This is a genomic window from Nitrincola schmidtii, assembly GCF_008973715.1.
GTDB classification, from domain to species: Bacteria; Pseudomonadota; Gammaproteobacteria; order Pseudomonadales; family Balneatricaceae; genus Nitrincola; species Nitrincola schmidtii.
On sequence record NZ_WBOL01000016.1, the window covers coordinates 1 to 90,820 of the forward strand.

At 44.9% G+C, this 90,820-nt stretch carries 77 protein-coding genes, 2 pseudogenes and 1 riboswitch; of the genes and pseudogenes, 49 read left to right on the forward strand and 30 right to left on the reverse strand.

The window, feature by feature from the left end:
• Window positions 1-944 (forward strand): DinB/UmuC family translesion DNA polymerase (locus tag F7R24_RS12940; protein WP_151671685.1); only part of this gene is annotated, 944 nt, incomplete at its 5' end.
• 145 nt (window positions 945-1,089) lie between these two features.
• On the opposite strand, the pseudogene F7R24_RS12945 reads toward F7R24_RS12940, so the two are convergent.
• The 3 genes and pseudogenes from F7R24_RS12945 to F7R24_RS12960 all read right to left on the reverse strand — a co-directional run bounded on the left by F7R24_RS12945 (window position 1,090) and on the right by F7R24_RS12960 (window position 3,878).
• Window positions 1,090-2,162, reverse strand: a pseudogene (locus F7R24_RS12945) (type II toxin-antitoxin system HipA family toxin).
• Window positions 2,159-2,464, reverse strand: coding sequence for a helix-turn-helix domain-containing protein (locus tag F7R24_RS12950; protein ID WP_151671686.1), 306 nt, complete (start codon window positions 2,462-2,464; stop codon window positions 2,159-2,161). The pseudogene F7R24_RS12945 and the gene F7R24_RS12950 overlap by 4 nt, the downstream one beginning before the upstream one ends.
• A 511-nt stretch (window positions 2,465-2,975) precedes the next feature.
• Window positions 2,976-3,878 carry a sensor domain-containing diguanylate cyclase gene (locus tag F7R24_RS12960; protein WP_151671688.1) on the reverse strand — a complete coding sequence of 301 codons (903 nt, stop codon included), beginning with the start codon at window positions 3,876-3,878 and terminating at the stop codon, window positions 2,976-2,978.
• A gap of 206 nt (window positions 3,879-4,084) precedes the next feature.
• Here F7R24_RS12960 and F7R24_RS12965 point away from each other — a divergent pair, with 206 nt between their 5' ends.
• The 4 genes from F7R24_RS12965 to F7R24_RS12980 all read left to right on the forward strand — a co-directional run bounded on the left by F7R24_RS12965 (window position 4,085) and on the right by F7R24_RS12980 (window position 10,256).
• A complete protein-coding gene (locus F7R24_RS12965) occupies window positions 4,085-4,387 on the forward strand; it encodes a DUF2845 domain-containing protein (RefSeq protein ID WP_151671689.1) in 303 nt (100 codons plus the stop codon).
• A gap of 104 nt (window positions 4,388-4,491) precedes the next feature.
• Window positions 4,492-6,171 (forward strand): class I SAM-dependent methyltransferase, encoded by a 1,680-nt coding sequence (locus F7R24_RS12970; protein WP_151671690.1) that lies wholly within the window; start codon window positions 4,492-4,494, stop codon window positions 6,169-6,171.
• A gap of 205 nt (window positions 6,172-6,376) precedes the next feature.
• Complete coding sequence (locus F7R24_RS12975) at window positions 6,377-6,637, forward strand: type II toxin-antitoxin system Phd/YefM family antitoxin (RefSeq protein ID WP_151671691.1); 261 nt, start codon at window positions 6,377-6,379, stop codon at window positions 6,635-6,637.
• 328 nt (window positions 6,638-6,965) lie between these two features.
• Window positions 6,966-10,256 carry a bifunctional diguanylate cyclase/phosphodiesterase gene (locus F7R24_RS12980; RefSeq protein WP_151671692.1) on the forward strand — a complete coding sequence of 1,097 codons (3,291 nt, stop codon included), beginning with the start codon at window positions 6,966-6,968 and terminating at the stop codon, window positions 10,254-10,256.
• Here F7R24_RS12980 and F7R24_RS12985 read toward each other — a convergent pair.
• The 3 genes and pseudogenes from F7R24_RS12985 to F7R24_RS12995 form a co-directional block, all read right to left on the reverse strand.
• A pseudogene (locus tag F7R24_RS12985) lies at window positions 10,251-10,509 on the reverse strand (cytosine permease); the annotation flags it as partial. The gene F7R24_RS12980 and the pseudogene F7R24_RS12985 sit on opposite strands and share 6 nt — an antisense overlap.
• Before the next feature lie 129 nt (window positions 10,510-10,638).
• Window positions 10,639-11,913, reverse strand: a complete 1,275-nt coding sequence (gene preA / locus F7R24_RS12990) for an NAD-dependent dihydropyrimidine dehydrogenase subunit PreA (RefSeq protein WP_151671693.1) — start codon at window positions 11,911-11,913, stop codon at window positions 10,639-10,641.
• A gap of 16 nt (window positions 11,914-11,929) precedes the next feature.
• Window positions 11,930-13,276 carry an NAD(P)-dependent oxidoreductase gene (locus tag F7R24_RS12995; RefSeq protein WP_151671694.1) on the reverse strand — a complete coding sequence of 449 codons (1,347 nt, stop codon included), beginning with the start codon at window positions 13,274-13,276 and terminating at the stop codon, window positions 11,930-11,932.
• Window positions 13,277-13,564: 288 nt separating this feature from the next.
• On the opposite strand from F7R24_RS12995, the gene F7R24_RS13000 reads away from it, so the two are divergent.
• Entirely contained in the window at window positions 13,565-14,218 is a 654-nt protein-coding gene (locus F7R24_RS13000; protein ID WP_151671695.1) for a TetR/AcrR family transcriptional regulator, read from the forward strand.
• 3 nt (window positions 14,219-14,221) lie between these two features.
• On the opposite strand, the gene F7R24_RS13005 is transcribed toward F7R24_RS13000, so the two are convergent.
• Window positions 14,222-15,505 carry a Zn-dependent hydrolase gene (locus F7R24_RS13005; protein WP_151671696.1) on the reverse strand — a complete coding sequence of 428 codons (1,284 nt, stop codon included), beginning with the start codon at window positions 15,503-15,505 and terminating at the stop codon, window positions 14,222-14,224.
• A 450-nt stretch (window positions 15,506-15,955) separates the two neighbouring features.
• Here F7R24_RS13005 and hydA point away from each other — a divergent pair, with 450 nt between their 5' ends.
• From hydA to F7R24_RS13030, 5 genes are read left to right on the forward strand one after another with little or no spacing between them, the layout of a single operon-like run.
• Window positions 15,956-17,401 carry a dihydropyrimidinase gene (gene hydA / locus F7R24_RS13010; protein WP_151671697.1) on the forward strand — a complete coding sequence of 482 codons (1,446 nt, stop codon included), beginning with the start codon at window positions 15,956-15,958 and terminating at the stop codon, window positions 17,399-17,401.
• 25 nt (window positions 17,402-17,426) lie between these two features.
• The gene (locus F7R24_RS13015; protein ID WP_151671698.1) at window positions 17,427-18,251 is read left to right on the forward strand and encodes an ABC transporter ATP-binding protein; all 825 of its coding nucleotides are present in this window, start codon (window positions 17,427-17,429) and stop codon (window positions 18,249-18,251) included.
• A gap of 10 nt (window positions 18,252-18,261) precedes the next feature.
• Entirely contained in the window at window positions 18,262-19,152 is an 891-nt protein-coding gene (locus tag F7R24_RS13020; RefSeq protein ID WP_151671699.1) for an ABC transporter permease, read from the forward strand.
• Complete coding sequence (locus tag F7R24_RS13025) at window positions 19,149-20,099, forward strand: ABC transporter permease (RefSeq protein WP_151671700.1); 951 nt, start codon at window positions 19,149-19,151, stop codon at window positions 20,097-20,099. Before F7R24_RS13020 ends, F7R24_RS13025 begins: the two co-directional genes overlap by 4 nt.
• Before the next feature lie 34 nt (window positions 20,100-20,133).
• Window positions 20,134-21,141 carry an ABC transporter substrate-binding protein gene (locus F7R24_RS13030; RefSeq protein ID WP_151671701.1) on the forward strand — a complete coding sequence of 336 codons (1,008 nt, stop codon included), beginning with the start codon at window positions 20,134-20,136 and terminating at the stop codon, window positions 21,139-21,141.
• A gap of 345 nt (window positions 21,142-21,486) precedes the next feature.
• Here the strand turns inward: F7R24_RS13030 and F7R24_RS13035 are convergent, their stop codons facing one another.
• Both F7R24_RS13035 and tnpA read right to left on the reverse strand, forming a co-directional pair.
• Window positions 21,487-22,794, reverse strand: coding sequence for a GGDEF domain-containing protein (locus F7R24_RS13035; RefSeq protein ID WP_151671702.1), 1,308 nt, complete (start codon window positions 22,792-22,794; stop codon window positions 21,487-21,489).
• A 194-nt stretch (window positions 22,795-22,988) separates the two neighbouring features.
• Window positions 22,989-23,444, reverse strand: coding sequence for an IS200/IS605 family transposase (gene tnpA / locus F7R24_RS13040; protein ID WP_151671703.1), 456 nt, complete (start codon window positions 23,442-23,444; stop codon window positions 22,989-22,991).
• A 73-nt stretch (window positions 23,445-23,517) separates the two neighbouring features.
• Between tnpA and F7R24_RS13045 the strand changes: the two genes are divergently transcribed.
• Window positions 23,518-24,870 carry an RNA-guided endonuclease InsQ/TnpB family protein gene (locus F7R24_RS13045; RefSeq protein WP_276613255.1) on the forward strand — a complete coding sequence of 451 codons (1,353 nt, stop codon included), beginning with the start codon at window positions 23,518-23,520 and terminating at the stop codon, window positions 24,868-24,870.
• A 328-nt stretch (window positions 24,871-25,198) separates the two neighbouring features.
• Here the strand turns inward: F7R24_RS13045 and ppiC are convergent, their stop codons facing one another.
• Window positions 25,199-25,477, reverse strand: coding sequence for a peptidylprolyl isomerase PpiC (gene ppiC / locus F7R24_RS13050; protein ID WP_151671705.1), 279 nt, complete (start codon window positions 25,475-25,477; stop codon window positions 25,199-25,201).
• Between the two features lie 322 nt (window positions 25,478-25,799).
• On the opposite strand from ppiC, the gene F7R24_RS13055 reads away from it, so the two are divergent.
• From F7R24_RS13055 to F7R24_RS13125, 15 genes are all read left to right on the forward strand, one after another.
• Window positions 25,800-26,699 carry a BLUF domain-containing protein gene (locus F7R24_RS13055; RefSeq protein WP_151671706.1) on the forward strand — a complete coding sequence of 300 codons (900 nt, stop codon included), beginning with the start codon at window positions 25,800-25,802 and terminating at the stop codon, window positions 26,697-26,699.
• Window positions 26,700-26,818: 119 nt separating this feature from the next.
• Window positions 26,819-27,466, forward strand: coding sequence for an LON peptidase substrate-binding domain-containing protein (locus F7R24_RS13060; RefSeq protein ID WP_151671707.1), 648 nt, complete (start codon window positions 26,819-26,821; stop codon window positions 27,464-27,466).
• A gap of 18 nt (window positions 27,467-27,484) precedes the next feature.
• The gene (locus tag F7R24_RS13065; RefSeq protein ID WP_151671708.1) at window positions 27,485-28,228 is read left to right on the forward strand and encodes an AzlC family ABC transporter permease; all 744 of its coding nucleotides are present in this window, start codon (window positions 27,485-27,487) and stop codon (window positions 28,226-28,228) included.
• Window positions 28,221-28,526 (forward strand): AzlD family protein, encoded by a 306-nt coding sequence (locus tag F7R24_RS13070; protein WP_151671709.1) that lies wholly within the window; start codon window positions 28,221-28,223, stop codon window positions 28,524-28,526. Before F7R24_RS13065 ends, F7R24_RS13070 begins: the two co-directional genes overlap by 8 nt.
• 8 nt (window positions 28,527-28,534) lie before the next feature.
• Window positions 28,535-30,205 carry a VRR-NUC domain-containing protein gene (locus tag F7R24_RS13075; RefSeq protein ID WP_151671710.1) on the forward strand — a complete coding sequence of 557 codons (1,671 nt, stop codon included), beginning with the start codon at window positions 28,535-28,537 and terminating at the stop codon, window positions 30,203-30,205.
• 94 nt (window positions 30,206-30,299) lie between these two features.
• On the forward strand, window positions 30,300-30,581 hold the full coding sequence (locus tag F7R24_RS13080; protein WP_151671711.1) for a peptidylprolyl isomerase: 282 nt from the start codon (window positions 30,300-30,302) through the stop codon (window positions 30,579-30,581).
• A 365-nt stretch (window positions 30,582-30,946) separates the two neighbouring features.
• Window positions 30,947-31,055, forward strand: a riboswitch (guanidine-I (ykkC/yxkD leader).
• 54 nt (window positions 31,056-31,109) lie between these two features.
• On the forward strand, window positions 31,110-32,165 hold the full coding sequence (locus F7R24_RS13085; protein WP_151671712.1) for a putative urea ABC transporter substrate-binding protein: 1,056 nt from the start codon (window positions 31,110-31,112) through the stop codon (window positions 32,163-32,165).
• Window positions 32,165-32,986, forward strand: coding sequence for an ABC transporter permease (locus tag F7R24_RS13090; protein ID WP_151671713.1), 822 nt, complete (start codon window positions 32,165-32,167; stop codon window positions 32,984-32,986). The genes F7R24_RS13085 and F7R24_RS13090 overlap by 1 nt, the downstream gene beginning before the upstream one ends.
• Window positions 32,983-33,753, forward strand: coding sequence for an ABC transporter ATP-binding protein (locus tag F7R24_RS13095; protein ID WP_151671714.1), 771 nt, complete (start codon window positions 32,983-32,985; stop codon window positions 33,751-33,753). The genes F7R24_RS13090 and F7R24_RS13095 overlap by 4 nt, the downstream gene beginning before the upstream one ends.
• The gene (locus F7R24_RS13100) at window positions 33,746-34,465 is read left to right on the forward strand and encodes an urea amidolyase associated protein UAAP1 (RefSeq protein WP_151671715.1); all 720 of its coding nucleotides are present in this window, start codon (window positions 33,746-33,748) and stop codon (window positions 34,463-34,465) included. The genes F7R24_RS13095 and F7R24_RS13100 overlap by 8 nt, the downstream gene beginning before the upstream one ends.
• 10 nt (window positions 34,466-34,475) lie before the next feature.
• Window positions 34,476-35,117 (forward strand): urea amidolyase associated protein UAAP2, encoded by a 642-nt coding sequence (locus F7R24_RS13105; RefSeq protein ID WP_151671716.1) that lies wholly within the window; start codon window positions 34,476-34,478, stop codon window positions 35,115-35,117.
• 68 nt (window positions 35,118-35,185) lie between these two features.
• Window positions 35,186-38,788, forward strand: a complete 3,603-nt coding sequence (gene uca / locus F7R24_RS13110; protein ID WP_151671717.1) for an urea carboxylase — start codon at window positions 35,186-35,188, stop codon at window positions 38,786-38,788.
• Between the two features lie 10 nt (window positions 38,789-38,798).
• A complete protein-coding gene (gene atzF / locus F7R24_RS13115) occupies window positions 38,799-40,607 on the forward strand; it encodes an allophanate hydrolase (RefSeq protein ID WP_151671718.1) in 1,809 nt (602 codons plus the stop codon).
• A 207-nt stretch (window positions 40,608-40,814) separates the two neighbouring features.
• Window positions 40,815-41,468 (forward strand): peroxiredoxin, encoded by a 654-nt coding sequence (locus F7R24_RS13120; RefSeq protein WP_151671719.1) that lies wholly within the window; start codon window positions 40,815-40,817, stop codon window positions 41,466-41,468.
• Between the two features lie 85 nt (window positions 41,469-41,553).
• The gene (locus tag F7R24_RS13125) at window positions 41,554-43,281 is read left to right on the forward strand and encodes a protein adenylyltransferase SelO family protein (RefSeq protein ID WP_151671720.1); all 1,728 of its coding nucleotides are present in this window, start codon (window positions 41,554-41,556) and stop codon (window positions 43,279-43,281) included.
• An 8-nt stretch (window positions 43,282-43,289) separates the two neighbouring features.
• On the opposite strand, the gene F7R24_RS13130 is transcribed toward F7R24_RS13125, so the two are convergent.
• From F7R24_RS13130 to F7R24_RS13150, 5 genes are read right to left on the reverse strand one after another with little or no spacing between them, the layout of a single operon-like run.
• Window positions 43,290-45,128, reverse strand: coding sequence for a PilZ domain-containing protein (locus F7R24_RS13130; protein WP_151671721.1), 1,839 nt, complete (start codon window positions 45,126-45,128; stop codon window positions 43,290-43,292).
• 45 nt (window positions 45,129-45,173) lie between these two features.
• Entirely contained in the window at window positions 45,174-45,605 is a 432-nt protein-coding gene (locus F7R24_RS13135; protein WP_420812988.1) for an acyl-CoA thioesterase, read from the reverse strand.
• A 33-nt stretch (window positions 45,606-45,638) separates the two neighbouring features.
• A complete protein-coding gene (locus F7R24_RS13140; protein WP_151671722.1) occupies window positions 45,639-46,007 on the reverse strand; it encodes a cupin domain-containing protein in 369 nt (122 codons plus the stop codon).
• Between the two features lie 17 nt (window positions 46,008-46,024).
• Window positions 46,025-47,539, reverse strand: a complete 1,515-nt coding sequence (locus tag F7R24_RS13145) for a methyl-accepting chemotaxis protein (protein WP_168926834.1) — start codon at window positions 47,537-47,539, stop codon at window positions 46,025-46,027.
• On the reverse strand, window positions 47,536-48,135 hold the full coding sequence (locus F7R24_RS13150) for a DUF6436 domain-containing protein (RefSeq protein ID WP_151671723.1): 600 nt from the start codon (window positions 48,133-48,135) through the stop codon (window positions 47,536-47,538). Before F7R24_RS13150 ends, F7R24_RS13145 begins: the two co-directional genes overlap by 4 nt.
• A 225-nt stretch (window positions 48,136-48,360) precedes the next feature.
• On the opposite strand from F7R24_RS13150, the gene F7R24_RS13155 reads away from it, so the two are divergent.
• The 3 genes from F7R24_RS13155 (at window position 48,361) to F7R24_RS13165 (ending at window position 51,566) form a co-directional block, all read left to right on the forward strand.
• Complete coding sequence (locus F7R24_RS13155; protein WP_151671724.1) at window positions 48,361-49,542, forward strand: acetyl-CoA C-acyltransferase family protein; 1,182 nt, start codon at window positions 48,361-48,363, stop codon at window positions 49,540-49,542.
• Between the two features lie 108 nt (window positions 49,543-49,650).
• Window positions 49,651-50,580 carry an alpha/beta hydrolase gene (locus F7R24_RS13160; protein WP_168926835.1) on the forward strand — a complete coding sequence of 310 codons (930 nt, stop codon included), beginning with the start codon at window positions 49,651-49,653 and terminating at the stop codon, window positions 50,578-50,580.
• Window positions 50,580-51,566 carry a glutathione S-transferase family protein gene (locus F7R24_RS13165; RefSeq protein ID WP_151671726.1) on the forward strand — a complete coding sequence of 329 codons (987 nt, stop codon included), beginning with the start codon at window positions 50,580-50,582 and terminating at the stop codon, window positions 51,564-51,566. Before F7R24_RS13160 ends, F7R24_RS13165 begins: the two co-directional genes overlap by 1 nt.
• Here the strand turns inward: F7R24_RS13165 and F7R24_RS13170 are convergent.
• The 3 genes from F7R24_RS13170 to F7R24_RS13180 are packed head-to-tail and all read right to left on the reverse strand — an operon-like array spanning window position 51,557 to window position 54,555.
• Window positions 51,557-51,943, reverse strand: coding sequence for a response regulator transcription factor (locus tag F7R24_RS13170; protein WP_151671727.1), 387 nt, complete (start codon window positions 51,941-51,943; stop codon window positions 51,557-51,559). The two genes, F7R24_RS13165 and F7R24_RS13170, sit on opposite strands and share 10 nt — an antisense overlap.
• Before the next feature lie 15 nt (window positions 51,944-51,958).
• On the reverse strand, window positions 51,959-53,584 hold the full coding sequence (locus F7R24_RS13175; protein WP_151671728.1) for a diguanylate cyclase domain-containing protein: 1,626 nt from the start codon (window positions 53,582-53,584) through the stop codon (window positions 51,959-51,961).
• An 11-nt stretch (window positions 53,585-53,595) separates the two neighbouring features.
• Window positions 53,596-54,555, reverse strand: a complete 960-nt coding sequence (locus F7R24_RS13180; RefSeq protein ID WP_151671729.1) for an ABC transporter substrate-binding protein — start codon at window positions 54,553-54,555, stop codon at window positions 53,596-53,598.
• Window positions 54,556-54,833: 278 nt separating this feature from the next.
• On the opposite strand from F7R24_RS13180, the gene F7R24_RS13185 reads away from it, so the two are divergent.
• Window positions 54,834-56,054, forward strand: coding sequence for an MFS transporter (locus F7R24_RS13185; RefSeq protein WP_151671730.1), 1,221 nt, complete (start codon window positions 54,834-54,836; stop codon window positions 56,052-56,054).
• Window positions 56,055-56,110: 56 nt separating this feature from the next.
• Here F7R24_RS13185 and F7R24_RS13190 read toward each other — a convergent pair whose 3' ends face one another.
• Together F7R24_RS13190 and uvrB are read right to left on the reverse strand one after the other, a co-directional pair.
• A complete protein-coding gene (locus F7R24_RS13190) occupies window positions 56,111-57,478 on the reverse strand; it encodes a hypothetical protein (protein WP_151671731.1) in 1,368 nt (455 codons plus the stop codon).
• Between the two features lie 16 nt (window positions 57,479-57,494).
• Window positions 57,495-59,516, reverse strand: coding sequence for an excinuclease ABC subunit UvrB (gene uvrB, locus F7R24_RS13195; RefSeq protein WP_151671732.1), 2,022 nt, complete (start codon window positions 59,514-59,516; stop codon window positions 57,495-57,497).
• Window positions 59,517-59,615: 99 nt separating this feature from the next.
• Between uvrB and F7R24_RS13200 the strand changes: the two genes are divergently transcribed.
• The 6 genes from F7R24_RS13200 to F7R24_RS13225 all read left to right on the forward strand — a co-directional run bounded on the left by F7R24_RS13200 (window position 59,616) and on the right by F7R24_RS13225 (window position 68,231).
• Window positions 59,616-60,815: a pyridoxal phosphate-dependent aminotransferase gene (locus F7R24_RS13200; RefSeq protein WP_338087113.1), complete on the forward strand. Its 1,200-nt coding sequence runs from the start codon at window positions 59,616-59,618 to the stop codon at window positions 60,813-60,815.
• A gap of 46 nt (window positions 60,816-60,861) precedes the next feature.
• Window positions 60,862-62,052, forward strand: a complete 1,191-nt coding sequence (locus F7R24_RS13205; RefSeq protein ID WP_151671734.1) for a GGDEF domain-containing protein — start codon at window positions 60,862-60,864, stop codon at window positions 62,050-62,052.
• 105 nt (window positions 62,053-62,157) lie between these two features.
• Window positions 62,158-62,802, forward strand: coding sequence for a TetR/AcrR family transcriptional regulator (locus F7R24_RS13210; RefSeq protein ID WP_151671735.1), 645 nt, complete (start codon window positions 62,158-62,160; stop codon window positions 62,800-62,802).
• The gene (locus F7R24_RS13215; protein ID WP_151671736.1) at window positions 62,799-63,866 is read left to right on the forward strand and encodes an efflux RND transporter periplasmic adaptor subunit; all 1,068 of its coding nucleotides are present in this window, start codon (window positions 62,799-62,801) and stop codon (window positions 63,864-63,866) included. Before F7R24_RS13210 ends, F7R24_RS13215 begins: the two co-directional genes overlap by 4 nt.
• Window positions 63,863-66,916: an efflux RND transporter permease subunit gene (locus F7R24_RS13220; protein ID WP_151671737.1), complete on the forward strand. Its 3,054-nt coding sequence runs from the start codon at window positions 63,863-63,865 to the stop codon at window positions 66,914-66,916. The genes F7R24_RS13215 and F7R24_RS13220 overlap by 4 nt, the downstream gene beginning before the upstream one ends.
• Before the next feature lie 10 nt (window positions 66,917-66,926).
• Window positions 66,927-68,231: a TolC family outer membrane protein gene (locus F7R24_RS13225; protein WP_240776119.1), complete on the forward strand. Its 1,305-nt coding sequence runs from the start codon at window positions 66,927-66,929 to the stop codon at window positions 68,229-68,231.
• 49 nt (window positions 68,232-68,280) lie between these two features.
• Here the strand turns inward: F7R24_RS13225 and F7R24_RS13230 are convergent, their stop codons facing one another.
• From F7R24_RS13230 to F7R24_RS13250, 5 genes are all read right to left on the reverse strand, one after another.
• Window positions 68,281-68,922 carry a hypothetical protein gene (locus F7R24_RS13230; protein WP_151671739.1) on the reverse strand — a complete coding sequence of 214 codons (642 nt, stop codon included), beginning with the start codon at window positions 68,920-68,922 and terminating at the stop codon, window positions 68,281-68,283.
• Between the two features lie 38 nt (window positions 68,923-68,960).
• Entirely contained in the window at window positions 68,961-69,527 is a 567-nt protein-coding gene (gene dcd, locus F7R24_RS13235; protein WP_151671740.1) for a dCTP deaminase, read from the reverse strand.
• 136 nt (window positions 69,528-69,663) lie between these two features.
• Window positions 69,664-70,509, reverse strand: coding sequence for an iron-sulfur cluster carrier protein ApbC (apbC, locus tag F7R24_RS13240; protein ID WP_151671741.1), 846 nt, complete (start codon window positions 70,507-70,509; stop codon window positions 69,664-69,666).
• A gap of 136 nt (window positions 70,510-70,645) precedes the next feature.
• Window positions 70,646-71,740: a tRNA (uridine(54)-C5)-methyltransferase TrmA gene (trmA, locus tag F7R24_RS13245; RefSeq protein WP_151671742.1), complete on the reverse strand. Its 1,095-nt coding sequence runs from the start codon at window positions 71,738-71,740 to the stop codon at window positions 70,646-70,648.
• 41 nt (window positions 71,741-71,781) lie between these two features.
• On the reverse strand, window positions 71,782-73,002 hold the full coding sequence (locus tag F7R24_RS13250; protein WP_151671743.1) for an HDOD domain-containing protein: 1,221 nt from the start codon (window positions 73,000-73,002) through the stop codon (window positions 71,782-71,784).
• Between the two features lie 168 nt (window positions 73,003-73,170).
• On the opposite strand from F7R24_RS13250, the gene metG reads away from it, so the two are divergent.
• The 6 genes from metG to hepT all read left to right on the forward strand — a co-directional run bounded on the left by metG (window position 73,171) and on the right by hepT (window position 77,952).
• Window positions 73,171-75,210 carry a methionine--tRNA ligase gene (metG, locus tag F7R24_RS13255; RefSeq protein WP_151671744.1) on the forward strand — a complete coding sequence of 680 codons (2,040 nt, stop codon included), beginning with the start codon at window positions 73,171-73,173 and terminating at the stop codon, window positions 75,208-75,210.
• Between the two features lie 23 nt (window positions 75,211-75,233).
• Complete coding sequence (locus F7R24_RS13260) at window positions 75,234-75,932, forward strand: VWA domain-containing protein (protein ID WP_151671745.1); 699 nt, start codon at window positions 75,234-75,236, stop codon at window positions 75,930-75,932.
• An 8-nt stretch (window positions 75,933-75,940) separates the two neighbouring features.
• On the forward strand, window positions 75,941-76,675 hold the full coding sequence (locus F7R24_RS14855; protein WP_151671746.1) for a DnaJ domain-containing protein: 735 nt from the start codon (window positions 75,941-75,943) through the stop codon (window positions 76,673-76,675).
• Between the two features lie 73 nt (window positions 76,676-76,748).
• A complete protein-coding gene (locus tag F7R24_RS13270) occupies window positions 76,749-77,063 on the forward strand; it encodes a DUF6482 family protein (protein WP_151671747.1) in 315 nt (104 codons plus the stop codon).
• Window positions 77,064-77,092: 29 nt separating this feature from the next.
• A complete protein-coding gene (mntA, locus tag F7R24_RS13275; RefSeq protein WP_240776120.1) occupies window positions 77,093-77,548 on the forward strand; it encodes a type VII toxin-antitoxin system MntA family adenylyltransferase antitoxin in 456 nt (151 codons plus the stop codon).
• Entirely contained in the window at window positions 77,533-77,952 is a 420-nt protein-coding gene (gene hepT, locus F7R24_RS13280; RefSeq protein WP_151671748.1) for a type VII toxin-antitoxin system HepT family RNase toxin, read from the forward strand. Before mntA ends, hepT begins: the two co-directional genes overlap by 16 nt.
• A gap of 23 nt (window positions 77,953-77,975) precedes the next feature.
• Here hepT and F7R24_RS13285 read toward each other — a convergent pair whose 3' ends face one another.
• From F7R24_RS13285 to F7R24_RS13295, 3 genes are read right to left on the reverse strand one after another with little or no spacing between them, the layout of a single operon-like run.
• Window positions 77,976-78,938, reverse strand: a complete 963-nt coding sequence (locus F7R24_RS13285) for a hypothetical protein (protein WP_151671749.1) — start codon at window positions 78,936-78,938, stop codon at window positions 77,976-77,978.
• 26 nt (window positions 78,939-78,964) lie between these two features.
• Window positions 78,965-81,073, reverse strand: coding sequence for a tRNA(Met) cytidine acetyltransferase TmcA domain-containing protein (locus F7R24_RS13290; RefSeq protein WP_151671750.1), 2,109 nt, complete (start codon window positions 81,071-81,073; stop codon window positions 78,965-78,967).
• Between the two features lie 2 nt (window positions 81,074-81,075).
• Window positions 81,076-81,705 carry a GGDEF domain-containing protein gene (locus F7R24_RS13295; RefSeq protein WP_168926836.1) on the reverse strand — a complete coding sequence of 210 codons (630 nt, stop codon included), beginning with the start codon at window positions 81,703-81,705 and terminating at the stop codon, window positions 81,076-81,078.
• A gap of 155 nt (window positions 81,706-81,860) precedes the next feature.
• Here F7R24_RS13295 and F7R24_RS13300 point away from each other — a divergent pair, with 155 nt between their 5' ends.
• The 5 genes from F7R24_RS13300 (at window position 81,861) to F7R24_RS13320 (ending at window position 84,737) form a co-directional block, all read left to right on the forward strand.
• Window positions 81,861-82,475 (forward strand): glutathione S-transferase C-terminal domain-containing protein, encoded by a 615-nt coding sequence (locus F7R24_RS13300; protein WP_151671752.1) that lies wholly within the window; start codon window positions 81,861-81,863, stop codon window positions 82,473-82,475.
• Between the two features lie 33 nt (window positions 82,476-82,508).
• Window positions 82,509-83,600, forward strand: coding sequence for an FAD-dependent oxidoreductase (locus tag F7R24_RS13305; protein WP_168926837.1), 1,092 nt, complete (start codon window positions 82,509-82,511; stop codon window positions 83,598-83,600).
• Between the two features lies 1 nt (window position 83,601).
• Window positions 83,602-84,147 carry a hydrolase gene (locus tag F7R24_RS13310; protein WP_151671754.1) on the forward strand — a complete coding sequence of 182 codons (546 nt, stop codon included), beginning with the start codon at window positions 83,602-83,604 and terminating at the stop codon, window positions 84,145-84,147.
• An 83-nt stretch (window positions 84,148-84,230) separates the two neighbouring features.
• Window positions 84,231-84,461, forward strand: coding sequence for a ParD-like family protein (locus tag F7R24_RS13315; protein ID WP_151671755.1), 231 nt, complete (start codon window positions 84,231-84,233; stop codon window positions 84,459-84,461).
• Between the two features lie 3 nt (window positions 84,462-84,464).
• On the forward strand, window positions 84,465-84,737 hold the full coding sequence (locus tag F7R24_RS13320; protein ID WP_151671756.1) for a type II toxin-antitoxin system RelE/ParE family toxin: 273 nt from the start codon (window positions 84,465-84,467) through the stop codon (window positions 84,735-84,737).
• Window positions 84,738-84,743: 6 nt separating this feature from the next.
• Here F7R24_RS13320 and dsbD read toward each other — a convergent pair whose 3' ends face one another.
• A complete protein-coding gene (gene dsbD / locus F7R24_RS13325; protein WP_151671757.1) occupies window positions 84,744-86,588 on the reverse strand; it encodes a protein-disulfide reductase DsbD in 1,845 nt (614 codons plus the stop codon).
• A gap of 160 nt (window positions 86,589-86,748) precedes the next feature.
• Here dsbD and F7R24_RS13330 point away from each other — a divergent pair, with 160 nt between their 5' ends.
• Window positions 86,749-87,816 carry a 3-deoxy-7-phosphoheptulonate synthase gene (locus F7R24_RS13330; RefSeq protein ID WP_151671758.1) on the forward strand — a complete coding sequence of 356 codons (1,068 nt, stop codon included), beginning with the start codon at window positions 86,749-86,751 and terminating at the stop codon, window positions 87,814-87,816.
• A gap of 65 nt (window positions 87,817-87,881) precedes the next feature.
• On the opposite strand, the gene F7R24_RS13335 is transcribed toward F7R24_RS13330, so the two are convergent.
• A partial coding sequence (locus F7R24_RS13335; protein WP_151671759.1) for a beta strand repeat-containing protein occupies window positions 87,882-90,820 on the reverse strand: 2,939 nt, incomplete at its 5' end.

The following is a 90,820-nucleotide window of genomic DNA, read 5'->3' on the forward strand; positions in this document are numbered from 1 at the left end:
TATGCGGCATGGAGAATCTTGGTCCCTTGGAGTCCTACGGAAGATCCGTGGTAAATACAGTGAAAAGAGAGGTCGGCATCCCCTGCTGTCTGGGTATCTCTACCACCAAAACCTTGGCAAAACTGGCGAATCAGGGTGCCAAAAAATACCCGAAAACCGGTGGTGTGGTTGACCTATCTGATCCACAACGTCAACGACGTTTGATGGCGATTACCGATGTAGGTGATGTCTGGGGAGTGGGCAGGCGGATCGGTAAGCGACTCAATGAACTGGGCATTTCTACAGCACTAGATTTGGCCGATGCTAACCCTGCCTGGATTCGAAAACACTTCTCTGTTGTGCTGGAGCGAACCGTAAGAGAACTGAACGGCATGGCCTGTATTCCCTTTGATGATAACCCACCGCACAAAAAACAGATTGTCGTTTCGCGTTCTTTTGGCCAGCGCATCACGCAACTGTCTGACATGCAGCAAGCGATCAGCAGTTATATGACTAAAGCCGCTGAAAAGCTACGCAATGAAAGAATGAATGCGGGTGTAGTTACCATCTTTTTTCGCACCAACGTGTTTAATCAGAATCAGCCACAGTATTCCAACAGCGTTTCCAGAACACTCACGCAACCCTCCAGTGATAGCCGCGAACTCATCCGTATTGCTAACGAACTGCTTAGCGGTATCTGGAAAAATGGTTATGCTTATATGAAAGCGGGCGTCATGCTGAGTGATTTTTATGAACAACCCATCACACAGCAGGGATTATTTGATGTTCAACCTGTCGATGAAAGATCAACACAGCTGATGGCCACACTGGAGAAGATCAATCGTCAGAAAAAAGGACAAGTCACTTTTGCTCGGGATGGTATTTCGCAAAGCTGGCAGATGAAGCGTGATAACTTATCACCCTGCTACACCATCCGCTGGAGTGATTTACCGAAGGTTAGATAGAAGCGATGGTTTCAACCGCCAGATTATATCGATAAACAAGGCAAGTATTTCGGATGTCTGTGTCAGATATCATCAATAAGTGCATGACTAGTGTCATATTCTGATACGGTGGCAAATTGAGAAACCTCAAGACGCCAAACTAGACCTAAATATTAAAGGCAAGTTGCTGCATAACTTGCTCAGATCGACTAATCCCAAGACGCTTAGCAACGTATTGCCACTGCTTAACCGAATCTAACACTTGATCATAGATCTCTACAGCCTCTTCCTGGGACAATCTGAAAAATTCCTTCACATCAAACGCCAGTTGGTAATCGAGCGTATTGTCGGTATCGGTAATATGGAGATGCAACCCCTGCTTACCAACGCTAGGATTCAAATCATAAGCTGGTGAGAGTTTCCAACCTTTATTCGTCAACAAGAAACCATGATTTCGCAGGTGGTCATCGGTGTTCGACACGGCGATATTAAACACAATCCGTCGCCATAACTTCGCTAAATCTTGCTTAGTCTGCGCTCCATGAATAGACAGAAACTCAGCAATTTCCAAGTAACTAGCACCCTGTGAGCGCTCACCGTCATAGTATTGGAGTTGTGTCATTGCCGAGGAAAAATAAAGACGTGCATTACCTTCACGATCAAATCGTTTAGTTAGAAATGTATGATGATGCGATGAAAGTTTTCTAACATCACTCGGAAACATGTCGATGCCTGCCGCAACGGCTAGTTCATAACACACCATTTCCCACGCACCTACATCATGGGTATCATTTGCATTGGGAAACTTAGCAATCCACAAATGATTATGCTCATCGGTGACACAAGCCTTAGGTCTTGCCCCACCCAATGAAGAGCCTGGAGAAATCAACATTGTTAACCAGCGATAATACTCATCTCAGTCAAACGACTGTTCTCTCTGATGCCCTTTCGCGCCTCAATAGCCGCCCGGCGTTGCATCAGTATGCGACCCCAACGATCAGGCGATGAATCTAAAAATACTCGGAAGTTTTTATCTGATTCATCATTGAAAAGATTACCTGTGTGCAACGTGAGCATAGGATCAATTTGCAAACGGTATGGAGATTTTAAGAAATCCTTATTGTAAGAGAAGCTAAAGACACCACCTCGGTTCGAATCACTGTAAGTCAAATGACCCAGTAGCAAGGACTCTTCAATAGGCAACCAATCCGCATACACCTCGATGACATCACGGCTCATTTCGAACCTTCCAGTAGCTTGATGTTCTGCAGCTTAATACCCACTTCATCATGAGCAGCCATCTCTGCAAAGTTAGTCTCCATCCCCAGCACAGCCATAATCTTCAAATAAGTACCTATAGCAACACCTGGATCGCCTGCGAATACCTTGTTGACCGTTTTATAATCAAACCCTGTTCGATCACACAGCAACTTTTTAGTGAATCCACGACGCTTCATTGCTAACAACAAGTTCTCACCAAACTGAATAAGGATTTTTTGTTGCTTGGGAAACAGGACCTTATGTAAATCTCGCTTTGCCATGCCATTACCTTATAGGAATTTATTCCTACTTTTACATCAATAGTAGGAATATAGTCCAATATCTGGCACTTCTCAAATATAATTGATCTAAGATCAAAAGATTGCGATCGATATCGAAGAACAGATAAAAACGCTTTTGCTACTAAAAACATAAACCTAAACTGAAATAAGAACACATGGTGTAAGTATATGATTTTTCAGAAAGCTAATACCCTTTGTTTCTTAACCCATTCAATGTGCGAAGCCAGAGCAGGATCTGACTGAAGGGTCTCAAGGGTATTAAACATCAGAGCTAACTCCATCTCATCATGACGTCTATGAATCGCTCGATGACAGGGATAACAAACCCAAATGCCTTGCTGGAGTTGCTCTGGCAAGTAATGCTTTTTGAATCGTGCACGTCTATGCACCTTGCGCGGTATTAAATGATGAAATGTAAGCGGGGCTTTTCGTTCACAAAGCACACACTGCGGGGTCTCTGGCTTTTTTCTCACTAACAGTCTCTTAAATTTTAGGCTGACACGATTCTGTTTTTACCCTGATGTTTAGCTTGATAAAGGGCCGTATCGGCCCGTCGCAACACGTCTAAATAGGATGTATCACCAACAGTCATAGAAGATATGCCCATGCTGACGGTAGCTTTCGTTTCTTTTACTGAGAAGCGAGATAGTGCATCAATGAAACAGCGATGTAATCGCTCCGCCAACTGAACCGCTTGTACTTGATCAATTGCTGGCAACGCAACCACAAACTCATCACCTCCAAATCGACACGCAATATCATTTGCCCGTAGTTCTGCCATGCAAGTATTAGCCAAGGTAGTGATTAACTCATCACCCGCCAAATGACCGAGCGAATCATTGATGAATTTTAAGTTGTCTAGGTCAAACATTAAAATCGAGGTTGATAGACCGTAGCGGGTAAATGCTTCAAATTGAGATATCAATTCGCGTTCTAGTTTTCTGCGATTGTAGAGGCCGGTTAGCTGATCAGTGTCGCTCATTTCTCTCAGTTTGACTTCCAGATGGTGACGTTCGGAAATATTACTGGCGACCCAAAGTACGACATCCTCATCATCCACTTTAAAATCCAACGCTTGAACTCGACCCTCAAACCAGATGGGTTCTTCAGGTCCTTCATCCGGCAGACCTTTGACATCTTTATTACTGAGTTCGTATTCGACAATCAAAAGATTTCTTGTCACAAGCGCTTTTTCTATTTGTTCTATGAACCATTTTGCTTTGTCGGGTTTGATCAAATTAGCAATCAGCTGCCCGACAAGCCCTTTACAATCATGATAATAACGAGCATCTTTACCACCAAATACGCCAACATATCGTCCCTCTCGGGTGATAATAAAGGCAGGATCTGGCAAGGTATCCAGAATACTAAACATCTGCTCAGCGTTAATCATGACGAAAGCTGTTCCTGAATAGTGAAAATTCATATTAAGCGTTTACTGAGACACTGGGTAGATCAGCATGTTTCAAATCATGACCGAGAAATCTAACTCAGTTTGAGTCATCAATCATACGCAATCAACGCTTGGCTGATACAATAATGACCATTCATGACGCCAAACACTGGGACTAGTTGTATTTCAAATGGAGAACTTGAAGGATGAAAACAGTAACGACATTGATCTTTCTTTGCCTGATAACGTTATCAACGACAACTCAGGCATTCAGTTTGCGTTTCGGTAGCACCCTCATCAATGAAGGTAAACCAGCAACACTGCTACTGTTACATTTAGGCGAGCCCTTAAACAAAAGCATTTCGGATGTCTGTGTCAGTCACAATCGTCAAGGAGAATGTCGGCAATGGACCACTTCGGAAATCTGGTTTTACCGACATAACGAGCTCAATTACACCATCCACATTTACAACGGTATTATTCAGAAAATTGAGTGGAGTCGGTTTTAGCAAGCTTTCATATCAATTGAGTTAAGTGAATGAAAGACAACACCTACAATCACTAGATGATATGATTTGGATGACAGCGATTGAAATCAAAGGATGGCTCATTAATGGACAACTCAACCGGTAAGTACTATTCAACCCATGCAAAGGAAATCATTGACCGGTATGACTCGGTCAAAAGCCCAGTTGCAACGTACTTACCCTTGAGTTTTAAAAGCGGCAGTAAGTTGCTTGATGTCGGATGTGGTTCAGGACGTGATGTGATTGCAGCACTTGAACTTGGCTATGATGCCTATGGCGTTGAACCTAGCGATGCTCTTCGGGAAATATCAGTTGAAAAGCATCCTGAACTATCCAATCGAATATTAGAAGGCTCACTTCCAAAGCTAGCCCTCTCAGAAATGTATGATGGCATTCTTTGTTCAGCCGTGTTTATGCACATACCCATCGTTGATCAAGTGGATGCTCTGATCAGTATGCGCAACTTGTTGCAGGATCAAGGCAGACTTCTCATTTCTATACCTGCACCAAGAACTGGGCTTAATAATGATCACCGGGATTCCAACGGAAGGCTTTTTACACCTATCAATTCTGAGCAGTTAAAACTCCTGTGTATCCGTTTAGGATTTCGTTTCATCAGTCAATTTGACAACGAGGATGCTCTGAATCGATCGGACGTTCGTTGGTACACGCTGTTATTCGAGAAAGGTGCTTCTAAATTACGCTCATTGGATCGAATTGAATCCGTTTTGCGCAACGATAGAAAAGTAGCGACCTATAAGTTGGCACTGATGCGCGCCTTTTGTGATCTTGCAGACCAAGATGAGAGAACCGTTTCCTGGTTAACAACAACGGAAGTAGGAATACCGATCCAACATATAGTGATGAGTTGGCTGCGTTATTACTGGTCGTTTTGCGATGGCAGGCAGCTAATTCCACAAAATAATGCTGAAGCAAATAGTGGAAAGCCTATCGCATTTAGGTCTGCTTTGACGACCCTACGAACTGAGGCAGAAAAGATTTATGGCAACCACACATCCTCTCTAGCCCTACTCATGTTAGATATCAAACGGGGAAAAGTACCTCATCCTTTGATAAACCTGTTGAAGCAAGCAAAGGCAGTTATTCAGCGCACAATTGTTGAGGGTCCTATAAAATACACTGATGATGGGGCCATGTACCGCTTTGATCGAAAATCAGGACTGGTGTTTCTGGACGCAGAGCTATGGACAGAGTTTTGTCTGAATGGTTATTGGATTAGAAACTCTCTCCTGCTTCGTTGGGTCGAACTAACAAAACGCTTTGCCGAGCGACATGATCCAAGCATTACCACTGGACTGGTACTTGGTCTTTTGGAAGAGAACGATTATGTGCAGCGTGAACAGTCACTGGCACGATCACTTTACCTGAATAAACCGAAGCTCCAATGCGTTTGGTCTGGCAAATCAGTTAACACGAAGACATTAGATGTAGACCATGCATTACCGTTTTCGGTGTCTAGAAATAACGACTTATGGAATTTACTCCCCGCCAGTCGAACCATCAATCAGAAACAAAAAAGAGACCTCGTCCCCTCACCCGCTTTAATCATGCGACAGCAGGACAATTTTTTTGATAATTGGCAGTTCATCTATGAAGTTGAGCCTGAACTCTTCGAATTTGAGGTATCACGAGCGATAAATGATTCACTGTCAGCTGGCTGGGAAGAGAAGTTATTGGCTCATTTGAAACTAGGTGCCGAAAAGGCTATCTATGGTAGGGGGTGCAAACCTTGGGTTCACGTCTAGTCTTAAAAGCTTGTCCGTTTTTTTTCAGCCTTAAACGAAAACAGGAATAATTATGCAAACTGTATTCAGTCACATCATTCAGAAGCGTTTTTCTCAAGTCAATGAGGATCATAAAGTATACATTTAGATAGAACCGCTTTATTGGAGTACTTTAATAGTATCGAATATACTGAACGAATCGAACGTTTTTTTGAGGCGGTACTCAATGGACGCACTTTCTGCAAACGAAGCTAAAACGCAATTTGGTGACTTACTTCTTAGAGCGCAACGCGCTCCTGTTCAAATTAACAAAAATGGTAAGCCAGTTTCCGTAGTTATCTCCATGGAAGAGTACGACAATATTGAAGCACTCAAACTTCAACTTTTGCAATCAAGAACTTCGCAATGCATGGCTGACATCCAAGAAAGCAACACCTCAGATGGCGAATCATTTTTTAATGAACTGGAGCAAGTTAATCTTGATTGAACATTTGATCTACAAAATTGATTAATTTATTTACGGTTATTTTCAAAGGGGCTGAAATCAGAATGTTCAGCCCCCACTTTCACCTAATTAATTCAATTAATCCAAGCAATTAAATAAATAACAATCCTGAAAACATTAACTGGATGTATTATTCTGACAGTTTAAACATCAAACTCGATAAATCTGTATAAAACCAAAGTCTAATGTTATGATGAGAGTCAATGCTTTCAACTGACTTTCGATCGATCTAAACACAAGTAGATCTGCGTATCTCCTAATGTACTTGGATCAGTTTATTGCTACCTTTTTTTGAATTTTGGATACCGAAGTGACTCGCCCATTGATTCCAGAAAACGAAATCGAACGCTTACGAGCACTGCAGAGTACCCATTTACTGGACACTCCCTCCGAGGAGCGTTTTGACCGCATTACTCGACTAGCGGCAGGTTTTTTTAATGTAAAAATATGCTTGTTGTCTCTTGTTGACGAAGATAGACAGTGGTTTAAATCAAAACTCGGGCTGGAAGTAAGTGAAACACACAGGGATGTCTCTTTCTGTGCTCACGCCATTCTCGATCATGAAACATTTGTTGTCTGCGATGCAACAGCAGATCCTAGATTTGCGTCTAACCCACTGGTGACAGGTAAACCTCACATTCGCTTTTATGCTGGCGCCCCTATCTGTGAGCGCAATGGATTTCCTATCGGCACACTGTGTATTATTGATCCTAATCCAAGGACGTTTTCTGAGGATGACAAACGTAAGCTTCGTGATTTCGCAGATATAATTGAATATGAAATCGCACGCATTAACGAAATAGAACTTCAACAACAACTGATTCAAAGCTCATCAAGAGTGTCAACAATTTTAGATTCAATCCCTGATATGGTCTTGGTGATCAACAAGGAGCTGTGTTTTGTTGAATGCAAAGAACACTCTGATCTGCTCATAGAACGTAGAAACATTATTGGGAAATACGCTACAGACGTTTTACCACCCTTTTTGGCTGATCAGCTCAGTCAGCATGTTAGCAATGCGCTCAAATTTAGCGATGTCATTTTTCATGACTATACGCTTCCAGGTACAAATCAATCTTTCGAGGCACGATACAAAAAGATTAATGACAACGAAGTATTAATCATTATTCGCAATACAACAGAAGAAGAGCGCTTCAAAAAACAACTTGAGATGCTCTCAGAGGTGGCTAAGCAAACAACGAATGGGGTTGTTATTACGGATAAAGATGGGCTTACCCTATGGATAAATGAAGCTTTTACTGACATTACTGGGTATCTTCTAGACGAAGTCATAGGTGAAAAGCCGGGGCAAATACTGCAAGGTGAAGATACTCGAACCGATACAATCAAAGCGATGCATGATGCTTTAAATAATGATACTGGGTTCGACGTAGAAGTATTGAATTACACCAAACGTGGAACCCCCTATTGGGTCCGTTTGATTTGTAATCCATTAAGGAATCAGTTGAACGAACTAGCTGGGTATATTGCAGTTCAAGTTGATATCACTCAACAGAAAAAAGATGCCGAGCTTATTCAATATAATCAAAAACTGGTTAAGGCTGTCATTGATACGAACAAGATTGGTACTTGGCATTTGAACTTACAAACTGGCGAGTTACTGATCAATGACAAATGGGCCGAATTATTAGGGTATACCCTTGATGAGCTAGAACCTATCGATAGATCGACTTGGGAACGGTTAACTCATCTTGAAGACCTAGCATTTTGTACACATCAACTTAAAAAACACTCCTCTGGTGAAGCTCAGGCGTATGAAGCTAACATACGCATGAGGCATAAAGATGGAAGATGGGTGTGGATACATACGCAGGGCCGGATTTCCAGCTTCACTGCGGATGGCAAGGTTGAATGGATGCTAGGTACGCATTTCGATATTGATGCGCAGATAACCGCTGAAAAAATTCTTAATGAACAATCAATCAAAACGCAGGCTATTGTTGAGAATATGCTAGATGGTGTCATCAGTATCGATGATAAAGGCATCATTCAAACCTTTAATCGCGCTGCCGAGGTCATATTTGGATATAGCCGTGATGAACTGATTGGACAGAATGTGAGTCTTTTGATGGATTCACCACATCGTGAAATTCATGATTCCTATATCGCCAAACATTTATCAGGTGAAGGCCATCACGTCACAGGAAGAAACAGAGAACTGATAGCTCTCCATAAGAATGGCTCAGCTTTTCCAATGGAACTGGGTCTAGTTGAAGTGAATCACGGTGAAGAGACAACCTTTGTTGGAATAGTAAGGGATATTACATATCGAAAACAAAAAGACAAAGAAATACATCAACTAGCCTTTTATGACTCCCTTACATTGTTACCAAACAGACGCTTGTTAGTTGAGCGCTTACAACAAATGGTGGCTAAGTGTACCCGTCACAAACAATATGGTGCCGTTCTGTTTTTAGATTTGGATAACTTCAAAAGCCTTAACGATAGCGCAGGACACAATAAAGGTGATTTATTATTGACTCAAGTGGCTACACGACTCACCCAAGCGGTTCGCAAAAGTGACACCGTAAGTCGATGGGGTGGTGATGAGTTCGTTGTTGTCATTGAAGAATTAGGCACAGATAAAGCAACAGCTGCAAACCAAGCTGAAAAGGCTGCGGACAAAATAGTCTATGAGCTGACAAAGATTTATGATTTGGACGGTCTTTCCTATATGAGTACGGCCAGTATTGGCATCACTCTGTTCAATACGGATAGTCATTCAACTGAAGAGATGCTTAAACAAGCTGATATGGCTATGTATAAAGCTAAAACTTCTGGTAGAAATTGCATTCAGTTTTTTGATCCTGAAATGCAAAATGCTGTAACTCATCAAGTGACTATGGAACATGACCTACATGAAGCCATTAAGCGCCAGCAGTTTAGGCTGTACTACCAACGACAAGTTGATCAACACGGAAAAACGTTTGGCACAGAGGTACTTTTGCGTTGGATACATCCTTTAAAAGGCATTATTTCACCCGCAGACTTCATCCCCTTGACCGAATCCAGTGGTTTAATCATACCGATTGGACACTGGGTTTTACGCACAGCCTGTGAAACACTCGTCCAATGGTCCAACACTTTAGAAGCGTCAAGTTGGAGCATTTCAGTCAATATTAGTATTGTACAGTTTAGCCATAAAGAGTTTGTAGCGTCAGTGCTGGATGTTTTAAAGGAAACAGGAGCGAACCCAAAATACTTGAAGCTTGAAATTACTGAATCGCTCCTGGCACAGGATATCGAGCAAGTAAAAGCAAAAATGTCAGAATTACAACAACATGGCATTACCTTCTCGATTGATGATTTTGGTACAGGTTATTCATCGTTGTCCTATTTGCAGCAGTTACCCATTGATCAACTCAAAATCGACCAAAGCTTCGTTAAAAACATTAGAGAAAACTCGAATAACAGAGCTATTGCTCAAGCCGTCATCACACTCGCAGATTCGATGAATTTGAACGTTATTGCAGAAGGTGTTGAGACAACTGATCAACAACAACTCCTTCAAGAAATGGGGTGTCAGGCCTTCCAGGGCTACCTTTTCGGGAAACCATGTGAGCTTGAGAAGTTATGGTAGTTCGCCTTTATGTCGCAACCAGAAGTCGGCCATGAACCCCACCCATGGGCGGTATAAAAGTGCCCAGCAGGTTAGAACCTGCCACAGGAAAGTTGAAGACGGTGTTGTCCTGCGTGGTCCAGATATTCAGAAACAGCATCAACACCGCCAACACCACAAAGCCCTGCGCCAGCATCACATCGACAATATTCGCCTGCTGATAGATCAGCGCCCCCAGGGCACCGGTAAAGACCATCAAACCATTACCGACAAAGTGCCCCGGCGGGGACTTAACTGAGTGGATAATCCGTTTCTTTCATCACACGTTCCTCTGTTAAATTCATGCTAGCCATCTGGTTTACAGCTAGGGCTATGCCATCGATGATAACTTAACCAAATTCAATTAACGGGCCTCTCCATGTGGGTTGCGTGGATCATTCAGCCAGTTCATATAAGGTTTCTCAGTGTCACGACGAACCATGGTGATGCAATCATTGACCGGACAGGTAATTTGACACAAATTACAGCCGACACATTCAGCTTCAATGATATCGAACTGGTTCGTTCCATCGGCTTTGGATGTCAGACTGATGGCCTGATGTGAGGTATCCTCGCAACTGATATAACAGCGCCCACAACCAATGCAACTTTCTTGATCGATGCTGGCGACAATCTTGTAGTTCATGTTCAGGTATTTCCAGTCGGTGGTATTGGGCACCGCCAGACCACGGAAATCTTCCAGTGTCTGATAGCCTTTGCTGTCCATCCAGCGACTGAGTCCATCCTGCATTTCTGTCACGATACGGAAGCCATGCACCATTGCTGCCGTACAGACTTGTACAGAACCCGCGCCCAGTGCGATGAATTCAGCCACATCCCGCCAGGTACTGATACCACCGATACCAGAGATCGGCAGTCCCTGAGTTTGTGGATCACGGGCAATTTCTGACACCATGTTCAGTGCAATAGGTTTTACCGCCGGGCCACAGTAACCGCCGTGCGTACTTTTACCATCCACAATCGGCCGAGCCACCATCTGGTCCAGATCAATTCCAGTGATGGAGTTAATGGTATTGATTAAGGACACGGCATCCGCCCCACCAGCATGAGCGGCACGAGCAGAAAAACGAATATCGGTAATGTTTGGTGTGAGCTTTACAATCACCGGTAAACGGCTATAGGTTTTGCACCAGCGCGTTACCATCTCGACAAACTCTGGAACCTGACCAACTGCCGCACCCATACCTCGCTCCGGCATACCGTGCGGACAACCAAAGTTGAGTTCCAGTCCATCCGCTCCGGTTTGTTCAACTAGCTTGACGATGGTTTTCCAGGACTCTTCCTCGCAGGGAACCATGAGCGATACCACCAGCGCCCTGTCTGGCCAGTTTTTCTTCACCGCTTCAATTTCACGCAGGTTGATTTCCAAGCTTCGGTCAGTAATCAGTTCGATGTTATTGAAGCCAGTCACCTGCCCAGTAGCATCATAAATGGCTGAATAGCGTGACGACACATTCACTGCAGCCGGGTCTTCACCCAGGGTTTTCCATACCACGCCGCCCCAGCCTGCTTCAAAAGCACGTTCAACATTATATGCCTTGTCAGTCGGAGGTGCGGATGCCAACCAGAAGGGATTAGGCGATTCAATACCAGCAAAACGTGTGAATAAATTAGCCATGTTACGTCTCCCTAATTCAGGCTTGAGTGGTTAAGAGTTGATGAATGGACTCGGCGGCCAGCTTGCCTTGCTGAACGGCTTCAACGGTAAGGTCTTCACCGACAGCAGTACAATCACCCCCGGCAAATACACGATCAAGTCCTGTATGAAACTTCGTATCAACTGCAAGTTTGCCAGCATCAAGACGAAGCAGCTCCAGCTGTTCATCATCCGGCATGTCTAACGTCTGACCCACCGCCTTGAAGATCGCATCACAGGGCAAGATGTCACAATGTGGCAGATCGACCAGTGCATCCCCCTGCATCTCGGTCCGTCTAAGGTGAATCGCAGCAACACTGCCGTGATCATCCAATGTGATCACTTCCGGGCGACACCAGGTCTTTATCCGCACCTGATGGTCACGCGCGATTTGCTGTTCATGATCTGTCGCACTCATACTCTCGGTGCCTCGCCGATACGCTAGCGTTACCTCCTCACAACCCAGACGGCGTAACTGACAGGCAATATCGACGGCGGTATTCCCCGCACCGATCACCACAGCACGTTGAGGAATGTTCAAGCCATTCAGATCGGCGGCCTGCCTCAGTACCCTTATATAATCCACGGCATTCTGCACACCGGTGGCTAATTCATTTTCTAAGCCTAACTGTCGTGTTCTCTGTAAGCCTATTGCCAGAAAAACAGCATCAAACTTGGACTGCAATTCTGCCAGACTCAGATCTCGCCCTAACGCCTGACCTGTATGCAGGGTAATACCACCGATACCCATGACAAACTCAACCTCGCAAGCTGCAAAGTCATCGGTCATTTTATAGCGCGCAATACCATACTCGTTGAGGCCACCCGCTTTCTCACTGGCTTCAAAAATCTCCACTTGGTGCCCTTTCATCGCCAAACGATGTGCACAACTTAAACCGGCAGGTCCTGCTCCGACGACAGCGACCCGCTTTCCTGATTCAGGTTCACGATCAAAGGGGTGCCCAGTAAACTCGGCATGATCTGTCGCATAACGCTGGAGTAAACCGATCAGTACCGGTGCACACTCTGCTTCTTTATTACGGACACAGGCCTGTTCACACAGAATTTCCGTTGGGCAGACCCGAGCACAACTCCCGCCCAGAATATTGCTGCTGTAGATAGTCTGTGCAGCCCCTTGAAGATTGTCGGAATGAATCTGTTGGATAAAACTGGGAATATTGATATCACTGGGACAGGCTTTGATACAGGGTGCATCGTAGCAGTATAAGCAACGAGCACTTTCAAGATGCGCCTGTCGTGCAGTCAATGGGGGGTGAATATCACTGAAGCAGGCATCAATGTCCTGCGGTGGTGACACCAGGGTCACAGGGGGTTGAAGGCTCATTGTCAAATTCTCCGGTTATCACTGATATGGTCGGTTCATCATTGTTATAAACTGAAGAATGCAGACTTTGTGCCATCTCCTGACCAATCGGTCAGAAGTTTTTTTAAAATCATATATTCAATTGGTTTATAATGAGTTTATTCCGTTAGAAGGCGCTTCAAACAACACATTTAAGATGTGTTTGATGAATCAGACTTGCTCTAATGATGTTTTTTCTGCACTCTTTTCAGGCACGACCGTCTATTTTTGTGCCCGATCTGGTGCCTTTTTCAGTGAAATTGATTCGATATGAGTGTTAAGAAACGATCTGTCAAACCTGTCCGCCGCAATCTGGCCAAAATCCGTCAGGATAATTCCGACCATATACTCAAGGTTGCAGAACGCCTGTTCAGTGACAATGGCTATAGTGGCACAACCATTTCAGCCATTGCCAAAGAAGCGGGTCTGCCCAAAGCCAATGTGCTTTACTACTTTCACACAAAAGACGCCCTGTACAAGCGTGTGCTAAGCAATATCCTGTCGATCTGGATGCTCAGCATGAATGACATGACCGAGGATCAGCATCCTCGCGACGCCTTGCGCAACTATATTGTCAAGAAGATTCGTCAATCCAAAGAACACCCTCATGCATCACGTATTTTCGCAGCCGAGATTCTGCATGGTGCTCCCTATCTGCGCGAGCAGCTGGAAACCGATTTGAAGGAACAGTTTCAAACTACCTGTCAGGTATTTCGCCACTGGATTTCGAAACAATGGATGGACCCGATAAACCCGGAGCATCTGATGTTCATGCTCTGGTCCTCAACTCAGGCTTATGCTGATTTTCAGGTACAAAGCAGTATCATGCTTAGTAAAACTGAACTGGACGATCAGGACTTCAATGAAGGTGCTGACCTGCTCGTCCGGCTGGTATTGAAAGGATGCGGCATCAATCAGGTGTAACGTTTAGAGTTGACTGACCTTCCGCAGTATCTGAGATGTTTCAACGCCATCAATCGTCACAACCTCGGCCATCTGCAGCATGGCATTGAGTAACACAGAACAACCCGCTTCACACTCCTCTGCCGTAGTCGACTCGATTTCATTGTGACTGATACCGTTCAAACAGGGGGTAAACACCATACTGGTTGGTGCAAAATCAGAGACATAACACGCATCATGACCAGCACCGGCAATGATATCCATGTGACTATAACCCAATGACGCCGCTGCGGTACGCACCGCCTCGATGCATTGGGGTGCAAAGGGTATCGGAGCATAATACCAGATCGGTTTCAGCTCAATCTTGACACCGGTTTCCTGCGCCAATCTGGTGACTGTTTCCTGCAACTGTGCATCCATGTCGCTTAACGCGGCATCATCCGGATGACGCAAATCGACACTCAGGGTCACTTTACCCGGAATCGTATTACGTGAGTTGGGTCCGACCTGCATGAAGCCCACCGTGCCACATCCCGGTTTATGCTGCTGCGCAATCGACTGCACCGCCAGAATCAGCGTCGCACTGCAGGTCAGGGCATCGGTACGCAGATGCATCGGAGTGGTGCCGGCATGTGATTCTTGTCCGGTCAGTTCAACATCATACCAACGTTGCCCCTGACCACCTGTCACGACACCAATGGTCTTGCCTTCAGCCTCCAGATAGGGCCCCTGCTCGATATGGGTTTCAAAAAAGGCATGATACTCACGTCCCATTACAGGCGTTTCACCGGCATAACCGATACGCTTGAGTTCATCACCCAAACGCTTACCCTCCACATCCACCTTGTCGAGAATCTCCTGCAAGGTAAAGCGACCCGAAACAACACCGGATCCCATCATCGCCGGTGCAAAACGGGAACCTTCTTCATTAGTCCAGACCGAAATCTCAATAGGATGAAGCGTTTTGATGCCAAGATCATTCAGGCTGCGAACCACTTCCAACCCGGACAACACCCCGAACACACCATCAAACTTACCACCAGTGGGCTGGGTATCCAAATGACTGCCCGTGCCTACTGGGGGCAGACTCATATCCTCTCCAGGTCGGGTCGCCATGATATTGCCTACCTGATCGATTTTTACCGCACACCCTGCTTCTTTTGCCCAGCGGATGTAGAGATCACGACCCTGCTTATCAAGATCCGTCAGCGCCAATCGGCAACAACCACCTTTATCCGTTGCACCAATCTTCGCCATCTCCATCAAGCTGTCCCATAAACGAGCTTTATTCACTTTTAAGGCTTTCATACACCGCACCTTCCTTATTTGTTATTGCCATTTGGACGACCAGTCCTAATGCATCGTGCTGAACCGGCACATACAAGAATAATGCCATGCAAACTTCTGACCAAATGGACAGGATATGAATAAAAATACATTTATCTATATGGTTTTTATCAACTTAATGCTCAATTAACTAGAATTTAAGTAACTAAATGCACAGTAAACAGCGCAAATATGCTCAAAAAATGCACGTTTCTGAGCCATTCAGCCCCGTGATTGTGCATAGTTATCCCGATCAGTTCTGAAGAATAAATCCCTAAATCCATAGAGATAAAAATATTCACATTTAAAATCAGCGCATTACAAACAAAAAACACAAACTTCTGTCCAATTGGTCAGATTATTGCATTGATCCTGCCATTCGCAGCAATAATGAACCGCTGTTCGCATAGCGTTTTCTGAAGGAGTCAAATCATGGGTGTATTGATACAAGGTGGCATGGTGGTCAACGCGGATCAAAGTCTGATGGCCGATGTGTATTGTGATGAAGGTAAAATTCAGCAAATAGGCAGCAACCTTATAGTCCCAGCAGGAACCGAAATTGTGGATGCTAAAGGCCAGTATGTTATGCCTGGCGGTATTGATCCGCATACTCATATGCAACTGCCTTTTATGGGCACGGTTGCCAGTGAGGACTTCTATACAGGTACAGCGGCGGGACTGGCCGGTGGTACCACGATGATCATCGATTTTGTCATTCCGTCGCCGCAACAACCTTTGATGGAAGCCTATCACACCTGGCGGGAATGGGCTGAAAAATCAGCAGCAGACTATTCCTTCCATGTAGCCGTGACCTGGTGGGATGAATCAGTGTATGAAGATATGGGTCGATTGGTACAAGAAGAAGGGGTCAACTCATTCAAACACTTTATGGCCTATAAAAACGCCATCATGGCGACCGATGAAACCATGGTTAACAGCTTTAATCGTTGCCTAGAGCTGGGGGCCATGCCGACCGTGCATGCTGAAAATGGTGAGCTGGTCTATCACCTGCAACGCAAATTGCTGGCTGCTGGCCTAAAAGGTCCGGAAGCTCACCCTCTCTCACGCCCGAGCGAGGTAGAAGGTGAAGCTGCCAATCGGGCTATACGTATCGCACAGTCGCTGGGGGTTCCTCTCTATCTAGTGCATGTTTCCTGCAAAGAAGCCGTTGATGAGATTGCCCGTGCCCGTCATGAAGGTCAGCGCGTTTATGGTGAAGTGCTGGCAGGTCATCTGGAACTGGATGATAGTGTCTACCGAAATCCAGACTGGTCATTTGCTGCAGCTCATGTCATGAGTCCACCTTTCCGCCCCAAAGAGCATCAGGCCGTGCTCTGGAAAGCACTGCAGGGTGGCACTTTGCAAACCACCGCAACAGATCACTGCTGCTTTTGTGCTGAACAGAAAGCGGCTGGAAAAGAGGATTTTTCAAAGATACCCAATGGTACCGCCGGTATTGAAGATCGCCTGATGGTGCTCTGGGACTCCGGCGTGAATAAAGGCCGTTTGACGGTAAATGAGTTTGTCGCCGTCACCTCTGCCAATACAGCAAAAATCTTTAACATCTTCCCGCGTAAAGGCTGTATTGCCGTAGGGGCTGATGCCGACATCGTGGTCTGGGATCCAAACAAGAAGCACACGCTGTCTGCTAAAACACACCACCAGAATATTGATTTCAACATCTTTGAAGGATGCACTGTGACCGGCGCCCCCTCCCACACTCTGAGCCAGGGACGAGTGGTATTCAAGCAAGGTACATTGATGGCCGAACGAGGTGTAGGGCGTTACATAAAGCGCCCAGCATTTCCGGGAATTTTTGAGGCCATTGAAAAATATAACGCTGAACAGGCGCCGACTGCTGTTGAACGCAGTCTCTGATTCGATCGAAAGAGGAACACCTGTCATGCATGCTGTCAAACTGCAACCGCAAACATCCAGTCCGGCAAAACCTCATCGTCTGATGATTGGTATCGACGATCTGTCTCTGGTATTTGATACCAATGATGGGCCTGTACACGCACTGTCACACATCAATCTGGATATTCATCAGGGGGATTTTGTGTCCTTTATCGGCCCATCTGGCTGTGGCAAAACCACCCTGCTGCGCGTCATTGCCGATCTGGAGCAACAGACCAGTGGCACTATTCATGTTGGCGGCACCTCTCCCCAAGATGCCCGAATGAATCGCTTGTATGGCTATGTATTCCAGGCACCAGCACTGTTTCCATGGCGAACTATTGCCAGCAATTGTGCCTTGCCCATGGAAATTTCCGCACAGCCAAAATCCCATCGCCAGGCACAGATTGACAAGTATCTCAAAATGGTAGGTCTACAGGACTTCAAACACAAATTTCCCTGGCAACTCTCTGGCGGCATGCAGCAACGCGCTTCAATTGCCAGAGCCCTGTGTCTTGAACCAGAACTGCTGTTAATGGATGAACCTTTTGGTGCACTGGATGAAATCACCCGTGACCACCTGAACATGGAACTACTGAAGATCTGGAAAGCCACGGGTAAAACACTGGTTTTCGTGACCCATTCAATCCCGGAAGCCGTGCTGCTGTCCACTCATATCGTGGTGATGTCACCGCGCCCGGGACGCATCATCAAGGTGATTGAAAGCCCTTTACCACGTGACAAGACGCTGGGTCTGCGCGACAGCGAAGCCTTTCATGCACTGGCCGCTGAAATACGTCAGGCACTGGCCAGTGACCATCAGATTGATTGAGAGGCAGGCAATGAAACCACAGTTGAAGTCACTCACTCAAACTCAAGGCTTCGCCGTACTGACGCTGGTACTGGGTATTCTGGTGATCTGGTATATCGCAGCACTGTTGATGAATGGTAACCAAATGATCAACATGCTGGAACGCACAGGTCAAAGCTGGACTTACACTCAGGTACTGCAAGGTGCTTATAGTATTCAGCGTCCACCTTTGCCAGTTCCTCATCAGGTCGCAATGGAACTATACCAGAGTGTACTCAACCAAGCGGTCACTTCACGCCGTTCGCTGGTATATCACAGCATGATTACGCTGGAGTCCACCCTGCTTGGTTTTGCCCTAGGCTCATTATTGGGTATTTTAATCGCGGTCGGCATCGTGCATAACCGAACGCTGGATGCCAGTCTGATGCCCTGGGTGATCGCTTCACAAACAGTGCCTATTCTTGCCATTGCCCCTATTGTGGTGGTGGTACTTGGTTCCATGAATCTGACCGGCGTTCTCCCCAAAGCAATGATTTCCATGTACCTATCATTCTTTCCAGTCGTTATCGGCATGGTTAAAGGCCTGCGCTCATCCGACAAGCTACACAGCGAGTTAATGATGACCTACAACGCCAGCAGACAACAATTTTTTTGGAAGCTGCGCTGGTTCTCGGCACAACCCTATCTGTTTGCCAGCCTTAAAATTGCCATTTCAGCTGCTCTGGTCGGCGCCATCGTGGCTGAGCTGCCGACTGGTGCGCAGGGTGGTCTGGGTGCTCGCCTGCTCAGTGGTTCCTACTATGGCCAAACGGTGCAGATTTGGGCTGCTCTGGTGATGTCTGCCTTGCTTGGCTGGGCACTGATTACGCTAGTAGGTATGGCTGAACGCCTAGTGCTCCGCAGACGAGGATTAACACGATGAATCGACTATTTACCTCTTTAGCCGTCATCATTTTGCTGACTCAAACTTGGATCGCTTTACGCTTGCCTAAAGGTTTCTATCAAGACTCCTTTCTATTACCCGTGTTACTGATTGCACTGTTGGCAGCGGCCTATCTGATGAGCCGACTAACCCAACTGGCGGATAGAGGCAAGTTTTGGCAGCGCCCGTGTCAATTAGCTGTACCCGCACTTTTTGGGCTAATGATTCTGCTGGTCTGGGAAGCCATCGTGCGTGGTTATGATGTTCCCCTCGTACTCATGCCAGAGCCCAGCCGTGTGCTTGTCACGCTGAGCAACAACCTGCCACTGCTCTGGGCTGACTTTCAACAGACTTATCTTAAGGCGGTACTAGCAGGTTATCTGATGGGCTGCGGCCTAGGATTTGTCACCGCCAAGCTGGTTGTACGCAGTCCCTTCCTGCAAAAAGGGCTACTGCCACTGGGTAATTTCATGGCCTCGATCCCGATTATCGGTATCGCCCCGATCATGGTGATGTGGTTTGGTTTCGATTGGCAATCCAAGGCGGCTGTCGTGGTCGTCATGACCTTCTTCCCGATGCTGATAAATACGGTCGCTGGGCTTCGCTCAGTGGATCCATTACACGCCGACTTGATGCATACCTATGCGGCAGGTAAAGGGCAAATTTTCTTTAAAAACCAACTCCCTCAAGCCATGCCCTTCATTTTTAATGCGCTAAAACTGAACTCAACGCTGGCATTGATTGGAGCCATTGTTGCCGAGTTTTTTGGCACCCCCATCGTCGGCATGGGCTTTCGCATCTCGGCACAAGTTGGACGCATGAACATGGATATGGTCTGGGCAACGATATTCGTTGCTGCCCTAGCTGGATCTCTGAGTTACGGGGCCTTGGCCCTTTTGGAACGTAGGGTGACCTTCTGGCACCCCTCTGTAAGACGTGAACACTAAGTTTTATCCTAACCTAGTCAAATGAGGCACAAGCATGAAAAAAACGATCACCAACACCGCTGTCGGAATCGCTTTGGCAGCCGCCGCTTTTTCCGCTCAGGCAAATGATAAGCTGACTCTTCAGCTTAAATGGGTTACTCAGGCGCAGTTTGCGGGCTACTATGCCGCTCTGGATCAGGGATTCTATGAACAAGCGGGTATTGACCTGACCATCAAGTCCGGTGGACCGGATATCGCACCTGCCCAGGTACTGGCAGGTGGTGGTGCCGATGTTGTGGTTGACTGGCTGCCGTCAGCATTAGCTACCCGTGAACGAGGCCTACCTCTGGTCAATATCGGTCAGATCTACGACCGCTCGGGCATGATGCTGACCTGCCTCAAGTCCAGTGGTATTGAAACACCGGAGGACTTTGCTGGCAAAACACTGGGCGTGTGGTTCTCCGGAAATGAGTACCCTTTCCTCAGCTGGATGTCGAAACTGGGATACGATACCACTGGTGGGGATCAGGGTGTCACAGTACTGCGTCAGGGCTTTAACGTTGACCCCTTGTTCAATGGACAGGCTGATTGCATCTCCACCATGACCTATAACGAGTATGGTCAGGTACTGGACGGTGGCTTAACACCTGAACTGCTAACACTTTTCCCTTACGAGGATGAAGGGGTTGCCACCTTGGAAGACGGTTTGTATGTACTGGAAAGCAGCCTGGAAGACCCCGCCAAAGTAGATTCGCTGGCGCGTTTCCTGAAAGCGACCGTACAGGGCTGGGAATGGGCACGTGATAATCCAGAAGCCGCAGCAAACATTGTACTGGAGTATGATGATTCAGGTGCTCAAACCGAAGCACATCAGGTACGCATGATGACCGAGGTCGCGCAACTGCTGAGCAGCGGCGAGCAAGGTATTGGCTATCTTGATCCGGCAGCATTTGATCGCACTGTAGAGGTACTTCTGGGCAGCGATTCGTCTCCAGTCATTACTCAGGTACCAGAAGGCGCCTACACGCACACTGTGTTTGACGCCATGAAGGCTCTCAATTAACTCGCCACAACAATCATCCGAACCGCGTCCAGATTCAACCCCACCCCCTGCAGCACCAGCTGCAGGGGGTGGGTATTCGAACGATTTCATTAGTTCGCCTAACCCCCTCTAAAGGTTTACCTGTATCTGTTGTACCCAACATGTGATCATGTCACATATTCATTTTGTAGTTATTGATCGTTACACAGATCTCGCTAGCTGATTTAGCGACTTATGCCGAGCATACCGCTTAGATTAAGCATTTAAGGGACTAGTAGCAAAAGTGTTATTCACCCAGCAAATATATTCCGTGTGGGATTAAACTTGAGTTGACGCTAGGATTGTCAATCATCAGTGGCACTATATTTAGGTGTGCCAAAGATTCGTCTGATTTCGACCATCACGTTTTGCTTGATAGAGAGCCTGATCTGAACGAGAAATAAGCTCACTTGAATTAACTGGATGCGCTGCTGTACTGAAACTAATCCCAATACTGGTTGAAATGCTTATCGTTAAGTTATCAAAACGAAAATCTTCAAACATTACAGCTTGACGCAAGCGTTCAGCAATCTCAAACGATTTTTCTTTGCTAGCACCTCTTAATATAATAATGAATTCTTCACCACCATATCGACCTAGGTGATCGTTTTGTCGTAATTCTTTCTGAATAACTTTCACAAAATGCTGTAACACATTGTCACCCGCATCGTGTCCATACTGATCATTAATTTTTTTGAAATTATCAATATCCAACATCAATAAGGCAATATTGGACTCAGATGATGGATCTGTTTTTTGAAGGGCTAACAGCTTTTCTAAATGCTTCAAAATCCAGCGCCTATTTTTCGCACGAGTTAGTTCATCATGATGCGCGAGATAGTTAAGTTGTTTTTGTGATGCTCGACGACTTTCAATCTCTTGATTAAGACTGGCTGTGCGTTCAACAATGATTTCCTCACGCTTGCTACGTTCTTGATGCAATGTAATGGTAATGCGGCGCAGACCATAAATGGATAAGATTCCAGTGAGTGTCAATGCTATGAATGCGATCATATGAGTTATGCGGCTTTGATGATGCAGCTCATTGGTCATCACCATCACATCCTCAACTGGAAAAGATACACTAAGAGCTCCTCGAAAATCTCCGACTTGATATCCAGTATGACATTCCTGACAAGACGGTTCGACATACAGCGGTGCTAGATATCGGAAGCGTTCGTTATCAATTTGAACGAACTCAGCCTGTCGAGTCTGCTTGACTATTTCCATAGCCTCCGTTTCCCAATCATCGGCTTCATTATCAGGATTAATCAGTCGATCACTGGTTAGACGAACTTCTAGATTACTACCAGCGAGAATATTACTTATTTGTCGGGTCATATAGGCTGGATTGATCTTTGTCAACATTACACCTTCTGGAGATGTAATCGTAATTTCTGATGTTTCTAAATAGGGATTTTCTGGTGTTTCTTGAGTCAGTGGAGCGTAAACTCCACCATGAAGCGAATTCCAGTGCCGCATGGTTTGCACCAAATTAAAGGCGACTTCGCCACGTTGGCGAGCCATTTCGTAGGATGCGTCATTCAATGTAAGCATGTTGAAAAAGAATATGATCCCAATCACACCCGCCCATAAAGGAATAGGTATCAGAAAACTCCATCGTGAGTGGATCATCTTAATAAATTTCTGACGCACTGTTTAATATACCCGCTTTTACTAGGTCAAACTAAATTCAAAACCTTGAGTCATTTAACAGACACGCACAAGTTTCGGTATCAATGTACCATCGTTTGTTGAGTGATTGAACATGTTCCGGGTGCATTCTCGCGTGCTTTAGCTGCGAGTCAAGCCCGGTGTAAAGCGCAGCTTTACTTACCCTTACCGGCAATCGCCTTACTTTGTTTAACAGCCTTCTCTGATGGAGGCTTTCTTTGATTCTTAATGTAAGCTGCTACCACCTCAGGGCTTCCGCCGCCACAAGATACTACACAGTAGCTAGGTGACCAGAATGCTTTTCCCCACAGTTTAGTCTTTACCTGTTCCCAGAATTGGCGACGCAGGACGTAGCTGGACTTACCTTTCAGCTTACCAACCAGATTAGACACGGCCAGCTTAGGGTGAACCTGCACCATCAGGTATACGTGATCATCCTCGAAACTGTATTCCATAAGCTCGCAGTCCATCTGAGCGCAAGTCTCTGTAAACACTGTACGCAGCACTTCCCCCATTTCCAGACTAAACACGTCTCTGCGGTATTTCGTAACAAAGACCAGATGTACCTGATTCTTATAAATACAGCTTCTGCCTGTTCTCCATTCGTACATATAAACCTCATGGTTGACATTATTTTACTACCAGTCTACTGTTGATGTTATCTTTGTACAAGAGGTCAAATCAGTGGCTATACGTGGATTTTGCATCAGTATCTCGGAGCGGTTACGTAGCAACCAAGCGACAACCTTCGCTCAGTGGATCGGTGCGTCCAACGTCATGCGTAATCAGAAGATAGGTGAGTACAGGGAACTTCTAGCGGATGGCAAAGGCTCCGAGATTGCTCAGGGCTACAGCCACATCAAAAAGTTACAGGGACTGGAGTTCCTTCGCGAAGTGCCGGTGCAATTACTGCGTAACGCCGCTAGTGCAGCCTTCAGTGACGCTGAGGCAGCGCGGGCTGGCCTGCGTAAGTTTCCGAAAATGAAGGGCCGTCATAAGAAACGCAGCGTCCTACTGACACGCGAGCTATTCATCATTGAACCGCTGGGCGAGCACGGTAGCCTCTTGACTATCTTTGATAACGCTACGAAAAAGCGGCAGAAGCTCTTTTCTGTGAAGCTACCCTACATCCCAGAACAGTTGGCCAAACAGTTCCGTATCAGTCGGCAGGGAGCCAAGTTTTATTTGTCTGGGTCTTATGATGACGGGGTGGTGAATACCAGCAACGAAGCGCTGCTGAGAAGCTATGCACACTTGAGTGACGAAGAGTTGTTGTGCCATGTCACGGGTATAGATCGTGGCGTTGTACGCCCGATCCAGACCAGTGATGGTCTGACTATCACCTACAGTCCTGAAGAAGCTGAAAGTCTCCGCAGGCAAGTCAAGAAGAAGGCGCACTATCAGCGTATTCTGGCACGTAAGAAGCGCCTTAATGGTAACAAAAATAGGCATAAGTGTGAGACTGCCAAACAGCGTAAATTGGCGGCTAAAATTGCTAAAACAGACGCCAAGATGGCAGACGTACGCAAGGGCTTTGCGCACCGTGCCTCTAAGCAGGTAGTGATCGCGGCCAAGCCGATTATCGGTCTCGAAGACTTGAACCTTAAGGGTATGACTAAACGTGCCAAGCCAAAACAGGAAGGGCGGAGGTTTGTAAAGAACAACGCCCATGCGAAAAGTGGGCTAAACCGCAGCCTGCTTAACGTCGCGCTGGGACGGCTAGGCGACTTTATCAAATACAAAGCTGTAGACTATGGTAAGGCTACAGTAGAGGTTTGGGCTGCTCATAGCTCAATGACCCACCATGTCTGTGGTAGTCGTGACACTGCGCGTCCTGATCAGGCAACGCTCATGTGTCACCACTGTGGCGTTGTAGAGAACGCGGATGAAAACGCGGCAAAGGTTGTCGCCCAGCGGACGGTAACTTACATCAAAGAGAGTGCGTTTGCTGATCAGGCAAAGTCTCGTAAGACCATCACTAGGCGTAAGAAAAAGGTGGCTGACCCACCACTGGTGTGTGAACTGGCATCAGTATAAAAATCAGGAAAGACTGGGACCGTCTGTATACAGGCTCCCCTGACTAACACGGTTAGTCGGCTGGAATAAGACCATCAACAGATGGCAGGTCCTGCTAATGCTTTCTTACAACAATGGACTTGGGGGTCGCCCTTGGTCTTGGAAACCCGATAGCTTTAGCTACGGGTAGTTCATATTCCACATAAGGATAAAAATGCTCATTGCATCGAAACAGCACTGATCGAACAAGATATGGCAGTGTCCGTAAATCAAGTTCAATGCGATTTTGTACATTCGATAATTATGATACAGATAAAGTGACGCTAACAATCTATCTTTTGTGCCTACCCTATTTTCGATACAAAATTTTGATCAAATGGTAACCAAACTGAGTTTTTACAGGGCCATGGACCTTATACAAGGGTTTGGTAAAAACGACTTGATCAAAGGGTTTGACCATTTGGCCTTTTCGAAACTCGCCTAAGTCCCCTCCTCGCTTTCCTGAAGGGCAGATAGAATGTTTCTTTGCTAAAGCTGAAAAGTCGGCTCCTTTGGCTAACTTTTCTTTCAGCTTTTGAGCTTCTTCTTCGGTTTTTACTAAGATATGAACGGCACTCGCTATTGCCATCAATTCACCTCAACTTCAAAGGGGCTTTATGTAAGATGACTTTACGTCAAACTGAACTATTTTACACACAGTTCATCAACCCCAGGTATCTTTGCTGTTCAAGTGCGGAGAGTTAAATTGGCAACTGCGCATTCACGCTGTCGCAGAGACTTGCCAGAATAAAGAACGAGCACGTTTGAATCAACTCAATAACCTGCTGCATGTTGAAGAGGAATTTGTGTCGGGTGATGCTATTTGAATTGTCTAAGAACTGCATTTCTCACAAATCCAATTCATAATCTGATTCGTAAAACGTCGGAAAAATTAAAGATAGGTATATCTCATGCGAAACATACTGATCGTAGATGATTCACCCGCAATGCAAATGAATCTAACATCAATCGTGAAACGAATTGAAGATTGTATCACTTATAGTGCATTAGATTTACCAAGAGCAATACAAATCCTAAAAAGTAATAAAATTGATATACTCATCTCAGATATCTTTCTGAATAATCATTCAGGTATAGATATCATTAGAGAAATTAGAGCAGGAAGAACTCTTGCAAAACGAGACATCCCTATCATTGCAGTGAGTGGTGAATCTACGTTAGACATCGTACTAAAAACTCAGCTTATGGATTGTAATTTTTTTCTAGCAAAACCTGTTTCTATTGAAGCTTTAAAGAAAAAGCTTTCACTGTCAACACATACAAAAATTGATTTAAAAGATTCTAGTTTTTATGACTCAATAAAAGCTCATATAGACGAATACAACATGCAAATTGTTTTTTCTGAGCTTAATCAAAATGCATCTAAAGATGTGATGGTTATTTATACATCTAAAGCAACAGAAAATTTAGACGAATCAGATATAGAATGTATTATCAATAAATCTAATGAAAACAATAGAAAAATGAGCATCACCGGTGCTCTTTTCTATAAGGATGGCTATTTTTTGCAGTTTTTAGAAGGCAACCTAAATGCTATCAAGAATAGACTTTCGGTTATTTGTAACGACACCAGACATAAAGACATTAATATTATTATGATGACTAGCATTAAAGGTAGAATGTTCAAGCACTGGTCGATGGGTTATGCTCTATTTAAGAATAAAGAATCTGCAAATGAAGTGGAATTTATTCAAAATGATACAAGCAATCCCACTTTTGAGCACTTCAACAAAAAAAAGGCTGTCAATTTAATCAACAGCTTCTCGGCAGGTGATTGGGTCGTTTCTTGATCTGTTGTGGAGATCTAGTTTAGTAATGTGTATTTTTCTAGCTCCAGTATCCTGATTCTCTAGATCAGCTCCGTATTGCGTGTTCTACATATATTCATAAAGTGAGGCTAAAAAGTATCATGGAAAAAATAGCAGTATTTCCTATCCCCAACTGCGTAGCATTTCCTGGTAACTCCATGCCATTACACGTATTTGAGCCCCGTTATCGGCAGATGGTTGATTATTGTGTAAACCACGGAGTAGCGCTGGGAGTTTGCCACGTTGAAAAAGTGCTGCAAAAGGCTAAGCCTGATCAAACGGTTGCAGAGGCATTGAATTCTAATCAAGCAACTTACAAACCCGTACCTATCCTTACTGCGGGTCAGGTCGAAATCATTGAAACATTCCCAGATGGTCGATTGTTGATCGAAATTAGTCTTAACCAGCGTTTTCAGCTCGTTGAGCAACTGCAGACGCTACCCTTTTTCATTTATAGTGCCAACCGTTATGATGATGTTACACCTTCACCCGAATTGATCGATAAGGGCGACATAGCAAAAAGCAAAGTATTGCATAGGCTGCAAGCGCTAGCTGCTCAAGTTCCGGAGTTAAGCCAACTGCTTGCCTCGCCTGAGTGGCAATCGAAAACACCTGACCAATTGAGTTATGAATTATTTCAGTTCATACAGTTAGATAGCGGTATTATGCAAGCTATACTAGAAGAGAGATCAGCAGAACAGCGATTGCTATCTTTATTAGATGTATTGAATAAAATTACCGCACGTTAAACTTAAAATGTATCACTCATGCCATTGAACTCCAATAATATAGATCCAAGTAAATTGCCTCAGTTAGACAAACATCTCATTTGGAAAGGATTCTTACAGCTTGTTCCCCTCTCCTTTTTTGTTATCGCCTTTGGTATCGCCTTTGGATTAGCAGCGAAGCAAACGGGGCTGAGTAGCACGGAATCAATGGCAATGAGCACCTTGGTCTTTGCGGGGGCTTCCCAGTTTGCATCACTGGAACTTTGGGGTCCTAAGGTTTCGCTCATCACCATTTTGATCACTGTTTTTGCTATTAATGCACGCCACCTATTAATGGGGGCAACACTTTACCCTTGGCTGCAGCACCTCTCACCATTCAAGCGCTATGGCGTCATGTTTCTGGCCTCAGACGCTAATTGGGCAATGTCTTTACAAGCCTTTACTCAAGGTAAACCCGGTTTTGGTATTCTTGTGGGTGGAGGACTTTCACTTTGGCTCTTCTGGATTTTTGGGACATGGGTAGGATTGTACTTCGGTAATCTTATTAGTGACCCCAAGCAGTTCGGTTTAGATATGGTGATGGGGTGCTTTCTGCTTGCAATGGTTGTAGGTGGTGAAAAAAACATAAGGATGTTAGTCATTTGGACGGTTGCAGCCAGTGCATCACTGATAGCTTTTTGGTTTTTGCCCGAGAATACTCATGTGGTTTTAGGTGCGCTCGCAGGTGGTGCGGTTGGAATCTTCTGGCTGAACAAAAAAGAAGAGAGCAACTCCGATGATTGAGACAACGGGCTTAGGAGCACTACTAGTCATAGGTTTGATGTTTTTGGTGACACTGTCTACTCGATTAGGCGGTGTCTTTGTGATGTCATATATCCCTATAAGCTACCGGGTGAAGCAGTTTATTCAAGCCATGTCTGGTTCTGTGCTGGTCGCAATTTTAGCCCCCATGGCCGTCACCGGTGATAATGGCGCAAGACTGGCTCTTTTAAGCACTGCAATTGTCATGCTGTTAGTGAAAAAACCTCTACCTGCAATCACCGTTGGCATTGCCACGGCGGCGCTTTACCGAATGTTATAAATAGATACATGAACGTCAATTCCGTCACCTCAACATCCCTAGATGATCCTCTTTACTATCTGCGTAATGCGCAGCAGATCATTCAGTTATGCCTGGAGCAATATTCAGATCTTCTACTTCAGGACGAAATCCAGAGCTTACAACAGCTGCTATCGCTAGATACTCAAGCGCAGGCACTGCTCATTCGAATGGTGATGCGAAAAGGGCTACTGTTTCGCAAAGACAAATTGCACTACAGTGAGGTACCAAATCTCGACGACGCAATTTGTACCCTAACGGAAACAGGGTATCTGGATCATCAACCCCATATTTCCATATCCTCTTTATGTGACCTATCCAGACGTGAAGAATGCCTAAAACTCGCACTGCATCTGCTACCTGAATTAGTTTTATCAGGATCTACTCGTAAAACAGATATTGTCGCTCTTCTCGTTTCAACGTTAGAAGATGATCAGCCAAAAGAAATACTTGAATGGTGGCCTAACTCACCCTATACCATTATTGAGTTGTGCTGTGGTGATCTTTTTGATCGTTTACGTTTGATGTTCTTTGGCAACCTTTACCAAAGCTGGTCTGAATTTGTACTGACTGAATTGGGCTTACAACGATTTGAAAAGGTTATGCTCACTCCTGAATCACGCCCCTTCCAAAGTCGATCTGAAGTGGATCTGTACCTTAGCTTGAACACACTTCAACAACGCGCCATTGATGGGGAGCAGATAGATTTACTGGCTCAATACATTCCCTCCCCAGTGGAATGCAGTTGGATCGATTACCGACGCAGAAAGGTAATATTTCAACTTGGACGCGAAGCAGAGCGTCAAAAACAAACCGATCTTGCATTACAACTTTTTCAACAGAGTCAACATCAAGAAGCTCAGCTTCGTGCATTGCGCGTATTGGAGAAGACCGCCCCTGCCACGCAAGTGTTTACTTTAGCTAAAGAGACCCATTCCAGCATCACCAAGCCTGAAATTCGTGTCGGAGTGGAACGAATTCTAAAACGTAGTGCAGTTAAAGCAGGTGCTGTGTTCAAGTTCCCCGAATCCATTAAGATACCCATTGAGTCGTTAGAACTAAAAAAACCAGAGCAAGGCAGAGTAGAACAAGCTGTAATTTCACATTTGTCCAATCAAGATAAACAGCTTTTCCATGTCGAAAACCAACTCTTTACCGGACTCTTTGCTTTGCTGTTCTGGCCAGCGTTGTTTGCCCCGATTAGAGGTGCATTTTTCAATCCATTTCAGTCAGGTCCGGCAGATCTATATCGCCCCACCTTTTGTGAGGAACGAACAGACTTATTGAATCAAGGCTTTGATCTGCTTCAATCGGATAACTATGTTGATGTCATCCTTGATCGACTGCGACAGAAGCAAGGTATCAGTTGCTCTCTTATCCACTGGCCTTCCCTTGATCACACACTTATTGAACAAGTCCTAGCTTTAATACCCACCATGCACCTTGAAGCTGTCTTTCGCCATCTGCTGTTGGATCTAAGAAACCATCGAAGAGGGATGCCCGATCTGATTGAACTCAACCAAGCCACAGGACAATATCGACTCATTGAAGTCAAAGGGCCCGGTGATCGATTGCAAGATCATCAAATGCTGTGGCTTGAGGTCATGTTAAATAATGGCATCCCCGCCAGTGTTCTTAAGGTAAGTTGGATTGCAACTTAAACATGAATAGCTTTTCGAACCCACCGAGAGCTTTTTAAAATAGTATGTTAAAATTTCAACCTGATAAAAATCGATTATAAGTGAGAGCAATAACATGGCAAAAGCGGCAGCACGTCACATCCTCGTTGGCGACGAAGCAACCTGTAACGAACTTAAATCAAAAATTGCTGCAGGTGAAGATTTCGCCGCTATAGCGCAGCAACATTCGAAATGCCCTTCTGGTCGTAATGGCGGTGATTTAGGTACTTTCGGTCCAGGGCAAATGGTTCCTGAGTTTGATAAAGTGGTCTTCAGTGCTCCAATCAACGAAGTACAAGGTCCAGTTAAAACTCAGTTCGGCTATCATTTGCTGGAAGTCACTCAGCGTTCCGAGTAATACCGTTTAAAAGTCTCAAAGTGATGCTGAATCGTGGTGTGAGTCAACGATTTTGGCATTACTTTGTTGACCTTTTCTTTAGATTTCGTGGCAATCCTTCAACACATTGACGGTTAAACTGACTTCGCAATAGACTTCAGCCGACCAACGTATGCCTATTGTATGCTCAATAATGATTCAATTCTTAAATATCCGCACCAAACAAGAGCAACTATCGATAGCTTATCTTTATTAAAACGTTAACCACAATCAAGCCATAAATCATATAAAACAATTAATTAGAAATATATAACCTAAACTGGCACTAGTTTTGCTGTATAAACATTGCAACTAGTATTTCTGGTTAACGTTGTTAAAAATTTAATGCAATAGAGCGCTAGGGTTCCGGGTTGATAGCTAAGCTTCAGCTGACTGGTCCGAGAGCACTCAACCTTCTTATGGAAGGTCACACGGCGGGACAAAAGCCCGGGAGATGACTGGCTAGCCAGGAATACTCCATGAAATGTGATCAATACGAAGGTGAATATTATGAAACGCATTAAACATTCATTGTTAGCAATCGCGGTTGGCGCCAGCCTGATTTCCCCTCTTTCTCACGCACGAACGGATTTTAATGTCTGTTGGTCAATTTATGTCGGATGGATGCCTTGGGGTTATGCTGAAGAGCAAGGTATTCTCGAAAAATGGGCCGATAAATACGATATCAATATCAACATTGTTCAAATAAATGATTACATAGAGTCTATTAACCAATACACCCTCGGCCAGTTCGATGCGTGCAGTATGACAAATATGGATGCATTAACGATACCGGCCGCTGGTGGCGTTGATTCAACGGCACTGATTGTGGGTGATTTTTCCAACGGAAATGACGGTGTCATTCTCAAAGGGCAAGATCAACTAGAGGCGATTCGTGGACAGAGAGTAAATCTAGTCGAACTAAGTGTATCTCACTACCTTCTCGCACGCGCACTGGAAAGCGTCGATATGACTGAACGTGACATTCGTGTTGTCAATACATCGGATGCAGATCTTGTTGCAGTCGCCAACACTCCATCTGTCACTGCTATCACTACCTGGAATCCTCTGCTAAATGAAATTCTTGCTCAACCTGACATGCATCTGGTTTTTGACTCTTCAAACATTCCTGGTGAAATCATTGATCTATTAGTGGTGAACACACAAACATTAGAAGCGCATCCAGAACTTGGAAAAGCCTTAGTCGGTGCTTGGTATGAAACCATGAGTCACATGATGACTGGATCGGAGTATGAAGTTTTAGCGCGCACTCAGATGGCTGAAGCTTCAGGCACTGACCTGGCTGGCTACGAACTTCAACTTGCTAGCACCGAGATGTTTTATCTCGCCGAAGATGCACTGAACTTCACGCTCAGTGATCAATTGCCGAACACCATGAACAAAGTAGCAGAGTTCTCCTTTGAACATGGATTACTCGGTGACGGTGCACCTGATGCTGGCTTTATTGGCATAGAAACACCAGCCGGTGTTGTCGGTGATGCCGATAATATAATGCTACGTTTCAACCCAGCATTCATGCAACTTGCCGCAGATGGCGAGCTGTAATGAAACGCCTGCTCAATCAACAGCCATCCTCTTTTACTCGAGTGATATTGGGCCTTCTGCCCTTTATCATTCTGATAGGGGTTTATGTCATCGCTTCTGATATTCGATTAGAAGCCAATCCAAATGACAAGCTCTTACCCTCTATCGCTCAGATGAGTGAAGCTATTCAGCGGATGGCATTTGAACCCAATCGTCGCACTGGAGAGTACATCTTTTGGGTGGATACGTTCAGTAGCTTACAACGATTAATGCTAGGCGTTTTACTTGCAGCTTCACTAGGGCTATGCATTGGACTTTTAACTGGCGCTTTACCTTTGGTAGGAGCGAGTTTTTCGCCGATTATTACGGTGATTTCTCTTATCCCACCACTGGCACTTTTACCCATACTGTTCATCGTGTTTGGTCTAGGTGAGCTTGCCAAGGTTGCATTAATTACGATAGGTATTCTGCCGTTTATAGCTCGAGAAATGCAGCGTCGGACCCAAGAGATTCCTCATGAACAAATCATCAAAGCGCAAACGTTAGGTGCAAACACCAGCCAGGTTTTAATTAGAGTGTTGCTGCCGCAGTTAACCCCTAGGTTACTCGATGCAGTGCGCCTTTCATTAGGTACGGGGTGGTTATTTTTAATCGCCGCTGAAGCCATCGCTTCAACTGAAGGCTTAGGTTATCGCATCTTTTTGGTTAGACGCTATATGTCGATGGATGTGATTCTTCCCTATGTCATCTGGATCACCTTTCTGGCGTTTTTACTGGATTGGGTATTGATGAAATTAAAAGACAGGCTTTTCCCCTGGCAACGTCAAGGGGGTCACTCATGATCGACGTCAAAAACCTATGGAAAAACTACGGCAATAAGGTGGTGCTAGAAGGCATCAATGTCAGTGTCAAAGAAGGTGAATTTATTACCCTAGTGGGTGCATCTGGTTGTGGAAAAAGCACTTTTCTCAAGCTGTTATTAGGAACCGAAACGGCCAGTAAAGGCAGTCTGCTTTTAGATGGAAAACCGATTAAGGGCGAGCCAGATTCTGATCGAGGCATTGTCTTTCAGCAGTATTCTGTTTTTCCACACATGACCGTATTGGAGAACGTGATTGCAGCCAAAGGCTTTGCCGAAAAAGGAATCACGGGATTACTTTGGGGTCGCAAACGCAAAGAAGCAAAAGCTGCTGCTGAGCGCATGCTTGATAAAGTGGGGCTGAGCTCTTCAAGCCACCTCTATCCTCATCATTTATCCGGGGGAATGCGCCAGCGACTTGCCATTGCTCAAGCATTAATGGGTAAACCACGCATTTTATTGCTGGACGAACCCTTTGGAGCTCTTGACCCTGGCATCAGAAAGGATATGCATGCACTGGTACTTGATCTTTGGAGATCTGAAAAATTAACCGTTTTCATGGTGACACATGACTTGCATGAAGGATTTTATTTAGGAACGCGGTTATGGGTATTCGATAAGTTACGCCATGATCCGCAAGCACCTGATGCTTTTGGAGCGGGTATTACGTTCGATTTACCCGTCGGACAAACAGACCCCAAACACCTTGAAACCATTGAGGAGAATATGAAGGAGTTTTCTCATGATTAAATCCATTGAGTACACTACCGAGTTAGCTGCCGGTGGTCATTGGTCACTGCGAATGGCCAGAGGAACAATCATGCGCCTGACTGATATTGAAGGCGGTGGCAATGTGGGCATGATGTTTTACAACCCTGAAAACTTGTTGGAAAGATACAATGCGCCGGATACCTTGAAGTGCCAACATACCTTTCGTGTAACCAAAGGCCATTGTCTATATTCAGATATGGGGCGTATTTTTGCCTCCATTATCGAGGACTCCACAGAAGGGCATGATACGGTCTGTGGAAACACAACCGCTTTAATCACTGCTCAGCGTTGGGGTAAACGTGATTACCAACAGAATAGAAATCAATGGCATCAAAATGGCCAGGATGCATTCTTAGTTGAATTAGAGAAATATGGTTTAGGCATCAAAGATCTTGGTGCAAACCTTAATTTTTTTAGCCTCGTTGTGACTGACGAAGCCGGTAATATGCAGCTGAATAGTCAACCTAGTTCAGCGGGTTCGCACGTTATCTTGCGTTTTGAAATGGATACACTCGTTGTTCTGCATGCCTGCCCTCACCCACTAAATCATTCTGAAAAGTATCCTTGCAAGCCCATAGGTATTGAACTGGGACTAGCAAATTCAGTTAGCGATGATGATTTTTGTAAAAACTTCAGGCCAGAAAATCAGCGTGGTTTTCAAAACAATGCACTTTATTACTTAGGAAGATAAGGAGGTATTCATGCTAACTCATAGCCAGCTTAAGCCAGACGATGCTTCATTTCGTAAAATTATCGATTCCGGTGATTATTTCATCGGTAAAATGATGTCTGGACAAACACTGCGAATTTTAGATCTTGAAGGCAATCAAGCAGCCGATACTCTTTTTTACAATGCTGAAGATCCATCAGAGCGTTACAGCGCCCAAGACACAATCCGTTCTCAGGGGAACGTCTACCTGACCACCGGAAGTCAGTTATTATCCAACTTACAGCGCCCCATGCTAGAAATTACTGCAGACACCTGTGGCAGACATGACACATTGGGTGGCGCCTGTGCCACTGAAAGTAACACCGTCAGATATGACCTAGAAAAACGTTGTATGCATGCGTGTCGAGATAGCTGGATGTTAGCCATCGCTGAACACCCCGAGTGGGGACTGAGTAAGGCTGATATTGGGCATAACATTAATTTTTTTATGAATGTACCCATTACTCCCGAAGGCGGCTTACGTTTCGCGGATGGCATTTCAGCACCGGGGAAGTATGTCGAAATGACGGCTAAGATGGACGTCATTATCTTAATTTCTAACTGCCCTCAACTAAACAACCCATGCAATGGCTACAACCCTACTCCCGTAGAACTGATCATTTGGAATAACTAATTAAACACTTCAGTGGACGACCACTGTCGTAACTTCTGGCCAGGACGACCTGTGCAGAGGATTACCTCATGTTTTCTAAAGTATTAATTGCGAATCGTGGTGCTATAGCGGTGCGCATCTTACGCAGCTTGAAAAAGCTCGGCATCGCTTCCGTTGCTGTCTATCACGAAGTAGATAAAAACAGCCTGCATGTGCAACAGGCGGATGAAGCCTGGTCGCTCGGTGATGGAAATGCGGCAGACACCTACTTAAACACCCAACGTATTTTGGACATTGCTCGAGCATCTGGCGCACAAGCCATTCATCCTGGCTATGGGTTTTTAAGTGAAAATCCAAAATTTGTCTCTGCTTGCGAAGCATCGGGGATCGCATTTATCGGACCCACACCTGATCAAATGCTCGCATTTGGCTTAAAACACAAAGCCAGACTCCTCGCAGAACAGGCGCAAGTTCCTTTACTTCCCGGTTCAGATCTACTGATAGACCTAGGTGATGCGCTTGAAAACGCTGAAAAAATTGGCTACCCCGTAATACTGAAATCGACAGCAGGTGGCGGCGGTATCGGCATGGAGATTTGTAAAGATTCAAGTGAGTTAACTCAAGCTTTTGACCGTGTCCGTCGACTCAGTAGTAATAACTTTTCTGATGATAGTATTTTTTTAGAAAAGTTTGTTAGCAGAGCTCGCCATATCGAAGTCCAAGTGTTTGGTGACGGTCAAGGCAAGGCTATTGCCATTGGCGAGCGTGATTGCTCAAGCCAGCGTCGTAATCAGAAAGTGGTGGAAGAATGTCCAGCACCAGGACTGACAAATCGCCAACGGGAAGAGTTACACACCACTGCAGAGAGACTATTAGCCTCCGTCAATTATCGCAACGCAGGTACTGTTGAGTTTATTTATGATGCTGACACCGATCATTTCTATTTCCTAGAGGTTAATACACGTCTTCAGGTTGAGCATGGTGTCACCGAAGAGGTGTTTGGTATTGATCTAGTCGAATGGATGCTTCGCCTAGCAGCTGGAGAGAAGCTGGATCTAACCCATCAAAAAGATCACTTAACGCCTCACGGGCACGCCATTCAAGTTAGAATTTATGCTGAAGATCCATGGCTTAATTTTCAGCCAAGCCCTGGGCTGTTAAGCGAAATAGCTTTCCCAGAACAGACAGGGCTGAGAGTCGACCATTGGATTGAGAAAGGCATTGAGATTCCTGCGCTATTTGATCCTATGCTGGCAAAGATTATTCAAAAAGGTGTCAATCGTGCAGAAGCAATTGAAAAATTAACCCAGGCACTCAAGGCTACGCGACTTTACGGAACAGAAACCAACCTAGAATATCTGATTGAACTGTTACAGGATGATCGACTGATCGCAGGAGAGATCACCACTACCTACCTGAATGATTTTCGATACCAATCACAGCGTGTTGCCGTTATACAAGCAGGCACTCAAACGACTCTGCAAGACTTTCCGGGTAGAACGGGGTATTGGGATGTGGGGGTACCACCCTCGGGTCCTTTCGATCAGTATTCGTTTCAGCTGGGAAATAGACTACTCGACAACCCAAAAGATGCGGTTGCACTGGAAGTCACGATGCAAGGACCCACACTGGAGTTTAGTTCAACAACTCAGGTGGTCGTGACCGGTGCAGAGATAGAGATTTTTCACAATCAAACAGCAAAAAACACCTGGGAAGTCATTAGCGTTCAGCCCGGAGATCGTCTAAAGTTGGGTCGAATCAAAACAGGAAGCAGAGCTTATCTCTGTATCGCCGGAGGTTTTGATTGCCCGAAATACCTTGGCTCTGGAAGCACGTTTACCCTGGGTCAGTTTGGTGGACACAATGGGAGAGCGCTTAGAACGGGAGATATTCTTAAACTCAAAAAGCACTCTAAACCATCCACCCAATTAAACGTACCGCAAAATATCAGACCTAAGATCAGTCACGCATGGCAGATACGTGTCATCTATGGCCCTCATGGATCCCCTGACTTTTTCACCGCACAGGATATCGAAACCTTTTTTACAACGGATTGGGAAGTTCACTATAACTCCAGCCGAACAGGCATCCGTCTTTTAGGCCCCAAGCCTAACTGGGCCAGATCAGATGGCGGTGAGGCAGGCATGCACCCTTCCAATATTCATGATAATGCTTACGCGTTCGGCAGTGTCGATTTTACGGGCGACATGCCTGTCATTTTAGGGCCAGACGGTCCTTCTTTGGGTGGGTTTGTTTGCCCAGCAACCGTCATCACCGCCGATCTTTGGAAATTAGGACAACTTCGTTCGGGTGATCGTATACGCTTTACTCCCGTCAGCCTGGAAACAGCTAAACGGTTAGAAATTGCTCAAATCGATAGTATAAATCAGTTAGATGCAGTGACGACGGAGTGGCAAATCGAACCACCCGTTACGCCAATCTTAGCAATACTTCCAGCGGATGATTTTGGCGATCAAATTACCATTAGATCTGCTGGGGATCATTTCGTCTTAGTAGAATATGGTGATCAATCTCTGGATTTAAAACTACGTTTTCGTGCACATGCTTTGATGCAAGCACTGAAATCAGCTGATTTAATCGGTATTAAAGAGCTCACTCCTGGAGTGCGCTCGTTGCAAATCCATTTTGACCCCTTACAACTGTCTCATACCGATCTCTTATTGCATTTAGAGCAGATTGAAGGTGTTCTCGCGCTAGAATTAGAGCATCTTTCAGTACCATCAAGAACTGTCTGGCTTCCACTTTCTTGGGATGATGAGGTATGCCAACAAGCCATTGAAAAGTACACACAATCTGTGCGTAAGAATGCGCCTTGGTGTCCAAGCAATCTTGAGTTCATCCGGCGAATTAATGGTTTAAACAGTATTGATGATGTTAAACAGATCGTTTTTAACGCATCTTACCTTGTGATGGGATTAGGCGATGTCTACCTTGGCGCACCCTTGGCAACACCCATTGACCCTCGTCATCGACTGGTCACTACCAAATATAACCCCGCCAGAACCTGGACGGCTGAAAACTCAGTAGGCATAGGTGGTTCTTATCTTTGCGTTTACGGTATGGAAGGTCCCGGTGGTTATCAATTTGTGGGTCGAACATTGCAGATGTGGAATCGTTATCGTCAAACCAAAGAATTTAGCAAACCTTGGTTGTTACGATTCTTTGATCAGATACGTTTTTATGAAGTTACCCAAGAAGAACTCACTCAGATTCGACAGGATTTTCCTCAAAATCGTTACCCACTTCGTATCGAAGATGGTGAGTTTAGTCTTTCTGAATATCTGCATTTCATAGAAAAGGAAAACGCTGATATTCAAGCCTTTACGGAAAAACGTCAGCATGCCTTTGAGAAGGAGTTAGCACGATGGCATGCAGATGGCCAATTTAACTTCACTGATGAAATCGTGGAGGAAACGCTATCGGATGAAATCTGGCCTGAAGGAAGTGTGTTAGCTGACAGTCCGGTAGCTGGAAGTGTCTGGCAATTACTCAAACAAGCAGGTGACTTTGTCAAAGCTGGAGAGGCATTAATGATCCTTGAATCGATGAAAATGGAAATACCTATTTATGCAACAGAAGATGGAATTCTGATAGAGCATCGAGTTCAAGCGGGCAGTCGCGTGATGTCGGGACAAATCGTTAGCCTACTTCAACCCATTGAAAAACACTAAGGTAACTCGTATGAACACTCAACTCGACACTCAAGGCTGGACGTTAAATGACTGGTTATCAGCACAACTCGCAGGGCAACCGTTAGAGCGTTTAATTACTCTAATCAGTGCACTACAGGAGCAGCACGCAAACACAAAAGACCCAGCTTGGATTTATCTAGCGTCCCCAGAAGAGATAACCTCGCAATGGCTTGATGTTCAAAAGGCACAAGAACAAGGCCTGAAGTTACCTCTATTAGGGGTACCTTTTGCGGTAAAAGACAATATAGATCATCAAGGTTGGTTAACAACGGCAGCCTGCCCTGCCTTCGCTTACCCAGCAGAAAAAGATGCTTATGTCGTCAGTCAGTTAAAAAAAGCTGGGGCGATACTCATTGGAAAAACCAATCTAGACCAGTTCGCGACTGGGCTCGTTGGAACACGCTCACCTTACGGAGCGGTACCGAATACATTTAATCCAAACTATGTGTCTGGTGGTTCCAGTTCTGGGTCCGCCTCCGTTGTTGCTCGCGGTATCGTTCCATTTGCGTTGGGAACAGATACCGCCGGGTCAGGCAGAGTCCCTGCTGGATTTAATAACATTGTGGGACTTAAACCAACCCGTGGCTGGCTATCGACCTCGGGTGTGGTTCCCGCCTGTCGAACGCTTGATTGTGTGTCGATATTTTCGCTGATCGTCGAAGATGCCCTGCTGGTCGCAGACATAGCAGGATCAGATCAGGATCTTAACGACCCATTTAGCCGACCCCCATCTTCAGCGGGTGCTTTAAGCCTTCCAGCCAAACCGCGCTTTGCTATCCCCAATCGTTTGGAGTTTTTTGGTGATGATCAAATGCAGCAAGCATTTTTATCGAGCTGCCAACAACTTCAGAAAATAGCCGATATCGAAGAAATCGACTTTAGCACCTTTGAGGAACTGGCTGCTCTGCTTTATCAAGGTCCATGGGTGGCCGAGAGAACGCATGCCGTTGCGTCTATGTTATCTGAAGACCCAACAGCCATGGACTCGACTGTACATAAGATAGTGTCCCAAGGCGGTCAATTTTCAGCCCTAGACTTTTTCGATGCAGAGTACCGACGCCAGCAACTCAGTCGTAAGATTCAACAATGTCTTAGTCAGTATGATGCACTGATTGTCCCGACATCGCCTACCATCAGAACCTTAAAAGAGATGGAAGATGAGCCGATTCTTTACAATAGTCAATTTGGAACCTATACCAACTTCACGAATCTGGCAGATTTAAGTGCCTTAGCCTTACCTGCAGGTTTTCGCCAAGATGGACTGCCCTCAGGAATCACCTTGATCAGCTTAGCTTGGCAAGATAGAGCACTGGCAGAATTCGGAAAACGCTGGCAGTCTCACCTGTCATTACCCTTGGGAGCAACCGGTCAAGGATTAAGAACAGAATCTAACAGGGTTCAGCCACAGCCAAATGGGACGGTAAGACTGGCGGTTGTAGGTGCACACCTAACCGGCATGCCACTTAACCATCAGCTCACTCAGCGAGGAGCAAGATTGGTTTTGGCCACAGAAACCACAGCCAACTATCGACTCTATGCACTTGCCAACACAACACCGCCAAAGCCAGGGCTTGTTAAAGCCATATCAGGAGGCTCTAGTATTCAAGTAGAAGTCTGGGATATTCCTCTTGCTCATTTCGGCTCCTTTGTTGCAGAGGTACCAGCACCATTAGGCATTGGAAATGTTACGTTAATCGACGGGTCAGAGGTCAAGGGATTTATCTGTGAAACCTATGCTCTGGATGATGCGATAGAAATTACCCACTTAGGTGGTTGGCGCAACTATCTTAAAAGTTAACACCTAGACGGGTATGATTTCCATAGAGTCGTTTAACGACTCTGTGGCTTTACACCGCAATTTGAAACTAAAAAGCATATAATAATAACTAATAGCTATAATCTATCGAAATCATCAAACATATATACTTCAAAACTCTCTAATATTAGTCCATCATGAACTCATCAAATCACTCACACCACTAACAAATATTAGAGGTTCCAAAAAATGGCTTTACGTATTAATGATATCGTACCTAATCTTGACCTAGTTACTGACCAAGGTAATTTCAAGCTTCATGACTTTATTGGCGATAGCTGGGCGATTTTGTTCAGTCACCCGAAAGACTTCACTCCAGTCTGCACCACTGAATTTGGTGCCGTTGCTCAGCTATCGGCTGAATGGGAAAAGCGCGGAACTAAGGTCATCGGTCTTTCTGTAGATGGCGTAGAAGAGCACGTTGAGTGGAAAGCGGATATCGAGAGCTTCTCTGGTGCGAAAGCCGGTTTCCCTATCATTGCCGACGAAGATCTCAGTGTCTCTAAGGCCCTTGATATGCTACCTGCTAACGCTTACCTTCCCGATGGTCGCACTGCTGCTGATTCTGCCAGCGTTCGCGTGGTATTTATCTTTAGCCCAGATAAAAAACTTCAGCTTTCTATGACCTATCCTATGTCTGTTGGTCGTAACTTTGCTGAAGTGTTACGTGCTTTAGATGCACTACAAGCAACTTATGGCGTACCTATTGCAACACCCGCTAATTGGGTCAATGGTCAAGACGTGATTGTTGCACTGTCATTAAATGATGAGCAGGCTAAAGAGCGCTTTGGCGATATCGATGTTAAACTGCCGTACCTACGTACGACTAAACAACCTAGCTAACAGTAGTATCCAGTAAAGCCCGAAGCGTATTGCTTTGGGCTTTATCTTCTGAGATCTCTGTTTTTTAGCCGAATCAGGAGTCTCAATGTTAGATCAACAGAATCAAGACAAGCTCTTTTTAGTTAACAGCCTCGACGATCTTGCGACACTCGTCGATTATTCACTGCTTGATACTCTTCATTGCGACCCTGATGCTACCGACGATGGCGTTGATCATCATCCACGACAAGTTTTTTCAGGGCATTATGTTCCGGTAAAACCAACACCTATCGAAAACCCAGAATACGTTGCTCACAGTAAACTCTTTTTCGACGAATTAGGTTTTAGCAATAGTCTTGCGCAATCAGAAGCCTTTACCACGTTATTTTCTGGCAATCTAGATGATCTCCCTGAACCTATGCGCCAACAGGGTTGGGCCTGTGGTTATGCACTGTCCATTTTTGGTACCGAATATACTCAGCAGTGTCCTTTCCAAACCGGTAACGGCTATGGTGATGGTCGAGCTGTGTCTGTTGTAGAAGCCGTTATTCAGGGTCAACGCTGGGAAATGCAGCTAAAAGGAGGAGGAAGAACACCCTACTGTCGTGGCGCTGACGGTCGTGCCGTCTTAAGATCGAGTGTTCGTGAGTTTCTCGCTCAAGAACATATGCATGCCTTAGGCGTTCCTACTTCACGATCCTTAACCTTGTATGTTTCAACTTCGGAAAAAGTAAAACGTCCTTGGTATTCAGAAGGCTCTCATGCCGTGAATCCCGACAGAATGGTGCTCGAACCCGTCGCCATATCGACACGTGTTGCTCCCTCCTTCATTCGTGTAGGACAACTCGAACTCTTTGGCCGTCGTGCTAGAAAAAATGAACATCCACTGGCGATGGAAGAACTTAAAGCATTAGTGCTCCATTTAATCGATCGTGAATACGCTAAAGAGATTGATTCGTCACTCGATCTCCCTGAAAAAGTGTTACGACTCGCCAAGGCTTTTCGCAATCGATTGACCTCTCTGGTCGCGAACTGGATTCGTGTTGGGTATTGTCAGGGTAACTTTAATAGTGACAACTGTGCTGCGGGTGGCTTTACACTCGATTATGGTCCCTATGGTTTTTGTCAGGTATTTCATCCTTACTACCAGCCATGGACTGGCGGTGGTCGGCATTTTTCTTTCTTTCACCAACCGGTTGCTGCAGAACGCAACTTTCAGATGTTTTGCAGCGCGTTGCGTCCACTATTGACCGACTATTCAGATGCCCAATCCGAACTTGAGCAGATTCACGCAGGCTTTATTGAAGAAATGGAAGTGAAGCTTGAGAAGATGTGGGCTAGCAAGTTAGGACTCAGCGCTTATGATGCTGATGTGTTTGCTGAACTCTTCCACTTGATGATGCAAACACCGGTTGATTACACGCTTTTCTTTCGAGAACTCTCCAACCTACCCAATGATCTCGATGCATTGAAGAAAAGTTTCTATACGGAGTTAAATCCTACGGCTGATATAGCTGAACTGAACACTCGGTGGTTGCATTGGTTTACGCAATGGAAAACACTGATCGAAGAACGATGCGCTACACTCTCGAAAGATGAGCTATCTCTTCAAATGAAGCAGATAAATCCAAAATATACGTTACGCGAGTGGCTGGTTGCACCCGCATACCAACAAGCTAGCGAAGGGCATTATGATCTGCTTCGTGAAATTCAACAGATAATGACAGCGCCTTACGATGAACAATCGATAGAGGTCGAAGCTAAATATTACAGACTCCAACCCACTGCACTATTGGAGGTCGGAGGGTTATCTCATTACAGTTGCTCATCGTGATCGTTAAGTCAGTCTCTCAAGGCTAATTTAAGCAGCTTACTACTTATCTTAAAGGCTTTAGGATTCACGAGTCTTTCCACTGCTAAAGATTCAATGTTGGGTAAGAAAATATCACGTGGCGGTACTAAACTATCAAAGTTTAGGTCATAAACGACACGCAAATACGAGGGTTCAGCCAGTTCATTATGTCGCATCACCAACGCGATCGTCTGATCACTCAGCCTGACACTGGCACCGAGTGGATATTTGCCATACTGCTTTAATAGCACACGAACACTAGGGTTGTGATATTTTTCTGGCATCTCGATCAACTGTTTAAAAGCCTTTAAGGGATGAAAATACCAATCTTCTTGATGCCATTGATGACTCAGTCGTTCATGAGCATAAACCGTAGCCGCTAATCTGCTAACTCTATTAAGTTGACTGTCTGTTTTACCATTTGGAATTCCACTGCCATCTAAACACTCCTGAAAATCACGAACGATACTGAGTGTTTCTGAGGGTATATTGGGTATTGTCTCGAGTTGATTCACCAGTCTGTTCAGCGCGGCAACATGAAGCGCTCGTTCATTGTCAGTGACTAATAACTCATAATGCTGCAAACCTTCCGGCAATGAAGCTTGAGCGATATTGTGACATAACCCACCTAGCAATATCCTCTCGAGCAACGCATCCGTGCACTGTTCTGGAAACTGATTAGCGATGACGTCAGCAAAGGTAATCGCATAACTGATCGAATGCTGCAATAAATAAGTTTCAAGATTTCGTTGACGAGATAAGATGATTAAACCCTGTCTATCTTGCTGCAAAGCAGTCAGTAAATGGAAACAAGCTTCCCTAGCCTGCTCTAGGGGTAAATTTTTATCTGCGCGAAAATGATTAATTAAGCTTTTAACCGCACTCAACGCCGAGAGATAGGCTTTTTTGATATCAACAGGTGCTGGTTGAAGTATATAAGCCTTTTGTAAACGCGGATCCAGTGTCACATCTTCAAGACTTTGCTCAGCGTCAATTCCAGTAGCAGGGTGTTTTTCTTCAGAACGGATATTTTTTCTAGGTACGTTTGAGTTAGCTAGAATGGGTTGAGGAATATTTGATTTAGGAACAAAGAGGGCCGGCACATCCGATAACACTCCACGACTATGGCTAATAAAATCACGCTGTAAATAACCGACCACTTTGTTGAAGTATTGTACTTGAGTAACACTGAGATCCACAAAACAACAGCCAATAAGGGTGTTATCCGAGGTTTCGTTAAAGCCTGCTCTGAGTACCTTGACAGTAACTGAAATATCACTGCCATTAGGAAAGCTTATGACCACAGAGATTACTCTTTCAGGGTCTGGAAAATAAGTGGTCTGGTTGCCAGCGAAAACAACACAACAGCCACCTACCGATAGATCTTTCAAGCGACCCGAAAGTGTCTTTTCTTCTGATAACGAAAAATCTGTCAGAATATCGAGTAAAGGCCTTACCGGAGCCCGATAAGATTCTCTTCTTTGCAGCAGATAGACCTGCTGGGGTATAGAGGCAACAAAACGCAAGTCCTCATCACCCTCTATAGGAGACATGATCATGTCTGGAAGTGTGAGTAAGCATCCGTTATAACGTGTTGTAAAACTTAGTAGCCGCTTAGTTAAAAGAGGATGACGGAATGCTGGTAAGGGTGCATCCAATAATAAGGTACGATTAAGGTCATCAAAGGATTCAATATACGTGGTTAGCAGGGATGATGACTCATCGGGATGAATGGTTATAGGCGTGGCACGTTCAATCAATCGATGCAGTATGGTATTGATCTCATGGGAGGATTTGATCAACTGACCTTGAGGCTCAGGTATGTCCAAAATTTACTCACTATCAAAAACTTGCTAAGCAATCTATGAATGACGTTACATTTCACTCTGAACATATAAAGGTAAATCGGCTGTATCAGGGACTTTGGTAGGCTTCCCATGATCATCGAGTGCAACAAATTTAAATATCGCTTCAGTTACCTTTTCCCGTTTACCTATACGTCCCCTTCTTACCCAGCTTTCTACGTGAATATCTAAAGAGCTTCGACCAACACGAACCACCTCTGTATAAACGCCCAGAATATCGCCCACTTTAACGGGCTGTATAAAGCTCATGCCATCCAAAGCAACCGTAACGACTCGACATTGTGCACGCTGTCCAGCACAAATACCCGCCGCCAAATCCATTTGTGAAAGTACCCATCCACCAAAAATATCACCTGACGGATTAGTATCTGATGGCATGGCTAACGTTCGAATGGTTAGACGACCTCTCGCGGGTGAACCATCAACCTGTTCAATACTCAAAACTAGCTCCTTTAAAAAAGCACACAAAATCAGTTAAGCGTTCTTTTCATAGATCACAAAACGCTTGGTTGTCGTTTCAATCACTTCCCAAGTCCCAACAAACCCTTTAGGGATAATAAATTCATCGCCGGTTTTCAACGATGTGCTATTACCCGCCTCATCCGTCACTACACTGACTCCTGCAGAGATACAGCAGTATTCTTCTTCAGTATAATGAATGCGCCATTTACCTGGCTCACTTCGCCAGATACCAGAAAAAAACTGCTCTGATTGATCAGTGTAATGCATCCAAAGGGTTTGTAACGGATTACCACTGATCAGTTTTTCTTGATCAAGGTAATATTCCTCAGGCTTAACCTCTAACGGATTCAACAACAATAGCGTCTTAGCAGGATTAGTCATTATGTTTACTCTTGGTCTTATAGCTTAAATCGTAACGTTAATTTATTCAGTAGATCCGCTTCAACCTTCAGTTTCTCACTGTTATCAATACTCTGATCCATTTCAAAGCTGACCTGTGCACTTAACCCATTCACGCTGCCAATGTTATTGTTGACCTCTTCCGCCACAGCAAATTGCTGATCAGTGGATCGGGCAATTTGTTGGTTTAACGATTTGATTTTTGAAATCTGCTGAATAATATTTATGAAGGTAGTCTGCGCTTCAAATACTTGGTCAGCCGTTAACTGAGTTTTTTCAAGACTGACATTCATCGACTGCATGGCTTGATAACTGACGGTCTGTAAACTTTCTATGATCTTATTAATCTGCTCAGTCGACTCTTGAGTACTACTGGCAAGATGTCTGACCTCATCTGCAACGACCGCAAAGCCTCTTCCTGAATCGCCTGCTCTGGCAGCCTCGATGGCTGCATTTAACGCTAATAAATTAGTTTGTTCTGCAATCGACCGTATCACATTCACCACAGACCCTATGGCTTCACATTCAACTTGAAGTCGCGAAATCAGTGAATGGGAATTCTGCATCGTATCAGAGAGATGAGCCATATTTTCATGCGCAGCTTGTATTTTCTGTTGCGCATTTGAGGCTTGTGCATCAGCAGATTCGACTGACTGAGCTGCCGCTTGAGCATTCATTGAGACTTCTTTAAACGAATCGGTCATTTCATTAACAGCCGCAGCAACCTGAGAAAGCTGATCGACCTGTTGATGAATGTACCTTTGTGTCGAATGAAGCTTCGTCAAGGTATCTGGTAAAGAGGACTGTAAACTCTGATTCGTTGCAACCGTTTGCTTAAGAGTTGCTTGTATCTCATTGATGTATTTGTCTATCGCGACTGCCATAGGCGTAACAGCATGAGACGGACGATTACTTAAATCGATAATATTGTTCTTAATAATTAAGTACTGGGCTGTTTTAGAGACTTCTTCTGCCTGAATACTCTCTTTTTGCATACTGATGGCCATATAGATCAAAAGAGCCGTTTCAAAAACCACAAAGCCGGCATGGATCATGACAATATCAAAGCCTGTTCTAAACTCGAAAATATAGACACCCAGACCCGCTTCTTGCAGATAATTAAAACTTAAGTGATGAACGGCAATAAGGGCTGCCGCCGCAAGAATCGGTAACCAGTCACGATAAAATAGAAGGAACGCAAGCAAGACGAAAATACTAAAATGCAGCTCAACCATCCCATTCACTTGATGGATTAACAGCGCTGAAAACACCATAAAAGCCAACCCATGAGCAACTCGTGTTATTCGACTACCCGATAGCCAAAAGGATAAAAAAATCGGTAATGCAGCGGCTGGAATACCAATGATAATTGCTTCACTCCAAGTACTATAAATACTGGCCAGTGAAAAACTAAGCAGCAATAACACAACTTGCACACCACTCATGATGCGATCACCCTGTAGATAAATACCCTGCAAGGTGAATGGCACTAGCGCTGACGTTTGTTCATTCATATCGATCCCTCTATTTTTGGCCAACGACAGAAACAGCCCGTTGTCAGGTGATTTGATGCTGTTAGTGTGTGTCCATCGAGTAAATCAGCAATTAAACTGGATACCTGATGGGAGTCAGAGGTTGTGCAAATGCCGCTATCCGAATATGGACCGAGATAGGCCGTTTGTCCATCAGCACTCATCAGCCATGCGGCTGGAGAGGCAACAGGAGCAATATGATCAGAAACAATTTCTGCAGTGACACCGAACATTCGACTAGCCTGCATTAAAGAACTCGCATCCGGAACGATGATGCGAACCTCTAGCTGCTCTGAAAAATCTTCTAAAATACTTTTGACATCAGGCACTGCAAAGCGACTACAGGGACAGTTTGGATCATGAAAGTGGATCAAGATAGGATTGCCATGATCAGCTGTATCCTTGAAGGTCAGTTGGTCCGAGCTAAACATCACCCACTGATCAATCGAGTTAACCGCATAAAGATGACGAAAGTGAAACCACCAAAATGCGTAAGCGGTTAATACAAGCCAACACAAAACTAGCAGTAATGCGATGCGATGTCGCCACGGATTAGATTGACAAACACCCTCACGCATTTAAAAACTACCTGTGTAAATGATGATTTATCAAATTATGGACAGCTTTTTTAATGGCGTCCATTGAGTTTTGAAATGAATTACGACAAATGGACTAAACTTAACCCATGATTGATCACCTATCTGGTATGCAAACATCATCAAAGGCGGGTATGATCAAACTAGGCTAAATGAATCTCTGGATGCCTCAATGGCTCTGGGCAAACATAAAAAAAGGAATAAAAGATGGGTCGTGATGTTGTTGTATTAAGTGCTGTTCGCTCAGCCATTGGTGGTTTCGGTGGTGGTCTAAGCTCTATTGAGCCGCATGAACTGGCTGGTCAAGTAATGAAAGAAGCGGTCAACCGCTCACAGGTTGATGCCAACCTAATTAATTATGTCACGGTAGGTAACTGTATTCCTACCGATTCACGTTTTGCCTATGTTGCACGTGTCGCCTCTATTCAAGCAGGCCTTCCAATGGAATCGGTTGCTATGGCGGTTAACCGTCTATGTAGCTCTGGCTTGCAAGCCATTGTCACCACAGCTCAAAACATTATGCTCGGTGATTGTGACTACGGTGTTGGCGGTGGCGTTGAAGTAATGTCTCGCGGTGGTTATTTATCTCCTGCTATGCGTTCCGGTGCTCGCATGGGCGACACCAGCATGGTAGACATGATGGTGGCGACTCTGAATGATCCGTTCGGTGTGGGACATATGGGTATTACTGCTGAAAATTTAGCTGAAAAATGGAATATCAGTCGCGAAGAGCAAGATGCCTTTGCGGTTGAATCTCATGCCCGTGCAACTCGTGCTATTGAAGAAGGTCGATTCAAATCACAAATCGTACCGATCGAACTTAAAACGCGTAAAGGCACCGTTATTTTTGACACTGATGAACACGTTAAACCAGGCACTTCAATGGAAAGCCTTGGCAAAATGCGTCCAGCTTTCAAAAAAGACGGTACTGTGACTGCGGGCAATGCGTCTGGTATTAACGACGGTGCCGCGTTCATGGTGTTGGCAGATGCTGAAGCTGCTGCTAAAGCAGGTCAAAAACCTATCGCTCGTATCGTATCGTATGCCGTAGCAGGTGTACCGAATGACGTTATGGGTGAGGGCCCTATCCCTGCGTCTAAGCTTGCCCTTCAAAAAGCAGGTTTAACGCTGGATGATATGGATGTGATTGAATCCAACGAAGCCTTTGCTGCTCAAGCATTAGCCGTCGCTAAAGGCTTAGGCTTGGACATGGAAAAAACCAATCCTAATGGCGGTGCTATTGCTCTAGGTCATCCAGTGGGTTGTTCGGGTGCATTCATTGCCACCAAGGCAATTTATGAATTACACCGCACCAATGGTCGTTACGCACTCGTCACCATGTGTATCGGTGGTGGTCAGGGTATCGCAACCATTTTCGAACGCTTGTAAGCTCTGCTAGCCCTTCATGCATCTTTTTCCATGCATGAAGGGTCCTTTCTAAGTCATCCAAAACCCTCCATCTGCGTATAGCCATTTAACGACAAAATCGAGATGGTTATGAAATTTTTAGCACTACCTGCATTAATTGCCTTAATAACATTATCCGCTTGTAAATCTTTCCAGGGCACTAACTCCCTAGTATTACCGGACACTATGGCACAGCAAAAATTTCAAAAATCTTCTTGGACACGTACCACTAGTGTTTATACACCCGACCATTGGCCTGAATCCTTGGTGGCAGAGGTCATACATCCTAATGCCAGTATTCATAATTTGCCTATTATGCTGTTAGTTCATGGTGGTGGTTGGCAACGTCGCTCCTATGAAGACATGCAACCTTTAGCAGAGCATTGGGCAAAGCAAGGATTTATCACTGTCAATATTGCTTATCGCTTTGCTCCAGAATACCAGTTTCCAGCTCAGCTTCACGATGCTCAACTTGCCATGCACTGGATTGATTCTAAACGTGCTGAATGGAATTCACCGTACAGTCCACTGGTTGCGTTTGGCTTCTCATCAGGAGCTCATTTAGTCAGCCTAATGGGCAATGTAGCGGGACAACATAGTGAACTTGTTCGACCCTATGGAGGCAGTATTACGCGTCCAAACCTAGTTATCTTGGGTGGTTTACCGAGTGATTTGCAGAAATGGGATCGAGGCCGCTTGATTGAAGACTTTCTTGGCGGGCCTCGTGCAGAATTTCCAGAGCGCTATGCCCTTGCCTCCCCTATTACGCATATTCACGCTAATACGCCGCCAACCTTTATGTTTCATGGAAGACTTGATCGCCTTGTACCTCCTGATCATGCCACAGATTATTATGAAGCCTTGCAACATCAGAGAATACCCGTAGAGTTAAAGATGCTTTCATTAAAAGGGCATGTCACCAGCTTCATATTTAGAGGCAGCTCCATACGCGCCGCCGAGGAGTTTATCAATACACATTTAAACAACCGAATTACAGATGACGTCATAGGAGTAAAGTAATGGGCTTATTAGCTGATGGAAAATGGCAAGACCAATGGTACGACACCGACAGTAACCAAGGCCGATTTGAAAGAAGTGCAGCTCAGTTTCGAAACTGGATCACGTCAGATGGACAAGCGGGACCTTCTGGCAAAAGTGGTTTTAAAGCAGAGCCAGATCGTTACCATTTGTATGTATCCTTAGCCTGTCCTTGGGCTCATAGAACACTTATATTTCGTAAGCTCAAGGGTTTAGAAAAAAAGATTAGTATTTCTGTGGTCAACCCACTAATGCGTGAACATGGCTGGACATTTGATCCCGCCGAAGGCGTCATTGGCGATTTTTTATTTCAGTCTCGTTATCTTTATGAAGTGTACCTTAAAGCACATAGTCGTTACTCGGGAAGAGTGACGGTTCCACTGCTTTGGGATAAACATAACCAGACCGCCGTAAGCAATGAGTCTGCAGACATCATTCGTATGTTCAATAGTGCTTTTGATAATGTCGGTGCAACACCAGGTGATTATTATCCCGAACCGCTAAGAGAGGAGATTGATCAGCTAAACGAGCTGATCTACGATCGCATCAACAATGGAGTTTACTTGTCTGGATTTGCCACGACACAAACTGCTTATGAAGAAGCGGTGTATCCATTATTTGATACTTTAGAGCAACTTGAGAGGAGACTTTCTACGAGTCGTTATCTGATGGGAAATCAGCTAACTGAAGCGGACTGGCGACTTTTTACAACCTTATTACGTTTTGATGCCGTTTATCATGGGCACTTTAAATGCAACCTTCGCAAGGTTGCTGAGTATCCGCATCTGTTTGGTTATGTATGTGACCTTTATCAAACACCTGGTGTATCTGAAACAGTAAATATGGTACATATCAAAGAACATTATTACCGCAGCCATACTCAGATCAATCCAACTCAAGTTGTTCCGGTCGGACCAGACCAGCCATTCACACTACATCATCAAAGAGAAAGTTTAGTTTATGGCTGAATCTCAAAACGATTTGCCAAAATACGTTGAACAGTTTGTATGGTTTTACCCGCATGAATCGGCTTTACAATGTAACCACTGGCACCTGCCTCTATCGCTGCTTCGATGTCTTTTCGATTTGAATGCCCTGTGATCATAATCACCAACACGTCAGGATGATCATTTTTTAATTTTTTTAATGTTTCTATGCCGTCCATGCCTGGCATAGTGATGTCTAGACAGATTAAATCTGGCTTAAACTGCGCATTCATCTCTATAGCTTTTTTTCCATTTGAAGCCTCTGCAACAACGCGATAACCCGCTTTGCTTAACAGTGATCGAAGAATATGCCGCATCGGCATTTGATCATCAACGATCAAAACTTTCGCAGTACCCATCCAAAACAATCCTTTTTATGCTGCGCTTTGATCTTCTGAAGTCTCGGTAAAAATAGCATAGCGGTTTTTACCCATTCTTTTTGCTTGATACATCGCTTGATCTGCATGGCGCATCAAGCGATCTGCAGCATCATCGATAATAGGATAATAGACCACTCCCATACTCGCAGATACATACAACGGTAATTTATTGATTAAAAAAGGCTCAGCCACACTTGATAATATTCGTTCAAGCAATGGTTTAGAAGAAGAGATTGATACATCAGACAGTACCAACACAAACTCATCCCCCCCGATACGCGCAAGGGTATCCGTTTCTCTCATTGACAACTGAAGACGCTTAGCTACCTCTATTAATAACTGATCACCAATATCATGTCCGTGAGTATCATTCACTGCCTTAAAGCCATCTAAATCCAGAAACACCAAAGCCAAACTTTTTCCACTTCTTCGACTCAGTGCCATTGATCGCTCTAATCGATCCGTTAGCAGTGCTCGGTTAGGTAGATTGGTTAACACATCATAGTAAGCCATTTGTTGTAGTTTGCGCTGTTCGGATCTTAAGATCGCGCGTTGCCGTCTAAGTCTGAGTGCTTGATATGCAATAAGGCTTGACGAAATTAACAATGCAATAAACAAGATAGCAATGGTCATTAACCAAGTTCGATATTGCTGCCAGAGCTGTGAAAGCTCTATGGATTCGACAAAGTCATAAGGATGGGCCTTTATACTTCGCGCTAAATTTTCTACCGAAGCATAGTCGACAGCAGGTATAAATCCATCAATTTCAGCAGCTATTGCTGCAGGATGATCTGAAGTTAACGAAAAAAGAGCATTAGCGACACGCCTAACCACCGTTGGATCTACATGAGGCAGTGATAATAACGGCCACTCAGGATATAAACGTGTGGAGAGTCGAAATGGAAAACCGCGTAAATTCTGCTCATTAATAACACGTAGTTGATCCACAGCGCCATATCCATGTAATTGCCAATCCTCAAGCATACCCGTTCTGACAAAGCCAACGTCTGCAACGCCACTCAACACAGCATCAATAATTTGATCTTGATTTAAAAGTTCAATAAATTCGAGCTGATCCTTTTGAATGTTATGACGCTGTAACTCATAGAGTTGAGCTTGAAAACCACCTAAGAATCGTGCCTTAGGAATAGCAATTCGATGTCCTTTAATATCATTCAGCGTTTTTATAGATGATTCATCACGAACAATAATAACGCCGCCCAGGGCACTGGTCGCTACGCCATCTTTACGTCGAACCAACGTAGCCAAAACACCAGACATGGATGTTTGACTGCGTAATACCAAGTAATGTCCAGGATTTGTTAACACAAAATCGAGTTGATTTTGTCGCAAAGCTTCTTGCATCTGCTGACTATCTAAAATTTTTAACTCTATATTCAATCCATCACCTAAGGCATCATTAAGATAGTCAACCAGTGGTTCAAAATGACTTTGCATGATGTCATCGGATCGATAAGCGAAAACACCCAGTATTAGCGATTGGTTCGTAGGCGTAATCAGCACATTGACTTCAGAAGAAGTCGAAATTTCATCGAAGGCAGCCAACGTTGTCGATAGGCTGATAATGATAGGTAAAAAAAGTAACACCAATATTCGCATCTAAACTGCCTTTAATTCAATCGAGGAAGCCATCGCACATCAAACATGTCTTGCGTCACGACAGAACTATCTATTAAGTTTGATAACTGCATTAGCACCTCAACTTCTCTAGCGGCATCAAGTAGACGTGAATCTCCTCCCGACAGATAATGCCAATTCCTCTCCAATGAAGGTAGATGAACACCTCCAAGCGCTGTTTGCACTTGATCAACGTCAGCTAACTGGCGTGTAGCAATTCGATACAAGGCATCTTGACGTTGCCGTTGCATATATTCCAACGCTTTAAAATGTCCGTTGATTAGTTGTTGTATCTGATTGTCGCCATGCCGAGTCAGCAGATCAGGTCTCACCGCTAACACATCAAAAATGCGCTCTGGCATGTGACGACTATCAAAAACACGAAAACCACCTTCTGCTAACAATTGACTTGCTGTTGGCTCATAAGTGATCACAATATCAACGGTACCGTTTTGCCATTCATCGAACTGCCGATCAGGAGGCAGATCAATTAAAACCAGATGTTGACGATCCAAACCGACGGCTTTCAAGAAATGATGAAGCACCAACGCGCCCAGCGCTCCTGCCTCATAACCTAAACGTAATCGCTTGATTTTCTTTAGCTGATCAATGGGAAATCGTGAAATCACCATATCAGCGCCAGCAGAAACATTAAACACTAAGCCAACTTTAGCAGATACACCGGATGAACGGACTAATAGAAGCTCATCGAGTGTCATGCAAGCGGCTTGAACTTGACCCTCTATTAGCATGTGTAAAGACTGAGTAGCGTTTTGATTATTAACCAAATACGTATTTTCTGGCAGCCAGTTAAAATGATCTGCCAAATAAAGACTCTCATAGCCAATCCATGTATGGATGGCTACCTTGGTAGATTCATCTGATGAACAGCCAGTTAATGATGCCGCACACAAACCTAGTCCAGCTGTGAGAAAATCACGACGTGTTAGCATCTTCGCTTACCCATCATCCATTTACTTTGTCAGTAGAGTGTTAAAAAACAATACTGTCCTTTGTTTAACATCTTGCTAACTTCTAGTTTAGAAGCTTCGACTGCTGATCGCTATTGATTTTTTTCAATGTAACGAAAGTGTGACCAAGATCAATCGGGATAATTTTGTTATGCACATAAATTTAACTTATGACAAGCACCCTCTTTCTTGGTTTCAGGGTTATTGGTTAAGCCTATGATAGTCCGTAGAATTAGGTTTTAGTTTAATCGGATACCGTCATGCCTATACACGCTCGGACCTCTCACTGGTTGGTCATCTTTTTACCTTTTGCGCTAGGCTATTACCTTTCATATTTACTACGTACGGTCAATGCGGTCATCTCGCCTGATTTAACAGCGGATTTAGGCCTTTCAGCTGCCGATTTAGGATTACTCACCAGCACGTATTTCTTAACCTTTGGATTAGCTCAAATCCCTCTGGGGATTGCGCTGGATCGTTTTGGCCCAAAACGTGTTTTAGGCACCTTGTTATTCCTTGCGGCTGCGGGATCGGTTGCTTTCGCAATGGGTGAAACCAGAGAGCAGTTAACTGTTGCTCGCGGACTGATTGGTCTCGGTGTATCCGCGTGTTTAATGGCTGGCCTTAAAGGGTTTGCACTTTGGTACCCTGCTGAGCGTCAAAGCTCAATGACAGGTTTCATTATGGCGGCAGGTGCATTAGGTGCTTTAACCGCCAGCACACCGATGGAGGCAATGCTCCCTATCTTAGGCTGGAGAGGCGTGTTTTGGCTGATTGCCGGACTATCATTGCTTCTGTCGATACTTGTTTTTAGCACCTTACCCGGTGATGCAGCCAACAGCAGCCAAGAAACCTTAAAAGAAAATCTTAAATCTGTCGGTAAAATATTTATCTCACCTGCATTTTTGCGCTTTGCGGGTTCAGCTACCTTTTTTACCGGCGGTTTTATGGCGATGCAAAGCCTATGGGCGGTGCCGTGGTTGATGAATGTCAATGAACTCAACTTGTCACAAGCGGCTAAGTATCTGTTAACCTTAAACATGGGCATGTTGATCGGTCAATTATCCATCGGATTTTTTGGAAAACTCTTGTATCAACGTGGGGTAACGCCGCTGGGTTTAATTCAGTTTGGTTATGGTCTAATGCTGCTTATTCAAGTGATGATTCTTTCGCAAACAGGACCCGCGTTGGCGCTATGGTTTTTACTGGGCATAACGTCGTCAGTTAATGCGCAAACCTATGTTGCGACAGCAAATCAGTTTCCTAAGTCAGCTTTTGGTCGGGTTAGCACGGCGATCAACTTAATGGCTTTCGCAGGTGCATTCGTTGTTCAATGGGGACTAGGCATTGCGTTGGATATATTGGCGGTAAATCAATTAACTACCGCAACATCGCTAAAGATTGCCTTCTTAGGACTGATAATTATTCAGCTGTTCTGTTATGTGCCGCTGTTTTTAAAGAGCAAACGGGCTGAGTTATAAATAAAACGCAGCCCTTATCTTCGCAGCGAGCATCGAGAACATTAACGATACCGTCGTCAATCTGATTCAGGCTCAAAAGGTTGAATACTGCTGAACAGACCAGAGTTTAAGGACTCCATGACGTTAAAACGCTGCAATATCGACTTAGGATCTATTTCATCAATAGAATCCATATCAAGCGCAGCATAATCATTGCGGTCAACCCGAACTGAAATTAAATAGTCATCTCTATCAAAGCCTGTATCCAAGTCTTTGCGCTGGGTGTAACCTGAAACCACGACTCGATCCATGGCAGGCAAACTGCTTAACACCACGCCGATCACTCGCACTACGCTAGCATGCACAGATCGAGAATACTCTTTGGAGACCTGCTCATCTGTTTTTTGACGCATTTTCACTGAGTGTGTCTGTAAGGATATCTCTGCCTTGAGTGGGGAAATATCATCGAGAGTCGGTAGTTCCAGATCTAACCAAGCTGTACGATGATTTAAATCCAATTGAAAGCTTATGTGTGTTTGCCTAGGCCAATCCAATTGCGTTAACTCAGCAATCAACACTTCTGTCATCAGGTTTTCATCATTTAATAGCAGCGTTGAAAATTGCTCAGCATACACTTGCTGTTCAGCTTCATGAGCCAATTTGCGAGCTTTCCAAACTGACAAATACGCCTTATATCGCTGTCTCGCTCTGTCAGAAGTTGATTTGGCCTGATGTGTTTCCGCCTTCCAACGCAGCTTGGCGGTTTGCCATTCATGCAGTGCGTTTTGATGCGCTCTTGATAGTTGTTGTTGGCGTCCTGGAATTAAGCGATGCCACAATTTGATTGATGGTGGCTGAGGATAAACAGGCTCCGGGGGCAAGCTAAGTGGATCCGGTCGTTGCGGCTGTGGTTCGGCAAACTCAGAAGGTGAGTAGATTGGAAGACCTTCTGGCAATTTTGGAGCCTCTAGGTGTACATCGGCATAATCCGCGATGGGGCCGTTAATCAGTAACGCTTGCTCCTCCAATAAAGAGCGCAATAACTGAGGGAGTTCATCCCATAATTTATTCACATCACGATCAGTTAAGAGCACACCCTCTGCAGCCTTAAGCCGAAGAACTCCGCCTGCATCTAATGATGGCTGTAAAGTGTTCACCTTAAGTTGCGTATTATCATCCGTGGTAAAAGAAAGATCATATGCCTTTGCTGTCCACTTCTGCCTCTCGCGCAGTTGAAAAGCTCGATGCTGATGAGCACGCGTGCTGTCAAAGCGTGTTATATAGTGCAAACCAGACGTTGGCATCGTTAAAGGCGCGTGATATTGCTGATCATGCTCAGACCAGGCTTTAGCGCGAGTTAAATCAGATAAGTTGATAACTCGCTGGCCTTTAACTAAACGAACACCCTCTGCAACACTGATCGAATGACGAAATCGTAAAGTCACCGTTTAATCCTTAATCTCACACTGATGTTGCACTATGCTTTAAGCGCTCAAGTTCATCACGATAGTTAGCCGCTTTTTCAAATTCTAAATTACGCGCAGCTTCATACATTTGATCCTCTAAACGTGATAAAGCTTTCGCCAGTTCTTTGGGAGATAACAGCGCTTCATCCACATGATAGTCAGCTTGTGTTTCAGCCACTTTACGACCACCACGCGATGATTTCCGAGACCCTGGTGCTTGTGCGCCTTCCATGATATCAGCGACAGATTTAAAAATCCCTTTTGGCGTGATGCCATGTGCTGCATTGTGAGCAATCTGTTTATTACGACGACGTTCCGTTTCGTCCATCGCGCGCTGCATTGAACCGGTAATGCGATCCGCATAAAGGATCGCCCGACCACTGACATTTCGCGCTGCTCGACCCACCGTCTGGATCATCGAGGTTTCTGAACGCAAGAAACCTTCTTTGTCAGCATCCAAGATTGTAACCAGTGAAACTTCTGGCATATCAATACCTTCTCGCAACAAGTTAATGCCAACTAGCACATCAAAAGCACCAATTCTCAGGTCACGAATAATCTCAACACGCTCTACAGTATCTATGTCGGAGTGCAAATAACGCACCCGCACACCATGTTCTGCCAGGTATTCGGTTAAATCTTCCGCCATACGTTTAGTCAGTACTGTGACGATAATACGCTCACCACGACCTGCTACCAGATTAATTTCGGCCAACAGATCATCAACCTGAGTTGATGCAGGCCTCACTTCAATTACGGGGTCAATCAAGCCCGTTGGCCTAACCACCTGCTCGACAATTTGTTGCCCGTGCTCGGCTTCGTATTTACTCGGTGTGGCAGACACAAAAATCATCTGCGGCGCAGCTAATTCCCACTCTTCAAACTTCATGGGACGATTATCTAGCGCGGATGGGAGACGAAAACCATATTCCACCAGGGTTTCTTTACGTGACCTATCTCCGCGATACATCGCTCCGATTTGAGGAACGGTCACGTGCGACTCATCAATGACCAACAACGCATTTTCGGGTAGATAATCGAACAGTGTCGGCGGTGCCATACCGGTGTCACGACCTGACAGATAACGTGAATAGTTTTCGATGCCTGAACAATACCCTAGCTCAAGAATCATCTCGATATCATAGAGGGTGCGCTGCTCCAATCGCTGTGCTTCGACTAACTTATTATTTTCTTTGAGTTGCGCTAGCCTCTCAATCAACTCTTCTTTGATTTTCTGTGTGGCCTCAACCAGCGTATCACGGGGAGTTACATAGTGAGTTTTGGGATAGACCGTAGCGCGAGGCACTCGTCGAAGTACTTCACCGGTCAATGGGTCGAAATAACTGATTTGCTCGACCTCTTCATCAAACAACTCTATCCGGATCGCTTCCCTTTCCGACTCAGCCGGGAACACATCGATAACATCGCCACGCACGCGATAGTTTCCTCGATGCAACTCGATATCGTTACGCGTATATTGAAGCTCGGCTAAACGACGCAACAGTGTACGTTGATCAATCCGATCACCCCGATCGAGATGCAACATCATTGATAAATAGGACTCGGGATCACCCAAACCATAAATAGCCGATACGGTGGCGACGATAATGGCATCATCTCGCTCTAACAGCGCTTTAGTAGCAGACAATCGCATCTGTTCAATATGATCATTGATCGACGCATCTTTCTCGATAAAGGTATCTGACGAGGGCACATAGGCTTCTGGTTGATAGTAATCGTAGTATGAAACGAAATACTCAACTGAATTATCTGGAAAGAACTCTTTAAACTCGCCGTAAAGTTGAGCGGCCAAGGTCTTGTTGTGCGCCATGATAATGGTCGGGCGTTGTACCGCAGCAATCACATTGGCAATCGTAAAGGTTTTGCCTGAACCGGTTACCCCCAACAGCGTTTGAGCCGCTAAACCAGAGTCAATACCATCGACCAATTGACGAATCGCTTCTGGCTGATCACCTGCAGGTTGAAAATTAGAATGCACTTTAAACCGCTGCTTCACACAAAACTCCTGCTTTTTTTCATCAATTTTGACCTTACGGGGATTTAGAGAAATTCAACAATACTGTATGCTGTAGCAGTATTTTTTTACCAGACAACCATGAGGGTTATTCGCTTGGACTTACAGCTTTCCGACCGCGTTAATAGCATCAAACCATCCCCTACCCTTGCCGTTACCAATCGTGCAGCTGAATTGCGTGCTGCCGGTAAAAATATTATAGGCCTTGGCGCTGGCGAACCGGATTTTGATACTCCCGATCACATCAAAGCTGCGGCTATTGAAGCGATCAATAATGGTTTTACCAAATACACCGCTGTGGATGGCACACCTAGCTTAAAGAAAGCTATTATAGCGAAATTCAAGCGTGATAACGGCTTAGATTACGAAGCCAATCAAATTTTAGTTTCTAGCGGCGGTAAACAAAGCTTCTTTAACATGGCCTTAGCGCTGTTAAATGAGGGCGATGAAGTCATTATTCCAGCCCCTTATTGGGTTTCATACCCTGATATGGTGCTAGTCGCTGACGCTCAACCAGTGATTCTGGAAACCACTCAAGACAATCGTTTTAAGATCACACCCGATCAACTGGAAGCAGCGATCAACGAGCGTACTCGCGTCGTTGTGCTGAACAGCCCATCAAACCCTTCGGGTGTCGCGTACACCTTAGAAGAGTTGAAAGCCTTAGGTGAAGTGCTAAAACCCTACCCTGATATCATCATTGCGACGGATGATATGTATGAGCACATTCTTTTTGGCGACCAGCCTTTCTGTAACATTCTTAACGCCTGCCCAGAGCTTTATGATCAAACCATCGTACTGAATGGTGTGTCTAAAGCTTACTCCATGACAGGCTGGCGTATCGGTTATGCCGCGGGTCCTGCCAAGCTGATTGGCGCCATGAAGAAGGTACAGTCACAAAGTACCTCTAACCCCAATTCGATTGCTCAAGTTGCTGCAGAAGCGGCACTGAATGGTGATCAAGCCTGCGTTGCAGAGATGGTTAAAGCCTTCAAAGCGCGTCATGACTTTGTGGTAAAATCACTGAATGAAATCGACGGTGTTGAGTGCATTCCTGCAGACGGTACTTTCTATGCTTTTCCAAGTTTCCAAAACGTGATCGATAGCCGTCCTGAGTTTGCTGACGACATCGCGCTGGCTGAGTTTTTATTGCTCGAAGCCGGTGTTGCACTGGTACCTGGATCTGCCTTCGGTACGCCGGGCAACCTAAGACTTTCCTTTGCCACCAGCATGGATGTGTTAGAGGATGCCATTAACCGCATCAAAAAAGCCTTAGGCTAAACTAATAAGGGCGCTTTATGCGCCCTTTTGCTTTCTGGAAGTGACGATGAAAACCAAAATAATACCTGCACTTTTTGATTCCGCTGAAGCGCCCATGGTGCTGTTAAAGAATCAAGTTCATGAATGGTCAAACTCACGCTTTCGTGAACTCCCAGAATCACTGAGACGCGCTGTACTTAGCTGGGCACTTAAAGATGAACAAGAGTGGCTTGAACTGGACGGTTACCATTTTCAGCGACTCAACAAAGGCAAGCACACCAGCATTCTTGGCTACTTGGTTGACCGTAACAGCCTGCAACGCACCCTACTGTTGAAGCTACTTCCTGAACTCCACCAAGGCGGCGATCCCTATCAAAACACGGCACGCGTACTTGGCCCTCTGCTTGGCTGGGAACACTGCCTGGTTGCAAAACGATCGAAGAAGCGCTCATTAGAGGCCTTGGGTTATTGGAAAGAGGGTGAGATGCAACCACCGACCAATTTGGCATTAACCGGTAATGCAGCACAAGCCTTTTATGAAGGTGAAGACCTTGCTCATCAGTTAAAAAGTGTCGGCAGAGAATTTCCGTTTGATGAACTGCTAGCACAAACCCCTTCAGCATTATGGTTAGGTCAGCGCATCGATTTACCAGAACAAATCGGTGTAGGACATATCTGCGTCTGGAACCCACCAGAACATGTCGATGTTAACTTAGCACAATGGATGCTTACTTTAGCGGCTGACACCCTCAGTGCGTGGTTAGTATGTCATCATGTTTCAGAGAAAAAAGATTACGAACCTTCCAATGAACCGCTTGATCAACTAACGGGATTACCGGGTCCAAAAACCTTTGATTTAGCATTACAACATGCCGTTAAAGCACACCATGAAGATGGAAAAGATTTTCTGGTAGCGTTTGTAGATATACACGCATTAAGACACATTAATGATCAGTATGGTCATGCAAAAGGTGACCAGCTGATTCATCAATTTGCGGATGAGTTACTCAATATGTGTCGCCGTCGCGATCAAGTGTTTCGCTATGCCGGTGATGAGTTTTTACTGCTGATGCCAATCACACAAAGCCCTCCGCCGGTAGCAAAACGCTTAAGTCGAATTAGTAAACAGATACAGGAAAAAATTCCTGAATTTGATCTTAACCTTGCGACCGCTTTACTGTCAGAAGTCAAAGGCAGCGGAGAAGAGCTCATGCTAAGGATAGATCAACGTCTAAAAGCCGCCAAAGAAAGTAACTAAAACGCTTACCACACTAATTTTGTCAATTATTTTGCACGTCCATTATTGAACTGATCGGTCTGTAAATATATCATAGCGTCTTTATAGAACGTTCGGTTTAAAAACATGACAAAAGGTAGACCCCTCACACACAGTCGTGAAAAGCTGTTGGAAAAAGGGATAGAACTCTTTCATCAACACGGTTACCACGGTACTGGACTCAACACGATTTTAGATGCCTGCCAGGTGTCTAAAGGATCTTTTTATAACTTCTTTGATAGTAAAGAAGCTTATGCCATTGCTGTTATCGAGTTTTACCAAGCACTGGAAATTGATCGCTGGAACCAAGAGTTCTCGTTATTAGAAGGCAATCATTTTGTAAAGTTAGGCAAAGCTTTAGCTCAAATGATTGAAGAGCTGGACAGTTGCAACGAAAATGTCGGCTGCTTAATTGCCAATCTTTCGGGAGAAATCGGTAATGCCTCACCAGAACTCAGACAGGCGATCAAACAAGCGACTCAGCGCGTAATACGACTGATAACGGAAGACTTTTTGATCTGCCAACAAGAGGGTAGCGTAAGGACCGATTTGCCAGCTAATACATTGGCGCAAATGCTTTGGGACTGCTGGCAAGGTGCCCTGTTACGAATGAAAGTCGAAGACTCCCGTGCGCCGTTACGTCAAACCATCACATTACTGTGGGAACATATTTTACCTCCGCAGACGTCACCTCAATCTGAATTTGCTCTAATTAAGGATAAACAGGCATGAAAACCCACCAAACATCTCTGAGTAAGTCACTCTCCATTACACTACTCAGTGTTGGTCTTGTGTTTGCAGCTAATAGTGTCGCTCAACAAGGTCAAGGCCTTCCGGCAGAAGTGTTTCAAGTAGAATCCAGTTCCCTGAACCACGTGCTGACGACCGTTGGAACATTACGTGCCAACGAAGCCGTGATCCTTCGCCCTGAAATTAGTGGTCGTGTATCCTCCATCTTGTTCAGGGAAGGTGAGATCATCGAAAAAGACCAGCCCTTGATAGAGTTAGACAACACATCCTATGCTGCAGAGCTCGCACAAGCACAAGCCCAAGCCAATCTCAGTCGTATCGAATATCAGCGTGCGGCAGATTTGTTAGAACGACGCGTTGGATCACAAACCGATCGAGACACTCGCTTAGCGCAATTGCGTGTCAATGAAGCTCAAGTTCAACTGGCGCAAGCGCAACTGGCCAAAACAACACTGCTGGCTCCTTTTGCCGGTGAAGTGGGACTTCGCTATGTGAGCCCCGGTGACTTTGTTTCTGCTGGTCAGGATCTCGTTGAAGTGGTCGACACTCACGAAATGAAACTTGATTTTACGCTACCTGAGAGGAATATCTCTCAGATACAAGTAGGTCAAACGATTGAAGTGGTTGTAGACGCACTGCCAGGACAAGCCTTTCAAGGCGAAATTTATGCCATTTCTCCCTCTTCTCGCTCCGGCAGTCATAATTTAAGCATCCGAGCTCGAATTCCGAATGAAGATGGACAGCTACGCCCTGGGCTGTTTGCTCGCATCACCATCATTACCGGTCAAGATCCCGATGCCTTAATGGTGCCAGAAGCAGCGATCATCCCGCAAAACAATGAATTTTTTATCATGCGTTTAAATGATGAAAACCAGGTCAGCCTTGTCCCTGTCACCTTGGGTAGCCGCCGTATCGGTGAAGTGCAAATCCTCAGTGGTCTTGAAGTCGGTGATGTCATCGTAACTGCGGGACATATCAAACTTCGCCCGGGCATGCCTGTTACGCCACTTTTTCCTCAGAATGACACGCAAGGATCCGATGCATGATACTGTCTGACATCAGTATAAAACGTCCCGTGCTTGCCACGGTGATCAGTTTATTGATATTGCTGGTAGGTCTTATCTCTTACGATCGACTTACCGTGCGTGAATACCCAAAAATCGATACCCCAGTAGTTACCGTTGACACACGCTACTCCGGTGCCAGTGCGTCTATTATTGAATCTCAAGTCACCAAAATTATAGAAGATTCACTGTCGGGTATTGAAGGCATCGACTTTATGAGTTCGATCAGCCGTTCAGAACGCAGCCAGATCAGTGTCACCTTCCGTATTGATCGCGATCCAGACTCTGCCGCCAATGATGTGCGTGATCGCGTCAGCCGTGTTCGTGGCATGCTTCCCGACGACATTGACGAGCCTGTCGTGGCAAAGTCAGAAGCCGATGCTCAACCCATTATGTGGTTAGCCATCTCTTCAGATGTCCATGATCCCATGGAAGTGACTGACTTTGCTCAGCGCCGTGTTCGTGACCCTCTACAAACCGTCACGGGCGTTGCCAATGTTCAACTCGGTGGTGAGCGCCGTTATGCGATGCGGATCTGGTTAGATCCTGAGCGTATGGCTGCATATCAAGTAGTCCCCCAAGATATTGAAGCGGCTCTGTTGGCGCAAAATATTGAACTGCCTGCGGGCCGTATCGAAAGTGTCGATCGCGAATTCACTATCTTGGCACAAACTGACCTAAACGAAACGGAAGAGTTTGAACAGATCATCATTCGTCAGGATGATGCTTATCTGGTTCGCGTGTCGGATGTAGCACGTGTCGAAATCGCACCGGAAGCGTCACGAAACTACGCACGCTTTAACGGCGTTAACGCACAAGGCTTGGGTATTGTTCGTCAATCGACTGCAAACCCATTGGATGTTTCTGACGGCGTTAGAGCGATGATCGCAACAATTGTGCCCACACTACCAGAAGGCATGAAACTAGAAGTCGCTTATGACTCCTCCATCTTTATCGAGCGATCGATTGAGTCGGTATATCAAACCTTAATGATCGCTGGCATTTTAGTGGTCATCGTTATTTTCTTCTTCCTCAGAAACCCCAGAGCAACCTTGATTCCGGTGGTCACCATTCCATTATCGCTGATTGGTGCATTTGGGATGATGTTCCTAATGGACTTCTCCATCAACACACTGACCCTACTCGCACTGGTATTGGCAATCGGGTTGGTCGTGGATGATGCGATCGTTATGCTTGAAAACATTTTCAGACATGTAGAAGAAGGACTGGACCCGATTCAGGCTGCATTTAAAGGCAGTAAAGAGATAGGGTTTGCGATTGTTGCTACGACCGCCACGTTGGTTGCCGTTTTCGTTCCTGTGAGTTTTGCCAGTGGGCAAACTGGCCGACTCTTTACCGAGTTTGCCTTAACACTGGCCGGTGCCGTGGTAGTGTCCACCTTTATTGCCCTAACACTCTCCCCCATGCTGTGCTCTCGGCTACTACATCATGAGAAAAAGCACAGTGCAATCTTCAACTTAATCGAAGGTTGGTTAGTGGGTTTGAGCAATGGCTACCACTGGTTGTTAGAAAAAACATTAAATGCGCGTATTTTTGCACTCGCGTTAATGTTTGCAAGCTTGGCAGGTACGGTGTATTTCTATCAACAACTTCCGCAAGAGCTGGCTCCTATAGAAGACCGTGGCACGATCATGACGTTCTCTGTAAACCCAGACGGCTCATCAGTTGAATATGTCAATCGCTATGCCAAACAGGTGGAAGCCATCATCAATAATGTTCCTGAGAGAACTCAGCACTTTGGCATCACTGGATTCCCCAGTGAAACCAACTCGTTAACCTTTGTTCGCTTACAAGACTGGGAAGACCGCTCTCGTTCGCAACAAGACATAGCTGCCGAACTCACCGGTCAGTTATATGGTGGTGTACCCGGTAACATGTCTTTCGCCATCAACCTGCCCTCTTTAGGCCAAAGCTTTATCTCTCGCCCTGTTGAATTCATTATTCAAACCACAGGCGAATATGAAGACTTAAAGGTCATCACGGACCAAATGTTAGCAAAAATTGCTGAAAATCCTAATTTCCAGCAAGTGGATACCGACCTAAAGTTAAACAAACCTGAAATACAACTAACACTGAACCGTGAAAAAGTGGCAGAAGCAGGTCTAAGTGTGGCTGAAGTCGGTCGTAGTCTAGAAACCTACATGTCAGGCCGCTCTCTGACGCGCTTTAAAAAAGGTGGTGAACAATACGATGTTATTCTTCAAATTGAAGATGAATTCCGTCGCACACGTGATGACCTGTCTCGCATCAATGTTCGCTCTTCAACGGGTGAAATGATTCAACTCAGCAATTTAATTACCGTTGAAGAAACAGTTGCACCACGAGAACTGAATCACTTTAACAAACTAAAAGCAGTGAAAATTCAGTCGATGCTAACACCCGGTTATAGCTTGGGAGACGCGTTGCAGTTCCTTGAAGAGACACTAGCGGAAGTCGATCCAGACGCACTGTTTGACTTTGCCGGTCAATCGCGTGAATTTAAAGAATCAGCCAACACCATGCAGGTCACTTTTATCCTGTCACTGATCTTTATCTTCCTTGTGTTAGCGGCTCAGTTTGAAAGCTTTAAAAATCCGCTTATCATTATGTTGGCGGTACCACCTGCCTTGGCAGGCGGATTGATTGCGCTTTATTACTCGGGTGGCAGTATCAATATCTACAGCCAAATCGGCTTAATTACGTTGGTAGGACTGGTAACAAAGCATGGTATTCTGATCATAGAATTTGCCAACCAGCTACAAGATAAAGGCCTAGAACTGCGCGAAGCGATTATCGAGGCAGCGTCTATGCGCTTGCGTCCCATACTGATGACCACGGGCGCTACGGTTCTCGGTACCCTCCCCCTTGCTATGGCGGTGGGCGCTGGTGCAGAATCTCGCCATCAAATCGGCTGGGTCATTGTGGGTGGTATGTTATTAGGGACCCTATTAACATTGTTTGTCATTCCGACAATCTATAGTATTTTTGGTAAACGTAACTTTACATTAGTTGAGCCTAATTATGAAAACTAAGGACTGTGCAGTGAAAACGCTTAAACGACTTCTTCTCCCATCGCTGATTAGCACCACGCTAGCCGTCTCGGGAATGGTTTCTGCTGGACCACTGGCAGACCTGTATCAATTGGCTTTGGAAAACGATCCACAACTCAAGCGTGCTGAAGCTGAGTTTATGGCTGGGCAAGAGGCACCTATTCAAGGTCGAGCGGGATTGCTACCCAGAGCTGAGTTTAGAGCAAATACCTCGCATAACTCTGAACGTGCAGCCAATGGCGCTAGAGGCTCAACGGGCTACACAGTGTCTTTATCTCAACCTGTATTTAATGCCAACAGCTACTATAACTTTAAGCGTTCAGAGCTAATTGCGGAAAATGCTGCGACTACTTTCGAACAAGCAGAGCAACAAATCATTATCCGCAGTGTTGAAGCCTATCTTGAAGTACTAAGATCGATGAGCACTTTAGACAATGCACTCGCCCAAGAACGTGCATTGCAGCGTCGTTTAGATCAAGTGAATGCTCAATTTGAAGTCGGCTTAATAGCCATTACAGATGTTCAAGAAGCGCAAGCAGCCTATGACTTAGCCGTTGTTCAACGTATTGATGCGGAGGGTTCGCTCAGTAATCGCTATGAAGCACTGGAGCGTCTAGCTGGACAACCCTTTAATGATCTTGCTTATCTAAGCTCGGATTTTCCCGTAGTAGCTGTTGAGCCTAACGATCCGCAACCCTGGATTTCAAAGGCACTGCAAGATAACTTGAACCTTCGACTTGCAGAAACACAAACAGAAATATTACGTCGAAACGCGCAGAGTATCCGTGGGAATCGTTTACCCGAAGTGAGTGTAGGTATAAGCCACAATAATAGCCGCAGTCATGGCGCAATGAATGATAGCTGGCAAGATAACAACACCATTCAACTAAGCATGAGTGTTCCATTATTTGCAGGCGGTGGACTCAGTTCACAGCAACGCCAAGCAGAACATGAGCAGATCGCATCTGTTCATCAAAGCGAAGATACACGCCGTGCGGTGATTGAAGGCACCCGTTCGCTAGTCAGAACCCTTCAAACCAGTGCTCAAGGCGTTAAAGCGCGCCAACAAAGCATACTGTCACGTGAAACTGCATTAAGGGCCACTGAAGAAGGTTTTAACGTGGGTACACGTAACGTTGTTGATGTGTTGCAAGCTGAGCAAAATCTGTTTGAAGCGCGTCAAGCCTATGAAAATGCACGTATTGATCATATCAATGCGCTTTTTCAGTTTAAGCAGACAATCGGTACACTAAGCCCTGATGATCTGTTTGCATTAGATGAGTGGCTAGTCGATTAAGTTAATTTTTTGTACTTCGCTTGGTTATCGAGCGAAGTACAAACCTATTTTAATGAAGCGTGATGCCCAATGGTTTGACTTGTTCCTTCATTTCATCAAAACGCTCTCTTAACGTTTCTAACGGGAACAAACCAAAGTCCAAAGGATCTTTAGGTAACTCGTACCAATCCAATGACCAAACACGCGTCATTAATTCAAATTCACCAATTAACGCATCCATAAAAATCATGACCGCTTCAACACGTGGATCCATATCCAAGATATCAGGAAGATCATCTAGATAAACCGCTAATTGCAGCTTACCTTCGATCAATCGCAGCGAACACCAAAACTCATCAATTTGACAGACATCATCACCCAAATTGACACGAGCAGGTACTGGGTTACAACGCTCATTAAAAGCTTTAAATTGAATACCACTCAGTGCAGGGGCCATGCTAACCAAACTAAGAACAGAATGAATAGACTCTGGGTAGCCGTCACAGCCAAAAACCATCTCTACGGGGCCTTCATCCGCATCTCGTTCAAAGTGAAAAGTCAGGTTTCGATCTATTTTTTGTAATGAGACACGATACTCTTCAAGCAAGTGTTCATCATCAAAATAGGCATCACCTTGACTCTCAAGCAACTTATCAAGAGTCTTTTCAATTTGGCTCCAAAAAGCCTGTATCTGTTCAAAATCTGTGATCATAGATCCTCGAGTGATTTATTGTCGGCTCATCTAAACCTTTAGGTTCTGGGAACCACGACACCTGTTTGCCCTTGATATTTGCCCGCTCTGTCTTTGTAAGATGTTTCACATACCTCATCTGCTCCTAGGAAAAGCATCTGAGCCACACCTTCGTTGGCATATATTCTTGCAGGCAAGGGCGTTGTATTGGAAAACTCAAGGGTGACGTGACCTTCCCACTCAGGTTCCAGCGGTGTCACGTTAACAATGATGCCACAACGAGCATACGTACTTTTTCCTAAACAGATGGTCAGCACATCTCTTGGAATACGAAAATATTCAACCGTTCTTGCTAAGGCAAAAGAGTTAGGTGGAATAATGCACACATCGGATTTCACATCAACAAAACTGCGTTCATCGAACTGTTTTGGATCTACAATGCTAGAATTGATGTTAGTGAAGATTTTAAACTCGTCTGCACAACGCACATCGTAGCCGTAACTTGATGTTCCATAAGACACAATAGGCTGATTATTTTCGCGTCGAACCTGGTGAGGCTCAAACGGATCAATCATCTGTTGTTCTTGCGCCATCCTGCGAATCCAGCGATCTGATTTGATACCCATACACGCTCACAATGTTGTCTGAATCAGTAAAACGTCTATTTTAACCTGATAGACAAAAAAAAACCGCCCCTTTTTACAGGGGCGGCAATAACCTGATACTTAACTCAATGGGAACAAACTTCTTACTACTAGCGTATCAGTCGTTGTAGACAGCGATCTTGGGGCCTGAGTTCCCAGCCGCTGCAATTTTTTGAGTCTTTTCTGCTAATTTTTTCGCAATATCACGGTAAATATCAGCAATTCGACCTGCTGGCTCAGCAGCCACACTCGGAGTACCGGTATCCGTTTGTTCACGAATAGACGTTAACAACGGAAGCTGACCTAAAAGCTCTGTTTGATACTCTTGTGCGATGCGCTCACCACCACCCGAACCAAATATCGCTTCCTCATGTCCACAGGCACTGCAGATATGTAAGCTCATATTTTCAACCACACCCAGTACCGGAATGTCCACTTTACGGAACATTTCGATACCTTTTTTGCAATCAAGCAAAGCGATATCTTGAGGTGTGGTTACAATCACTGCACCCGTAACTGGCACTTTTTGTGAAAGTGTCAGTTGAATATCACCGGTACCCGGTGGCATATCGACCACCAAGTAATCGAGATTATCCCAACGGGTCTGCATCATAATTTGCTGTAATGCACCCGCCGCCATAGGGCCACGCCATACCATGGGTGTAGAATCCGTCACCATAAAGCTCATCGACATCACTTGAATACCATGCGCTTCTAAGGGTAAAAAATGCTTATCAACATCCGCTTTCGGACGCGTGCCTGAAGGAATGCCCAGCATCATACCCTGACTAGGCCCATAAATATCAGCGTCCAGAATGCCAGTACGGTAACCTTCTGCTGCCAAAGCCAGCGCAATATTGACTGCAGTCGTCGATTTACCAACACCACCCTTTCCTGAGGCAACAGCAATAATCTGTTTGACTCCCTCAAGACCTTGTGGAGCGCCCATCTGTTGTACTGACATATGATTACTTCTCCAAGACAGTTCTTTTTATATACTGTAACTATACAGCTTTATTTCCGACAAATTTACTAGGTTATAGAACTGAAAGCAACTCAGATTCCATAAGAATTACTTATAGATCTGAGCATTATTAAGATTATCGACGCACCAACCATACCCCACATTCCATGTGATCGGTGTATGGAAATTGATCAAACAATGCAAAACGTTCTATACGATGAGTTTCGCAAATGGTATGGAGATTGTCTTTTAAGGTGTCAGGATTGCAGGAAATGTACAAAATTCTATCGTATTCTATCACCTGCTGAACGGTATCAGGATCTAGCCCAGCCCTTGGCGGATCTACAAGAACTGTTCCAAAGTGACAGGTTTCAAGATCTAATCCGGCGACTTTGCGTGTCTCCAGTTCACCCCGTAAAACCTTAACGAGATCCTCAGAGGGCATACGCAGCACGTCGATATTCTCGATGCCATTATCACGAATGTTATCACGAGCGGCTTGTACCGATGTTTTAGAAATTTCGGTCGCTACCACTCTGCGAAAGTTTTGCGCTAAGGGCAGTGTGAAATTACCGTTACCACAATAGAACTCAACCAAGTCAGACTCTTTTGCTCCGTCAGAGGTCACATCTAACGCCCATTCAATCATCTTAATACAGACTTGTGCGTTGGGTTGGGTAAAACTGTTTTCTGTTTGAATATAGCGATAGACTCGGTCACCAATAGGCAAACTTTCAACCACATGATCACGACCCAAAACAATCTTTTTCTTGCGCGCACGACCGATCAAGTCAATGTTAAATTGCTGCTGCAAACGCATCGCTTCATTAACCCATTCATCACCGATTTGGCGGTGATATAACATGGATACCAGTAACTCACCCGATAACGTACTTAAGAAATCAATCTGAAATAAGCGGTATCTTAATTCATGTACTTTCGATATCTGCTCTAAAAAGTCAAACATCATGTCATGAATCGTGTTAGAGACCATAGGGCAGTGAGTTAATTTGACTGGCGAACGATTGTCACCGGGTTCAAACATCACATAGTTAAGGTCGTCACCGTCGTGCCAAGTGCGAAACTCGGCACGCATACGGTAATGTTCGGGAGGTGACGGGAAAAGATCAATTTCTGGTAAATCAAATTCAGAAAACTGAGCCAACACTCGCTGCTTCTTAGTAGCTAGCAACTCAATATAACGATCAGGTTCAACCTGAGGTAAGGACATATCAGCCTCTGTCAGTTCACAAAAACAAAGGCAGAATAGTATCAGTTGCGCATCACACGGGCTACATCATGTGCTACCATCTCCCACTTGGGTAGCTCATTGATGACACCGATAGAGGTCAAATAATCACGTGAAAGCCTTCCACCCATATTGACCCCCATCGCATTAAATAACGGTGGTAATAACGAATCAGCGAGATGAACAGCCGTTAATGCTGAAAATGCCATATCACCAGAAGCATTCGGTACATGGTGAAACAATACTGCGTGCACCATTTCAGGCGCTAGATTCCAACGATCTAATAGAAAGGCACCTGCTTGAGCATGAGTCGCTCCTAACATCAGCTTTTCAACCACATACAAGGGTTGATTGAGTTCGTGTGCACGAATCATCACCTGATGATACTTTTCGGGATCACCCATGGCTAACACCAGCATACCCACATCTAAAAGCAAACCAGCAAGACGAGCTTGGGCTTGCATGTTGCGGTCATAACCCGCTTGCTTAACGATGTCTGCCGCTAATTGGCTGACATAAACAGATCTCTGCTGTAACTGGTCAAACGAAAAGCCTCTCCATTCAGGAGTTTGGGGCATCGCTTCGAACAATTGTGCCGTTAATACGAGGTCGCGTATGGTTCGCAATCCCAGTAAGTTAACCGCTTCTTTTACTGTAAAGAAATTATGTGAAGACAATCCAAAATAAGAGGAGTTAACCAACTGAAGAATTTTGGTCACTACACCCGGGTCTTTTTGAACAATGTCAGAAATTTCTTTAATACCCGCGGTCTCGGAACGTAAAGCCTCATCAAGATCATGTAAAATTGCCGGAAATGATGGCAAGTGTCCTAAGGAAGAAACGTAATCTCTTAGCTGTGGTTGGTTCAATAATTGCTCAGCACGAATCGCACGATCAACCGCTTCCGACAACTCCTCTTCAGAGTGATCAATAGACAAACAGCGATGAGCTACCTCAGCAGCTTGTCCTGCTTCAAATGGTTTTAAAGAATGTGTAATTAATATGCGTCCCAGACCCGGATGATCCTTTCGCGCAGATCTTAGCAATGAAATGGCATCTGAAAACTCTGAATCTGTTTTAATCACTAACACATGAAAGCTAACATGATCAGCTACCAATAACTTTTTGGCTTCTTCGATAGAAAACACTTTGGTTTGCTGAGCCGAGAGCGGTAATTCAGCCTCGTGTTTATGAGGATTTAGTTCACAAAAAAGAACCAGCTTATCCGAAAGTGCGTCACTCATTATTGAATCCAAAGGTATAAAAAAATTGATACATATAGATTAGCTTTGTTTAAAACCCATGTAAAAGACTTTATAAAATCACTCTAAGGTTCATTAGGCAAAAAAATCAGCGTAGAATCAACACATCATTTGTAAAATCACACTGCCAATCGAACTTTTGAGCCAACTATGACAGCTAACTCTCGTAAGATCCTTGTTACTAGCGCCCTTCCCTATGCTAATGGTCCTATCCATCTTGGACATATGGTGGAATATATCCAGACTGATATTTGGGCCAGATTCCAACGCCAACGTGGTAACGACTGCATTTATGTGTGTGCTGACGATGCCCATGGCACACCGATCATGCTGAAAGCCAACCAAATGGGTTTAACCCCTGAAGAGTTGGTAAGCAAGGTCAGTATAGAACACCAACGAGATTTTGCAGGTTTTATGGTGAATTTTGATAATTACCATTCAACCCATTCAGAAGAAAACCGTCACTACGCTTCATTGATTTATGAACGCCTTCGTGATGCTGGTCATATTGCACGTCGAACGATTACGCAAGCCTATGACCCTGAAAAAGAGATGTTCCTACCGGATCGTTTCATTAAAGGTGACTGCCCTAAGTGTGGCGCGAAAGATCAGTATGGCGACTCTTGTGAAGCCTGCGGTGCTACTTACAGCCCCACCGATCTTAAAAACGCCTACTCTGCCATTTCAGGCGCCAAACCGATCGAAAAAGAATCAGAGCATTTTTTCTTTAAACTCGCTGATTTTGAAGACTTCTTAAAAGGCTGGGTTGCTGATCATGTGCAACAGCAGATGATACATAAACTGCAGGAATGGTTTGATGCCGGCCTGCAACAATGGGATATCTCTCGCGATGCACCTTACTGGGGTTTTCAAATCCCAGGAGAAGAAGGAAAATATTTCTACGTTTGGCTAGATGCACCTATCGGGTATATGGCTAGCTTTCGCCACTGGTGTGAACAAAACAACGTTAATTTTGATGATTATTGGGCACCCGATTCAACGACTGAACTGTATCATTTTATTGGTAAAGATATCGCCTACTTCCATACCCTCTTTTGGCCAGCAATGTTAAAGGGTGCCGGTTTCCGCACACCGACCGGTGTTTTTTGTCATGGTTTCCTAACCGTGAACGGACAAAAAATGTCTAAGTCTCGTGGCACCTTTATCATGGCAGAGACCTATTTAAAGCACTTACGTCCAGAATATCTGCGCTACTACTTTGCTGCAAAACTAGGATCAGGCATTGATGATATCGACCTAAGCCTTGAAGATTTCCGTTTGCGTGTCAATGCGGATCTAGTGAATAAAGTCGTTAATATTGCCAGTCGTTGTGCCGGATTTATCAGCAAGAAGTTTGATGGTCAACTGGATAGTCAGCTAGCGGAACCTGAACTCTATCAACAAGCAATTGCCCTTAGTGAAACCGTTGCTGAAGCTTATGAGTCACGTGAATATGGCAGAGCCATGCGTGAAATCATGCACTTAGCTGACAAAGCTAACCAATATATTGACACTGCCGAACCTTGGGTACTGGCTAAACAAGAAGGTAAAGAAGCAGAAGTTCAAGCTTGCTGCACCATGGGCATCAACCTTTTCCGAGTGATCATCAGCTATCTAGCACCGGTTCTACCAGCGGTCGCTGAACAAGCAGCGGACTTCTTAAACATTGAAGGTTTTGCGTGGGATGCTATCAAAGAGCCTCTGCTCAATCATCGTATTAACAAGTTTAAACCGCTAATGCAGCGAGTTGACCCAGAGATGATCGAAAAAGTGATCGAAGATTCAAAACAAGACCTACTTGAAGCTCAGGCTGTAGTGTCAAAAGCAGCGGTAAAAACTGAACTAGAAAAGGAACCCATTGCCGAAACCATTAACTTTGATGATTTCGCCAAACTGGATCTACGTGTTGTGCGTATCGCTAAAGCAGAAGCGGTCGAAGGCGCTGATAAGCTATTACGCTTAACACTGGATCTTGGCAGTGAAACTCGAAACGTGTTTGCTGGGATTAAATCGGCTTACGCACCAGAGCAGCTTGAAGGAAAACTAACGGTCATGGTCGCCAACCTTGCCCCCCGTAAAATGAAATTTGGTGTTTCTGAAGGTATGGTGTTAGCGGCAGGACCGGGTGGCAAAGAGATATGGATTCTTGAACCTAATGAGGGTGCCCAACCGGGTATGAGAATTCGCTAGAAATAACATCCATAGGAGATTAAATGGCTAGTAAAGATCTACAAAAACAATCCGACTCTCAAGCGATCGACCTGTTCATCAAACAGGTCAACAGCCTACCCCAAGTTCAGACAGCGGGTGGTCGGCTTATGTTTGCGTTAGATGCTACAGCCAGTCGTCAAGCCTCTTGGGACCAGGCCTGCCAATTACAGAGTGAGCTTTTTTTAGCCACCAAAGAGCTGGGAGGCCTGAGCGTACAGCTGTGTTACTACCGAGGTTTTGGCGAGTTTCACGCTACGGCGTGGATTAATGATACTCAAGAATTGTTGCGGCAGATGAATGGCGTCAGCTGTCTTGGCGGTCACACACAAATTCGTAAAGTTCTCAATCAAGCGCTAAGGGAAACCCGTCAACGCCCTGTGCGAGCGGTCATTATCGTTGTTGATTGTTGTGAAGAAGATGTTGATCAGCTTTGCCAAAAAGCAGGTGAACTTGGCATGCTGAAGACCCCCGTGTTTATCTTCCATGAAGGGCATGACAGCGAAGCGGAACGTGTTTTCAAGCAGATCTGTAAGCTCTCCGGCGGTGCTTACACGCCTTTTGATAGTCACAGCCCTGAAGTATTACGTGACCTTTTAGCGGCAGTTGCTGTCTATGCTAGTGGAGGGCGAAAAGCGCTGGAACATTTCTCCTCCTCCCAAGGTCAGCATATTAAACGACTGACACAACAACTGAGTAAATAGGAGTCATTGTGAATCCATTTGGGCTCATTGTATTAAGTGCCATCGGCCTGCTAGGTCTGCTTTGGTATAAAGGTCAACCACAAGGTCAAAAAGGGTTAGCGCTCGCCAAGCTCATTCTAGTCATGGGTATATTGGGTGTTGTTTTTTTAAGTCTCAGTGGGCGTATACATATGCTAGGCGCTCTGGTTGCCGTCGCGTTGCCCTTCATTCAACGCTTTCTTCCAGTGATCTTACGCTTACTTCCACTCTCTACCATCTTTGGTAAATCTACACCTACCGCAGGACCTGCTTCCTCCGGTGGTAATCGTTCAAAAGTGACTACCGCTATCCTGGAAATGACACTTGACCACGATACTGGAGTCATGGATGGCACCGTACTTAAAGGTGACATGCAAGGGCGCGCCCTGAGTGACCTTAGTGAGTCTGAATTTATTCGACTCTTAACTACCTGCAGAAACCAAGATGGTGATTCAGCTAGATTATTAGAAACCTACTTGGATAAACGCTTCGGCGAAAGCTGGCGTGCTGACGATACGGGCACAAACCAGAATACCAGTCCTGAAGGTTCAGGAGAGTTAAGCAAACAAGAAGCCTATGATATTTTGGGCATAACACCCGGAGCGACACGTGAAGAAATCATCCAAGCCCACCGCCGACTGATGCAAAAAATGCACCCTGATCGTGGCGGCAGCACCTGGTTAGCGGCACGTATTAACGAAGCTAAAAAGTGCCTGCTGGATTGATCGAATCTGACATCAATAGTCGTAACTTATAGATACCCCATGATTTGTGTGAAGCCACTACTAGGACCCTATTATGAAAGTATCATTACAGCAGCTTCAAAATGGTAACACACAGGTTGATACCCTGATTGTGCAATCTTTCGAATGTGAACACTATTTAGTGAATGTGTTAGATAGATCCGGAAATAGACTGATTGTCTGCGATGACTCAGGCAAACCCCTCAGCTTTAGAAGCCAGCTGGATGCAAAAAAGCCTTTCAAAGGTCTAGGCATCACCACAACTCAACTAGAACATCAAAGCCCTTATAACGAGATGATCGGTATTACCCCATCACCTGTCGCTGCCATGAATGTTCCCATTGCAAACCCTGATCAGGATTATTCTTAAGCCTTATCCGTTTTACCTCGAACCATAATGTGTTGATATCTGCTAGAATCAACACATTAAGCGTAGCTGGTAATACGAAAGTGAATGCAAACGAACCCAACGCGATAACACAACTCCAAACTATATTAGAACAGTTCCCTTTTGTTCTGTTTGCGGTTTTATTTGGCTCTTTTGCAAAAGATAAGGTTCATTTGAACAGTGATATCGATGTCGCTGTTAAAGCTTCACAACCTCTTAGCACTGAGCAGCTAATAGCAATAACTGAATCGATAGCCACTGTATTCAATCGCCCTGTTGATCTTGTCGACCTCAGTACAGTGGGTCAACCTCTGCTCGATCAAATTATCTCTTCAGGAATACAAATAGTTGGCTCGCGGTCATATTGGGGTGACCTAGTTTTTCGTAACATTATTGATCACGAAGACTTTGTTCCCTACCAAAAACGCATTTTAGAAGGAAGAAGGAAAGCATGGATCAACAATTAATTGCGCAAAAGCTGGAATCACTTCGTAGATGCATTCAACGAGTTGAATCAAAGATGCCGGAAGACATAAAAAGTCTGATGAATGACCTAGATTCACAAGATATTATCTCCTTAAACCTAACGCGTGCAGTACAAATGTGTGTTGATATTGCAGCGCACTGGTTAGCCGAAAACAGCGAAACACTGTCTCCGAAAACTATGGGCCAAACTTTCGAAGCACTTGCTAAGGCAGAAGTAATCGACTTATCACTTTCTGATCGTTTAAGAAAATCGGTTGGATTCAGAAATGTTATGGTGCATAGCTACGATGATATCAATTGGGAAATCGTTTTTTATATTTGCACAAATCACCTAGATGATTTTCGTCAGTTTGCGAGTATATTCTCTACAAAAATCAGTGAATAACTCTCTTCTATAGGCTATAAAGATCAAGGTACCACTAGGCGCCCTGCGGCCCAAGGCATGGGAATACCGCTAGGTTTGAGGTGTAAGCCGTTATGACCATAACGAGGATGAAAGCCGGGCAACAGAATTCCTTGTTCGGTTAGCACAAACATCAAGGCTTCTTGGTTGAGTTTTGGATCGGGATCATCCAAGGTTACTAGCAAACGACCACTCGAAAGTTGCTGCCATGAGCCTCGACTTTCGAGAGCAGGCTGTTGATTAAGATAATCCTCACTCAATAGCGCACTGCCGTCGTCACCTAGCTTAAGCCTGATATCTCGTGTTTCAATGGTTTCAGCCAAACGATACTCGGTAAACAAATCCAATCGTTCTAGATTGCCACGCTTAGCACAGCCGATATACTCACGACCATCCAAAGTCATCAACACAGATAAACCAAACCAAGCTTGATCATCTTGACAGGCCGCAGGTTGAATCCTCAGTGACAATCGATGTTTGCGATTACGACCTTCGATATCACTTTCCCACCACCAGTCCGCACCCTGTCGCATCACTGATCCAGCTGGGAATACCAGTGTTCTGCGTTGTTGTGGTAAAAAGATGCGAATATGGCTATCTGTTATGCTCATCTGCCAATCGGGTCTTTCGCCTTGAGCATGCATCAACACATCATTGAGGTGAGTTTGACAAGATGAGGGATCTGAAGCGACGTAACGTAGTTGTGTGATTTGAATTGGCTGACCTGGCAGGCGAGGCTCGCCAATCCATTCAACATATAAGGGCGTGGTTACACCTCTTTGTCTAAATAAACGCTCAAGCTGCTTGGGAGTCTGATCAATCATGCGAGGTTCTGTCTCACGACACCCCCTGACGAAAAACTGTTCATCTTCCATACTGACCCAGCCGCGCTGATAATTTCTGGATGACGTATCACTGAATGGCAAACTGACACAGCCCGACAAGACAGCCATCAGTCCAATCAGCACGATACTCTTCCTCAGATTAAACATGTCTACACCTGCTCATCAGAATTTGATATCAGCTTTTTACAGAGAATACGTAACCGTTTAAGTTGCGCTCGCTTGCCGGACAGACCCGTTTCACTTTCTAAGATCTGGGCAGATTTAAGCTGAAAAATGCGTCCAATCATTAACTGTTGATCTATTTCAGGCCAACTCAATAGCAGCTTCATGTTTTCAGGGATAACCAACCACTTTCTTAAGCATAACAGTGAATCATCAATACTGCGCTGATGTAACGCAAATCCTTGAACAATTTCAGTTTCTTGAACAGCCAAGGCTTGATTGTCAGTTAACGCAGCTAGGCAGTGCATCAACATCAATTGTTCAGAACGCGAAGCTGTTAACGTCAGCTTTAACACTAAACGTTCTGAAAAATTCCGCAGTATCTCTTGACTGATCTTTTGTGCGGATTCCGATAAGGGATTAAGCACCAATAATGGCCAACCCGCAGTGACTCGATCACTTCGCTCACCCAGTCTTAATGGGTGATAATGATTAGCATGCCAAAAACCAAATAAACGAGGATCTGCTGCAAACGAAGCACCGCAAAAATCCAACTGAAGCTTTAGCGCCTCTTGCTGAATGTTTTCTAACAGTCTACTGCCTAATCCTAATCGTTGCAGCTTCGGATGAACCGCAACTCGCATCACTCGCCAACCGCGCAAATAACCAGCCTGACGAAACCCTTCTCTAGACACCAATGTTTGAGGAATTAAATCGCCAGAGGGACGGCGATAACCAGACCAAATAGGTTCTATTAGATCCTCCGCTAACGGCCCCTCTTCTATCAACAAAGCGACGGCGACCGGAGTTTGTTGATGCATTAACACTCTAATTGATAAATCAGGACTATCCAACAACTGGCGAAGATCGTTAGGCGTCGTTCGATAATGAGCGGCAATTAGCAAGCCAAATATCTGTTGTAACAGATCTTGTTTATCAACCAACGCAGATTGAGGCACTGTGATGTATTGTAGATCATCATAGTTGATAGACGTTGAACACTCATCAGCAGGTTCTGCATCCAGCAACAATAAGCGGTAACTGAGCAGTTCAAGTGGATCACCCGCAGCCCATCGCACCGGATCCGTCAAATGCGTAGTTTGGTAGCTTATTTGCTGATGTATAAGCCAAGCTAAAAAGCGTAATTCAAAACCACGACCATTACCCTCGTAACCGTGCAAGGTGGTTGCATACCAGTGTCTTGAGCCGAGTTGCTGTATTTGCTGAAGGATGAAAACAGGTATCGCCGCAGCCTCATCGACGATAACCAGATCGGCTTGCGTATACTTTTGCAATAATACCGCAGGTGGATAGAAGCGAAGACTCAGCAGCCGATGCTGAAATCCACTACCCGTTAACTCTCCATCAGGCAGCTGGCTTTTCAGCGAATTAAACAGTGAATCAAGTGCATCTCTGCTAGGAGCAGTGACAACCACATTTAACGGCTGTAACTGTTTGCTCAAGGGGATCACATCTTGCGCCTTAGAAACTAGTTTCGCTAAGGCCAGACCTAAAGCAGCCGTTTTACCACGTCCACGATCCGCAGTAATCACCTGCGTTGACTCTGGCAAACCAAAGTCAGTGACTAAGCGCGTCACCAAATTAGCTTGCTGCTGACTAAGATAGGGCTCTTCAAGGGTGTGATCAGCTAACTCTGACGATGCCGGTGTAAACGCGGCCAAATGCTGAATTAAATGACGAATAAAATTGCCTGTAAAGTGATAATCAGCAAAACGACTGCCACGTAAAGCTTGATATTCAGGATCTTCATACTTGATCCACTGATCAGCCTTAGGCGTTATCAAAATAAGCTCCCCACCCCCTTTTAACGTGCCACAGACTTGGGCAAAGGCATTTGGGTTAAAGCCTGAGTAGGCATTAAAAATGATTCGATCCGTATCTCTTCCTAACCAACGAATTGCATCGCGGGAATTGACAGACTGCATGGTTAACAATGGGTTATCTGATATAAGTAATGTATCCGATACACAGGGTAATTGTCTTAAACAATCTGAAAGCGCAACGTCAATGTCATGTTCATCAACGGGAATCCAGTAAAAAGATCGAAACGCTTGTGAGAAGTGCCGATTAGCCATACTCAGGTGTACATAGGGTTAAAATCGTGAGTGTATTCAGCATGAAATAGTACTTCACCAGGCCTCTCATTCAGAGCTTTCTCTAGCGTTTCGTTGACCATCTCTGAAGCCATTTCCGCCGTTAAGTTCGCGGTTGGTTGAAACGTACACGCCGCCAGAGTGAATTGAACGTCAGAGGATGTAAAAGCATCATTAACTGCTTGATGACACACTTTGGCAAAAACACCGGCATGTTCATTAGTTGAGGGCAATAGCAGACACAGTTGATTTTCACCGCAGCGACCTAGTTGATCGCCGGGCCGAGAAAGGCGTTGTTTAAGTATCTCAGACACTTGATACCTCTCCGCATCTGAAGGCTCCTCACCACTCAGATGACGCACATCCAACTTCATTAACGTTAAGGGGGTGAATTCACGAACGGCTCTGCGACATTCGCTGGATAAAAGATCATAAAATGCACTATATTTTAACGCCCCTGTTGCAGTATCAGTACGGCTAACACGTTCAATTTCATTTTCAGCCCACAAGCGATATTCAGAAAATGCCTGATTAATTCGATTCAGACGAAGCGTCAGCCCTATCGATACCAGGCTCAGCAGCACTGAAAGCACAATGAATAAAGTCTGAATCACTCTTTCTCCGTATAACAAGGTGGATTATCCTGCTGAATTGATTCAAGCTTATATGCTCATCAAGATAATGAAAAGCCTTAAGTAACAGCTAAAATAACAACCACGAATAACAACTCTTAATAATAACTCTGAATAATAACAACATGGAGACTGAGATGATCGATCTGTATACATGGGGAACACCCAATGGAAAAAAAATATCCATCATGCTGGAAGCCTGCCGCCTGCATTACTCTGTCCATCCAATCGATATACTCGCTAACGCTCAGTTCGATCCCAACTTTTTAGCGATCAGTCCCAATAATAAAATCCCTGCCATTGTTGATCCAGACGGTCCTAATGGCGAATCGATCAGCTTATTTGAAAGCGGTGCCATTTTAATTTATCTAGCGGATAAAACGGGCGAGTTTTTGCCAATGGAAGGACCCGAACGCTATGAAGTATTTCAGTGGCTGATGTGGCAGATGGGGGGCTTTGGCCCTTTCCTAGGCCAAGCGCATCATTTCAACAAGTTTGCTCCCGAAAAAGTACCTTATGCCATTAAACGCTATACCGATGAAGCCAAAAGACTTTGGAAAGTACTCGATTCGCAACTCACCGGAAAGCGCTTCGTTTGCAATGATCTAACCATTGCTGACTTTGCTATTTATCCTTGGGCGGCACGATATGAATGGCAAGGTGTCGATAAAGAGGCCTACCCTGCAGTCAATGCTTGGATGGATGAAATGGCTGATCTTGCGTTTGTTGATCGCGGCATGCAAGTCCCATAAAAAAATACCACCAGACACAATTTGGAGTTATCTGTGCACTCAATCGCAATTATTGGTAGCGGCCCCTCAGGCTGTTTTTTAGCTGAAATTCTGGCTCTAAAACTCCCTGGGGTTAGCATTGATCTCTATGAGCGCCTGCCGCACCCTTTTGGATTAGCCATTAGCGGAGTGGCGCCTGATCATCCACACACACGCAAAGTCACCGAGCAATTACAACGCACAGTAGACAGAGATGAAGTCAACCTGATGTGTAACACTCAAGTAGGCTTGCACATCAGTTACGAAGTATTAAAGGCTCGCTATGATCGAGTCATCTTTGCTGTGGGTGCAGAGCAAGACCGTCACCTGGGTATTTCAGGAGAAGAGCTATCCAACGTATACGGATCTGGTGCGTTCACTCGCTGGTACAACAGCCACCCAGATGCACAGAGCTTACATCCTTCTTTGGGTAAAAAAGTGGGCATTATTGGCAATGGTAATGTCGCCTTAGATATCGCTCGTATGCTTGCTAAAACAGCACAAGAACATCAACAAAGCGACCTAACACCTCACGTAAGAGAAGCCCTTGCCAATCATTCGATTGAAGAGGTACATATCTTTGGCCGTCGAGGACCAACAGATGCCAGCTTTACTCTGCCCGAACTGACTGAACTCGGTCATTTAGCGAATGCTCGGGTTAAGGTATCACCGGATGCTTTTGCTGGCATTGACACCACCCAACTGCCAATTTCACAACAGAAAGTCATTCAGCAATTACAAAGTTTTGCAGACTTATCTTTCGCAACGTCGAACAAAATACAGATTCAATTTCACTTTTATGCAACACCAGAATCGATCCAAGGTGAACAACGCATCGAAGGCTTAACCATCAAGGATACTCGAACAGGGCATACTGACAGGATTCAATTGGATTCATTAATCACCGCCATCGGTTATCAAACACCCTTGATTGAAGGTGTTCCTTATGATGATACAAAAAAACGCTTTGCCCATACTGACAGTCTGATTGAACCCGGTGTTTACTGTGTCGGCTGGTGCCAACGCGGCCCACAGGGTGTCATTCCCACTAATCGCAGTGAAGCGATGGGACTCGCTAGAAAAATAATAAAAGAACTGGAGTCATAATATGCTTATTGATCGTCAGAAATCGCGTTTATTGGTAGTAGATCTTCAAGGCAAACTCATGCCTTACATTGATGACAACGAAAAAATTCTAGAAAATTGTATCTGGCTAACCAAAGTGGCGAACACCCTTGATGTCCCTGTGATCGCTTCTGAACAGTACCCAAAAGGTCTTGGCCCAACTGTTGAACCGATTCGACGCCATATTAGAGATGAGCAGATGATGGAAAAAGAGTACTTCTCTTGTCTTTCAGATGATGGCTGTCGGTCAACCTTACTGGACAAACATTACCCGCAAATTGTCATTATCGGTACTGAATCGCATGTCTGTGTGATGCAAACAGCACTAGAATTAAAAGCCTCAGGTTTAGACGTGTTTTTAGTTGAAGATTGTGTCGGCTCACGTGATCCCCACAACAAACACCTTGCCATTGAGCGCATGCGCCAAGCAGGCATCATCATCGTTAGCCGAGAAATGGTCGCCTTCGAATGGCTGCGCCGCGCTAACACGCATGTGTTTCGGTATGTCAGTAAGACGTTTATTGTGTGATTTAATTTGATCTTCTTACACTGCAAAACTACAATTGTGGTAACGGTAATGCCAGTCATAGATCAATGTAAGGAGTAAAGACCATGAGTAGTGTATCTGTTCGGCTTGATGAATCACTGATCTCAGCTGCTCGAATTGCAGCAAAGACTGAATATCGTACCGTACAAGGACAAGTTGAGTTTTGGGCCAAGGTAGGTCGTGCTGCTTTAGATAATCCAGACTTGCCAGCCTCCTTCATAGCAGAGAGCCTGATGAGTATGGCTGAACCTCGTGAAGATAGCCTTCCATTTGTTCCAAGAACAGATGAAGAATAAAACATGTGGGAAGTTCGACAGACACGACGCTTTTCAAGAACCTACAAAAAACTTCATAAGTCACTTGTTAAAGACGTGAATCTTGCCGTAAAAATGATTGCTGAAAACCCCGATATCGGCCAACAAAAGAAAGGCGACCTCATTCATCTGTGGGTTTACAAATTTCGATTAAACAATCAAGTTTACCTGTTGGGTTATACACGCGAAGAGACACTCAGATTGGTCTATCTTGAAGCGTTAGGGCCGCATGAAAACTTTTATCGCGATCTTAAATAGAACAACTTACAAAATTGGGCCTATCTGACTTAACAAAGGCGCGGGGGCAATCACACCATGCACGGCAAGTTCACGTCGTTCATTGCCTTGCTCGTCGAAAAATACCAATGCGGGTGGACCAAACACCTGAAAACGCTGATTCAATGCACGTGAATCACTATCATTGCGAGTCACATCAATTTTGACTTTTACAAAACCAGACAAGCGTTGCTGTACTTCTGCATCGGCAAAAGTAACAAACTCCATCTCGGCACAGGTCACACACCAATCCGCATAAAAATCGAGCATCACTGGCTGATTATCCGCTTTCGCTTTGGCTAAGATAGGTTCCAATTCATCCATCGAGGTAATGGTTTGATCAAACACCATGGGCGATCCTTGTGCAGCACCTGCGGTATTGGTTGCCAAACCGACGCCTTGCAACGGATAAACAAAGCTGCGACCGCCTGAGAAGACACCCAACAACAAGGCTAAGCCATACACTAACAACACCAATCCAACGCCCTTCCACAGGCGCTGCCAGCCAGTTACCGGAGTAGGCATGCGATCTAACGCGCTCATAAAAACGGCAGTGATAATCAAAATTACGGCTGCCAGTGCCATCGTCACTTGCACTGGCACTATTCTATCTAGCATCCAAACAGCCAGTAGCAGCAATGCCACACCAAAGGCAGCCTTAATCGCTTTCATCCAGCTTCCCGCATGAGGTAACAGCTTGCCTGCCGAGGTACCGACTAATAACAGAGGTACGCCCATACCCATCGACATCGCAAATAAGGCTGCACCGCCTAGGACAGGATCACCTGTTTGACCTATGTAAATTAACGCGCCCGCTAAAGGTGCCGCCATACAAGGTCCCACAATCAATGCTGACAGGAATCCCATCACTGCCACACCAGTAACTTGACCACCCTTCTGGCTTCGGCTCATAGAATTTAGTCTGTTCTGAATAGGCGATGGAATTTGAAGTTCGTAAAAACCGAACATAGACAAAGCCAACAATACGAACACCAACGAAAATACAGAGATGATCCAAGGATTCTGAAAGCTAGCCTGTAAATTAGCGCCAAACAGCCCAGCTAAGACACCTGCGATCGTATAGGTGAGTGCCATTGCCAACACATAAACACTGGATAACCCTAAAGCACGGCGTGTTGAAACCCCGCCCTTTTGTCCTGCAATAATACTCGACAAGATAGGAATCATCGGAAATACGCAGGGCGTAAAAGATAACGCTAAACCCGCAACGAAAAAGGCACCTAAAATCAGAGGTAGGCTTTTACCACCCAGTAATTCAACAAATCGACCGTGCTCTGAAACCGTCTGTATAGGCGTGGTGGTTACGGCAGATTCTGGCGGCATGCCCTCCGGCCAGGTTAATCCAGCCGCTAAGGGTAAGGCTTGAAGAGGAATCGTCTCAGTAACCGGTGGGTAACAGATACCCCCCTCCCAACAACCTTGATAAGTGATACTGACACTCGCATTTTCAAGCCCTTCTGTTTGAGCGCCCACCAACATGGCTGAAATGGCTTGCAGCTTCCACACATCAACCAAACCGAAAAGCTCGTCATTCTTGGGCACACCGGCCTGTCGCCAAAGTTCAACTAACTCGACACCTTCGCTGACTTCAACTTTAACGTGATCACGATACAGATAGTAATCATCGTGAATATTCCAATGCAGCTCAAACACACCTGGCTCACGAACTTGGGTGTAAAACTGAAAGGCCTCATGGACATACAAAGGCCCATGATCTCGACTCGAATTTCCAAATAAAGAAAATTGAGCCCATGCCAGGCTAGGTATTAACACCAACAGACAAAAAGTAACCCATGAAATACGTTTAGACACATTTAATCCTTAACATTTGAAGCGATTTAACCTGCAAACTAAGACCATAGGGTCCTACTATCGTTCCAATTGACGCTATTATACTTGATTACTCTTATATGCATCGCCTAGATATGGTAAAAATACCCCCACGAATCTATCTGCTTTAGGAATAAAAGAGATGACCGATACACGCTTAGAAGACCTACATATTGAATCGATTAAACCGATCATCACCCCTCGTGCACTTAAAGCTCAGCTACCACTTAGTGAGACTGCTATCCAAACCGTGATTAATGAGCGTCAAGTGGTTAAAGACATCCTTGATCGCAAAGACAAGCGTCTGATGGTCGTTATCGGCCCTTGCTCTATTCATGATCCAGAAGCTGCATTGGAATACGGTCGTCGTCTAAAAGCACTTGCTGAAGAAGTTAAAGATTCGCTCTATTTGGTCATGCGTGTCTATTTTGAAAAGCCTCGTACCACCGTAGGTTGGAAAGGTCTGATCAACGACCCCAAAATGAACGACTCTTTTGAGATAGAAGAAGGATTAAAGATTGGTCGTAAGCTATTGATAGATTTATCAGATATGGGCTTACCTCTGGCAACTGAAGCACTGGATCCTATTTCACCACAGTACATGCAAGACCTAATCAGTTGGTCAGCCATCGGAGCACGCACGACAGAATCACAAACACACCGTGAAATGTCTTCAGGTCTTTCCTGTGCCGTCGGTTTCAAAAACGGTACCGATGGTGGCTTAACCGTAGCCATTAACGCAATGGAGTCTGTCATACACCCGCACAACTTCCTAGGTATCGACGAAGACGGTCAGGTTGCTATCGTGAAGACCCGTGGAAATGCCTATGGCCATGTAGTGCTTCGTGGTGGTAATGGCAAGCCAAACTATGACTCCGTTAGTGTTCGTCTATGCGAACAGGCATTGGAAAAGGCCAAACTGTCAAACAACATTATGATCGATTGCAGCCATGCTAACTCTAACAAAGATCCTGCACTGCAACCTTTAGTCGCTGAAAATGCAGCCAATCAGATTTTAGAAGGTAACCAATCGATTATTGGTTTGATGATTGAATCCAACCTAGGTTGGGGCAACCAGTCAATTCCAGCAAACCTTGCTGATTTGAAATATGGCGTGTCAGTGACCGATGCGTGTATTGATTGGAAAACGACGGAAGAGTGCTTGCGTGGGATTCATCAAAAACTTAAAGATGTATTGCCGTGTAGATAATTGCTAATAACTAAAAGGGGCAACAGTAAATGCTGCCCCTTTCAAAAAAGATTTGTAATATAAAACTACTCTATGATGAGTGAACCTGCATCTATCATTTTTGCAATTAAATCATCTCCATCAAAGCTACTATATTGATTTTCAAGATCAGCAACAGTCCACCCTTGAAGTATAATCATTTGATCGACGTCAGAACCGTTGGTGCTGATGCTTAACACCGCAGCGCCATTATCGTCGGCAATGTTTAAAGCACTCAAAGGATCACTTGTATCGCTTAACAAGTCGCTAAGATCTAGCGTATCATTTTCACTCACATTAAAACTGTTACTACTCAGATTGAAATCCGTAACAATATCAACAGCTGCTGTTAAAACGCCATCTTCAGTCGTACCTTCATCACCTAATCGCCAAACAAAGGTATCTGCTCCAAGCCCTCCTGTTAGGATATCGTTACCTCCACCACCGATCAAAATATCATTACCATCTGAACCCAACAAGACTTCATCAGCGTCAGTTCCAACTAGCGTAAATGTTCCATCAGGATTTTGTGCTGTGATCGTGGCATTAATAGATCCAGAAACCTCGTCCCCATCAGCATCTATTGCAGTAAAGTCAATCACGACGGAAGTATCATCAGGTAGAAGTTGCTGAGAGGTAGTGATATCAAGCAGTCTGACATCAGTTCTCGGCGCAGCTTCAACTTCAATCGCATTAAACTGTGTGCCATTAGGAAGACCAATACTCTCCAAACTAACAGAGACCGTTGAGTTTTCTCCAAAACTTGTATCTGTAGTTGAACCATTAAAACGAGTCACTGCTTCTAACGGTGAAGTTCCTGTGGAAATTGGTAGCTCAGTTAAATCCGTGCCTTCAAAAACCTTATAATCAAAACTATTGCTGGTGTTTGCTGTAATTTGAATAGTATAAAGAGTCGATTCAATACCACTGTTAATATTAACAACCCTAACAGTCAGTGACTCTCCCGCAGACATTTTTTGAACAGTCAAACTTACATTGGTAGTTTCATTTCTGAAGTCATCCAAAGAGGCCGCTGTAACATCATAGAAAAGAGCATCATTAGTTGGATCGTTATCATAAAGAGGGGCTTTATATGCTGAATCGAAGAAAACGAACTTAACAACCTCAACATCATTGAGAAGATTGTTATCGATTCCTAACCCTTGGTTTGAACTATTCACTCGGTCTCCAGTATTTCCTCCAATTATGACTGATGAAGAAAACTCTCCGAATGTCTGTAAATATCCACTCGGTGCCGATGCACCCAAGCCTACCAATGTTGAACTTGAACTAATTTCAGGTGAAGCATTTAGGACAGTAAAATCATATGTACCATCTGCATTCAGTGTGATGGTGAATAAAGGAGTAAGTTGCCCTGTTGCTACAGCGGTTAATGAAATACTGCCATCCGGATTTGGAACTGGATCTAAGTACTCAACACCCGGTATTTCGTTCCCCATAATTGATGTATAACCACCAAATCCATCAGCCAAATAGTCAATATCTATAAAGCCAGAAACTGTGATGTTACTCTGATTAACAGTAATGACATCAGAAACACCATTGAAGGTTGGTACACCATCGAGGAAGATAATCTCATCACCAATATTCACTGTTGCAGTATCAATATCACCATCAGCATCGGTTACAGTAACTTTGGCCTCTAATACAATGCCAGAAAATGTGACTTGATCACCTTGGCCAAGCGTTTCATCATGAAATAAGCCGATAGAAGACAACTCCACAACAATACTTCCACCATCTAATCTGAGATCTATTGTCAGAGCAGTTCTTATTAAATTAGAGTCATCCATGTAGCGACCAACGAAAGAGGTTTCGCTGACCTTGTAGAGAAAAATCTCAAAGCCAGATGCAGTCATTAAACCTGATGAAATACCACCATCTTCAAGAACTTGTGTACCTTCTAGGACTTTTACATCAAGACTGTAAACAGTACTGTTCATCTCTGCGGGACCGTCAGCACCAAAAATACTGGTATCAATTAGCGCAAAGTTAATTGTAGAAACACCACCGGTCTCTTTAATGAACGGATTGAAGTCATCATCAATTATTAAATCAAGTTTAGCCATCGGCACATCGTCGATAATGGCAACATTGAGTTCACCTGTGGCAGTGGTTCCGCCAACACCTGCGACGGAGACAGCGATAGTGTCGCTGACGGTAGTATCGTTGTCAGGTTTCTCGTGGAACTGAGCTGCGTTTAGCGTGTAACTGAACGAAACAGTGCCACTAGTCGCAGAACCAGTATAGCCAGTGATCACCAGCGTGCCTTCACCGGTATCAATACCGTCCGAAGGTGCATCAGCGGTGAAGCCTTGCAACTGAGCGAGCGTGAAGCTGGTGCCACCCACGGTGACCGTGGCGATACCATCGGTCGCCGAAACTTGGAAGCTACCTGTGTTAGTCTCGCTGGTATCTACAACCGAAGTCAGGCCTGCCTCAAACACAGTAGTGTCTGGAACATCGATGCCTGCAGTCGTGACCGAGGCCGAATCATCTGCACCTTGAATTTCAATGACTAAATTCGCTGAACTAGTATCACCATCCGCATCTCTGATAGTGTAAGTCAGCGTCTGACTGATTAGATCGTTGGCGGTTAAACCTTGAACTGCTGCACTGCTGTTGTTGAGTACAAAACTATAGTTACCATCGGCACCAAGCGTCAGTGTACCGTATTGGCTGAGAGTGTTGATAGCCGCTGTGTTGTCATCCCATGCAAACGCACCAGTGGCAGCTGGGCCATCAGCACCGTATGAATCATTTAGCAGAACGTTGCCACTAACCGATTGAACATCTCCGTCTTCTGTAACCCTGACCTTTTCCTCATCTTTGGCCACTGGCACATCGTCGATAATGGCAACATTGAGTTCACCTGTGGCAGTGGTTCCGCCAACACCTGCGACGGAGACAGCGATAGTGTCGCTGACGGTAGTATCGTTGTCAGGTTTCTCGTGGAACTGAGCTG

Excerpts from the sequence above, each read along its gene's own strand:
- F7R24_RS12950 (WP_151671686.1), bottom strand. The coding sequence starts at position 2,464 with ATGGCAAAGCGAGATTTACATAAGGTCCTGTTTCCCAAGCAACAAAAA.
- F7R24_RS12960 (WP_151671688.1), bottom strand. The coding sequence starts at position 3,878 with ATGATTAACGCTGAGCAGATGTTTAGTATTCTGGATACCTTGCCAGAT.
- F7R24_RS12965 (WP_151671689.1), top strand. The coding sequence starts at position 4,085 with ATGAAAACAGTAACGACATTGATCTTTCTTTGCCTGATAACGTTATCA.
- F7R24_RS12970 (WP_151671690.1), top strand. The coding sequence starts at position 4,492 with ATGGACAACTCAACCGGTAAGTACTATTCAACCCATGCAAAGGAAATC.
- F7R24_RS12975 (WP_151671691.1), top strand. The coding sequence starts at position 6,377 with ATGGACGCACTTTCTGCAAACGAAGCTAAAACGCAATTTGGTGACTTA.
- preA (WP_151671693.1), bottom strand. The coding sequence starts at position 11,913 with ATGGCTAATTTATTCACACGTTTTGCTGGTATTGAATCGCCTAATCCC.
- F7R24_RS12995 (WP_151671694.1), bottom strand. The coding sequence starts at position 13,276 with ATGAGCCTTCAACCCCCTGTGACCCTGGTGTCACCACCGCAGGACATT.
- F7R24_RS13000 (WP_151671695.1), top strand. The coding sequence starts at position 13,565 with ATGAGTGTTAAGAAACGATCTGTCAAACCTGTCCGCCGCAATCTGGCC.
- F7R24_RS13005 (WP_151671696.1), bottom strand. The coding sequence starts at position 15,505 with ATGAAAGCCTTAAAAGTGAATAAAGCTCGTTTATGGGACAGCTTGATG.
- hydA (WP_151671697.1), top strand. The coding sequence starts at position 15,956 with ATGGGTGTATTGATACAAGGTGGCATGGTGGTCAACGCGGATCAAAGT.
- F7R24_RS13015 (WP_151671698.1), top strand. The coding sequence starts at position 17,427 with ATGCATGCTGTCAAACTGCAACCGCAAACATCCAGTCCGGCAAAACCT.
- F7R24_RS13020 (WP_151671699.1), top strand. The coding sequence starts at position 18,262 with ATGAAACCACAGTTGAAGTCACTCACTCAAACTCAAGGCTTCGCCGTA.
- F7R24_RS13025 (WP_151671700.1), top strand. The coding sequence starts at position 19,149 with ATGAATCGACTATTTACCTCTTTAGCCGTCATCATTTTGCTGACTCAA.
- F7R24_RS13030 (WP_151671701.1), top strand. The coding sequence starts at position 20,134 with ATGAAAAAAACGATCACCAACACCGCTGTCGGAATCGCTTTGGCAGCC.
- F7R24_RS13035 (WP_151671702.1), bottom strand. The coding sequence starts at position 22,794 with ATGATCCACTCACGATGGAGTTTTCTGATACCTATTCCTTTATGGGCG.
- tnpA (WP_151671703.1), bottom strand. The coding sequence starts at position 23,444 with ATGTACGAATGGAGAACAGGCAGAAGCTGTATTTATAAGAATCAGGTA.
- ppiC (WP_151671705.1), bottom strand. The coding sequence starts at position 25,477 with ATGGCAATAGCGAGTGCCGTTCATATCTTAGTAAAAACCGAAGAAGAA.
- F7R24_RS13055 (WP_151671706.1), top strand. The coding sequence starts at position 25,800 with ATGCGAAACATACTGATCGTAGATGATTCACCCGCAATGCAAATGAAT.
- F7R24_RS13060 (WP_151671707.1), top strand. The coding sequence starts at position 26,819 with ATGGAAAAAATAGCAGTATTTCCTATCCCCAACTGCGTAGCATTTCCT.
- F7R24_RS13065 (WP_151671708.1), top strand. The coding sequence starts at position 27,485 with ATGCCATTGAACTCCAATAATATAGATCCAAGTAAATTGCCTCAGTTA.
- F7R24_RS13070 (WP_151671709.1), top strand. The coding sequence starts at position 28,221 with ATGATTGAGACAACGGGCTTAGGAGCACTACTAGTCATAGGTTTGATG.
- F7R24_RS13075 (WP_151671710.1), top strand. The coding sequence starts at position 28,535 with ATGAACGTCAATTCCGTCACCTCAACATCCCTAGATGATCCTCTTTAC.
- F7R24_RS13080 (WP_151671711.1), top strand. The coding sequence starts at position 30,300 with ATGGCAAAAGCGGCAGCACGTCACATCCTCGTTGGCGACGAAGCAACC.
- F7R24_RS13085 (WP_151671712.1), top strand. The coding sequence starts at position 31,110 with ATGAAACGCATTAAACATTCATTGTTAGCAATCGCGGTTGGCGCCAGC.
- F7R24_RS13090 (WP_151671713.1), top strand. The coding sequence starts at position 32,165 with ATGAAACGCCTGCTCAATCAACAGCCATCCTCTTTTACTCGAGTGATA.
- F7R24_RS13095 (WP_151671714.1), top strand. The coding sequence starts at position 32,983 with ATGATCGACGTCAAAAACCTATGGAAAAACTACGGCAATAAGGTGGTG.
- F7R24_RS13100 (WP_151671715.1), top strand. The coding sequence starts at position 33,746 with ATGATTAAATCCATTGAGTACACTACCGAGTTAGCTGCCGGTGGTCAT.
- F7R24_RS13105 (WP_151671716.1), top strand. The coding sequence starts at position 34,476 with ATGCTAACTCATAGCCAGCTTAAGCCAGACGATGCTTCATTTCGTAAA.
- uca (WP_151671717.1), top strand. The coding sequence starts at position 35,186 with ATGTTTTCTAAAGTATTAATTGCGAATCGTGGTGCTATAGCGGTGCGC.
- atzF (WP_151671718.1), top strand. The coding sequence starts at position 38,799 with ATGAACACTCAACTCGACACTCAAGGCTGGACGTTAAATGACTGGTTA.
- F7R24_RS13120 (WP_151671719.1), top strand. The coding sequence starts at position 40,815 with ATGGCTTTACGTATTAATGATATCGTACCTAATCTTGACCTAGTTACT.
- F7R24_RS13125 (WP_151671720.1), top strand. The coding sequence starts at position 41,554 with ATGTTAGATCAACAGAATCAAGACAAGCTCTTTTTAGTTAACAGCCTC.
- F7R24_RS13140 (WP_151671722.1), bottom strand. The coding sequence starts at position 46,007 with ATGACTAATCCTGCTAAGACGCTATTGTTGTTGAATCCGTTAGAGGTT.
- F7R24_RS13145 (WP_168926834.1), bottom strand. The coding sequence starts at position 47,539 with ATGAATGAACAAACGTCAGCGCTAGTGCCATTCACCTTGCAGGGTATT.
- F7R24_RS13150 (WP_151671723.1), bottom strand. The coding sequence starts at position 48,135 with ATGCGTGAGGGTGTTTGTCAATCTAATCCGTGGCGACATCGCATCGCA.
- F7R24_RS13155 (WP_151671724.1), top strand. The coding sequence starts at position 48,361 with ATGGGTCGTGATGTTGTTGTATTAAGTGCTGTTCGCTCAGCCATTGGT.
- F7R24_RS13160 (WP_168926835.1), top strand. The coding sequence starts at position 49,651 with ATGAAATTTTTAGCACTACCTGCATTAATTGCCTTAATAACATTATCC.
- F7R24_RS13165 (WP_151671726.1), top strand. The coding sequence starts at position 50,580 with ATGGGCTTATTAGCTGATGGAAAATGGCAAGACCAATGGTACGACACC.
- F7R24_RS13170 (WP_151671727.1), bottom strand. The coding sequence starts at position 51,943 with ATGGGTACTGCGAAAGTTTTGATCGTTGATGATCAAATGCCGATGCGG.
- F7R24_RS13175 (WP_151671728.1), bottom strand. The coding sequence starts at position 53,584 with ATGCGAATATTGGTGTTACTTTTTTTACCTATCATTATCAGCCTATCG.
- F7R24_RS13180 (WP_151671729.1), bottom strand. The coding sequence starts at position 54,555 with ATGCTAACACGTCGTGATTTTCTCACAGCTGGACTAGGTTTGTGTGCG.
- F7R24_RS13185 (WP_151671730.1), top strand. The coding sequence starts at position 54,834 with ATGCCTATACACGCTCGGACCTCTCACTGGTTGGTCATCTTTTTACCT.
- F7R24_RS13200 (WP_338087113.1), top strand. The coding sequence starts at position 59,616 with ATGAGGGTTATTCGCTTGGACTTACAGCTTTCCGACCGCGTTAATAGC.
- F7R24_RS13205 (WP_151671734.1), top strand. The coding sequence starts at position 60,862 with ATGAAAACCAAAATAATACCTGCACTTTTTGATTCCGCTGAAGCGCCC.
- F7R24_RS13210 (WP_151671735.1), top strand. The coding sequence starts at position 62,158 with ATGACAAAAGGTAGACCCCTCACACACAGTCGTGAAAAGCTGTTGGAA.
- F7R24_RS13215 (WP_151671736.1), top strand. The coding sequence starts at position 62,799 with ATGAAAACCCACCAAACATCTCTGAGTAAGTCACTCTCCATTACACTA.
- F7R24_RS13220 (WP_151671737.1), top strand. The coding sequence starts at position 63,863 with ATGATACTGTCTGACATCAGTATAAAACGTCCCGTGCTTGCCACGGTG.
- F7R24_RS13230 (WP_151671739.1), bottom strand. The coding sequence starts at position 68,922 with ATGATCACAGATTTTGAACAGATACAGGCTTTTTGGAGCCAAATTGAA.
- dcd (WP_151671740.1), bottom strand. The coding sequence starts at position 69,527 with ATGGGTATCAAATCAGATCGCTGGATTCGCAGGATGGCGCAAGAACAA.
- apbC (WP_151671741.1), bottom strand. The coding sequence starts at position 70,509 with ATGTCAGTACAACAGATGGGCGCTCCACAAGGTCTTGAGGGAGTCAAA.
- trmA (WP_151671742.1), bottom strand. The coding sequence starts at position 71,740 with ATGTCCTTACCTCAGGTTGAACCTGATCGTTATATTGAGTTGCTAGCT.
- F7R24_RS13250 (WP_151671743.1), bottom strand. The coding sequence starts at position 73,002 with ATGAGTGACGCACTTTCGGATAAGCTGGTTCTTTTTTGTGAACTAAAT.
- metG (WP_151671744.1), top strand. The coding sequence starts at position 73,171 with ATGACAGCTAACTCTCGTAAGATCCTTGTTACTAGCGCCCTTCCCTAT.
- F7R24_RS13260 (WP_151671745.1), top strand. The coding sequence starts at position 75,234 with ATGGCTAGTAAAGATCTACAAAAACAATCCGACTCTCAAGCGATCGAC.
- F7R24_RS13270 (WP_151671747.1), top strand. The coding sequence starts at position 76,749 with ATGAAAGTATCATTACAGCAGCTTCAAAATGGTAACACACAGGTTGAT.
- hepT (WP_151671748.1), top strand. The coding sequence starts at position 77,533 with ATGGATCAACAATTAATTGCGCAAAAGCTGGAATCACTTCGTAGATGC.
- F7R24_RS13290 (WP_151671750.1), bottom strand. The coding sequence starts at position 81,073 with ATGGCTAATCGGCACTTCTCACAAGCGTTTCGATCTTTTTACTGGATT.
- F7R24_RS13300 (WP_151671752.1), top strand. The coding sequence starts at position 81,861 with ATGATCGATCTGTATACATGGGGAACACCCAATGGAAAAAAAATATCC.
- F7R24_RS13310 (WP_151671754.1), top strand. The coding sequence starts at position 83,602 with ATGCTTATTGATCGTCAGAAATCGCGTTTATTGGTAGTAGATCTTCAA.
- F7R24_RS13315 (WP_151671755.1), top strand. The coding sequence starts at position 84,231 with ATGAGTAGTGTATCTGTTCGGCTTGATGAATCACTGATCTCAGCTGCT.
- F7R24_RS13320 (WP_151671756.1), top strand. The coding sequence starts at position 84,465 with ATGTGGGAAGTTCGACAGACACGACGCTTTTCAAGAACCTACAAAAAA.
- F7R24_RS13330 (WP_151671758.1), top strand. The coding sequence starts at position 86,749 with ATGACCGATACACGCTTAGAAGACCTACATATTGAATCGATTAAACCG.